Here is a 115343-nt window from a genome sequence, read left to right as displayed (position 1 = left end):
GAACAGCAACGCCTTGGGGTTGAGCAGGTTGGTCAGCAAGCCGCGCTGGATGGACGCGCGCCAACACGATTTTTCGCCGGTTGCATCGGCGCCATTCAGGTTCGGCAACATCGTGGTTCGCAGGCACTGAATGCCGATCCACAGCAGGTAAGCGGCCCCCGCCAGACGCACCACGTCAAAGGTCCACGGCGCAGCCTTGAACAGCGCCGCCAGCCCCAACGCGGCCAACGCCACATGACAACCACGGGCAACGCCCAGGCCCACCGCCGTCGCCAACGCTGCACCTTTGCCCTGACGGGCGCCGGTTTGCAGCAGCAGAATCATGTCCGGGCCGGGCAACAGATACACCACCGCCAATGCCATGAAAAACAGCCAGAGTCCTTCCACGTTGCACCCCATTCGTTGTCGATTCGGTAGCGCCAGTCTAGGGTGCAAGGGCGGGGCAGGTGCTTGCGTAGTCAGCTTCTAAAGCATCAATAATTGGCATAACCTGCCACTTCGCAATCATCAAACCATCAGGATCTGCCAAACCATGAAACTGGACGCCTACGACCGCAAGATTCTCGCAGCCCTGCAACGGGACGGTCGCTTGAGCAATGTGCAATTGGCCGACGAGATCGGTTTGTCCGCTTCACCGTGTTTGCGCCGGGTGCGAATGCTGGAGGAGGCCGGTGTGATTCGCGGCTATCAGGCCAATCTTGATCGTGATGAGGTTGGGCTTGGGCTGACGGTGTTTGTCGGGGTCAAGGTTGAGCGCCACAACGATGAACAGGCCGAAGCTTTTCGCCTGGCCGTGACGGCATTGCCGGAGGTGATTTCGGCGTTCCTGGTATCAGGGGAATCGGATTTTCTGCTGCAAGTGGTGGTGCCGGATTTGCGCGGGTATGACCGTTTTCTCACGGAGCGACTGCTGAAATTGCCGGGTGTGAGCGATATCCGCAGCAACTTTGCGATTCACACGGTGAAGACGCCGGGGGCGTTGCCGTTGGGGCATTTGCCGCTTTAGACCGAGTCGACCAATTCGCGAGCAAGCCCGCTCCCACAGGGGATTTGTGGTGTTCACAAATCCCCTGTGGGAGCGGGCTTGCTCGCGAAGGCGGCCTGACTGGCACCATCAATCTGGCAGGCTCACTTACATCTGCGTCGCCATCCCCTCCACATTCATCGCCGCCTGACGCAACGCCTCGGACCGCGTCGGATGCGGGTGGCACGTCAACGCAATGTCCTCCGCCGAAGCGCTGAACTCCATCGCCACGCAATATTCACCAATCATTTCACTGACGCTTGGCCCCACAAGGTGCACGCCGAGAATCTCGTCGGTGCGCTCATCGGCCAGCACCTTGGCGAAGCCTTCGGTCTCGTGGTTGATCTTCGCCCGGCTGTTGGCGGTGAAGGGGAATTTACCAACCTTGTACGCGCGACCTTCAGCCTTGAGCTGCTCTTCAGTCTTGCCGACGCTGGCCAGCTCGGGTTTGGTGTAAATGACGTTGGGGATCAGGTCGTAGTTGACCTCGCCCGCCTTGCCGACGATCTGCTCGATGCAGGCCATGGCTTCATCTTCGGCCTTGTGGGCGAGCATTGGCCCGGAGGTGACGTCGCCGATCACCCACACGCCCGCAGCGTCGGTGCGGTGGCCCTTGTTGGTGAGCATGCCGCGCTTGTCGGTGGCGAGGCCAACGTTCTCCAGCCCCAAGCCCTTGGTGTAAGGCCGGCGGCCGATGGACACCAGCACGTAATCGGCTTCGAGCAGCTCGGCGGTGCCGCCCGCTGCCGGCTCCACGCTGAGCTTAACGCCGTTTGCCGAGGTAGTGGCGCTGGTGACTTTCGAGCTCAACTTGAAGCTGATGCCCTGTTTGCTCAATGAACGCTGCAGGGTTTTGCCTGCTTCACCGTCCACACCGGGGCAGATGCGGTCGAGAAATTCCACCACCGTCACTTGAGCGCCCAGGCGTCGCCATACCGAGCCCAGCTCCAGGCCGATCACGCCGGCACCGATCACCACCAGGTGTTTCGGCACTTCCGCCAGTGACAGCGCCCCGGTGGAGTCGAGGATGCGCTTGTTATCGATCTCGACGCCGGGCAGGGGAGTGGGCTCGGAACCGGTGGCGATGATGATGTCCTTGGCGGTCAGTTCGGTCTTGCCGCCCTGGCTGTCGGTCACCGTCACTTTGCCCGGCCCGTCGATGTGGCCCCAGCCTTTGATCCAGTCGACTTTGTTTTTGCGAAACAGAAATTCGATGCCCTTGGTCAGCCCGGTCACGCTTTCATCTTTCTGCTTCATCATCTGGGCGAGGTTGAGGGTGGGTTTGACCTCGATCCCCAGGTTGGCGAATTCGCTGCCCATGGCCGCGTCGTAGAGTTCCGAGGCATGCAAAAGCGCCTTGGACGGCATGCAACCGACGTTGAGGCAAGTTCCGCCGAGGGTCGCGCGGCCTTCCACGCACGCCGCTTTCAGGCCCAGCTGACCCGCGCGGATCGCTGCGTTGTAACCGCCGGGGCCACCGCCCAGTATCACGACGTCATAAGTGCTCATGGATGTTCTCCTGGACTGAAAGGGAAATGGGCTGGATAACCGTAGTCTTTGATTAAAATTACGGACGTAATATGTGCGTTCGGGGCTATTTCGGTCAAGGCTTCAGCAAGGCGACAGGTTGAGCGTCTTTAGATAGAGCGATTTAGTACAAAAATTTCACCACTTTCGTTATATCGTAACGAAATACGAAGTAGCCAATGATCAGCACTGGGGTGGTATGCAAGTCGATCTCGAAGTCGATGGAACGCAGGTAGCCGGGCTGCCGCGCTTTCAGCAGGCGGTCTTTCAAGGGCGGCGATTACGGCAGTACGCCATCGGCCTGAGTGCCTTGGCGGCGGTCGGGTTGTTGTTGGCGTTTTTCGTCGGGCTGTTTGCGCCGTTGTCGCTGTGGGCGCCGTTGCTGGTGAGTCAGAGCGCCGGTTTGCTGGTGCTGATCGCCGGTCTGCAATCAGCGTGGTGGGTGACTCAGTGGCGCGTGCAGGCGATGAGCCCGCCGCCGCCGGTGGTGGTAACGGAAGAAGCCGTTGCTCCTGAAGGCTGGTATGAACGACTGCTGGAGCGACTCAGTCAGCGCTGGGTGCGCATGCTCGGGCAGATCGGCGCGCCGACCCTCTGGCTCGGCGGCTGGGCGCTGCTGTCGATCTTCAGCATCAGTCAGTTCTGGAACCTTGCGTTGCCGCCCGCTGCGTTGGGATTGTCGGCGAGCGTCGGCGCGGTGCTGTCGTTGTTGCTGGCCTTCGTTTTGCTGGTGCTGGAGCGTCAGCTCGCCCAGGAAAACGTCGCCCAATGGCCAGAAGCGGGGCAGTTGGCCCAGTTGAGCCGGGTGGCGATCATTTGCCTGGTGTTAAGCGCGTTGTGCTTGTTGTTCGGCAGCGAAACTTCGGTGTGGCCGGTACGCCTCGCCGTGTTGATCGGCTTGCTGCCAGGGCTGGTTGCGGTCGAGTTGTTGCTACGCGCCGTGCTGTCGCTGTTCAGCCCGCGCCGTGAACAACTTGAACCGACGTTGCTCGCGCGCAGTTTTGTCGCCGACATGCTGCGCTGGCCGCCACAACCGTTGCTGGCGTTGCAGCACGAATTGCATAACCGCTTTGGCATCGACTTGCGGCAGATTTGGGCGTTCACCTACATGCGCCGGGCATTTTTGCCGGTGATGTCGGTGGTGGCGATTGTCGGGTGGTCGCTCACCGGCATTCACGAAATACCGCTGCAAGGGCGTGGCATCTACGAGCGTTTCGGCAAACCGGTGGAAGTGTTTGGTCCTGGATTGCACGCCGGTTTGCCGTGGCCATTGGGCCGAGTACTGAGCGTTGAAAACGGCGTGGTTCACGAGTTGGCCACCAGCGTTGGCGAAACGTCGGCGCCGGTCGTCCTGGAACCGGCGGAAGGCCCGGCGCCGGCGATTGCCAATCGCTTATGGGACGCCAGCCATGTGAACGACAAATCCCAGGTCATCGCCAGCAGCCGTGCCGACAAGCAGAGCTTTCAGATCGTCAACATGGACGTGCGTTTTGTCTATCGCATCGGTCTGACCGATCAAGCGGCGCTGGCCGCAACGTACAACAGCGCCGATGTACCGACGCTGATTCGCAGCACCGCCAGCCGGATTCTGGTTCACGACTTTGCCTCGCGAACCCTCGATGGTTTGCTCGGCGAAGACAGGGTAGGGCTGGCCGGAGAGATTGGCCGCGCCGTGCAATCTGATCTGCAAAAACTCGACAGCGGCGTGGAAATTCTCGCGACGGTGGTGGAGGCGATTCATCCGCCGGCCGGTGCGGCCAACGCTTATCACGGGGTGCAGGCGGCGCAGATTGGTGCCCAGGCATTGATCTCCCGCGAGCGCGGCGCGGCAGCGGAGGCGACCAATCAGGCGCAATTGCAGGCCAGTATCGCTCGCGATCAAGCCACCGCCAGTGCCCATGAAATCAATGCCACCGCTCAGGCGGCTGATCTGAAATTTACCGCCGAACAGAAAGCGTATGCCAGCGCCGGTCAGGCGTTCGTGCTGGAGCAGTATTTCAGCCAACTGACTCAGGGCCTGGCCAACGCCAAATTGCTGGTACTCGATCATCGTCTGGGTGGCAGCAGCAACGCGCCGACCATCGACCTACGAACCTTCACGCTGCCGGCCGATCCTGCGTCGCCGCGCACCAGCGCTCAGCCAGGAGCCACCCATTGAGCCAGTCGCACTCTCACGATCATGACGACCACGCCGGCCACGATCACGGCCATGGCGGACATCACCACGGTCACCATCACCATCATCACGGCGATCCACAGGAAGCCGGTCCATTCCCGTGGCGGCGCATGGGCTGGGCAGCGCTGCTTGTAGCATTCGCGATTGCGGCAGCGAGTCTGGTGCAAGTCCGATCGGGGGAGGCCACGGTGATCACTCGCTTCGGCAATCCTTCGCGGGTGTTGCTGGAGCCGGGTCTTGGCTGGCGCTGGCCGGCACCGTTTGAAGCGGCCATTCCTGTCGACTTGCGGCTGCGCACCACCTCCAGCGGCTTGCAGGATGTGGGCACGCGCGACGGTTTGCGGATCATTGTTCAGGCGTATGTGGCGTGGCAGGTGCAGGGCGACCCGGACAACGTGCAGCGCTTTATGCGCGCCGTGCAGAATCAGCCGGACGAAGCGGCGCGGCAGATTCGCACGTTTGTCGGTTCTGCACTGGAAACCACCGCGAGCAGTTTCGATCTGGCCAACCTGGTGAACACCGACGCCAATCAGGTGCACATTGCCGACTTCGAAGCGCAGCTGCGTAAACAGATCGATCAGCAGTTGCTGACTACGTATGGCGTTCGGGTGCTGCAAGTGGGTATCGAGCGTTTGACCCTGCCGTCAGTGACACTCACCGCCACCGTCGATCGCATGCGTGCCGAGCGTGAAACAATTGCCACTGAACGCACCGCCATCGGCAAGCGGGAAGCCGCGCAAATCCGATCCGCTGCCGAACGTGATGCGCGCATTGTGCAAGCCGATGCGACGGTGAAGGCCGCCGACATCGAAGCTCAATCCCGCGTCGAAGCTGCGCAGATTTATGGCCGTGCCTACGCCGGATCGCCGCAGCTTTATAACTTGCTGCGCTCCCTCGACACCTTGGGCTCGATCGTGTCCCCGGGCACCAAACTGATATTGCGCACCGATGCCGCCCCTTTCCGGGTGTTGGTTGACGGCCCGCCGACCCTCGAAAACAAGTCCGGGTCGCAGCCATGAATTTAGTTCCACGTGGAACACATGAGTTGAGTAGCCCCTGGATTCAGGCCGGGCGACTGGCTTTTCTGGCGCTTTACGCAGTGACAATTCTCGCCGCGCTAGCCTGGGCGTTCTCCAATGTGCGGCAGATTGATCCGCAGAATCGCGCAGTGGTTCTGCACTTCGGTGCGCTGGATCGTATTCAGAATGCCGGGTTGCTGTTGGCTTGGCCGCGCCCCTTTGAACAGGTGATTTTGTTGCCGGCAGCCGATCGGGTGATCGAGCGTCGGGTGGAGAATCTGCTTCGTAGCGATGCCGCTTTGCAGGCAGATCGGGTGGCGTCTTTCGCGACACCGCTGAGCGATGCGCTCGCTGGCTCGGGTTATTTGCTGACCGGTGATGCGGGCGTGGTGCAACTGGATGTGCGGGTTTTCTACAAGGTCACCGAACCCTACGCCTTCGTGCTTCAAGGTGAACATGTGCTGCCGGCCCTCGATCGGCTGGTCACTCGCAGTGCCGTTGCACTCACCGCCGCGCGAGACCTCGACACCATTCTGGTGGCGCGGCCGGAGCTGATCGGCACCGACAATCAGGCGGCCGAACGCCGAGAACGTCTGCGCGGTGATTTGGTACAGGGCATCAATCAGCGACTGGCCGAGCTGACCGCGACGGGGCAGGGACTGGGCATCGAAGTGGCGCGAGTCGATGTGCAATCGAGTCTGCCCGGCCCTGCGGTTAATGCCTTCAATGCGGTGCTGACTGCCAGCCAGCAAGCCGACAAAGCCGTCGCCAATGCGCGAACCGAGGCCGAGAAACTGACCCAGACGGCCAATGAACAAGGTGACCGAACGCTGCAAGTCGCCCACGCTCAGGCGAGTGAACGGCTGGCTAAAGCCTCGGCTGATACGGCCACGGTGTTGAGCCTGGCCAAGGCGCAACAACAGGGCACCGACCCGCAAATGTTGCTGCGCATTTACCGTGAGCGAATGCCGAAGATTCTTGGCAAGGCCGGCTCGGTGACGACGGTCAATCCGAAAGACGATTCCCGCCTGATCATTCAGGGAGCAGCACAATGACCGCCCAAACAGCCGCCGCACCAAGCATGTTGTCTTCGGCTGAACAACGCAGTGCTGCGCGCCATTTGACCCTGGCCATGCTCGCACTGGGCTTGCTCAGCCTCGGATTGATTTGGCGTTGGTTATCACCTGAGCAGACCGGCGTCAGCCAATTACTGCTCGGATTTGCTTCGCTGCTGGTGGCCGTGCCGGTGATGCGTTCGGCGTGGTACAGCCTGCGTTATCCGAGCCTGCACGGGATCACCGATCAGCTCATCGCCCTCGCCATGCTCGGTGCCTGGGCTACGGGTGACCTGCTGACCGCTGCGTTGCTGCCGATCATCATGATCTTCGGCCACGTACTGGAGGAGCGCAGCGTGATCGGTTCACAGGAAGCGATTCGCGCCCTCGGCAAACTGACCCGCAGTCACGCACGCAAGGTTCAGGCGGACGGTGCCATCGTCGAGGTCGACAACGGCACACTCAAGACTGGCGACATTGTCGAGGTGCGCGCGGGTGACCGTGTGCCGGCTGATGGTCGGGTGTTGTCCGGTCAGGCGAGTCTCGACACGGCATCGATTACCGGTGAGTCGGTGCCGGTGGAGGCGGGCGTCGGCATGCAGGTCTTCGGCGGGGCAATCAATCTTGACGGCCTGCTGCGCCTCGAAGTGACGCGCACCGGCAACGAATCGACCCTCGGGAAAGTCATCGCCCTGATGCAAAGCGCCGAGCGTTCGAAGCCGCCGATCACCCGTTTGCTCGAACGCTATGCCGGCAGCTACATGGTGCTGGTGTTGCTGTTGGCGGCGGTGACCTGGTTTGTCACCAACGATGCCCAGGCGATGCTCGCGGTGCTGGTGGCGGCGTGTCCTTGCGCGTTGGTGTTGTCGGCACCGGCCACGGCAATTGCCGGCGTCGCGGTGGCGGCGCGGCACGGGATTCTGATTCGCAGTTCGGCGTTTCTGGAAGAGTTGGCGGACCTGACGTCGCTGGTGGTCGACAAGACCGGAACCCTGACGTTTGGCACCTTGCGCTTGCAGTCCATCGACAGCCCGTTGGAGGACCGTAGCCACGTAATGAAACTCGCGGCCAGTCTCGGTTCGGCCAGCAGTCATCCGGTCAGCCGTGCGCTCGCCGGTCTGGTTACGCAGGAACATTTTCTGCTGCTGTCGGACATCCGCGAGCGCCAGGGTCTGGGCGTGGTCGCGATGACAGAGCAGGGTGAAGCGGCACTCGGTCGCCCGGAGTTGTTCGCGCAACTGGGCATCACCACGTCGGCTGTTCCCGAACACGACGGCCCGATTGCCGGGCTGGCACTTAACGGTGAATTCCTTGCCTGGCTATTACTGGCCGACAGCGTCAAACCCGAGGCGCGTTTTGCCTTGAGCGAGTTGCGTGAACTTGGCTTGGGTCGTCAGTTGCTGCTCACCGGCGATCGGAACAGCGTGGCGCACACGTTGGCGCGTGATGTCGGCATCAGCGACGTGGAAGCGCAGGCCTTGCCCGAGGACAAACTGAATCGCGTGCTGACAGAAATCGGTAACGGTTTCCGGCCTATGGTGGTGGGGGATGGCATCAACGATTCGCTCGCGCTCAAGGCCGGCGTCGTGGGTGTGGCCATGGGCGCGGGTGGCGCAGACATCGCGCTGGCGTCGGCGGACATCGTGCTGATCGGCAGCGACCTGCGTCGCCTCGGCACCTGTGTCCGGTTGAGTCGCCAATGTCGACAGACCTTGCAGGTCAACGTGATCATCGGCCTGGGCTGGACCCTGGCGATTGTCGCCTTCGCCGCGTTCGGCTGGCTGGGTGCTGCGGGGGCGATGATCGCGGCGTTGCTGCATAACCTCAGTACGTTGCTGGTACTCGGTAACGCAGGGCGTCTGCTGCGCTTTCAGGAGCCTTTACTGAAAATCAAGGACGAGGCTTGAGCGCCTCTAAACCGAGGGTATGAGGGCAAAACCAACTTTTTAGAACTGTGCATAAAGTTTGTAGTCATCTAGGGTGAGGACCATCTGCTTCTTGGACTCCTGACGGCTGGTTGAAGCGCCGCGAGTTATAGAAAAACGCTATTAAATCGATAGCCAGCTATTTTTCCAGGATGGTCTACCCTCACATCAGACGTCTGAAACAAGGGGGATTTTCCATGCTCGCGCAACTTCCACCGGCCTTACAGAATCTGCAGTTACCGCTACGCCTGCGACTCTGGGACGGCCATGAATTCAACCTGGGGCCGACGCCCAGCGTCACTATTGTGGTCAAGGACCCACAAATGGTTACCCAGTTCACTCATCCAAGCCTGGACGCGCTCGGAGCGGCGTTTGTCGAAGGCAAGCTTGAACTCGAAGGCTCCATCAGCGATGTGATTCGCGTCTGTGATGAATGGAGCCAGGCATTGCTCGGTGACCAAGACAGTCAGCCCGTGCGCACCGTCCACGACAAGGAAACCGACGCGAAGGCGATTTCCTACCACTACGACCTTTCCAATGCGTTTTATCAGCTGTGGCTCGACAGCGACATGGCGTATTCCTGCGCCTATTTCGAGACCGGCAGCGAAACGCTGGAGCAAGCCCAGCAAGCCAAATTCCGTCACCTGTGCCGCAAGCTACGGCTGCAACCGGGTGAATACCTGCTGGATGTCGGTTGCGGTTGGGGAGGGCTGGCCCGCTTTGCAGCCCGTGAGTTCGGCGCGAAAGTGTTCGGGATTACCCTGAGTAAAGAGCAACTGGCCCTGGCCCGTGAAAGGGTGACCGCCGAAGGCCTGGACGATCTGGTCGAACTGCAATTGCTCGACTACCGCGACCTGCCTCAGGACGGGCGCTTCGACAAAGTGGTCAGCGTCGGCATGTTCGAACACGTCGGCCACGCCAACTTGGCCGAGTACTGCAAGACCTTGTTCGGCGCGGTGAAAGAGGGCGGCCTGGTGATGAACCACGGGATTACCGCCAAGCACACTGATGGCCGTCCGGTTGGACGCGGTGCCGGTGATTTCATCGAGAAATATGTGTTCCCCAACGGCGAGTTGCCGCACCTGTCGATGATCTCTGCCGAGATCAGCGAGGCCGGGCTGGAGATCGTCGACGTCGAGAGTCTGCGCCTGCACTACGCGCGCACCCTGGACCATTGGAGCGAACGCCTGGAGGACAATCTGGAAGCGGCATCAAAACTGGTTCCGGAACAGGCGCTGCGGATCTGGCGGTTGTACCTGGCCGGGTGCGCTTATGCATTCGCCAGAGGCTGGATCAACCTGCACCAGATCCTCGCGGTGAAAGCCCACGCCGATGGCAGCCACGAACTGCCCTGGACGCGAGACGACATCTACCTTTAGAGAATCGGTGAAATAAGCCGGGCGATCCGCATGCCGACCTGTTGCAGGCGGCGGGTCTCCCGGCTTTCTTCTTTGGCGATCTCGTGGGCCTGGGCGAAGTCATCGTTTAGCATCTGTTCCACCTCGGCGGCAAACGCGCTGTCGACGGTCAGCAGCATCACTTCAAAATTGAGCCGGAACGAACGATTGTCCAGATTGGCGCTGCCGATCGCGCTGATTTCGCTGTCGATCAACACCACTTTCTGATGCAGGAAACCCGGTTCGTAACGGAACACGCGCACGCCTGCGCGCACCGCTTCGAAGGCGTAGAGACTTGAGGCCGCGTAAACGATTCGGTGGTCCGGTCGTGACGGCAGCAGCACCCGCACATCGACGCCGCGTAGCACCGCCAGTCTCAACGCTGCGAATACCGCTTCGTCAGGGATGAAGTAAGGGCTGGTGATCCACACCCGCTCTGTTGCCGCATGGATGGCTTCGACGAAGAACAATGAACAGGTTTCGTAGGAATCAGCCGGGCCGCTGGCGAGCAATTGGCAGAGCACGCCGTCGTCCGGATACACGTCCGGCAGGATCAGCGGTGGCAACGAGCGAGCCGCCCAGAACCAGTCTTCGGCAAACGATTCCTGCATGCAGGCCACCACCGGCCCGCACACGCGAACGTGGGTGTCGCGCCAGGGCGCCAGCGGAGGCTTTTCGCCCATGTATTCATCGCCGACATTGTGTCCGCCGACGAAGCCCAGAATGCCGTCGACGACGACGATCTTGCGGTGATTGCGGAAATTGACCTGGAAGCGGTTGAGCCAGCCGCTGCGGGTGGCGAAGGCTTTGACCTCGACACCGCCATCACGCAACGGTTGCACGTAACTGTGGGGTAGGGAATGGCTGCCGATGCGGTCGTAAAGCAAGTGGATCGCCACGCCTTCAGCGGCTTTCTTCAGCAGCAGGGTTTGCAGGCGCTGGCCGAGGCGGTCGTCGTGGATGATGAAGAATTGAATCAGCACCGCTTCCCTGGCGTTGTCGATGGCTTCGAAAATCGCGTCGAAGGTGGCTTGGCCATTGATCAGCAAACGCACTTCGTTGTTCGCCAGGCAGGGCATGCGTCCCAGTTTCGGCATGGCCCTCAAGGACGCATAGGCACTGGAAGCACGAGCGGTCAGCGCTTCTTCTACCCAGGGGCGCCAGTTGAGCTCGGAGATGGCCTTGCGCATTTCCTCGTTGGCCTGTCGCCGCGCCTTGATGTAGCCATCGAAGGTGCTGCGGCCGAAGACCAGGTACGGAATAAGGGTGAGGTAAGGCATGAAGATCAGCGACAGGGCCCAGGCGATAGATCCCTGGGCGGTCCGGACGGTGAGTACGGCGTGAATGGCTGCGATCAGGCCCAGCGTATGAAGCAGTGCAATCATGTAGCCGAAAATGTGCGGTCCAAAGTAATCCATGGGGCAGCCTTGCTCCTGAAGATTCAATGCTTAACAGACCATGTTCCGTGCAGAATGTCGCTATTTAATTGGCCCATGAACCGAAGCCATTGGCTGACGTCTAACGGCCACTACTGATCAGGAGTTACTCGATGAACGTTCGTCTGCTGGGTTTGGCCGTGGCTTTTGGTTTGGCACTTCCTGTGGCCGCACAGGCGCAGATGCTGCAGCCAGGTTTGTGGGAATTGACCACGAGCAACATGAAGGTCGATGACCAGAACCTGCCGGACTTGCAGTTGATCCTCGGTCAGTTGCAAGGCCAGATGACCCCGGCACAGCGCGCGCAGCTGGAGAAGCAGGGCATCACCATGGGCGGAAAGGGGATTCGGGCGTGTCTGACGCCGGAGCAGGTGAAGTCGGACAATATCCCACTGACGGATCCGCAATCGGGCTGTAAACAGGAAATCACTGAGCGCAGCGGCAATCAGTGGAAATTCCGTTTCAGCTGTCCAAAAGCGCAGGGTGCGGGTGTCGCCACCTTCCTCAGTGATCGTGAGTTCACCACCAAGGTCAACGGTACGTTCAATGCGACCGGCATTCAGCAGAAGGGTAGCCTTGATACTCGTGCGGTGTGGCTGGGTCAGGATTGCGGAACGGTCAAGCCGAGGGCTTAACAGCTTCGCGGGCAAGCCTCGCTCCTACTGGGTCGATGTAGATTCTGTGGGAGCGAGGCTTGCCCGCGAAGAGGCCGGCTCAGACACCCTCAATGCCCGTTGACCTCAGCCAGTCACACACCGCCTCAACAGCCATCCTGCCGAAATCCTCTCCGGTACGGCTGCGCACACTGACAAACCCACCTTCTTTTTCTTTCTCCCCGATCACCACCAGATACGGCACCCATTGGCTGTGCTCGCGGATCTTGTGGCGGACTTTCTCGTTGCGCAGATCCGCACGCGCGCGCACGCCGCTTCGGCGCAAGGCTTCGGTCACCGACTGTGCGTAATCCGCCTGACGCTCGTCCATGCTGACAATGACCACGTGCGGCGGCGCCCGCCAGTCTTCCAGTTCCTGTTGGCAGGACCAGCACGTGCCATAGATCCGTTGGGGTGCCGTGCCGCTGATGTGATCGAGCGCGAATGCCTGCAACACTCTGGTTGCAGGAACATGCGGGCCCGATGACACACATTCGAAATCCCCGAGCAAGTAGGGCAATGACCTCTGCGTGGGCGCTGAAACGGATACCGGATTGCGGCGCCGGATCGAATGGTTGGTGGCTGCCAGGGTCCGCATGCGTGCTTCGATGCTGGCAAGGTCGACCAAGTTTAACGGACGCTCAAGAGCAAACTCATAAAAGAAGCCGTCACCCAGCGCCGATCCGGTCTGCAATTGCGCTTTTGGATAGAGCTGCTTGATGGCCACCGCCAGCATCAATGCGCAGGAACGTCGCAGGATTTCCAGCCCATCGGGCTCCTGAGGCGTGACGATGCTGACGCGGGCGTCGGCCTCGATCATGAATTCACAGTCGACCAGAACGCCGTCCACCCGTCCGGCCACAGCCGCTTTGGCCAGCCCGGCACCGATGCTCGCGGCGAACTCATACACCGACAACGGTTGGTCGTACTCACGCAATGAACCATCGCTCAGGGTGATGTGAATCATGTCGATGCTCTCGAGTGCTATAAACGCGCGCTAGCGCATGAACCGTAGGGGAAAACCCTGACAGTTGTCATTAAGACGTTTGTCGTGCCAGGCGATTTGCCCCGAGACGATCGTGGTGCTGACGCGGTGACGAAAACGCTGGCGGGCGAAGGGCGTCCAGCCGCATTGCGACAAGACCGGCTCCCTGGAAACGGCAACGCCTTCCGGCTCGGGTTTGATCAGAACCAGGTCAGCCCAGTAGCCTTCACGCAGATAACCGCGGTCGGGAATGGCAAACAGATCAGCCACGCGGTGACTGGTCTTGGCCACGAGGGTAGTTATCGGCAGAACTTCATTAATCACCAGTTCCATTAACGCGGGCAGGGCATGTTGCACCAATGGCAAACCGGAGGGCGCCTGGCGGTAGGGGCGCTGTTTTTCCGCCCAGGTATGCGGCGCGTGGTCGCTGCCGATGACGTCCAGTCGATTGCTCAGCAAGGCATGACGCAAGGCATCCCGATCAGCTTGGCTCTTGATCGCCGGATTGCACTTGATCAGGTTGCCAAGGCTTGGGTAGTCGCGATCATCAAACAGCAAATGATGCAGGCAGACTTCAGCGGTGATGTGTTTCCGGGTCAGCGGTTTGTCTTCGAACAGCGCCAGCTCGCGGGCGGTGGTCAGGTGCAAAACGTGCAGTCTCGTGCCATGCCGTTTTGCGAGGTCCACGGCCATTGAGGAGGATCGAAAACAGGCTTCGGCGTCGCGAATCAGTGGATGGACGGCGGCGGGTATGTATTCCCCGAAACGCTCGAGCACCTTCGCAGTATTGGCTTCGATGCTTGGCGTGTGTTCGCAATGGGCCAGCAGCAGGGTTGGCACTTCGGCGAACAATCGTTCAAGCGTCTGCGGATCGTCCACCAGCATGTTGCCGGTCGAAGCGCCCATGAACACTTTTACGCCAGCCACTTCGCAGGGATTGAGCGCCGCGACGGTGTCGAGGTTGTCATTGCTCACGCCGAAGTGGAAGCCGTAGTTGGCGACAGAATTGATCGCCGATCGACGCTTCTTGTCAGCGAGTGCTTCGAGGGTCAGGGTGGCCGGGTTTGTGTTGGGCATGTCCATGAAACTGGTGATGCCGCCCGCCACGGCCGCCCGGGATTCGGTGTAAAAGCTGCCCTTGTCCGGCGCCCCGGGATCGCGAAAATGCACTTGGTCGTCGATCATTCCAGGCAGTAGCCACTGCCCTTGAGCGTCGATTTCGACGTGGGCATTTTCGCCGTCAATGCTGCTGGCGATCTTCACGATCCGGCCGTTGCTCACCAGCAGATCGCCTTCGAATTCCCGACCTTCATTCACCATTCTGGCATTGCGAATCAGCACGCTGCTCATGGTCAAAACTCGTTCTGCAGGGCTTTGTAGCCGCGCACCAGATCGACGTTGGTGCGCGCCACGTCTTCGGAAAACTCCGAGGCACTGACGCTCACCGGTGGGAATTGCGAGAGGTCGGTGTTGGGGCCGATGCGAGTGGTGGAGGGCACGTAGAAGTCCTCAGGCAAGTCGCGACCGTCGACCACCGAGTTGTGTCGCACCACGCAGCCATCGCCGACCGCGCAGTTGAACAGCACGCTGTTGAACCCGATGAACACTCGGTCGCCAACAGTACACGGGCCATGAACGATGGAGCGGTGAGCGATCGAACTGAACTCGCCGATGGTCACCGCCGCGCCGGACTTGGAGTGAATCACCACGCCATCCTGGATGTTCGAATTGGCGCCGATGGTGATCGGCTCCATCTCGCCTGACGCGTCCACTTCATCGGCGCGAATGACGGCGTAGGGACCGACGAAGACGTTTTCGCCGATCACCACCTTGCCGCAGATGATTGCAGTTTTATCCACGTACGCGGACTCCGCAATCAGTGGCAAATCGCCTGATGGATTCTTGCGGATCATGGTTTCCTCAATGCGTCGTAGAGGGTGTTGAGGTTGTATTCGAACAGGCCGGCGAAGGTACTCGCCGGACCGGTCGCGGCGAGCGCATCGGAGTACAGCGTGCCACCGATGTGCGCGCCGCTTTCGTCGGCAATCTGTTTCAGCAAGCGGGCGTCCTTGATGTTTTCCATGAACACCGCTTTGACCTTGGCTTGGCGAATCTGGGTGATCAGCGCAGCGACTTCGGCGGCCGAAGGTTCGCGTTCTGTGGACAGGCCCTGCGGTGCCATGAAGTCGATGCCGTAGGCCTGGCCCAGATAACCGAAGGCGTCATGTGACGTCACGATCTTGCGGTTGCCCGGTGGCAACGAACCAAGCTTGGCCTTGGCTTCGGCGAGCAGCGCGTAGATCTGTTTCAGGTAGGCCTGGCTGTTGCGTTCGTAGTCGGCCTTGTTCGCCGGGTCGGCGGCGATCAGCGCCTTGGTGATGTTGCTGATGTACAGCTCGGTGTTGGCCAGGTTGTGCCAGGCGTGAGGGTCGGGCACGGTCTCGCCGTCTTCATCCAGAGAGCGCGGGATGACGCCGTGGCTCGCGCTGATGACCGGGGCTTTGGTCTCAGTGCTGGTCACCAGACGGTCCAGCCAGGGTTCGAAGCCCAGACCGTTTTTGATGATGAGCCTGGCCTTGAGCAAGGCTTTGGCATCGTCCGGGGTTGGCTCGTAGGTGTGGGCATCGGCGTCGGGACCGACCATGTTCGTGATCTGGATATGGTCACCACCGACCTGATGGGTCATGTCGGCGAGGATGCTGAAACTGGTGACCACCTGAAGTTTTTCCGCAGCACACAGCGACATCGACAGCATCAAACTGAACAGCACGAGTAAAGCGCGCATCGGAAAACACCTCATTGGGATGTGAGCAAAGGCGGGCGGCGCAGCAAGCCGTGCACCGGACCGAACACCACGGACAGCAGATAAAAACCACCCGCCACCAGCACGATCGCCGGGCCGCTGGGCAGCGAGTAGTAGAACGACAGCAACAAACCGAGCCACACCGAAAGGCAGCCGAGCAGGGCGGCGATCGCAATCAACACCGGTAAACGACGACTCCAGAAACGCGACGCGGCGGCGGGCAACATCATCAGACCGACCACCATCAATGCGCCGATGGCCTGGAAACCGATCACCAGGTTCAGCACCACCAGAGTCAGGAACACGCCATGCGCCAACGGACCGAGGCGACTGACGGTTTGCAGGAAAAGCGGGTCGAGGATGTCCAGCAACAACGGTTTGTAGATCAGCGCCATGGCGATCAGGCTGAACCCGGAGACCCACAGCATGCCTGTCAGCGTCGGCCCATCGACCGCCAGTGCCGAGCCGAACAACAGGTGAAGCAGGTCCAGACGTTTGCCCGCGATGCCGAGGATCAGCACGCCGCTGGCGAGGGATATCGGGTAGATCGCGGCGAGGCTCGCGTCTTCGCGCAACCCCGTTCGGCGGGTGATCCAGGCCGCGAGTCCGGCCATGCTCAGGCCTGCGCCGAGGCCGCCGATGGTCAGTGCCGGCAGACTCAGACCGGCGAACCAGAAACCGAGCGCTGCGCCGGGCAGGATGCCGTGAGCCACCGCGTCGCCGATCAGGCTCATGCGCCTCAGGATCAGAAATACCCCCAGCGGTGCCGTACTGCAGGCCAGGACCAATCCGCCAACGAGTGCCCGGCGCATGAATACAAACTCGTGGAACGGTTGCCAAAGCTGAGCGGCAGCGAGCATCAGGCCACCTGCGTTTGCGGTTGCTGTCGGATCAGTTCGGTACTGGGTCCAAGGACGCAACCGCTGCTTTTGATCAACAGGCTTTGAGGGATGTGTTGGCGAACCGCGGCCAGGTCATGACACACGACCAGCAGGGTCCGACCTTCGGCGTGCCAGGCGTGGATGTGCTTCCAGAGCAGCGACTGACCCAGTTCATCGAGTGCAGCGTGGGGTTCGTCGAGCAACAACAAAGGGGCTTCGGCGAGGCTCAAACGGGCGAGCAGGGCGCGCTGTAATTCGCCACCGGAAAGGGCCATCAATGGGCGTTGTTCCAGACCGCTCAGGCACCAATCTTCCAGCACGGCTTTGAGGCGTTGGCGGCGTAGCTCTGGTGATTGTTTGCTGCCCCAGAAACCGGCAGCCACCAAGTCCTGGAGGCTGATGGGGAATTGCCGGTCGAGGTGTTGCTGCTGGGGAAGAAAGGACAGGGAGCCCTTGCGTGGAACATCGAGGCTGACTTTTCCTGCCAAGGGTTTTTGCAGCCCAGCGATGACTTTCAGCAGGCTGCTTTTACCGGAGCCATTGGCGCCGATTACGGAAGTCAGACTGCCTTTGGGTAACTCGAAATCGACGGGCGGCGTGAGCGGGTGACCGGGCGCGCCCCAGCGCAAGGCCTGGCAATGGATCATGCGGCCTCCCAGTTCCATCGGCTTTCGGCGACAGCATCGTGGGCATGAAGGCTTTCGGCGTGAACGACGCGTATGTGGAAGGCGTTGATGCCGGGCGAGCGTTTCAGGGCCAAATTCAAGCGGCGGGCAGCGTCTTCGCAGAACATCAGGTTCTGACCATTGGCCAAGGCGAAGGCTTGTTCATCGGCGCGTTTTACGGCGGTTTGCACGGCGGTTCCGAGTGCGGCTTCGGCGTCGTTGATGAACGCAATCAGCGGCAAGTCATCCAGGTAGTCGTCCAAGCGCAGATGTAGAAGTGCGTTGCTGCGTTGGCTGTGAGGCGTCGCCACTATGCCTTTTGTAGAACCTAGCCACGCCAATACATCGGCGTGTTGCAGTGACTTGTTGGCAAAGTCGTCGACGAATTGCTGCTGAATCAACTGTCGGGACAGTGCGGCTGAACACGGACACGTTGAGGAATAGGGGACGTCGATTTTTAGTTCCACGTGGAACATCGTGTTTTTCAACCGCGCTTCGATGCTCACCGGATAGGTTTTCCAGCCAGCCAATGGGCTGATGAGCGCCGGCCTTTTGAGGAGCAAATCCGCATCAATTTTTAAGTAGGCGGTGTTGGACAGTCCTTCATGACTGTCGAGGAAACGTTGCAAAACTCTCCGCAGAAGGACGGGTGTCAGGTTTTCCTGTTCGAGCATTTCCAGCGCCAAATACAGCCGGGACATGTGAATGCCTCGCGCTTCTCCATCATCGAGGCTCACGCCGGCGTCAGCCTTTGCGCTCAGCCGTTGGCCATCGAACAAAACAGGAAGGGCGATGCCGCACATGCCCACCCAATCGAGTGGCAGGGCTTGGCGTGAAGCCTGCGCGGCGATATCCGGCAGAGTCAGCGCATTCATGAGCAGGTCCATCGTAGGAGTCGGTTTCTAATGTTATGTTATTACATCTGAATCGACTACGCCTTTTTCACGAGCGGCTCTCAAGTTGTCCTGTCGATCGCTCAGCTATTGGCCAAGCGCTTGAAGCGCGAAAAGGGTTTCGACGTGAAACTGGTGCGCAACGATGATTTCTTCTTGCCGCTGCGCAAGCGTGTCGAGATTGCCCGCAAGCACAATGCCGATATGTTCATCTCGGTGCATGCGGACGCGGCGCCGCGTCTCACCGCTTCAGGTGCCTCGGTGTATTGCTTGTCGGAAGGAGGCGCCACTTCGGCCACGGCGCGTTTCATGGCGCAGCGGGAGAACGGCGCGGACTTGTTGGGCGCGACGAGTCTGCTCAATCTCAAGAACAAGGACCCGATGCTCGCCGGGGTGATTCTCGACATGTCGATGAACGCCACCCTCGCTGCGAGCCTGGCGTTGGGCAGCACCGTCCTCGGCAGCTTGGCGGGCATCACCACGCTGCATCAGAAACGCGTGGAACAAGCGGGGTTCGCGGTGCTGAAGTCGCCGGACGTGCCGTCGATCCTGGTGGAAACCGGCTTCATTTCCAACGCCCGTGACAGCCAGCGACTGGTGACCGCGCGCCATCAGCAGGCTGTGGCGGACGGTTTGTTCGACGGATTGCAGCGTTATTTTCAGAAGAACCCGCCGCTCAACAGTTACATCGCCTGGCAACAACAGCAGAAAAAAGCGCAGGCCTAGCAGCCGGCGATCCGGCTGCAGGTGAACTTGGCGCTGCTGCCGCCGGAGCTGGAAAAACGATTGATCGTGGTCCAGCCAACCCGCCGGTTGTAACCGACCCAGGCTTCGCCATCGGAGGCGATACCGGTGAAGAACGTGAGCTGTCCGTAACGGCTGTTGGTCTGGGCCCAATAGCGTTTGCCCACTTTTTCGAAGCCGCGCAAATACAGCGTGCTGCCCACGGTGTTGACGCTGTAGGCATTGCCATCGGCGTCTACGCAGGCGAGCAGATTGGCGCTTCGAGTGCATGTGGCCAGGCTCGGAATTTGCGCCCAGGCGTCTACGGCGAACAACAGCGGAAGGCTCATCAGCGCTGACTTCAGGGCAATACGCATGGGAATTCTCACGGGTTGGACGGGTTTCAGCATCGTGCCCTTTATCGTGGAGGGCAAGAGTGGGCTGGCTTGATTGCATTGTTATACTATAACATTGAAATCAGCCCGACACTGCGATCGGGCATCTCTGTGAGGAATTCCTGATGCCCAATCGTCTCCCCGTGACCGTCCTGTCGGGCTTTCTCGGCGCCGGTAAAAGCACGCTGCTCAACTACGTGTTGCGTAACCGCGAGAACCTGCGAGTCGCCGTGATCGTCAACGATATGAGCGAAATCAACATCGATGGCAGCGAAGTCCAGCGCGACGTCAGCCTGAACCGTGCCGAAGAAAAACTCGTGGAGATGAGCAACGGCTGCATTTGCTGCACGTTGCGCGAAGACCTGCTCGAAGAAGTCAGCAAACTCGCCAGGGATGGGCGTTTTGATTACTTATTGATCGAATCCACCGGCATCTCCGAGCCATTGCCCGTGGCCGAAACCTTCACTTTCCGTGATGAAGAGGGGCATAGCCTGGCCGACATCGCGCGGCTCGACACCATGGTCACGGTGGTCGACGGCATGAACTTCCTGCTCGATTATCAGGCCGCTGAAAGTCTCGCTTCCCGCGGAGAAACATTGGGCGAGGAGGACGAGCGCTCGATCACCGATCTGTTGATCGAGCAGATTGAATTCGCCGACGTGATCCTCATCAGCAAGATCGATTTGATCAGCAGCCGCGAGCGCCAGGAACTGATCGCGATCCTTGAACGCCTCAACGCTCAGGCAGAAATCATCCCGATGGTCATGGGTGAGATTCCTCTGAAAAAGATCCTCAACACCGGTCGTTTCGACTTTGAAAAGGCAGCCCAGGCGCCGGGCTGGTTGCAGGAATTACGCGGTGAACATGTGCCGGAAACCGAGGAGTACGGCATCGCCTCGACGGCTTACCGAACCCGCCGACCGTTTCATCCGCAGCGTTTTTTCAACTTCATCGATCGGCCTTGGGTAAACGGCAAACTGCTGCGCTCCAAAGGCTTTTTCTGGCTGGCCAGCAAGCACATGGACGCCGGGAGCTGGTCCCAGGCCGGTGGCTTGATGCGCCATGGCTTCGCCGGACGCTGGTGGCGTTTCGTGCCAAAAACCCAGTGGCCGCAGGACGAAGAAAGCACGGCCGGGATCATGGAAAACTGGACCGCCGCCACGGGCGATTGCCGCCAGGAACTGGTGTTCATCGGTCAGAACATCGACTTCGCGCAACTCACCGCCGAGCTCGACAATTGCCTGCTGACCGATGATGAAATGGCCTTGGGCGTGGAAGGCTGGCGCCTGCTGGCAGATCCGTTCGGCCCTTGGCACGAAGAGGTGGCCGCCTGATGTTGGCGCCCAGTCTGAAGCGACGGCCGATCGTTCAACAGGTTCAGGGTGAAACGCCGCAAACGCTGACGCGAATTCTTGAAGACGGTGTGAACCTCACCGTCTGGCAGCGCCAACTGCCGGCGCACATCGATGATTTCGGACGCTTGCTGTTGTGCCTGAACGAGCCACTGGCTGAATCGCTGGTCCTGGAGTTGTACAGCGATGACGCCGAACCCGATTTGCAGGGATTGGCCTCAGGATTCAGCGATCTTGAAGGGTATGCCGGTTTCATTGCCGACGTCTCCTGGCTGGTCAGCGCGTTCGCCTGTCTGTTGGGCACCAGGCGCATCGGCCTGCGCGTGCGGGTCCTGGACAAGGCCATGTGCCCACGCTTTCACGTCGATCATGTGCCGGTGCGGTTGATCACTACGTATTCCGGCGTCGGCAGTCAGTGGCTGAAAGAAGGAGTGATGGATCGCCGGCAACTGGGCAAACCTGAGGCCGAACCCACTGAGGATTCGCTGATCGAGCAACTCGCCAGCGGCGAAGTGGCACTGCTCAAAGGCGAGAAATGGCATGGCAACGAGGGTTTCGGCCTGATCCACCGTTCGCCGCAACCCGCGCCGGGCGAACGCCGTTTGATTCTGACCCTGGACTGGCTGGCCTAAGGCTTGAGCCAGTTGCCTTGGCTTTGGCCTTCGCAAAACGGCTTCAGATACGCCGCATCGGTGGCCACGCCGTAATAGTGAATATCCTGCCGGTAAGGCATATTGGCGACTTGGGCGTTGCTGCATACGCCGAACGCGCCGGCGGGGCATTGGTCGACGTATTGCACCTCGACGTTCTGCCCGGGCAGGTTCGGTTGGCAGAATCCGTCGGCGAAGAGCTTTTGCGGGATGTTGCGGTTTTGCTGGCACACTTTCACGTCGAGTCGCTCGGCTGTGCTATGTACCACGCAAGCCTGGGCCAGCGCTTCGCCGGAACACAGGGCCAAGAGCAACGACAATCCCATCAACCGCATCCATTACCTCCTTCAGTAAACATCGACCATGCTGCAGAACATTCCCACTCACGTCATTGCCGGCCCGTTGGGTGCCGGCAAGACCAGCCTGATCAAGAACCTGCTGACACAGCGGCCGATCGGTGAGCGCTGGGCGGTGCTGATCAACGAGTTCGGCCAGATCGGCCTCGATGCAGCGCTGCTGACCCAGGACGCCGATGGTATCGCACTGGGGGAAGTGGCCGGGGGCTGTTTGTGTTGCGTGAACGGTGCGCCGTTTCAGATCGGCCTCGGGCGGTTGCTGCGCAAGGCGCGGCCGGACCGGTTGTTCATCGAACCTTCCGGATTGGGCCACCCGGCGCAGTTGCTCAAGCAATTGAGTGAGGCGCCGTGGCAAGGTGTACTGGCGGTACAGCCTTGTGTATTGGTTCTGGATGCCCAGGCACTCGCCGCTGGCAAACCACTGCCCGAGGCGCAGCAGGAGGCGTTGAGCAGTGCCGGTTTGTTGGTGCTGAACAAGGCGGAAGGTCTCGATCTCAATGATCGCCAGCGAATCGCCGCGCAACTGCCTTCTCGTCCTTTGTACTGGACGCAGCAAGCGCTCTTGCCGTTGAGCAAATTACCGGGGCTTGGCGCTCGGGCGGTGGCGGGTGTGGATAACTTCGTCGTGCCCAAGGGATTGGCGCAGATGCCGGCCATCTGGACCGATCCGGTGCTGCCGATTTGCCTAAGTCAGGCGCAGGAGGGCGGTTGGAGCGTCGGCTGGCGTTGGCATCCGACGCAGACCTTCGATGTGGCGCGCGTCGGCCAGTGGCTTGAAAGCATTGCCTGGCGGCGGGCGAAGCTGGTTATCCACAGCGTCGACGGTTGGGTGTCGGCGAATGCGCTGGATAACTCGGAGCTGGAATGGCAGCCGAGCGAATGGCGCCAGGATTCGCGGATCGAGCTGATTTTCAGTGAGCAGCAGGATGTTGCTGTTCTGCAGAAAAGCTTGGCTGCGTGCCGGGTTTCATCAAGTTAGCGAGTTTTTGTGCTGCTTTTGAGGGCCTCTTCGCGAGCAAGCCCGCTCCCACACTGGAACGCATTTTACCTGTGGGAGCGGGCTTGCTCGCGAATCGATTTAACTGACGACATCAATCATCAAGGACGCCACTTGGTGTGTTCCTGCCGCCACTGGCTCAGCTCGATCACTTCAGCGCGAGGCTTCACCACGTCGACCACCGCAGGCGTGTCGTCGAACGGCATTGGGTAGGGCGCCAGTTCGATCTGCGCGCTGTGGGCGCCGAACTGGGTGATGGTGCCGTTGTGGCGGGTTTCGCCGGTCACGGTGAACTCGAAGTTATACACACGGGCCAGGCGCCGCCGGCCGTTGGCGTCTTTGATGAACGCGATCTTTTTCAGCGCCACGTTGCCGTCCAGCAGTTCGATGCCGAGCTTGGTGCAATGCAGCTTGACCCGTTCCAGCGCGCGCTCGCGCAAGCCGTGGTTGTGCCACAGCCACGCGCCGCCAGTGGCGAGCAGCATCAGCACGAAGATATTTCCGAGGGTCAGCATCAACAGGTTGCTCCAACAAGATAGTGCCAGCTTAACTGCGTCGCCGGTCTGTCGTACAGGCCGTGTTTCGTCGCATACTGCGCGGCTCGAATTTCAATCGTTTGACGGAAAACACACCGCATGAAACGTACCCCCCATCTGCTCGCCATCCAGTCCCACGTGGTGTTCGGCCACGCTGGCAACAGCGCCGCGGTTTTCCCGATGCAGCGGGTCGGGGTGAATGTCTGGCCGCTCAACACCGTGCAGTTCTCCAACCACACGCAATATGGCCAGTGGACCGGTGAAGTGCTGGCGCCGCACCAGATCCCCGATCTGGTCGAAGGGATCGCGGCGATTGGCGAGCTGGGCAATTGCGATGCGGTACTGTCCGGTTACCTGGGCAGTGCGGCGCAGGGCCGGGCGATCCTGACCGGCGTGGCGCGGATCAAGTCGATGAACCCCAAGGCGCTGTATTTGTGCGATCCGGTGATGGGCCATCCGGAGAAGGGCTGCAGCGTGCCGGCCGAAGTCAGCGATTTCCTGCTGGAAGAGGCCGCCTCGGTAGCGGACTTCATGTGCCCGAACCAGCTGGAGCTGGACAGCTTCTCGGGGCGCAAGCCGCAGTCGTTGTTCGATTGCCTGGCGATGGCCCGAGCGCTGCTGGCTCGCGGGCCGAAGGCTGTGTTGGTCAAGCATCTGGACTATCCCGGCAAGCCGGCGGATGGCTTCGAGATGCTGCTGGTGACGGCTGAAGGCAGTTGGCACCTGCGTCGTCCGCTGCTGGCGTTTCCGCGTCAACCGGTGGGCGTTGGCGACCTGACGTCGGGGCTGTTTCTGGCGCGTGTGCTGTTGGGCGACAGCCTGCTGGCGGCTTTCGAGTTCACGGCGGCGGCGGTGCATGAAGTGCTGCTGGAAACCCAGGCCTGTTCCAGCTATGAGCTGGAACTGGTGCGCGCTCAGGACCGGATTGCGCATCCGCGGGTGAAGTTCGAAGCGACTGCGATCAGCCTTTAAAAGCTTCGCGGGCAAGCCTCGCTCCTACAGGTTCGGGTCGTTTGTGTGATCAACCCGAACCTGTAGGAGCGAGGCTTGCCCGCGAAAGCGATCTAAAGCCCGAACACGTCAGGCATCACCCTTGATTTCCTGATACCGCTTTTCCAGTTCCTGCCGAATCTGCCGACGTTGCTGAGCCTGGATGAAGCGGCGCTTGTCTTCGCTGTTCTGCGGTTGCAGCGGCGGGACAGCGGCCGGTTTGCGGTCGTCATCCACCGCCACCATGGTGAAGAAGCAGCTGTTGGTGTGGCGCACCGAGCGCTCGCGAATGTTCTCGGTCACCACCTTGATGCCCACCTCCATGGAGGTGTTGCCGGTGTAGTTGACCGAGGCCAGGAAGGTCACCAGTTCGCCGACATGAATCGGTTCGCGGAAAATCACCTGGTCCACCGACAAGGTCACCACGTAGCGGCCGGCGTAACGGCTGGCGCAGGCGTAGGCCACTTCGTCGAGGTATTTGAGCAGGGTACCCCCGTGAACATTGCCAGAGAAGTTGGCCATGTCGGGGGTCATCAATACCGTCATCGACAGCTGGGCGTTTCCGGGTTCCATAGCGTTCTCACGGGTCAAGGCAGAATGGCGGAAGGGCGGCACCTCTGCGAGTGCCTGGTCGGTTTTTTTAAACCACAGTTATCGGGACGCCGGGCGGGTGGTCGCCGTCACGCCGGATCGATCTGTTTCCATATATTGCACCGCCTTTCTGGCGGAAGTCGCGGTGTTAACCTCCGAAAGTCCACCTCAAGGAGCCCCACACCATGCATGCCATCAGTTTTATTCAGGATCTGGCAGTGATCATGTTGGTCGCAGGTGTGGTGACCGTGCTGTTCCATCGCTTCAAACAGCCGGTGGTGCTGGGTTACATCGTCGCCGGCTTCATCATCGGCCCGCACACGCCGCCATTCGCCCTGATCCACGACGAAGACACCATCAAGACCCTCGCTGAACTCGGGGTGATTTTCCTGATGTTCTGCCTGGGCCTCGAGTTCAGCCTGCGCAAGCTGTTCAAGGTCGGTGCCACGGCGTTCATCGCGGCGTTCCTGGAAATCGTGCTGATGATCTGGATCGGCTACGAAATCGGCCAATGGTTCGACTGGAACACCATGGACTCCTTGTTCCTCGGCGCGATCCTGGCGATTTCCTCGACCACCATCATCGTCAAGGCGCTCAACGACCTGAAGATGAAGAACGAGCGCTTCGCCCAGCTGATTTTCGGAGTGCTGATCGTCGAGGACATCCTCGGCATCGGCATCATTGCCTTGCTGTCGAGCATCGCGGTCAGCGGCACCGTCAGTTCCGGCGAGGTGTTTTCCACGGTGGGCAAGCTCTCGCTGTTCATGATTGTTGCATTGGTCATCGGCATCTTGCTGGTGCCGCGATTACTGGCCTATGTGGCGAAGTTCGAGAGCAACGAAATGCTCCTGATCACCGTGCTGGGCCTGTGTTTCGGCTTTTGCCTGCTGGTGGTCAAACTCGAATACAGCATGGTCCTGGGCGCGTTCCTGATTGGGGCGATCATGGCCGAGTCGCGGCAATTGCTGAAGATCGAGCGCTTGATCGAGCCGGTTCGCGACCTGTTCAGTGCAATCTTCTTCGTGGCCATCGGCTTGATGCTCGATCCAATGATTCTGCTGCAATACGCCTGGCCGATCGCGGTCATCACCGTGGCCGTTGTCCTCGGCAAAATGCTTTCCTGTGGCCTCGGTGCCTTTATCGCCGGCAACGACGGACGAACCTCACTGCGTGTAGGGATGGGGCTTTCGCAGATTGGCGAATTTTCCTTCATCATCGCCGCGCTGGGCATGACGCTGCAGGTCACCAGCAACTTCCTGTACCCGGTCGCCGTAGCGGTCTCGGTGATCACCACGTTGCTGACGCCGTATCTGATCCGCGCCGCTGACCCGCTGTCGATCAAGCTTGCCGCCGTGATGCCGCAGCGGCTGGCTCGAGTGTTGGGAATGTACGGCGAGTGGCTGCGCAGCATCCAGCCTCAGGGCGAGGGCGCGTTGCTGGCGTCGATGATCCGGCGGATTCTGTTGCAGGTGGGGGTCAATCTGGCGTTGGTGATTGCGATCTTCTTTTCCGGCGCGTACTTCGCCGAACGTATGTCTGCTTACCTGCAAGACTGGATCAGTGATCCGAGCTGGCAGAAAGCGTTGATCTGGGGTGGGGCGTTGCTGTTGTCGCTGCCGTTCCTGATCGCCGCCTATCGCAAGCTCAAGGCGCTGTCGATGCTGTTGGCGGAGATGGGCGTGAAGCCGGAGATGGCGGGGCGCCACACGCAGCGAGTGCGCCGGGTGATCGCCGAAGTGATCCCGATCCTCTCGCTGCTGGTGATCTTCCTGCTGCTGGCAGCCTTGTCGGCCAGTATCTTGCCGACCAACAAGTTGCTGGTGCTGATCGTCGTGGTCGCTGCGGCGGTGGCGGCCGTGCTCTGGCGCTGGTTCATCCGCGTGCACACGCGGATGCAAGTGGCCTTGCTCGAAACGCTGGACAACCACAAGGAATCGTCCGGGCATTGACCACGCGGCGCTTCAGGCGGCTCAGCTTTCCAGCCAGACGTCCCGCGCCCAGTGCCACACCGATTCCCAGGTTTCTTCGGCAATCAGCTCTTCTTCGGCCTGCCACAGCACCACGGTGCCGTCTTCTTCAACGAGGTAGTAATCGTCGCCGTCCTGGCAGATCGGGATCATGCTGCGGTCGACGCCAGCGTCCCAGGCGTTGGCAGCAACGTCCGGCAGGTAGGTGTGCGATTGCGGGTCGGTGACGGTCACCGGCTCCAGGCTGCCGTAGACGACGTCGCTGACGGTCAGCAAAAACTCTCTGAAGACGAAGGGAATGTCGATGAACAGCTGTTCCTCGATTTCCACGATCTGGTCTTCGTCAGGCAACTCCAAGGGGACCGGTACCGGTTCGTTGGCTTCACGCAGTTGTTCGATGATTTCTTCCACGTCCGGGATCCTCTTGCTTGGTGGCGCGGTTTATATGGGGCGGTTTATACAGTAGCTCGCTATAGATGTAACCGTGAAATAGAAAAACCCCGGCAAGCCGGGGTTTTCATTACAGCATGCTAGGTTCTGTCTGGAACGTGCCTGCGCGTCGATCATACTGCGTTAAAAACAAGCTCGGATTGCTCATTGACTAACGTCAACTCCGCTTCCTCGCTTGTTTTTGCCTTGTCTGATCTTAGCTCGGCACCTTCCAAACAGAACCGGGCGGTTATCAGCCGTTCTGGCGGATACCGGCCACCAGCCAAGGCTGGTTTTCGCCCTGCGGACGTTCCATGTTCCAGCTTTCGCTGAACACTTCGCCCTGGTCGAAACGCGAAGTCTTCGACACGCCGGTGAAGGTCAGGGTAGCGATGGTCTTGTCGGCACGATCATCCACGCCGTCCAGTTGAACATTGAGGTTATCAATGTAGGTGGACTGGAAACCTTCGCCCAGATCGGCACGTTCGCGCTTGAGGAACTCCAGCAGTTGCGGGGTCACGAACTCGGCGATCTTGTCCATTTCGTTGGCGTCCCAGTGTTGCTGCAGGGACTGGAAGTGGTTGCGGGCCGCTTCAATGAAGTTCTGTTCATTGAACCAGGCCGGGGCATTGATTACCGGACGAGCGGCAGCAGGTGCTGCCGAACCGCCGAAGATCGAACCCATGCCTGCTGGCTTCTGCTCGAACACTTCACGCTGCATCGGCGCGCCGGCTGGAGCCAGATGCTCCTGCTGCTTGCGACGACGAGCGGCGATGAAACGGAAGACCAGGAAGGCAATCACGGCCATGATCAGGATGTCGAAGATCTGCATGCCCTGGAAGCCGCCGCCCATGAACATGGAGGCCAGCAGGCCACCGGCAGCGATGCCGGCCAGAGGGCCGAGCCAGCGCGAAGCACCGCCGGCCTTGGCGGCAGCGCCAGCGGCACCGGCCGCGCCCGCAGTGGCGGCAGCGCCGCCAGCGGCAGAAGAAGGAGCCATTTGGCTGGTCTGGTGAGTCGGCGCAGCGCCGGAGCTCTTGCCGCCACCAAAGCGCTTGGCGTTGGCGTCGAGGCTCATCGTCAGGCCGATGCACAACGCCATGGCGATGCTAAGAAAACGTTTCATAAAGGGAATTCCCATTTGTGGATGGCACGCGCGCCATGTTGCACAGCTGAAGTGTTACTGGCTAGCGGCAGAGTGTTTCGGGCTTTTGCCTGACAGGTTGCGTTCAGCTTCGGTCAGCGCAATAGGGCCTGTTAACTTTGGTCTGTAGGGCGAGGAGATAAGTTCTGTAGGAATAGGCCGCAGAGGGCATAGCGCAGATCAAATTGTGGGAGATTCTATGTTGCAGGGGAACCCTGCTGCCTCAAATTCGGCTGGTATTCGCTCTGGTTTTTCATGAGCGCGAATGCCACCCGGCACAGCTTGCGAGCGAGGATGACCAGGGCTTGGGTTTTGGCCAGGCCTCTGGCCAGATAGGATTCATAGAACGGTTTCCAGGTGAGAGACCTGCAAGCCGCCATTGCCGCGTTGTGAGCCAGACGCCGTAACTCTGTATCGCCTTTTTTGCTCAGGCGACGGGGGCTGTTCTTTTTCCCGGAGTCTTTGGGCCTCAAGTCCATTCCCAAAAAGGCAATGAACGCATCGCCGCTGGCGAAGTGGCCGCGCATGAAAGCGGTCGCCAAGCCGATAGCCGTCAGATCACCAATCCCCTCAATGGCTTTGCAGCGCTTGATGTTTTCGGTAATGCCGGCCCTTTTACTGACTTTGAACAGTAACTTCTGAATGGCCTGTTCAGATTGTTTGAGGGACTTCAACAGCCGGGCCAGCTCATCGTTCAAGAGCAGTTCGCTCGACCAGCTCAGCGTGAGACTCACACGCAAGTTGACCAGTTCTGCGCGTCGATGCAGCAGACTTTTCAACACCTTGTAGTCCTGCGGAGGTGGACTCCAGACGCGCAGCCGCTGCTGTTCACTGCTCAGGTAACGCGCCAGAAGGCGCGCGTCACAAGGGTCGGTTTTCGCCCGCTGGCCAATGCTTTCGCGGTAATGGCTCAGCCGATAAGCATCCACCACGTAAACCCGGTGCCCCATTTCATGGGCCAGTTCAACCGTGTCCAAGTGGTAAATGCTGGTGGCTTCCAGGGCAATTGAGCTTTGCGCAGGCAGCATTTTGAGCCAACGGCCAAGAGCCTCACGGTCGTTGTTGATGTGTTGAGTGGTTTTCAGGTCTTCGCGGTAAGCCACGATTTCGGCCTTGGCCACATCGATACCAATCACCGTTGGTGAAGTAAGGATTGTCATGACGAATCCTCGGAGCTAGGGTTTAGGTGCTTGTCGGGGTTTACCCTTGCGCTGGCTTGCCTCTATCGTCGGTTGTACCGATGAATTCCTTATCGGCGCTTTGGGTAGAAAGGGCGGGACGAGAAGTCTCCCACGGTCCGTACTGGCAAGAGTCGGAATCGAGCTTTTAGTCCCGCCCACCCCTTCAAGTCTAAACATACAAGCGAGCTTGCTCGCGATGAACGATGACGCGGTATTCCTGATACACCGCGGCGGCGCTATCGCGAGCAAGCTCGCTCCCACATTGAATCATTGGAGGGCTTTAGATCGCTTCCAGCTTTGCGTAACCCAGCATCAGCCACTTGCTGCCTTCGCTGAAGTTCACCTGCACCCGGGCCTGGGCACCGGCGCCCTCAAAGTTGAGGATCACGCCGTCGCCAAACACCGAATGCCGTACGGCCTGACCGAGGCTGAACCCGGTGTCCGGAATCTCGCTGCCGCCAAACAGGCTGCTGGAGCTTTGCTGCTGACCGCCGCCGAACGGACGGCTGACGCTGTTGGACAGTCGCACTTCCTGGATCAGGCCTTTTGGCACTTCACGTACGAAACGCGACACCTTGTTGTACGTCTCGCTGCCGTACAGGCGTCGGGTTTCCGCGTAGGTCATCACCAGGTTCTGCATCGCCCGAGTGATGCCGACGTAGGCCAGACGGCGCTCCTCTTCAAGACGCCCCGGTTCTTCGAGGCTCATCTTGTGCGGAAACAGGCCTTCTTCCATGCCCACGAGGAACACGTAAGGGAATTCCAGGCCCTTGGCGCTGTGCAAGGTCATCAGCTGAATGCTGTCTTCGTGCTCGTCGGCCTGAGTGTCCCCGGCCTCCAGCGACGCATGACCGAGGAATGCCGCCAATGGCGTCAGGTCTTCGTCTTCTTCAGCGTTTTCGAAGTTGCGCGCGGCGCTGACCAGTTCCTCAAGGTTTTCTACCCGGGCCTGGCCTTTCTCGCCTTTTTCCGCTTCGTGGTAGGCAATCAGCCCCGACTGCTCGATGACCGTCTGGGTCATCAGGTGCAACGGCATTTCCATGCATTTGGCAGCGAGGTTCTCGATCAGCTCGATAAACGCGCCGAGCGCGCCCGCTGCGCGACCGGTCAGGCCTTTATTGGCGACCAGCAAGCGCATCGCTTCCCACATCGACACATCGCTGTGGCGCGCATGGTCGCGAATCGCTTCGACGGTTTTCTCACCGATACCGCGAGCCGGAACGTTAATCACCCGCTCCAGCGCCGCATCGTTACCGCGACCTTCCAGCAAACGCAGGTAGGCCATGGCGTTCTTGATTTCCGCGCGTTCGAAGAAGCGCTGACCGCCATAGATGCGGTACGGAATCCGCTCGCGCAACAAGGCTTCTTCCAAAACGCGCGATTGGGCGTTGGAGCGGTACAAAATCGCGATATCGCTGCGGGCCAAGCCGGTTTTCAGCGCGCTTTCGATGGTTTCCACCACATAGCGTGCTTCATCGTGTTCATTGAACGCGGCGTACAGATTGATCGCTTCGCCTTCGCCGCCATCAGTCCACAGCTCTTTACCCATGCGCCCGGTGTTGTTGGCGATCAGGGCGTTGGCAGCTTTGAGGATGCCGGCGGTGGAGCGGTAGTTCTGCTCCAGACGAATGGTCTCGGCATCCGGGAAGTCGTCGGAATACTGATAAATGTTTTCGATTTTCGCGCCGCGCCAGCCGTAGATCGACTGGTCGTCGTCGCCCACTACCATCAGGCTGTCGCCGCCCTTGGCCAGCAGACGCAACCAGGCGTACTGCACGGCGTTGGTGTCCTGGAACTCGTCCACCAGAATGTGCCGGAAGCGCTTCTGGTAATGAGCCAGCAGGCCCGGATGATCGCGCCACAGGTCGAGGGCCCGCAGCAGCAATTCGGAGAAGTCGATCACGCCGGCGCGCAGGCAAGCGGCCTCGTAGGCCTCATAAATGCTGCGCATGGTCGCCAGGAACAGGTCGCCGCTGGCTTGAATGTGTTGCGGACGCAGACCTTCGTCTTTCTGTCCGTTGATGAACCACTGGGCCTGACGGGCCGGCCAGCGCTGCTCGTCCAGCCCCAGCTCGCGGATCACCCGCTTGACCAGCCGTTGCTGGTCGTCGCTGTCGAGAATCTGGAAGGTCTGGCTCAGGCCGGCTTCCTGCCAGTGCGCCCGCAACAAGCGGTGCGCCAGGCCGTGGAAGGTGCCGACCCACATGCCGGCCGGGTTGAGGCCCATCAACTGCTCGATGCGATGACGCATCTCGGCAGCGGCCTTATTGGTGAAGGTCACCGACAGGATCGAGTGGGGCGAGGCGTTCTCGACCTGGATCAACCAGGCGATACGGTGCACCAGCACTCGGGTTTTACCGGAACCAGCACCGGCCAGGACCAACTGACGACCCACGCGGGCAGCTACGGCCTGGCGTTGGGCATCGTTGAGGGAGTTCAGCAGAAGGGAGAGATCATCGCGCATCGGGGCATTCTAGGGTGCGCCGTCACACCGGGCAAACCGAGCTTTGCATTAGCCGATGAAAGAAGCACGAATGACGACCGGTCAGTCACTGGCTGCAAGCGTTGACGGGGCTCGCTCGAAGGGTTTTCAGGGGGTGGCGGGGGCCTGAAATTTTGTCGATTTTATGATCCGGGGCAGTTTGGTAAGGGCATTGGCTTGTGTATGCTCCGTCCACGTTTCGGGCTCATGCTCATCATTATAAGAACAAGAACATTGCCTATGACCCTCAGCTCCGACCTGTCGGGCCCCTCTGTGGAGCCTCGGGTTATCCGTAAACAGTACGCCATGGAAATGGCGGTCGAGCGCACGCGCCTGCTTTACCAGGGCTCGTTGCTGCCTACGCTGTTCATGCTGATCAACGGCCTGGTCTGTGCCGGATTGCTCTGGAGTCCACAGCGCTACTTCATCGTCAGCGTCTGGCTGATCTGGCTTTTATCGCTGGTGGCCTTGCGGGTGATTCAAGTCGCGGCTTTCGATTCGGCCATTCCCAACCGCCAGGCCCATCCGGTCTGGCGTCGCATGTTCCTGTTGGGCTCTGCCATGACGGGCCTGACCCTGGCCGGTGCCGGTATCGCCCTGGTCCCCGCTGACAATTTCATGCAACAGGCCTGGGTGTTTGGCCTGATCGGCGCTGCAGCCTTGTCGGCCAGCGTCGCCTACGCGGTCAGCCTGCCGGCGTTCCTGTCCTTTACCTTGCCCTGCCTGTTGCCGGCCATTACCTATCTATTCTGGGGCGGCGATCAACAAGGCCAGGGTTGGGGCTGGTTCGGGCTGATTCTGTTGGGGGCGTTGAGCGTGGTGGCCTGGCAGGTCAATCGGCTGATCGACAGCGGCTTGCTGCGGCGCTTTCAGAATCAGGCCCTGATCGAACACTTGCAGCAGGCGCAAAGTTGCAGCGACCAGCTCAATCACGAATTGGCCAAAGAGATCGATCACCGCCGCTGCGCCGAAGACAAATTGCGTGAAGCTCAGGTCGAGCTGGAAAACCGTGTCGCCCAACGCAGCCTTGAACTGGACGCGGCCAACCAGGCCCTGAGCAAGAGCGAAGCGCGGCTGGCGCTGGCGTTGAAGGCCAGTGAGCTCGGTCTGTGGGACTGGAACCTGCAAACCGACGAAGTCCATCACACCCAGCTTCAAGAGTTGTTCGGCCTGGAGCCGGAATTCGTGACCGCGATGCTCAGTCACCTCAAACCGCGCCTTCACCCCGAAGACTTGCCGTCGTTGCGCCGTGCCCTGGTCGAGCATTTGAAGGGCCGCAGCGAGGATTACCAGATTGAATACCGCGTGCGGCATGGCGACGGCCACTGGGTCTGGATCGAGGACCGTGGCCGAGCGGTCGAGCGCAGTGAAAATGGCCGGGTGATCCGCATGGTCGGCACCCGCCGCGACATCAGCGCGAGCAAGGGCCAGGAAGAACAGCGCCAACTCGCGGCGACGGTGTTCGAGGCGGCCAGCGAAGGCATCGTGATTTTCGACCCGAATTACGCGCTGATCGCGGTCAATCAGGCGTTCAGCCGCGTCACCGGCTACGACATTGAAGACATGCTTGGGCGCAACGTCGTCGAGTTGCCGTGCAGCCGCGATGCGCGCCGGCACTATGGCGCGATTCATCATGCGCTGGAACAGCACGGCACCTGGCAGGGCGAGCTGGTGGAAACCCGCAAGAACGGCGAGCTCTATCCACAGTGGCTGCAACTGAACGCTGTGCGAGATGCTCGGGGAAAGGTAAGCCATATTGTCGGCTTCTTCGCCGATCTGTCGGCGCGACGTGAATCCGAAGAGCGCATGCGCTACCTGACCCATTACGACGAACTCACCGGCCTGGCTAACCGTTCACTGTTCCGCGAACGGCTGCGCGAGGCTCATCAGCGAGTGCGTCAGGGCGGGCGTCGCAGCCTGGCGCTGCTGCATATCAACCTGGATCGTTTCAAGCTGCTCAACGACAGCCTTGGCCATGAGGTCGCGGACCAGTTACTGCAGAAGATGGCCCGGCGGCTGGTCAACGCGTTGCCCGAGGCAGACACCATTGCGCGGCTTTCCGGTGACGAATTTGCGGTGATATTCGACGCCTACGGCAACCTGTCGAGCCTGGCCCGAGTGGCGACCCGATTGTCGACCAAATTGCGTTTGCCGATCACCGTCGATGGCCATGAGCTGGTGGTCAGCGCCTCCATGGGCATCAGCATGTTGCCGGACACCGCCCGGGAAATTTCCGCGTTGGTCAGCCAGTCGAACATTGCCATGCAACATGCCAAGCACTTGGGCGGCAACAATTTCCAGTTCTACACCGAGAGCTTGCAGGCCAGCACCCTTGAGCGATTGCAGCTTGAAAATCAGCTGCGCAAAGCCATCGATGAAAAGCAGCTGCAAGTCTATTACCAACCCAAACTCTGCCTCGCCACGGGGCGATTGAATGCCGCGGAAGCCCTAGTGCGTTGGGATCATCCGACCATGGGCAGCGTGCCGCCGGGGAGTTTTATCGGTCTGGCCGAGGAAACCGGCTTGATCGGTCCGATCGGCGAGTTCGTGTTGCGCCAGGCTTGCTGGCAGGCCTGCGAATGGCAGCGGCAAGGGCTTGAGCCGATTCGCGTGTCGGTCAATTTGTCGGTGCATCAATTGCGCCAGGGCAAATTGGTCAGCCTGGTGCGGCAGGTGCTGGAAGAAACCGGCCTGGCGCCGCACTACCTGGAACTCGAACTCACTGAAAGCCAGTTGCTGGACAGCGTCGAGCACATCATCGCGACGTTCCAGCAGCTGCGGGATATTGGCGTGAAGCTGGCGATCGATGACTTCGGCACGGGTTATTCGTCCCTGAGCTACCTCAAGCGCATTCCGGTGGATTACGTGAAGATCGATCAGGCGTTTATTCGCGGCCTGGGGCAGGGCAGTGAGGACGCGGCAATCACCCGGGCGATCATCGCCATGGCGCATGGCTTGTCGCTGAAAGTGGTGGCTGAGGGTGTGGAGCGGGCAGAGCAGCTGGAATTCTTGAAGGCCGAGCGTTGCGATGAGGTGCAAGGTTATCTGGTCAGTCGGCCGGTCGAAGCCGATGGCCTGGCTGCGCTTTTACGTGAGGACGCAAAACCCTTGTAAGTGCTACATGGAGCGCATGTGGCGTGGAATGGGGACATCGAGTTACGCATTGAGCAGGCAAAAAGCCGATTCATGTAGTATAACTACAAGCTTGCTACATCTCCGGCACCTGCCAATAACAAAGAGTCCAGCCCTTTGAATCTGCTGCAACACATCGCCCAGTCACGCCACCTCTTACGCAAGTCGGAGCTCAAGGTCGCCGACCACGTGCTGCTTGATCCGGCGGCGGTGATGCACAGCTCCATGGCCGACCTGGCCCACAGCGTGGGCATCAGTGAGCCGACCATCGTGCGCTTCTGCCGCGCCATCGGTTGTTCCGGTTTCCAGGACTTGAAGCTGAAGCTGGCGCAGAGCCTGGCGGCAGGCGCGAGTTTTGGCCAGTTTGCGATCCATGAAGACGATTCGGTCGCCGACTACAGCCTGAAAATCTTCGACACCACCCTGCACACCTTGATGGAAGTTCGCGAGAAGCTCGATCCGGTTGAGTTGCAGCGAGCCGTGTCGCTGATGTCCCAGGCTCAGCGCGTCGAGTTCTATGGCTTTGGTGCATCGGGTGCGGTGGCGGCGGATGCCCAGCACAAGTTCTTCCGTTTGCTGCTGACGGCAGCGGCCTATTCCGACCCGCACATGCAGGCGATGTCGGCGGTCACCTTGAAACCGACCGATGTGGCGATCTGTATTTCCCAGTCCGGGCGTTCCAAGGATTTGTTGATCACGGCCAACCTGGTGCGTGAGAGCGGCGCTTCGCTGATCACCCTGTGCCCGAGCCAGACGCCATTGGCCGAATTGTCGACCGTCAACCTGGCGATCGATGTGCATGAAGACACTGAAATCTACACCCCGCTGACTTCGCGTATCGCTCACCTGGTGGTGATCGACGTGTTGGCGATGGGCGTGGCCATGGCGCGCGGGCCGAGCCTGGTCAACCACCTCAAGAGCGTCAAGCGCAGCCTGCGCAGTTTGCGGCTGTCGCCAAAATCGGTGAAAGCGCTGGATGATTGATCCTGCGGAAGGTCGTTCCGACCTTCATTCGCGAGCAAGCCCGCTCCCACATTGGAATGCATTTCAAATGTAGGAGCGGGCTTGCTCACGAAGGCGTCTTCAGCTTCGCTACATCCTTGGGTAATGTTCACATCCCTGTAACCCACTCGCCGCCAAACCGTCATCCCCCGCGCCTATCTTGAAACTCCGTAATCGCCTTGGGAGACTCGAAATGGCCCAGCCCTACGAAGAACGCAACAGCGCCGTCAAAACCCGCCGTCAGCAGGAAGATCAGCGCCGCATGGAATTTCGCCGCGCCATCGAAGACCGCTGCGAGCGCCGCCAGCTGCTGGCCGAAATCGGTGACTTTCCCGAGCTGGAACTCAACTACTGGCAGGCTGCTCCCGCAACTTCCCGTCGAAACGCTCAACCAGGGCGCTGATCTGCACGCGTTCGCTGCGGATAAACGCAAGGAACGCGTGGGCCACCGGCGACAGCCGTTTGGCCTTGGCCTGCACCAGGCACCAACTGCGAAACAGCGGCAGCTCCTCGACCGGTAACTCGATCAAGCCGCCGGTCGCCAACTCAAGGTTCAGGGCGTGGCGCGTCAACAGCGCGACGCCCAGACCCGCCAGCACACATTCACGCTGGGCTTCAGCCGATGAAACCTCCTGCGTCTGGTTGAAGTGCACGCGTTTTTCCTTGAAATACTCTTCGCACGCCAATCGCGTTCCCGAGCCGGGTTCGCGCAGCAACAACGTGTACGGCTCAAGGTCTTGCAGGCGCAGCGGCCCCATGTGACACAGCGGATGATCCGGCGGTGCCACCGCGACGATCGGGTTATTGAGGAACGGCAGAAACTCCAGCCCCATGTCCTGCGGCACCATGGACATGATCACCAAATCGTCGCGGTTGTCGGAGAGGCGCCGAATCACCTGCCCCCGGTTGACCACCGTCAGTTGCAGATTCACTTCCGGATGTTGGCGCTTGAACGCGGCAAACAGATGCGGCACGAAATACTTGGCGCTGGATTCCACCGCCAGTTTCAGCTGGCCCTGCAGCGATCCCTGCATGTCCGAAAGCTGCATGTCGAGGTTTTCCAGGCGCCCGAAAATGTCCCGGCTGGCACGCTGTAGTGCTTCGGCGGCCTCCGTCATGTAGAGTTTTTTGCCGACGTAATCGAACAATGGCTGACCAATCAGCTCCTCGAGTTGACGAATCTGTAGGCTGACGGCCGGTTGTGTGAGAGACATTTCGTCGGCTGCGCGGCTGTACGACCGCAAATCACAAACCTCGTTGAAGATCTGCAATTGACGCAATGTCATACGCATCAATGACTTACGCATTATCTAGAAGCTCCCGCCCCAGGCTGATGAATCAACTATAAGTCTTTACTTATGGCTAACCCAATTATTAATCATTTTTGTTAATCCCTTGCGGGGGCTAGTGTGGGGCTGCGACTAAATTGAAACATTTGGTCACGCGTCGACCTGGTCTAGCAGGTCGTGGGTACCACCGGCTCAAGGGAACCTCCAAGTGATAAAAAAGATCCTGATCGCCAACCGTGGTGAGATTGCCGTACGAATCGTGCGTGCCTGCGCCGAGATGGGCATTCGCTCGGTCGCGATCTATTCCGACGCCGACCGCCATGCCCTGCATGTGAAACGCGCGGACGAGGCCCATAGCATCGGTGCCGAGCCACTGGCCGGTTACCTGAATGCACGCAAGCTGGTGAATCTGGCCGTGGAAACCGGTTGTGATGCGTTGCATCCCGGCTACGGTTTCCTCTCGGAAAACGCCGAGCTGGCAGACATCTGCGCGGAACGCGGCATCAAATTCATTGGTCCATCGGCTGAAGTCATTCGCCGCATGGGCGACAAGACCGAAGCGCGCCGCAGCATGATCAAGGCGGGCGTGCCGGTCACGCCAGGCACCGAAGGCAACGTCGCGGACATCGCCGAAGCTTTGGTCGAAGGCGATCGCATCGGTTATCCGGTGATGCTCAAGGCGACTTCTGGTGGTGGCGGCCGTGGCATCCGTCGCTGCGACAGCCGTGAAGAACTCGAACAAGCCTTCCCGCGGGTCATCTCCGAAGCCACCAAGGCGTTCGGTTCGGCGGAAGTGTTCCTGGAAAAATGCATCGTCAATCCGAAACACATCGAAGCGCAGATCCTCGGCGACAGCTTTGGCAACGTCGTGCACCTGTTCGAGCGTGACTGCTCGATCCAGCGCCGCAACCAGAAGCTCATCGAAATCGCCCCGAGCCCGCAACTGACCCCGGAACAGCGCGCCTACATCGGCGACCTGTCGGTGCGTGCGGCCAAGGCTGTGGGTTACGAGAACGCCGGCACCGTGGAGTTCCTGCTCGCCGAGGGCGAGGTGTACTTCATGGAGATGAACACCCGGGTGCAGGTGGAACACACCATCACCGAAGAAATTACCGGCATCGACATCGTGCGTGAGCAGATCCGCATCGCGTCCGGCTTGCCACTTTCGGTGAAACAGGAAGACATCCAGCACCGCGGTTTCGCGCTGCAATTCCGGATCAACGCCGAAGACCCGAAAAACAACTTCCTGCCGAGCTTCGGCAAGATCACCCGTTACTACGCGCCCGGCGGCCCCGGCGTGCGCACCGACACGGCGATCTACACCGGCTACACCATTCCGCCGTTCTACGACTCCATGTGCCTGAAACTGGTGGTGTGGGCGTTGACCTGGGAAGAAGCGATGGACCGTGGCTTGCGCGCCCTCGACGACATGCGTCTGCAAGGGGTCAAGACCACCGCCGCGTACTACCAGGAAATCCTGCGTAACCCGGAATTCCGTAGCGGCCAGTTCAACACCAGCTTCGTTGAAAGCCACCCTGAACTGACTAACTACTCGATCAAGCGCAAACCCGAAGAGCTGGCCCTGGCCATCGCCGCCGCCATCGCCGCCCACGCAGGCCTGTGAGGAATAGAACAATGAGCAACTCTCTACCTACAAAGCGTATCCACGTAACCGACACGATCCTGCGCGACGCCCACCAATCGCTGCTCGCGACCCGCATGCGCACCGAAGACATGCTGCCAATCTGCGACAAGCTCGACAAAGTCGGCTACTGGTCGCTGGAATGCTGGGGCGGCGCGACCTTCGACGCCTGCGTACGCTTTCTGAAAGAAGACCCGTGGGAGCGTCTGCGTCAGCTGCGCGCCGCGTTGCCTAACACACGCCTGCAAATGCTCCTGCGTGGCCAGAACCTGCTGGGCTACCGCCACTACAGCGACGACGTGGTCAGAGCGTTCGTCGCCAAGGCAGCGGTCAACGGCATCGACGTGTTCCGTATCTTCGATGCGATGAACGACGTGCGTAACCTGCGCGTGGCCATCGAAGCGGTGAAAGCGGCGGGCAAACACGCTCAAGGCACCATCGCCTACACCACCAGCCCGGTGCACACCATCGATGCGTTCGTGGCCCAGGCCAAACAAATGGAAGCCATGGGTTGCGACTCGGTGGCGATCAAGGACATGGCCGGCCTGCTGACCCCGTACGCCACTGGCGAACTGGTCAAGGCGTTGAAATCCGAGCAGTCGCTGCCGGTCTTCATCCACTCCCACGACACCGCTGGCCTGGCCACGATGTGCCAACTCAAGGCCATCGAAAACGGTGCCGATCACATCGACACCGCGATCTCCAGTTTCGCCTCGGGCACCAGCCATCCTGGCACCGAGTCGATGGTTGCCGCCCTTAAAGGCAGCGAGTACGACACCGGCCTGAACCTGGAACTGCTGCAAGAGATCGGCCTGTACTTCTACGCCGTGCGCAAAAAGTATCACCAGTTCGAAAGCGAATTCACCGCCGTCGACACCCGCGTGCAAGTCAACCAGGTACCGGGCGGGATGATTTCCAACCTGGCCAACCAGTTGAAAGAGCAGGGCGCCTTGAATCGCATGGCGGAAGTACTGGCCGAAATCCCGCGGGTTCGTGAAGACCTCGGCTTCCCCCCGCTGGTGACCCCGACCTCGCAAATCGTCGGCACCCAGGCGTTCTTCAACGTGCTGGCCGGCGAGCGCTACAAGACCATCACCAACGAAGTGAAGCTCTACCTGCAAGGCGGCTACGGCAAAGCGCCGGGCACCGTGAACGAAAAACTGCGTCGCCAGGCGATCGGCAGCGAAGAAGTCATCGACGTGCGTCCGGCCGACCTGCTCAAGCCGGAAATGACCAAACTGCGTGCCGAAATCGGCGCCGTGGCCAAGTCTGAAGAGGACGTGCTGACCTACGCCATGTTCCCGGACATCGGCCGCAAATTCCTCGAAGAACGCGCTGCCGGCACCCTGACCCCAGAAGTGCTGCTGCCGATTCCTGAGGCGGGCGGCGTGGCCTCGGCCGGTGGCGAAGGCGTGCCGACCGAGTTCGTCATCGACGTCCACGGTGAAACCTACCGCGTCGACATCACCGGTGTCGGCGTGAAGGCGGAAGGCAAGCGTCACTTCTACCTGTCCATCGACGGCATGCCGGAAGAAGTGGTGTTCGAACCGCTCAACGAATTCGTCAGCGGCGGCAGCAGCAAACGCAAGCAAGCCTCGGCTCCGGGTCACGTCAGCACCACCATGCCGGGCAACATTGTCGACGTGCTGGTCAAGGAAGGCGACACCGTGAAAGCAGGGCAAGCCGTGCTGATCACCGAAGCGATGAAGATGGAAACCGAAGTCCAGGCTGCCATCGCCGGCAAAGTCACCGCCATCCATGTGGCCAAGGGCGACCGGGTGAACCCGGGCGAAATCCTGATCGAGATCGAAGGCTGAGTTAACAGCCTCGATACAACGCTTTAAACCTCGGGGGGGCATGTGCTCCCCTTTTTTTTGTCCGCAGTTTCGCATTGGAAAATGTGGGAGTGAGCCGGCTCACCCCCATAGGGACTGCGGGGAATCAGTGATTGATCAGAACGCCATCCGCCATTGCCCCGTCACGCCATGATTGCGGCTGTCAGTGCCGATCTCGCCGTTAAGGCCGACACCCAACGTATGTTTCGCCGACAAGCCAAGGTCCAGTCCTGCATCCACCAGCAGACTGTCACGGTCCAGCGGCGCACCGGAAACGGTGAAGTTTTTCCCACCCGTTACCAGTCGTTGACGGGTATCGCTGTAGATCTCTCCATACGTGTGTTTCCAGCCGGCACTGAACCGAGGCGTCAGTTGCATGCCGTTATCCAGCGTGTTGATCTTCGCCAGTCGCAGGCCGAACGTGCTGTTGAGGTTGTTTTGAGTTTGACCGTGGACTTTCAACGCTGCAGCGCCACCTTTTTCGGTGTAGCCGTCGCGCTGATAGCGTTGATAGCCAACGCTGGCAAACGGTTCGATGCTGACATTGGCCCGCCCCAGGTTGTAACCCACTTCCGCGAAGGCCTGCTGGGTGCTGGCGTCGTAGCGGCCTTCGGGACGATCGCTGAAACCGTTAAAGGCAACCCGACGTTTAGTGCTGCCGTCGTGATTGCTGTAAGTCGCGCCCAGGCGCAACGCCATGGGGCCGTTCTGGCGCAGGGCATAAGCGCCCAAGTGCCAGCTATCGAGGTTGCCATCGAGTTCACGGCTGTCCAGGCGAGTGTCAGACTTGCCGCCCATCACACCCAAACGCCAATCCTCATCAACGCGCCAATCTGCGCCCAGAACGAGGCCTTTGGTCGACGTTTGCAGCGCGTCGTGATCGCGGTCCAGCGTTCCGCCATGACCCAAGGCTTGCAGCCAGACTCTGCCGTTTTCTTCGTTGCCGGCGGCGAGGCGTGGGGCACCTTTCTGATTGCCAAAACCGGCTGCGCTGTCCACTTGGCGCATGGCCGAAAGCAGGGTGGCGCTGACCGGGCTGTCACTGTTCAGCGTTGCCTTGGCGAGGTTGGCGTTGCTATCACCGGTCAGTTGTTCGAGGGCGTAAGTGGCTGTGGCTTTATCGGTGGAGAGCAGGGCGGTGACGGCAGCATTGGTCTCGCTCGTTTTAGCCGCTGGCTCTTCCACGCTTCGACCAAACTCACGAGCATTGTCGTTTGCGGCAAAACTCTCGATCGGCACTCCATTGCGAGCGTAGTTAAGGACCACATCAGTCTTGGTGTAAGACAGTGTCGGTGTCATGTACGCCAGATTGCTGGTGACTCGGCCGAACTCGCCTTCCACCAAGCCAGCTTTGAGCACGGTGTAATCGCTGCTGTCGGGATAGTCGCCCGGCCGTGCAGCAACCTCCAGTGAGGCATCCTCCAGCGCTGCAATACCCTCGACCATGATGGTGGGAGATTTGCCGGTAGCCGTTACGGCGTAGGATAGTGTGGCGTCCCGAGCGAACGTCAGGTCTCCTCTGATATGTGGGGCACCGAGGGACTCACTTACCAGCAATGCACCTTCTACGTAAAGATCGCGGACCTCGCCTTGACCGCCGTAGCGACCACCTTCGTAAACAATGGCATCGCCTGCGATACTGCCCATGTTGAACAGCGTTGCGCCGTCCAGCACCTCGGCCCCGCGGTTGAAGTCGCCTTTACCCGTCAAGGACCAAGCTCCTTGCGCTACTCGCAACCCGAAAAAGTTACTGGTTTTGTCGAGTGTGCCGCCATCGGGGGAGTCGAGCAGTATTACGTTTTTCCCGCCACCCCCCTGGATTTCCCCAGCAAAACTGACACCGTGGTTAACGATAAACAGGTCATCTCCCTCCCCCAGTTTCAGCAAGACGCCGTCGATGTTTTCGTACTGCTCTGCTGCAAGGATGCGCGTGGTGCTATCGGCATTCGCGAAGTTGTCGAACGTGATCGGTAAATCATCCTCAACCGTTTCGACCGCGTCGTCAGCGGGCTCGGGGAATTCGTAAGGATGTGCCGCCGAATCCAATGGTTTCGCAGTAGCCGTAAACGGTGAGGGGGGGCTCACTGTCTCTTCTGACGTAACCGGACTGGCTTCGCCAGCGTGTTGCATCGGGTCAACGGAATTCTCCGTTGCGAGCCGAGCATCAGTGGCCGGCCTGGGGGAGGTGCTTTCCTCTGCTGGTTCAGGAAAGTCGTAAAGATGGGCTGCAAGATCTACAGGTTCCGGAGCAGGCGGAACAGATGGCAATTGAGTCATCGGTTCTTGTGGCTTTAGCGAAGCGGGTTTGACGGCATGTTCCATCGGGCCAATGAAAGTTTTGATCGCGAAAAGATCATCTCTTTTTGGCCAAGCGGCTACTCGAACTTTCTTGGCGGGTGCTTCGATCGCGGCATCAACCTCTGCTTGTTGAGCCATCGATATATCGATGCAGCCAAGAGAGAGGGTAATTGCCAGGGCGAGTTGGTGCGGGCGATGAATGAAAGGTGTGGGCATTGAATTCGACCTCGTTTTTCTGAAGGTCGAACTCTAGGAGGGAGCTCTGGTGCTTGAATGCCGGGCGTTTCCGGCATTTTTGCAGGGTCTTGGACATTCGGTTGTAGCAAAAATCCCGTTCCGAAGCTTACGTGTGCATTGGCCTTCACGCGGTGGGATTTTTGCCTACAACCTTTCAGGTTTAACCTGTTTTTTATAGATCAAAAACTCATCTGCCACTGCCCAATCACCCCATGATTGCGGCTGTTGCTCCCGATCTCCCCGCTGTAACCCACTCCCACCGAATGCCGCGCCGAAATCCCCAGATCCAGTCCGGCTTCCAGCACCAAACTGTCGCGATCCAGCGAACTGCCATCGACACTGAATGACGTTCCGCCGACCACAAACGCCTGGCGCGTCGAGTTGCTGACATCGCCATACGTGTGCTTCCAGCCGGCGGTCATGCGTGGCGTCAGGCTCATGCCGTTCTCCAGTGAATTCAGGTGTGCCAGGCGCAGGCCGAAGGTGCTGCTGAAGTTGTCCTGGGTTTGTTCATCGACCTGCAACGCTGCGGCGCCCCCTTTTTCCTGGTAGCTGTTGCGGTGATAACGCTGGTAGCCGAGGCTGGCAAAGGGTTCGGCGCTGAGGCGACCGCTGCCCATCGCGTACCCTAGCTCGGCGAAGGCCTGTTGGCTGTCCGCGTCGTAATCGCCTGTCGCTCGGTCGCTGAAACCGTTGAAGGCGACGGTGCGTTTGCTTTCGCCTTGATGGCCGCTGTACGCGGCGCCGAGACGCAAAGCGAAGGGGCCGCTTTGGCGCAGGGCGTAAACGCCGGCGTGCCAGCTCTCGACGTTGCCATCGACTCCCGTGGCATCCAGATCGGTTTTCGAATAGCCGCCGAGAACTCCCAATCGCCATTGCGGATCGAGCGCCCAATCAGCTCCGAGTACGCTGCCTTTGGTGCGCTGTTCCAGACCGCTGCTGCCATGCTCGCCATCGAGCTTGCCGTAGCCGCCGATGGCTTGCAGCCAGAGTCGGCCTTGGGCGTTCGGGTCGTTGAGGTTGCGCGCTTCGGACGGGACGCCGGTGGCGGCGAGTACCGGGGTATCGCGCTGATCCAGGCCAACCAGCAAGCCTGAACCGCCCCCCATTTGTTGCATCGCCGACAGCATGCTGCCGCCGATCTGGCTGCTGGCGCCGAGGGTGGCGCTGGTCAGGTTGGCGTTGCTGGCGCCGGCGAGTTGCTCGATCGCAATGCCGGCCGTGGCGCTGGTGGTGTTGAGCAGTGCGTTGTAGAGCGCGTTGTTTTTGCCCATCGAGGCCAGGCTGTTGGCAGCGCTGCTGCCGTTGCCGGTGACCGCGAATTCGTTGAACGCGACATCGTTGCGCGTGTAGGTCAGGTCGACCTGGGTCGGGGTGTACGCGAGGGTCGGCGTGAGGAACGCATAGTCGCTGGTGACTTTGCCGAAGGTGCCGTTGACGCTCGCCGCTTGCAGCACCGTGTATTGGCTTTGCCACGGATAGGTGCCGCTACCGGGTTTCACCGCCAGGGTGGCTCCGTTCAGGTTGGCCACGCCGCCGACCTTGACCGGCGCGCTGCTGCCATCGGCATTGACGCCGTAGGCCAGGGTGGAACCGCTGCCCATGGTCAAGTCGTGAAGAATCGTCGCGGTACCGAGTTGAGTGTTGGTCCGTAAAGTCCCGTTGACCCGCAAGTTGCCGACCGAACCACCGCCGGCATACACACCGCCCGCGTCGACGGTCAGGCTGCCGGCGATGCCGCCCTGGTTGATCAGCGTCGCGCTGGTGCGCACCGCGCCGCCATCGCTGAAATCACCGCTGCCGGTCAGCGTCCAGGCACCTTGCTTGACCTCCAGCCATTCGAAGTTGCGACTCGCGCCGAAGCTGCCGCCCGCCGCATCGTCCATCACCACGCGATCGTTACCGCTGCCGCCGTCGACCACACCGACGAAGCGACTGCCGTTGCGCAATGTCAGGCTGTCGTTGCCGCCGCCCAGGTCCAGCGCCAGGCCGTTGCTGCCGCTGATGGTGCCGCCGTTGATTACGCTGTCGGCGAACTCACCGACGAACTTCACACCGAACCCGTCGAGGCCCTGAATGGTGCCGAAGTTTTCCAGCGTGGTCGCCGCCACGCCCGAACCGCCGCTGCCATCGTCCACCAAAATGGCACTGTTGGCGCCGCTGATCAGTGCGTCTTTGGCGTTCAACACATAGCCGCCGCCCAGCGCGATGCCTTCACTGCCGTTGGCGAAACCACCCTTGTCGACACCGCCCGCGCCGACACCCTGAATGGTGCCGTAGTTTTCGATGTGGGCGAGCTTGTCGATGTCCACGCCATCGCCGTCGCCATTGGCTTGCAGGCCCGAATAAGCGCCGGTAATCGTGCCGTGGTTAATCACCGTGCCGTCGCCATCGGAGCCAAAACCCGAACCGTTGCGACCGGTGATTTGGCCGAAGTTGGTCAGTGTCGCGCCGAGGTCGGTGGTGATGCCGTGGCGGCCGCCGGAAATGCTGCCGTAGTTGGTCACCGTCACACCGGTCGCGGTGTCGATGTCAATACCGTCGAACTTGTCGTCGGCGGTTCGAGAGTCGCCGGTAGAGATCTCGCCATAGTTGGTGATCGTCGCGTTGGCGCCAGTCTTCATGCCATCGCTGGCGTCCCCGCGAATCAATCCGCCCGCGCGGTTGATGATCGTCGTTTTGACCCCGGCACTGCGCAGCGCATCCAGGTCCAGCCCTTGGCCGGTGGTGGAGCGGACGGTGCCGCTGTTATCGATCAACAGACTGCCGCTGGCAAAGTTGCTGTCGATGCGCAGGGCGTCGTTGAAACCGAGGATCTGCCCGCCGGCACGGTTATAAATGCTGTAGTTGCGCGCCTGGGTCAGGTCGCCGCTGCTGTCGATCGCCCGGCCGCCAGTCGAGATGATCTTGCCCGCGTTATCGATCACCACACCGATGCCGCTGGTGCTGTCTTTCAGGCTCACCGTCTTGCCAGCGTTGGTGATGCTGCCCGGCGCGGAAATCGTCAGCGTGTCGGCGCCGCCGAGGGTTTGCGCGGTGGTGATCGGCGTGTTGATTTGCACATTTTTCACCGGTGCAGCGTGGGCGCCGGTGCTGATCAATAACGCGATGCTGAATGCCAGGCGCTGGGGAGAGAAGGGCATGTGAGACGGCCTTTTTGTTATAAGCGGGTCGTCTTGTATAGCTGAGGGTTTTTACAAAATGATGTCCGTGCATCACCTGTATCTGCATTATTTTGCATATTCCAACTGCCAACAGTTCTCTATCTGCATTTTAATGCGGTCAAGCGAGTGCCTAGGGCATCACAAATGCACTATATTGCACGCAAGGCTTAAAAAATCTCCCAAAAATGCATTTAAATGCAGGTGGCGATGGCATGTACAACCTGACTTTACAAATCTTCATTACAGGGAAATGGCACGACGCCATGGTCTTGAGCTTCGACAGTCCTGAAAAAGGATTCGAAAGTCGATGTAACTTCGGCTACGCAACACCTTATCTCGTCGAAAATATTGAGGACATTGGAGCTCCATTTGCCAAGGCAGTGAGTGCCAGGTTTCCCTTGGAATGGGAGGGCAAGCGATCCAATGCACCAGCATTTCTTCACGACATTGCACCCGCCGGTGCCGCCAAGAAATTTCTGCTGGCACACGTAGGTCGCGACAAGCCTGCTGACGTCGGTGCCGACCTCTATTTACTGGCCAAAAGCACTCTTGCACCGATAGGCAATATGCGCATAAAGGAATCCGCCGAGGCGGTAGACCAGCGCGAGCCTATAGGGTTTAAACGCCAAGACGTCATTAGTCGTGATAACCGGTTTCTCGAATATGCCTATGAGCAAGGCGCCGCTATTGGTGGGGCAACGGGGGCGGGGGGCGAGGCGCCCAAACTTTTGTTAGCTCAGTGTAAGGATGGAAATTTATACCCGGATGCAGTGCTGGACGACGCAGACGTTACCCAACACTGGTTCGTGAAGTTCTCTCGCAACAAAGGGAACAGGAACGATCAAGACATCCTCAGAAGCGAATACCACTACTACAAGGCACTACAAAAACTAGGCATCGAAACGGTGGCAGAACAGGGCTTGGCGTTGGAAGAGGCGACCAAACCGAGTTTGTGGATGCAGCGTTTTGATCGGCAAGTGACCCCTCAGGGTGTCGAGCGTTTTGCCGTGGAGTCGATCTATTCTTTGGCACAAATAACCACGCCCGGTAGTGCGATGGACCACATGGACGTTATCCGGCTACTTGCCAGGCTCTGGCGTGATGCGGGGCAGACGGACCAAATTCCGGATCTTGTTGCTGACTACCTTCGTCGGGATCTGCTCAATAAAATCCTCGGCAACTCAGATAATCATGGCCGCAACACTGCAGTCATTCGGGACACAGCTTCGTTTCGTTTAGCACCGATCTATGATCTGGCGCCTATGGTGATGGACGACGAAGGTGTGACACGCACTACCAAGTGGCCAAAAGAGCTGGAGAGAGCAGGTGACGTTGATTGGCGTGGCGTATGTCGAGCATTGGCCGACATTACCGATCCAAATGATCCATTAGCTGCGTTGAGTGACGCGCCGAACTCTTTTGAGCGATTGCGCGAGGATGCCAAGTATCTGGCAGCACTCCCTGACATTTTGACCGCCAGTGGTTTGCCTGACGCGACAATGAATCACCCGCGAATCGCCTTGAAAAATCTGGAGCAGCGTTTGAAAGAGTGGGACCTGAAATGAGCATGACCGTTGCCGAGCGTACTGTACTCATCGAAAGCATCCAGGAAGCGCTGGCTCAAGGCACTCTTGAGATCAGCGAAGCGGTTCGCCGATTAAGAGTAGAGGTCACAGGTCTGCACCAGACCCAATTCGCAAAAATGTGCAAAATCTCGGTGCGCACGCTGGTGCATATCGAACATGGAGAAGGGAATCAGACGCTGAAATCGCTGAATGCCGTGTTCAGACCGTTTGGACTGAAGATGGGCGTAGTGCGGATTCGGCGCGACTTAAGCTGATTCTGCACCACGCACTGGCGCCCCCTTAAAGATGGCGTCCATGGATTGCTGCCCTTCGGAGGCAGCGATCCTTAAATTAACTCCGACTCAAATACGCCTTCCCATATTGCCGCTCCATTCTCGCCTGAATCAGCTCCAGCCCGATCGACATCACCCAGTAAATAATCGCCGCCGTCGTCAGCATCTCGATATACCGATAGCTCGACCGCCCGTACGATTGCGCCAGGAACATCACTTCCCAAACCCCCATCACCGAGATCAGCGACGAGTCCTTGAGCATCGAGATGAATTGGTTGGTGGTCGGCGGGATGATGGTGCGCATGGCCTGGGGCAGGGTGACACGCCAGAAGATCACGGTTTCGCGCATGCCCAGTGCCAGGGAGGCTTCGCGTTGGCCGTGGGGGACGCCGAGGATGCCGGCGCGGAAAATTTCGCTCAGGTAGGCGCCGTAGTTCAGTGACAGGGCGATGATGCCGGCGGTGACTGCGCCGGGGACGACGCCCAGTTGCGGCAGGCCGAGGTAGATCAGCAGGATCTGGATCAGCAGCGGTGTGCCGCGAAAGAACGAGGCGTAGAAACTGGCGATGCCGAAGGCCACGGCGCTTTTCGACAGCCGCGCCAGGGCGGTGATGAAACCCAGCAGCGACGACGTGACGATTGAGGCCAGGCACAGAAACAACGTCAGCGCTGCGCCTTGCAGGAAGCCGTTTGGCGCCAGGTGCAGGCCGATCAGGTTGGGCAGTTTGTCGAGGATGATCGAGAACTTCAGGTCGAAGCTCAGGAAGAAACTGGCGAACAAACCGAACATCGCCGCCCACGTCAGGTACAGCCGTGTGCGGAAACCGAAGACGCGTTGCAGCCGCGACTCAGCCACCGGTTGCGGCGGCTGAGGAGGTGTCGGGAAAGAAGTCATTGGCTGATGTCGGCGCCGATCCATTTTTGCGAGAGCTTGCTCAGGGTGCCGTCCTGTTTCAGTTGCGCAAAGACTTCACGCACCTTGGCGTCCCACTGCGCGTCGCCTTTCTCGATGGCCACCGAGTTCGGCTCCGAGTACAGCGGCTCGCCGGCCAGCTTGAAGCGTTTGTCTTCGGTCAGGCGCGGTTGCGCGGTGACGAGGTTGGTGAGGATCGCATCCAGTCGCACGCCGGCACCCAGGCCCAGGTCCTGGAACGCCACGTTGTCGGTGTCATACGGCGCGATCTGCACGTCCTCGAACGGGTACTGCAGTTGGGTGTCTTCAGCGCCTTCGATCACCAGGTTTTTGTTCAGGTAACTTTCGTAGCTGGAGGCGCTGGTGAGGCCGACTTTCTTGCCGCTGAGGTCTTTGGCGCTGTGGATGCGATCATCCTTGGCGTTGACCACGATCACCGCTGGCGAAGCGTAGTACTCGACCGGGAAATCGAAGACTTCGGCCCGTGCCTTGCTCGGCGTCATCGAGCAGACGCAGATGTCGTAACGGCCGCTCCAGCGGCCGGCGGCGATCACATCCCACGATGGGGTTTCGAGGCGCAGTTTGACGCCCAGTTTGTCCGCCACGGCTTTGGCCACATCAACGTCAAAACCGTCGAGCTGGTTCTGATCGTTGAGGAATGAAAACGGTGGATAGCTTTCCATCAACACGCCCACCAATTCCTTCTTTTGCTCGATGCGGTCCAGCGTGGCTCCGCCAAAGGCTTGGGTGGAGGCAGCCAGAATCGTCAGGCCCAGGGCCAGGAGTGGTTGAAATTTCACAGTCGATCCCTGAAAAAAATTGGTTGTGATTAACCGAATGGTGCGTATTAAATAGTTATAAGAACGACTCTGGTAGTGAGTTATTTTCATAAGCATATGAGTGAAAAGCATATGAGCGCAGCAAGCACGGTAATTCTGGATGGCGGCATGGGTCGCGAGCTGCAGCGCGCAGGGGCACCTTTCAGACAGCCCGAATGGTCGGCGCTGGCCTTGAGCGAAGCCCCGCAAGCGGTAGAGGCGGTGCACGCGGCTTACATCGACAGCGGCGCCAATGTGATCACCAGCAACAGTTACGCGGTGGTGCCGTTTCACATCGGCGAAGAGCGTTTTGCGGCTGAAGGGCAGGCCCTCGCTTCGCTGGCCGGTGAGTTGGCGCGGCGTGCGGTGGACGCTTCGGGCAAGGCCGTACGCGTGGCCGGTTCGCTGCCACCATTGTTCGGCTCCTATCGTCCAGACCTGTTTGACGCTGCTCGGGTGACTGAATTGTTGACGCCGCTGGTTAACGGCTTGGCGCCACATGTCGATCTGTGGCTGGCGGAAACCCAGAGCTCAATCGTCGAGGCGCGAGCCATACACGCCGGTCTGCCGAAGGACGGAAAGCCGTTCTGGCTGTCGTTTACCTTGAAGGATGAGGACACGGACGAAGTGCCGCGCTTGCGTTCGGGTGAGCCTGTCGCTGAGGCCGCTGCGGTGGCTGCCGAGCTGGGTGTCGAGGCGTTGCTGTTCAACTGCAGTCAGCCGGAAGTGATCGGCGCTGCGATTGATGCGGCGCGGGAAACCTTCGAGCGTTTGGGAGTGACGATACACATCGGCGCGTACGCCAATGCCTTCCCGCCACAACCGAAAGAGGCCACGGCCAACGACGGTCTGGACCCGTTGCGTGAGGATCTCGATCCGCCGGGGTATCTGCAGTGGGCGGCTGACTGGAAAGCACGCGGCGCCAGTCATCTGGGCGGATGCTGCGGGATTGGGCCGGAGCATATTGCGGTGCTTGCCCAGAAATTGGCGTGAAGTCATTCGCGAGCAAGCCCGCTCCCACATGGGGTATCTGTTGATCACAAAAGTGTGGTCAACACATAACCCATGTGGGAGCGGGCTTGCTCGCGAAGACGTCAGTACAGTCGACGAATTACCCGCGGCACTCAGCCAGGGTTTTCACCTGCCCGGACCCCGTCTGGTTCTCATCGGATAGCCACCGCTCAAACCCCGCGCCAATCGCCGGCCATTCCGAATCCAGAATCGAATACCACGCCGTATCCCGGTTCTGCCCCTTGACCACCATGTGCTGACGGAACACGCCCTCAAAACTGAACCCCAACCGTTCCGCCGCGTACTTGGAGCGGGCGTTGCCGTTGTTGCACTTCCACTCCAGGCGCCGGTAGCCCAGCGCAAACGACTCCTTGGCCAGCAAGTAAACCGCCTCGGTACTTTTCGGCGAACGCTGCATCGGCGCACCGAAGGTGACGTGACCGATCTCGATTCGACCTTGCGCCGGGACGATCGACATCAGACTGAGGATGCCCTGCACCTCACCGCTGGCACGGTCGATCACACTGAAGAAATACGGGTCGCTATTGGCCGCATGGTTGTTCAGCCAATCGTTGAAAGCGCTGCGCTCCGGGAAAGGACCGTACGGCAAATAGTCCCAGAGTTTCGGGTCTGATCCCGGGCCTTGCAGGGCTTTCCACAAACCCTCGGCGTGACGCGCCGGGTCGAGTTTTTCCAGGCGGATAAAACGCCCTTCGAGGGTTTGAACCGATGGCGCCGGGACGCCTTTCCAGTCTGCGAGTGAAGTCGACATCGTGTTCTCCTTGAACCTTAAAGGGCTTTGCGAAACTGGATGAAACCTGGGCGTTCGGCGATGCGCTCGTAGAGCTGGATCGCGGTGGCGTTGGTTTCGTGGGTCAACCAGTGGACCTTGCAGCAACCGTCCGTTTTGGCGGTGGCGTAGACGAATTCGATCAGCTTGCGGCCGATGCCGGTGCCGCGAGTTTCCGGCGTTACCAACAAGTCTTGAAGGTAGCAGGAGTTTTCGATGCTCCAGTTCGAGCGATGGTAGATGAAGTTCACCATGCCGACCGCTTTGCCGTCGACCCACGCCAACGCCGAATGAGTCGTCTCATTGCGGTCGAGCATGCGCTGCCAGGTGCTGTCAGTGACCGCCTCGGGCAACTCGGTGTTGTAGAAGCGCAGGTAGGCTTGCCACAGCGGCAACCAGGCGGCGTGATCGTCGGCGCTGACCTGGCGAATTTCAATCTGACTCATGTTCATTCCTTAAACCATCAAGAGGGCGAGGGCCTGGTCGTGCACATCAGGGCTGGCGGCGAGCCCCTCGCGCACACCGGCGATGTCTGCGGTGCTGCGGTTCTGGCTGAGTTTTCGCTTGCCTTCCAGACGCTGGATCGGCAGGGCAAACCCGACGATGGCCTTGAGCATGCCGTCGATGTAATCAGCGGGCGCATCAGCAACCTTCCACGGTTGCGCGCGGCCGGCTTCGTGACGATCGGTCAGCGCGCTGACCAGGTTGAGCAGGCGATCGGCATCGGTGAATATTTCGGCTGTTCCGTAAGCGTGTACGGCGATGTAATTCCAGGTCGGCACGACTTTGCCGTGTTCGGCCTTGCTCGGGTAAAACCCCGGGCTGACGTAAGCATCGGCACCGGCAAAAATCACCAGGGCTTCGGCGCCGTTCTGCAGTTCCTTCCACTGGGGATTGCCCCGGGCGAAGTGGCCGTAGAGGGTGCCATTCGGGCCCTGTTCCGGATTGAACAGCAATGGCAAATGACTGGCTTGCAGACCTTGCTCACCGTGGGTGACCACCATGGCGAGGCGCGTGTCGAGTATCTGCTGCTGCAGTTCAGTCAAATCTTTGATGGCAAAGCCGCTGGGGTTGTACATGGAAATAATTCCTTGGCGAATGCGTTCATCCTAGGCAGGCTAATGGTCTGTTGTAAGAGCCATTAATGACCAATTTCATAGGTCCATTGTCATGAGCGAAGCGCCGCTGTCCCTGTCATTCAACCCCGCTGGTATCGAGCTTGATCGTCGTCAGGGCTTGAGTCGCCAGCTCTATCAGGCTTTGCGCCTGCGGGTGCTCGATGGACGATTGGCCAGTGGGACGCGGTTGCCGGCCAGTCGTGACCTGGCAGCAGCGCTGGCGATTTCCCGCAATAGCGTGGTGCGAGCCTACGATCAGTTGTACGCGGAAGGGTTTATCGAGGGGCGGGTCGGTGACGGGACTTACGTTGCTCAATTGCCCGAGACCTCGGTCTCGGCAAAAAAACTATCCACAAAAGTATCCACAGGGTTTTCAACAGGGTTACCCACAACCTTATCCACAAATTGGCTCGATTTGCCTGTGGTTTCATCCAGTAAAGTTATCCACAGCGGTGCGCTGGGACGCGTTGAGAAGAACCATTTGCCGACACCGCCAATCGGTCCACCCAAGGCTTTTCGGGTCGGCGTTCCGGCATTCGATCTGTTTCCTTTCGAGGTCTGGGCCAAGCTGAATGCGGCTTTCTGGCGCAAACCGGATTTGCAGCAACTGTGTTACGGCGATCCGGCGGGTGACGAGCGTTTGCGCGGCATGATCGCCGCATATTTGCGCAGTTCGCGAGGCATGCAGTGCTCGGCTGAGCAAATAGTGATCACCAGTGGCGCGCAGCAGGGGATTAGCCTTTGTGCACAGCTGCTGGTGGAGCCGGGCGATGGGGTGGCGATTGAGAATCCGGGGTATCGGGCGGCGGGGCATGCGTTCGCCGTGGCGGGTGCGAAACTGCATGGCGTGGCGGTGGACAGTGAGGGCATTGACTGCAACGAATTGAATGGCCTCAGCGACTGTCGGCTGGCGTATGTCACGCCGTCACACCAATACCCGACCGGCGTGGTGATGAGCCTGGCGCGACGTCTTGAGTTGCTGGCCTGGGCCGAACGCACCCAGGGCTGGATCGTCGAGGACGACTACGACGGCGAATACCGTTACAGCGGCGCGCCACTGGCCCCGTTGGCCGCACTCGACCGGCAGGGCCGGGTCTTGTATGTCGGGACGTTCGGCAAAGTCGCGTTTCCGGCACTACGCCTGGGTTACCTGGTGTTGCCGCCAACGCTGGTGCAGGCGTTTTCTCAGCGTCGAGCGGTGGACGTCCGGCATTCCGAGGTGAGTACCCAAGCGGTTATGGCCGAGTTCATGGCCGCCGGGCATTTTCAGCGACATATCCGCCGCATGCGTCGCGCGGCGCTGAGCCGACGCAATACCTTGCTGGCCGGTTGGCCGCCGAACATTCCCGGCATCGGCAGCCTGCCGAGTGTCGCGGCAGGGCTGCACCTGACGGTGGCGGTCGACTCACAGGCCCGCGAGCGCGAACTGGTGGAAAAAGCCGCCGGTGCTGATGTCGAGATCAACGCGCTGAGCAGCTACTGGTTGCCGGATTCTGCAAAACCTGCGGACCAGCGCGCCGGGCTGGTACTGGGGTTCGCGGCGGTGCCCGAGGCGGCGATCCTTGCTGCACTTGGGCGACTGGAACAGGCCTGGCGCGGTTGAGCGATCAAGTCGAGGAGCCCGCCTTGGGCTCCAGGTCCAGAAACAGTTTGCGTAACCCGGGGGCTTCGATCCTTCTGAACACTCCATCGATGGGCTCGAAGGTATTCAAGGCCTGCTGCAGTTCAGGTGCCAGTGTTTTCAGATAGTCATCCGACACTTTCATATGGGCGGCCGTTGGCGCACTCGCTGCACTCGTCAAGGTTTCATAGTGGAAGTGCGCCACCCATAACGGCTTGTTGCTGGTCTTCTCGACAATCCGGTATTCCTGGAAAAAGTCGCCGAGTCCTCGGGTCTGGATGCGCCCTCGTTTGTCGCGGCTGATATCGAGCTGGCCGTTTTCATGCAGCCATTTGAAAGCGCTTTGGGTCGGTTTGCGCCGTTTGTACAGCCCCGCCCGGACACTGACGCCTTCCTTGCGCAAGCGGGTGGCGGCCTCTCGCAGTCCGACACTCAGGGTGGCGACGGGGGGTGTGGAATCTTCGGTCTTTTTGAGGTTGATCAGGGCTTGATCAACGCTGCTGGCAGCCTGATCCAGTTTCAGTGCCTGTTGATCGAACAGATCCTGCATGTCCGCCGGAATGCGGCGGGGCAGTAGCGCATCTTTGCGGGTGATTTCGATGAACTTGCCGGCGTCCGCGCTCAGCTCAAGCCCCGCCTCTAACGTTTCCAGATCGTCCAACACGGGGGCAGGTGCGTGGTAGATGGCTGGCGTAAATGGCTTAAGCGACTCCTCCTTCGATTTTGCGGTTTCGTTTTTGCCGGCGTCCCGTGGCCGGGTCTTGCGCACTTTGACCGGTGGGCGGGACGGGCCCGGTTGCGCTCTTTCTACAGGTGTTTGCGGCGCGAGCGGCTCAGGTTCCGGCAACAACATTTGCAGTCGGTCTTGTGCCAGTTGTGCGAACTCGTCGATGAGTGCGCGCAGGTGTTCGAGCCGGGGCTGCCTGACCAGCCCCGGATAAGTGTCCGGCAGTTCGAGAATGCGCTGTTCGGCATCGGCAAACGTCTCCAAGAGATGGCTCAACGCTTCGACGTTCACTTGAACACCGGAGTGCTCGTTTTTGATTTTCGCCAGCTCCGCTATTTGAATCGCGGCCTTCGCGGCGCTCACAACGATCTTGCCCACCGCGTTCCGGGCTTGCTGCATTAAGGGGCTGGCCTGCTCGTTGATGCACAGCTCCTGCGCCATGCCGATCTCGTTGGCCTTGAGATCCAGCACGGTAAACGAAGGTGTCAGTTTTCTGATTTCAATGGCGCGCTCTATGCCAGGTCGCCCTGCCGCGTGCATCCCCTCGAGTGTCGACGTCGACAGGTTCAGTTTTTCAATCATCTCCCGGCCGACGTCGGTCGCTTGCTGGATGTTGTCGACGTAGGTTTGTCTGGGGACCGGTTCTGTCTGTCCTGATTGAGTCATGACACTGATGGCCTGACCATATTCGGACCGTTTGATGACAAACCACAAGGACACGTTTTTCTGCAACACAATGCTCATGCGCAGCAAATTTTCCCGGTAGTTTTCCGTCCCGCCGAGGGCACGCCATTCGCCTAGTTGTTGTAGCGCCTGGCGGTATTCGTCGATCGTTGCATCGAGTTTTTCCAGGTACGCCGCCGTTTTTTGATCATAGTCTTCGGCGCCGGTCTGATGGAGTTCGGTATAGAGCCTGAGCAGCTCGGCTTCCTTGTTCTTTTCCTCGTTTTTAAAGGTGTTCAGGGCGTCATCCAGATTGATTCGGCGCTGCTCGTTGGCCGCCTCCTGATGGCGGCTGAACGCATTCCCGCCACCGCCTCGCAAGCGCAGACTCAGGTCGAGCACCCATTGCCCTTTGCCGTTATCCATCAGCATCGGACCGTTTCGCGCAGGCTGATCCGGGTAAACGATATGAGCCCCTTCGTCGCCTTTCACGTCGATGTAAAACCACCGATCCCCCACCTGTGCGTAGTTTCTGAAGTTGTATTGGTAATAATGCGGAGGCGCGTCCTTAACTGTTGTCACGTTTTCGCTGGAAATATCAGGGGCCGCGACTTTGAGTGTGTCCAGGTAGACGCCCAGTGCTGTCGGTGTTCGGCGTGGAACCGATCCTGCCAGTTCCAGCGAGGAAAGGTGACTGGGCGGAAGGTCCGGGGGCAGCGGGGAGGTATCGTGCGTGACGGTCACGGGCTTGACGATGGATTCTGGTGCTTTCTCCTTCGACAACGGTTCAGTTCGAGGTTTGCTTGAAACCCTTTTCCGTCGCATCACGGCGTGATGGCTGAGGATAATGCCGATCGCCAGCAGAACGTCCGACACCGAAGTCCATTCGATGAAGCGATCATCCCGGTCATGGGCATCAAGTGCCTGTTGAATCTGATTGATGGTTTGCCAGACCCAGACAGCAGTGCCTACGGCACCACTAAGGAAGTTCGAGGCGACGTTGAACAGTGCCCACCCACTGTCCTTCAACACACTCCAGCGCCGTTCGGCATTGGACTGCGATTGCCGGTCAGCGAGGCTGACCAGCGCCCGCGCGTTGCTTTTGAACAACGCCGACAGAATATCGCCGGTGATCTCGACACTGTCGACAACCACGCGCCCGAACTTGTCTGCCCGCTGCAAGGGATTGACCACTTGTTCCGCGATCAGCCAGGGAGAGGGCAGCCCGGTTGGGAACACATACTGCGCGTATTCAACGCTCAGGGTTTTATCGGGCAACCACGCCAGTACCGAATCCCTGAGGTCGCCGGGTTGGTGCAACGCGTACAAAAGGTTTTGCCTGGAAGGAAACTGCAGCAGCGAATCATCAAGCATCGGGCGATACAGCAGGCAAGGCCCATTGTGTGCGTCTCGCGGGCTGATGATGAACATGTTGTCCACCGTGTCGCTGCTGCTGATCAAGCGATGTTGCGGCGTCATCGTCAGCGAGTAGAGCGCGATGGTTTTGGTTTTGACATCGGCGTCGAACAGCTCGCAGACGTATTGATAGCCGCGTTCGTCCACACCGGTTTCAGGATTGAATCTGGCCTCCAGTGCCAGAAGCGGCAGCAGGGAACTCAATTGACCGCGATAGAAGTGTTCCTGACGTCTGGAAGCGACCGGGTCTTCCAGAAGCTTGGGCTTGATCAGTTCGGGATACGCTTTGCCAACGTCCAGTCGGGCTGACAGGGTGGTCAGAAATTCCGCTGTCAGCCAATCCGGAACCGACTCCCCACCCTTGAAAAACACCGTCGCCATGTAGGGCGCTTCGTTCTCCAGCGCGAACTCGGCCAGCGTTTCAATGCGCTGATCGAGAGGGTTGGGGAGGATGAAATTGTCGGCGGTAAAACTGTTGGTGATTTTGATCCGCAGATTATCCAGCGCAAGATTCTCGGCGCCGACCGCCAGGGGGTCAGCGATGATCGCTTCACGCATCCGCCGCTGAGCGTAATCGGTGATGGACGGAATCTCGGATCGGGCCAGTTTGCTGTCCGGTTGACGATACAGCTTGCCCAGAGCGCTGATGTAACGGCTGTAGTCTTGAATCTCGTTGGACGAGGCGTTGCGCAACCAATCGGGAATCGCGTTGTTCAGTTGCAGCAGTTGCGCTTTCTCGGTGGGGCTGAACCCGGTTTCGAGCTCGACATCATCGTTTGTCGGCGTTTCAAGAAACGGCAATGCGTTGATGGCATCCAGTTGTGAGGACACCAAAGCCCATGCCATGTGGTCGAAGATGTTGCCTTGCGGTTCGTAAAGCCGCCACGTCAGGGCGTGTCCTGACTGTTGTTCTTCCAGGCGTGCGGGAAGCACGTTACCCAGTTCTTCCATCGAACTGAACGACTCGTAGGCGCGCTCGATGGTGTACATCACCAGCAATTGGCGCGAGCGATACGTGGCCTTGAGCACCAGAGCACCGCCAATCAACAGATGGCGAGGGATGTCATTCTCGACGATGTCGATATCCAGCAGGCATGCCTGAATGGTGGAGAATTCGTTGTTTGAATTTTTGCGGGTGGTTTTGTCCGGGGCGCTGAACACCTCCCGCGCCATCGCGCATTCATCGGCGTCCCAGCCTTTGACCGTCTGCACGTTCAGGGCCTTGCGCAGCGTGTCGGAAAGCTCTTGCCAGCGGGGGATCGCACGCCCCTTGGCGTTCCAGAACGCCAGTTGCCGTACTTGAACCTCGACGAACAGTATCGACGCCGAGTCATTGAGCATTTTTGCGATGTCCTCAATGCTGACAGCGAGGTGAACCGGGTTTTTGCTGTCCGGCTCGAGTGTCAGGAAATGCTCGCCTTCGAAATAGTTGGCTTTCGTTCCATACAGGCCTTGGCGCATCAATGCCAAGGTCAGTGATTCGAACCCGGTCGTGCCTGCCTCGATGCGGTCGTTCACGATGAGCCATTGAGGCGTGGCGACGTAGGTTTTATCAGGGTCGAGCTGCAATTGCGGCCAGGACTTTTCCAGTGTCTGGCGCAGCTGGTGCGAAGCCACTTCGCTGAGCATCGGGCCGTGGCTGGTCAGGCTCACCAGGTCACTGGTTTCCACCAAGGGCGTCGAATCATTTTGAGGCGGTGAAGTGGTGTTGCTCATGGCGGATACCTGAGGGCAATGACGAGGCCAGGAAAGCCTCTTGGTGCACCGAAGGTAATCAGGCGCCGCCCCCTCGAGGTGGTAGATAAATATCGCGGGAAAAAAAGACCCGCGAATGCGGGTCTCCGGTTCAGCGCATCGTATGGCTTACGATCCTGAGGTCGAGGCCGGCACTTTTGCGAAGAACAGTGTGGTCGCCAGTTGCGGACTGATCTCGCTACGGTAGATCGAGATCGCCTGGAGATCGTCATTCGCGCCGCGAGCTTCGGATGCACCCCCCAGCAGCCGTTGTTGCACGGTTTTCAGGTGCGCCGCCGTGAAGGTTTGTACAGGCGATGCGGGTGCCGAATAGTGGAAGTGGGCGTACCACAGCACTTTTTGAGTGCTGCGATCACGGATCTCAAATTCCTCGAGGTAGTCTCTTTTGCGGCTTTTGAGCAAGCGTCGACCGGGGCTCTTGACGATGTCGACCTGCCCCGCGCTTTGCAACCACCGGACGCGCTCCGCCGTCGGCAGTTGTAGTTTGGTCATGCTGATTCGGGTCTCGCGTCCCTGATTGTAGAGTCTGGTTGCCCCGTCGTTCAGCTGCTTGGCCAGCGTGGCGGCAGATCCCGGGCCGCCCTCGGTGGAGTTAATCGCGGTCAGCGCTTCGTCGATTGCGCTGGCGGCGTCCTGCAGTCGATGGGCCTGCAGATGAAACATCTCCTCTATCTCCACGGGTATTCGCCGCGTGCCTTTTGAGTGGGCTTGCGTTCGACGAATGAACGCCTCCAGCCCATCCAGCAATGACTGACCGTGTACCGTACTTGCGCTCAGGTCGGGTTGGACGACGACGGAGGAAACCGGTTTTGGTGACACTCTTTCAACCCAGACGCCCGGGGTCTTCTCATGAAAGGTCGAGATGACTTTGCCGGTCAACGCCGAGGTTACGTCGATCAGTTCTGGCCCCTGCGCCGTGGGGTTGGCGCGTAGCTGGCCCACCACCGTCCCTTTGTAACGGGTCTTGATGATTCGCTTGGCGGGAACCGTCGGCAGGCGTGAGGGGCCCGCTTGCGGCTCCAGAACCTGGCGTTCGCGCAGCAGACTCGCCAGGTGCTTCACGGTGCGCTTTTGAAACCCGTCGATACGTTGGCGCATCAAGTCGAGCGGTGGTTGCAGGAACTGACCGGGAAACTCGGTGGGCAAATCGACGATGCGCTGGTCGGTGATCGTGAGTTGCTCCACCAGATCGCTGAGCCCATCGATCCGTTCCGGTAAACGCCGCACCTCTTCGTCAGTGGCCAGGTCCAGTGAAGCCTGAATGGCGAGGGCGGCGTTTTCGACAACATCCTCCAGGGCCTGGCGCGCTTCAGGCTCGGCCGTAATCACGTTGTCGAGGCACAGCTCTTGCCCCAGTGTGATCTGGAACAGTTTGAGGTCCTGTAAATCAAACGACGGCATGTTGGATTTGACGTCGCGAATCACTTCGATGGCTTCTTTGCCGAGCAGGTTCAGCTGCTCGAAACGCGAATGCGCGAACTCGATTTTGCTGATGTAGCCTTCGGTCAGGTCGCTCGTGTGCTGATAGGTGCGTCGGGCGGCCTGGGCGTTTTCCAGGGGAGGTGTGTCGAGAAGAGCGAGGGAAAGACGCATCTGGTTTTCGAAAACAGGACGCTGGTGGGCGAACCATTTTTCCAGCAGCGATAGCTGGACATCGAGGCGGCTGACCATCGCTTTTCGATAATTGGGAATGGCTTCGCGAGCATTGAACGCGTTCATCTGTTCGATGTTGGCGCTGAAGGAAGAGATCTGCGCGTCGAGCATTTCGAGGTACAAGCGGCGATGGGTGTCGGTAGCGGCAGGCGCCTGCGCGTTCTTTTGCGCTTCCTTGAGTTCTGTCTCCCGGATTTTGGCCTGGCTTTCGAACGCAATCATTTGCTGTTTCAGTTCAGCCTGGCGTTGCCTGTTTTGTTGTTCCAGCCGTTGTTTCTCTCTGCCCCCGGCCCTAAGCCTCAGCCGTGTATCGATGAACCATTCGCCTCTGGCGTTCTTGATCAGCAACGGGCCGGTGCGTGCGGGAGACCGGCGTGAGTCAATGATTTGTACATCGCTATTGTCGTTGAGGGTGACTTCGAACCATCGCTGGCCAACCTTCGCATACCATTTTCCATTGAGTGAACTGAGGTGTTGGTGAGGACCGGATACGCTGGAGGCGGCTGCCATTCCCTTGGGTTCGGCGATGGCCAGTTCATCAAGCAATACGCCCAAGGAGGCAGGCGGCAGCGTAGCGATGGCGTGCAGAGTCGTCTCATGGGAGGGCAGAAGCTGGCTGAGGTCGGGCAGATGGCTGACCGTGACTTTATGGGCAGACTTGCTTTCGGGCGTTACGGCTGGCGGCTCGATTTTTTCTAATGGCCGCGAAATCGGTTTATTTCGAGTGGCCGCCCGATGGGCCAGTACCATGCCGAGCGTCAACAGCAGATCGGTCAGGGCGGACCAGGCGAGTTGGCTGTCGTCGTCCTCTGCGGCATCGGTAACGTCCTGCAAGTCGTCCATGATCTGCCAGATCCACGCGCCAACCCCGGCGGTGCGACCAAGGAAGGGCAGCGCGACATTGAACAGCATCCATGCGCCGTGCTTGAACGTTGCCCAGCGAGCTTGCGCGTTGGACACCGATTGACGGTCAGCCAGGGTAACCATGGCGTTGGCGTTGGCTTTGAACAGGGTCGCCAGTGGCGCGTCATCAAGGGGTGCAGCACTGAGCGACACCGCGCCCATCTTGCCCAGGGCTGAGGTGGGATCGACCAGCAATTGGGTCAGCGTCCAGACCGAAGGCAACTCACCCGAAAACACATACTGGGAGTAGTTGAAGCGCACATCATCGGACAGCCAGGCCAGGATCGATTGGCGAAGGGTTTTCTCGTGCTTGATCGCATACAGCAGGTTGGCCTCGTTCGGGTACTGCGTCAGCGAGGGGGCGAGCAAGGGCCGGTAGAGCAGGCACGGTCCTTTGTCGGTGGGCCGCGGCCCAATGACAAACATGTTGGCGACTTCATCGCCTTTGCTACCCGGGCGATCACCGGTCATAAAGGCCAACGGTCGAATGACAATTTCCTGTCCGTTCACACTGCGATCGGCAGCGTTTTCCTGCAGGGCCGCATTCACGTACTGGTAACCCCGCTCATCAATTCCGGCCTCGCCGCGCATCTTGTGTTGCAGTGCCTGCAAGGGCAGCTGGACACGCAGGTGGCGGGTGTAAAGTGCCTGGCGGCGTAACGTTTCGTGCGGGGCGTCAAGCAGTTTGCGCTTGATCAACGCTGGATAAACCGCACCGATATCCACCTGCGTGACGAGGTTTTCCAGATAGGAGGGAGTCATCCACGCAGGCACTGCGTCGCCGTTTTTGTAACTCACCGTCTTGTTGCCCAGCGGAACGGCCATCAGGTTTTGCAGCGCCAACTCGATCAGCGACAGCGTGGTGGTTTGCGTCTTGCCAGGTACCACGACTGCGCCCAGCACCACGACGCTGGTGATGCTGATTTCAATGTCTTGCAGGTCCAGGCCTTTTGCCGTTGGATGATCCTTGATCATCTGCTCTCGCAAGGTTTGCAGCGCAAATTCGGGCAGTGACGCGATGCCTTCGTCGAAGGTTTTTCCGGCGTCCTGTTCCCGCAGCTGCGCCAGGTCCATCAAGTGTCGGCTGTAGCGGGTGAGGTCCGCCGACGAAGCCTCTTTCATCCATCCGCTCAGTAACCCCTGAACCTTGTTGAAGCGCGACGACGGCAGGGCTTCAAACTCAGTGAAGCTTTTTGCTGCGGCACTGACTTGGGGTGAAAGCCTCGTAGGAGAAGCGCGCTGAAACGTAGTGAACGTACCGATGGCTTCGACTTCGAGTGCAATCAGCGCGCAAGCCTGCTGGTGAAAGAAATTGCCCTCGGGTTCATACAGACGCCATTGCAGAGTCAGCTCGCGGCTTGACGTTCCAGGGTGGGCGAACAGTGTTTCACCCAGTGCCGCCATTGAGTCGAAATACCTGAACCCTTCAGCAATCGAGTGCGTCAGCACCAGGGTTCGCGTGCCCAATGTGCCCACGAACACGGCGATATCCAGAACACGCAGATGTTCGCTCACCGCGTTTTCCATCCGATCGATTTCGATCAGACAGGCCTTGGTCTGGTACTTGTCCTGTGATTGTGATCGCCGTGTTGCACGATCCGGATGATTGAACACGGCTTGGGCCATCGCTTGTTGATCAGCATCCCGATTCGAGGCGGGATCGGGGCTCCAGATGTTCTGCAGCGATTGCGAAAGCGAATGCCAGCGCGGGGTCGAAGGGCCTGTCTCCTGGTTCCAGTAATCAAGTTGCTGTTGCTGATAAGCGATGAACAGCTGCGGTGCGAGCGTATTGAGCAAGCACCCGATGCCATTGATCTTCACAGGCAGTTGAGCCAGCGGTTCAGTGCCCGGTTGCAGGGTCAGGAAATGTTCACCATCGATGAGCGTCACGGTCGATCCCGACAAACCGAGTCGTACCAGCACGTCGGTGAGCGATTCATACACGTTATGGCCGGGCACGACCTCGGTGCCGGTATCGATCCAGGTCGGGGTGACGACCGTGGCGAGCGTCGGGTCAATCTTCAACAGCGGATACAGCGCGTCGAGCGCCGGGCTCAATGCGGTCGCTGCGACCTCTCTGATCGAGGGGCCGGTGACCAGTTGGGTCAGTACTTCTTCTGCACTTGGGGCAGTGGTGTCTGGCATGGTCGTCTCCTGACTGAGGACGCGCCGCTTTTGAGTGTGCAGCGCGGGGTCAGGGGAAGGTATCGGGCGTTCCGATGTGTCTGGCGGTACATAAATAGTGCAGGCAAAAAAAGACCCGCATCGGCGCGGGTCTCGGTTTTCAGGCGTTGTTTCAGGTCCCGGACTTGATCTTCGTCCAGGCCCGGGTCCGCGCACGTTCGGCATCGCGCGGCAGCGGTTGCAGGGTGTAAAGCGTGCCCATCGCCGCTTCGGTCGGGTACAGGTTCGGGTTGTTGCGGATCGCCGGGTCGACCAATTCCGTGGCGTCCTTGTTCGGATTTGGATAGCCGACGAAATCGCTGACTGGCGCGATCACCTGGGGTTGCAGCAGGTAGTTGATGAAGGTGTAGGCGTCTTCCGGGTTCTTCGCGCCTTTGGGAATGGCGAGCATGTCGAACCAGATCGGCGCGCCTTCTTTCGGCAGGCGCATGTCGACGATCACACCGTTCTTGGCTTCCTTGGCGCGGTTGGCGGCCTGGGAGAAGCTGCCGGAGTAACCGACGGCGACGCAGATGTCGCCGTTGGCGATGTCGGCCATGTATTTGGAGGAGTGGAAGTAAGTGACGTACGGACGGATTTTCATCAACAGCGCTTCAGCCTTTTCGTAGTCCGCCGGCTTCTTGCTGTTGGGGTCCAGACCGAGGTGTTGCAGGGCCAGCGGCAGGATCTCCGACGGCGAGTCGAGCAGGGCGACGCCGCACTGCTTGAGCTTGCTGATGTTCTCTTCCTTGAAGATCAGGTCCCAACTGTCCACTGGTGCGTTATCGCCCAGTGCGGCCTTGATCTTGTCCGGGTTGAAGCCGATCAGGATGGTGCCGTACATGTACGGCACGGCGAATTTGTTGCCCGGATCGTTCCCTTCCAGCAGCTTCATCAGCTTCGGATCGAGGTGGTTCCAGTTCGGCAGTTTGCTGCGGTCCAGCGGCTGGAACACGCCGGCTTCGATCTGCTTGGCGAGGAACACGTTGGATGGCACCACCACGTCATAGCCGGAGTTGCCGGTCAGCAGCTTGGCTTCGAGTGCTTCGTTGGTGTCGAAGATGTCGTAGACCAGTTTGGTCTGGGTGTGCTGCGCCTTGAAATCTTCCAGCGCCTTGGGCGTGATGTAGTCGAACCAGTTGTAGACGCGCAACGTTCGCTCTTCAGCGTGGACGGCGCCACTGAGCACCGCAGCGCAAAGCGCCGGTGCGATAAAACGCTTGAGTCTGTTCATTGTTCTAATTCCTCATTGGGCGCTTTCAAAACCTTCGAGAACGTTCACGGCATTGATGCCGATTTCTTCTACCGCGTAACCGCCTTCCATCACGAACAGCGTCGGTTTGCCGAGCTTCGCGATGCGCTCGCCCATGGCCAGGTAATCCGGGCTGTCGAGCTTGAATTGGGAGATGGGATCGTCCTTGAACGTATCGACGCCCAGGGACACGACAACGATGTCGGCACCGTACTTCTCGATTTCTTTGCAGGCCTGTTCCAGCGCGGCGCTCCAACTGTCCCAGCCGCTGCCGGCCGGCAAAGGGTAGTTGAAGTTGAAGCCTTCGCCGGCCCCTTCACCAAGTTCGTCTTCATAGCCGAGGAAGAACGGGAATTCGGCTTCCGGATGGCCGTGAATCGAGGTGAAGAGCACGTCGCTGCGTTCGTAGAAAATCGATTGGGTGCCGTTGCCGTGGTGGTAGTCGACATCGAGGATCGCGACCTTTTTGTGGCCCTGATCGAGGAACGCCTGAGCGGCGATGGCGGCGTTGTTGAGGTAGCAATAACCGCCCATCAAGTCGCTGGCGGCATGGTGTCCCGGTGGACGGCACAGGGCGAAAGCACTGCGGGCGCCGCGTTGAATGGCGGCTTGGGCGGTGAGGGCCACTTGCGCTGCGCTGTACGCCGCTTGCCAGGTGCCGGCGGTGATCGGTGCGCCGCCGTCGAAGCTGTAATAGCCGAGCTGGCCGTGCAGGCTGGTGGGGATGATCCGGCGCAGGGTGCGGGCTGGCCAGGTGTAGGGCAGCAAGTCGCCGTCGGTATTGAATTCGGTCCAGCGCGCCCAGGCACCTTTGAAGAAGTCGAGGTAGTCGCGGCTGTGAATACGCGCGATCGGCTCCAGGCCGAAATCCTGTGGCGCTTCGACCGGGCCGAGGTTTTGCTTTTGCACACGTTGCAACACATGGTCGGCCCGCGAGGGCATTTCGAAGCAGGGCATCAGTTGCCCGTCCATCAATTCACAACGGCCGTGGTGCAGGTGGTGATCGTCCGAGTAGATCGTCAGCATTTCTTGTTCTCCGCAGGCTGATTCGGTTGAACACAGTCTTGCGGGAGGCGGGGTTTGGGAGAACGGCAGGAAAGGCCAAAAGGGGATCGATATGGCCAAAAGATTTGACCGAAATTCGCCCCTTATTGGAGCGACTGTGCCCCGGTGTTGGTCACCCACCCCTGTAGGAGCGAGGCTTGCCCGCGAAGCTTTGGGGTACTTGAAGGCGCCTTCGCGGGCAAGCCTCGCTCCTACAGAGGGTTGGGGTCAGGGTCGGAACTGGCTGGGTGCCACGCCGCTCCAGCGCACAAACGCATGGCGGAAACTTGCGGTTTCGCTGAAGCCCAGCGCTTCGGCGATCCGGTAGATCGGCAGTTGATCCTCGCAAAGCATCTGCTTGGCCTGCTCGAAGCGTAACTCGTCGAGCAGTTCCTGATAACTGCACCCCAGGTCCTTGAGATGCCGGCGCAAGGTGCGCGCGGAGCAATTCATTTGTTCGGCCAGCCCCTCGAGGCCCGGCGCCGCATTGAGTTGAGCCCTGAGCAATTGACGAATCCGCCCCAGCCACGCCTGGCGACCCGTGAATTCGGTGTTCTGCTTGCGGCAGCGTTCGACCATGGCCTGATGAGTAATCACATCGGCGAGCGGCAAGGCTTGGTCGAGCCAACGCTTGTCAAAGGCGAAGGCGTTGTCCCGCGCCTCAAAGTGCAGCGGGCAATTGAAGTGTTCGGCGTAGGTCGCCTCATAGTCGGGCGCGACATGTTCGAAGCGAGCAGCCAGCAATGGCAGGGGATGGCCAAGCATGTCGTCGCAGATGACTTTCAACGACACCAGACAGAATTCGGCATTGAACACCGCCAGCGCCGGGTTCTCCCGGTAATCGGCAGCCACGAACCAGATGCGCTCGCCGTCATCTTCCAGGCTCAACTCGAAAAGTGTTCCCAACAACGCCGGATACCGCATCGCCAGACGTAAAGCGTCACCGAAGGTGGCACTGGTGAGCAGCGCATAACCGAGCATGCCATAGGACGAAACGTGCATCCGCCGGCCCAGTTCCAGGCCGATATCACGCTTGAGCGCGACGGCGTTGGCGCAGACCTGCATCTCTTGGTTGGTGGTGATGCGCGTGTCCGCCCGGTTCAGATCCGCAGCGCTGATGCCGCTTCCCGCCAGTAATGCGTCGCGGGCCGGGCCTTCGGCCTTGAAGGCATTGAGCACCAGAGAGACAGCGTTGAGGGTGGTGAGGTGGGAGTGGAGCATGGGATGTTCCAGCCTTGGGATGCTGGAGCGGCAGCAAGTTATATGCCGAGCGCGAAACCCTGTAGGAGCTGTCGAGTGAAACGAGGCTGCGATCTTTTGATTTTGCTTTTTAAAAACAAGATCAAAAGATCGCAGCCTCGTTTCTCTCGACAGCTCCTACAGAAGCGGTGAGGTGTCAGCTGAGTTCGCCGCAGAGGTCGAGTTCGACCAGGCGCCGCACTTCAGCGGTGTCCAGCCCGGCCCCCAGCAACCCATGCAACTTGCCGAACGCCGCTTCACGGGTCATGCCGCCGCCCGACAGCACGCCAACGCCGCGCAACCGGCTGCCGGCCTCGTAAACATCCAGCTCAACGCCACCTTCATGGCATTGGGTGACGGCGACAACAACCACACCTTTGTCCCGCGCCCGCTCCAGAGCAGCCAGAAACTCAGGGTTGTCACTCGGTCCGGTGCCACTGCCGTAGCATTCCAGCACCAAGCCTTGGATACCACTGTTCAGCACGCCATCCAGTTGCTCGGCGCCGATGCCCGGGAACAGCGGCAACACCGCGACTTTCGCCAGTTGCTTGCCTTGGTTGTAGTTCAATTGAGCCGGCAGTGAAGTGGCCTTCACACCACCACCCTGACGTTCCAGCCGCTTGAACGGGTGACGGCCGAAGCTGCGAACTTTCGCGCAACGAGTCGGGTCGAGCAGTTCGCCGTGGAAATACAGATGAACGCCCGGCGCCAGGCCATGGCCGAGGGCAACCAGCGCACCGCTGAGGTTTTCCCAGGCATCACTGTCGGTCACGCCGGCCGGCAGCATCGAGCCGGTGAACACCACGCGGGCATTCAGGCCGAGCAATTGAAAACTCATCGCGGCGGCGCTGTAGGCGAGGGTGTCGGTGCCGTGCAGGATCAGCACGCTGTCGCAGCCCTGGACATCAACGGCGTCGACCACCGCTTCACGCAGTTGCTGCCAGTACGTCGGGCTCATGTTGGCGCTGTCGATCAGCGGCGACATTTCGCGAAAGCGCCACTGCGGCACCACGAGTTCGGGCTGGCTGTGCAGGTATTCGCGCATCCGCGCTTCGAAACCTGACGCCGGGGCCAGGCCATTGGCACTGGCTTGCATGCCGATGGTGCCACCGGTGTAGAGCACCATGACGTGCTGCGCGGCAGGGTAGGTCGAGGAATTCATGGAGACTCTCCGAGAACGATGAGTTCCTGTGGGAGCGGGCTTGCTCGCGAAGAGGACGTAACATTCAACATCATCGTTGACTGATACACCGCTTTCGCGAGCAAGCCCGCTCCCACAAGGGGTTTCGCACTTTAACCGATCAGCGTTGCGCTGCGGGTACGCCTTGTGGCTCGGCTTCAGCCTTTGGAGCCACGGCCGGCGGATTGGCTGGCCAGGCTTTCAGGTCCAGGTCCAGGTCCGGGAACTTGCTCGAATCGAACACCGGCGTCTTGATCCCGGCAGCACGCTGGTCGTCGTAGTCACGCAGGATGCGCATGCCGACCTTGAACAGCAGGAACAGCGCGATCAGGTTCACGAACGCGAGCATCGTCATGGTGATGTCGGCGAAGGCGAACACCGTGCCGAGGTTTTCGATCGCACCCCAGAAGATCAACACCAAAACCAGCGCGCGATAGCCGATCAGCGCCTTGCGGTTTTCACCGATCAGGAAGCGCAGGTTGCTCTCGCCCAGGTAGTAGTTGTAGAGGATCGAGGTGAACACGAACAACGACAGGGCCACGGAGATGAAGCTACGGCCCCAGTCACCAACCACGGCGGCGAGCGAGTTCTGGGTCAGGGCAATGCCGTCGCCTTCGAAGCCCGGGGTGTAGAAGCCCGACAGCAGAATCAGCAACGCGGTGCAGGTGCAGATCACGAAGGTGTCGAGGAACACGCTGAACGCCTGAACCACACCTTGTGCCACCGGGTGCTCGACCGACGCGACCGCAGCCACGTTTGGCGCACTGCCCAGGCCCGCTTCGTTGGCGAACACACCACGCTTCACGCCCATGACAATCGCGCTGCCGATCAGGCCACCAAAGGCTTGATCCAGACCGAAGGCGCTTTTGACGATGGTCATCAACATCGCCGGAACGTGGTCGAATTGCAGCACGATCACATAGATGGTCACGCCGATGTACACCAGGGTTTTGACCGGCACCAGCAGGTCAGCGACCTTGGCGATGCGTTTGATACCACCGACGAACACCAGGCCCAGCAACACCGCCAGGGCCAGGCCTGTGTAGGTGGTGTCGAGGCCGAACGCGTTGTTCAGCGAGTGAGTCACGGCGTGGGATTGCAGGCCGTTGAAGGCAAACCCGAAGGTCACCAGCAACAGGAACGCCATAATCATCCCCAGCCAGCGTTTCTGCAGGCCGTGCTGGATGTAATAGGACGGGCCGCCACGGTAAGTGCCGTCGGAATCGCAGCGCTTGTAGAGCTGGCCGAGGGAACACTCGAAGAAGCTGCTGGACATGCCGACCAGTGCGGTCACCCACATCCAGAACACCGCGCCTGGGCCACCCAGGGTCACGGCGATACCGACACCGGCGATGTTGCCCGCGCCGACGCGGCCGGCGAGGCTGAGCATCAGGGCCTGGAACGAACTGAGTTGCCCGGCGCTGCTTTTCAGGCTGTCGCGGAACACCGCGAACATGTGGAAGAAGTGGCGCAATTGAACGAAACGCGAGCGGATCGTGAAGTAGCTACCGAGCCCGACAATGAGCACGATCAGTACTTTCCCTGAGAGGAAGTCGTTAATGACTTCGAGCATGGATTATTCCTCGCTGTTTTTTGTTTAGGCAAATGTTGGGCAGGCAGAAACATCGCGTTACACCGGTGTGCACGTGGCACAACAGTGAGGCGAGTGTTCGTCCCGGGCCCATATCGCAGGTTTGTTATTAGTTCGGGTTTCGCATGGGTTTGGGCCTCGTTACCGACGACCGCTCACGCGAAGAGGGGCGGCACTATACCTAGGAGAGTGCCGTCCGTCTGCACGGTTGTGGTGCAAGCGATATAACGAAGCCTTTGAAACACCTGACTTTTTTGAGCCAGGTTATGTGGGAACTGCTTTTCTGTGGGAGCGAGTTCGCTCCCACATTTCTCAGCCTCCAGACATTCATTTGCTGCCAAACAGTTAAAAAAAAGGGCTTGGAGAGTGATCTCCAAGCCCTCAAAAGGTGAGAGGTGTCTAGTCCCTCGACCTGGTGAGCGGTGCTACAAGTAACGCGTCGGTTCAGGCTTTAAGCGGAACCAGGCGCGGAGCAATCATGTTTTCCGGGCGCAGGATGTCGGCGAGCATTTCGTCGTCGAGCAAACCTTCTTCGCGCACCAGTTCCAGCACGCCGCGGCCGCTTTCGAGGGCGATACGGGCGATGCGGGTGGCGTTTTCATAGCCGATGTACGGGTTCAGCGCGGTGACCAGACCGATCGAGTGCTCGACCAGTTCGCGGCAGCGCTCTTCGTTGGCGGTGATGCCGACGATGCAGTGCTCGCGCAGCATGTCCATGGCGCGTTGCAGCAGACGGATCGAGTCGAAGATCTTGAAGGCGATCAGCGGCTCCATCACGTTCAGTTGCAACTGGCCGCCTTCGGCCGCGATGGTCAGGGCCAGGTCGTTGCCGATGATCTGGAACGCTACCTGGTTAACGGCTTCCGGGATTACCGGGTTGACCTTGCCTGGCATGATCGAGCTGCCTGGCTGACGCGCTGGCAGGTTGATTTCGTTGATGCCGGTGCGTGGGCCGCTGGACAGCAGGCGCAGGTCGTTGCAGATCTTCGACAGCTTGACCGCGGTGCGCTTGAGCATGCCGGAGAACAGCACGAAGGCGCCCATGTCGGAGGTGGCTTCGATCAGGTCGGCGGCCGGAACCAGCGGCTGACCGCTGATCAGTGCCAGACGCTGAACGGCCAGGTGCTGGTAACGCGGGTCGGCGTTGATGCCGGTGCCGATCGCGGTGCCGCCCAGGTTCACTTCGGTCAGCAGTTCAGGTGCCAGTGTTTTCAGGCGCGCCAGGTCTTCGCTCAACGTAGTGGCGAAGGCGCGGAATTCTTGACCCAGGGTCATCGGCACGGCGTCTTGCAGCTGGGTACGGCCCATCTTCAGGACGTGGCTGAACTCGACACCCTTGGCCGCGAACGACTGGATCAGGCTGTCGAGGCTGGCCAGCAACGCGTCGTGACCCAGCAGCAGACCCAGACGGATCGCGGTCGGGTAGGCGTCGTTGGTCGACTGCGCCATGTTCACGTCGTTGTTCGGGTGCAGGTATTGGTATTCGCCCTTCTGGTGACCCATGGCCTCCAGCGCGATGTTGGCGATGACTTCGTTGGCATTCATGTTGGTCGAAGTGCCAGCGCCGCCTTGAATCATGTCCACCACGAACTCTTCGTGGAAATCGCCGCGGATCAGACGGGCACAGGCTTCGCTGATGGCAGCGTGCTTGGCTTCGCTCAGGTGACCCAGCTCGCGGTTGGCGTCAGCGGCGGCCTGTTTGACCATCGCCAGACCGACCACCAGCTTCGGGTAATGCGAAATCGGAACGCCGGAGAGACGGAAGTTATTCACCGCTCGCAGGGTCTGGATGCCGTAATACGCTTGAGCAGGTACTTCGAGTACGCCAAGCAGGTCTTTTTCTGTGCGGAAAGATGCAGCGGAGGACATGATAGAAATCATCTCGATAAGGACCCGGTCTGTGCCGGAACGCTGCAAATGCTAGGCTTGTGGAGAATTTTCGGCCAATGCTGTTAAACACTAGCCTATGCACATTCGGCATAATGCCCATGTGACGCCGTGTCTGCGGCGAGCGTGTGACCTAAATTGGTGCGTGTCCGGGAGGACGTGATGAATCTGGAAAGTAAATGGCTCGAGGACTTCAGCGCCCTGGCCGCCACCCGCAGCTTCTCCCAGGCTGCGGAACGACGCTTCGTGACTCAGCCCGCATTCAGCCGCCGAATCCGCAGCCTTGAAGCCGCGCTGGGGCTGACGCTGGTCAATCGCTCGCGCACGCCCGTCGAACTGACGGCGGCGGGGCAGTTGTTCCTGGTGACTGCGCGGACCGTGGTCGAACAGCTCGGCGAAGTGCTGCGCCACCTTCATCATCTGGAAGGCGGGCAGGGCGAAGTGATGCAAGTGGCTGCCGCTCACTCATTGGCGTTGGGCTTTTTTCCGCGCTGGATCGCGCAGTTGCGCAATGAAGGCCTGAACATTGCCACGCGGTTGGTGGCAACTAACGTCGGCGACGCGGTGCATGCGCTGCGCGAAGGCGGTTGCGATTTGATGCTGGCGTTCTATGACCCGGACGCGGCGTTGCAGATGGACCCGGAAATCTTCCCGTCGCTGCACCTCGGCGACACCGAGATGCTGCCGGTGTGCGCCGCAGATGCTGACGGCAAGCCGCTGTTCGATCTGGAAGGCGAAGGCAGTGTGCCGCTGCTGGCCTACAGCGCCGGTGCATTTCTCGGGCGTTCGGTGAACATGTTGCTGCGCCAGCGTGCGCTGCGCTTCACCACCATCTATGAGACCGCCATGGCCGACAGCCTGAAAAGCATGGCGCTGGAGGGATTGGGGATTGCCTGGGTGCCGCAACTCAGCGTGCGCGCCGAACTGGCTCGCGGTGAACTGGTCGTCTGCGGCGGCCCGCAATGGCATGTCCCCCTGGAGATTCGTTTGTATCGCTGCGCGCTAGTGCGCAAGGCGAATGTGCGGTTGTTGTGGCGCAAACTTGAGGGCGGCGCCGCGCAAGGCACAACCGGTTCCTGAGACTTGCGAATATCTAATGTGGGAGCGGGCTTGCTCGCGAATGCGGTGTGTCAGTCGACATCAATGTTGCCTGACACACCGCATTCGCGAGCAAGCCCGCTCCCACAGGGGGATTTGAGTTGTATTTGACTGACTCTTAAGTCAATAAAACCGGCACTTTGCGCCGTATGACAGATGGTCGTTTCGGGGGCTGTTTATCTGCTTCATTGAGGTATACTGCGCGGCCTTCGGCCGGTTCGTCCGGCCATTTTTCGTACAATCAAGCCACGCATTTTGCGTGGCTTGTTGTTTTTTGACGCGCCTGCGGGCGCCCAGAGAGAAGAGGCACGACGATGAGTGCACTGGTTGGCGTGATCATGGGCTCCAAGTCCGATTGGTCCACCCTTAGCCACACCGCCGATATGCTGGAAAAGCTCGGCATCCCTTACGAGGTGAAAGTGGTCTCTGCCCACCGCACCCCGGACCTGCTGTTCCAGTACGCCGAAGAGGCCGAGGCGCGTGGCATCGAGGTGATCATCGCCGGTGCCGGTGGCGCGGCCCACTTGCCTGGCATGTGTGCGGCCAAGACCCACCTGCCGGTGCTGGGCGTTCCGGTGCAGTCGTCGATGCTCTCGGGCGTCGACTCGCTGCTCTCGATCGTGCAGATGCCAGCGGGCATCCCGGTTGCCACCCTGGCCATCGGCAAGGCCGGCGCGATCAACGCCGCCCTGCTGTCGGCGAGTATCCTCGGCGCCAAGCACCCGCAGTTCCACGCCGTGCTGAAAAAATTCCGTGCTGAGCAGACAGACAGCGTCCTGGAAAATCCAGACCCACGCATCGCCTGAGGTTGTTGACGATGAAGATCGGTGTAATCGGTGGCGGCCAGTTGGGTCGCATGTTGGCGTTGGCGGGCACTCCGCTGGGCATGAACTTCGCTTTCCTGGACCCGGCGCCGGATGCTTGCGCAGCCGCGTTGGGCGAACACCTGCGGGCCGATTACGGCGATCAGGATCACCTGCGCCAGCTGGCCGATGAAGTCGATCTGGTGACCTTCGAGTTCGAAAGCGTCCCGGCTGAAACCGTGGCGTTCCTGTCGCAATTCGTCCCGGTCTACCCGAGTGCCGAAGCCCTGCGCATCGCCCGTGATCGCTGGTTCGAGAAGAGCATGTTCAAGGACCTGGGGATTCCCACCCCTGCGTTCGCCGACATTCAATCGCAAGCCGATCTGGACGCCGCTGTCGCTTCCATCGGTCTGCCCGCCGTGCTGAAAACCCGCACCTTGGGTTACGACGGCAAGGGCCAGAAAGTCCTGCGCACTCCGGAAGACGTGGTCGGCACCTTCGCCGGACTGGGCAGCGTGGCCTGCCTGCTGGAAGGCTTCGTGCCGTTCACCGGTGAAGTGTCGTTGATCGCCGTGCGCGCTCGCGATGGTGAAACGAAGTTCTATCCGCTGGTGCACAACACCCATGACAGCGGCATCCTCAAGCTGTCCGTGGCCAGCACCGACCACCCCCTGCAGGCTTTGGCCGAAGACTACTCCAGCCGTGTGCTCAAACAGCTGGAATACGTCGGCGTGATGGCGTTCGAGTTCTTTGAAGTCGACGGTGGCCTCAAGGCCAACGAAATCGCCCCGCGCGTGCACAACTCCGGGCACTGGACCACCGAAGGCGCCGAATGCAGCCAGTTCGAAAACCATCTGCGGGCCGTTGCCGGTTTGCCGCTGGGCTCGACGGCCAAGGTCGGCGAGAGCGCGATGCTCAACTTCATCGGTAAAGTGCCGGACACCGAGAAAGTCCTGGCCATCGCCGATTGCCATCTGCACCACTATGGCAAGGCGTTCAAGGTCGGCCGCAAGGTCGGTCACGCCAACCTGCGTTGCGCAAACCGCGAAACGCTGGCCGCGCAGATCCTCAAGGTCGAAGCGCTCATCGCCGAGTAAACAGTTTCATGTGGCTGCGGCGGAACCATTCAGGGACCGCCGTTCTCTCATGGCAGGATGCGAAAGTCTGACTAGGCTTTCGCATAGCCACTTACTCAGAGGGAAATGTCATGGGAATTATCGGAACCATCTTTATCGGCTTGATCGTCGGCCTGCTGGCCCGGTTCCTGAAACCGGGTGATGACAGCATGGGCTGGATCATGACCATCCTGCTCGGTATCGGCGGTTCGCTGGCGGCCACTTACGGCGGCCAGGCTCTGGGCATCTATCACGCGGGCGAAGGTGCAGGCTTCATTGGTGCGCTGGTCGGCGCGGTGGTGTTGCTGGTGATCTACGGCTTGATCAGAAAGAACTGATTCAAGCGACGAAGTCCTCTCCGCGCCGCACGCGGGGAGGGCTAGAATGCTCGGCGTTGCACAGACCTCTCCTTTGCCGAGCACCTTCATGCGCCGTCTTCTGCTGACTTTTCTTCTACTGGGTACGGGCCTTGCCCACGCCGGCGAACTGCCGGAAACCGACTGGCTCGAACTGATGCCCAAGTCGGACCAGAAAGCCCTCGAGGCCATGCCCGAAATCGACCACAACTCCCCCGAAGGCGATGGCACCTTTACTGAAAAAGGTGGCATGAAGCAAAGCAAGGGCTTGCCGGCGGTGATGTATTCGACCAAAACCGTGCCGTCGATGAACGACAAGAACATCCGCATCGGCGGTTATCCGGTGCCGCTGGAGTCTGACGCCAAGGGCCGCAGCACGCTGTTCTTCCTCGTGCCGTACCCGGGCGCCTGCATCCATGTGCCGCCACCGCCACCGAATCAGTTGGTGCTGGTACGTTATCCGAAAGGCTTGAAGCTGGATGACATCTACACGCCGCTGTGGGTGACGGGCACGTTGAAGATCGAGAAGGTCAACAATGATTTGGCTGACGCGGCGTATGCGCTGGATGCGGCGAAGGTGCGGGTGGTGCAGGAGTCGGATCTGTAGCCACAGCAAAAAAGATCGCAGCCTCGTTTAACTCGACAGCTCCTACAAGGACCGGGGTAGGAGCTGTCAAGTGAAACGAGGCTGCGATCTTTTGATCTTAAAGGGGTTTGCTGGCAATGCTCACACCGAGGGTATGGCTCGCACCCGGCGCCAGTGTCACCACATCATCCATCACATTCGCCGTCTCGATGCACAGCATCTTCTGCCAGCCATCGTCGGCCATGTCGCTGAACGCTGCGGCACGATCAATCCACGGGTTCCAGATCACCGCTGAGCGCGAACCGCTGCTGGTCAGCTCGATACGCCGTTCCCAGGCCGGGTCGACAATGCTCAGCGTTGCCGGAGCATTGAGGTAAATGCGGTCGGTTTCGCCAGTGAAACGCAAATCGCCGCTCTGAGTGACGGTTTTCCAGTCATCCAGCGTCTCGATGTAACTCAGGCCATCCAGCCCTTCGACATGCACATTGCGCACATCACTGACGGCGAAGTAACTGTGCAGCGCCTGGCTGAGGGTGACTTTATCAGTGCCCTGGTTGTGACTGGTCAGGCTGATGTGCAGTTGCTCATCCAGACGGATGCTCAACTTCAGACCCACCTGATGCGGCCAGCCGGGGAAGCCACCTTCGGGGTAGGGTAGGACGAATTCCACCATCAGGCTCTCGCCCTCGGTTTCGATACCGCCCAATTCCCAATCCATCGCCCGGACAAAACCGTGGGCGGTCGGCGGTTCATTGCTGACACGCATCGCCTGGACGCTCTGCGGGTTGCGCGGGAAATTGCCGAACCACGGCCAGCACACCGGCACGCCGGCCCGGATGCTCTTGCCGGTCTTGAACACGGCCTCGTCGTTCAGCCAGATCAGCGGCGGTTGCCCGGCCAATTGATAACTGAGGATGTGCGCGCCTTGCTGGGCCACCAGCAATTCGGCCTGGCCGTGGCGGATGCGCCAGCAGTTCAGTTCATCCAGTTTCACGGCTTCAACGTTGGGCGTGCTCATGGGGCAACTCTCGATCAGGAACAATGACTGCAATGGACCGCAGAAAGCTTGCAGTGTTTAACGCGCGCGCGGAGGAACCGAACGCGTACGGCCGCTGCCATCGATCGCGACAAACACAAATACGGCTTCAGTCACTTTACGCCACTCGCTGGACAGCGGATCGTCGCTCCAGACTTCGACCATCATCTGAATCGAGCTGCGGCCGATTTCCAGCGCCTGGGTATAGAAGGAGAGCTGAGCGCCCACCGCCACCGGAACCAGGAACGCCATGCGATCAATCGCCACGGTCGCTACGCGTCCGCCAGCTACTTTGCTGGCCATTGCGGTGCCGGCCAGGTCCATCTGTGCCACCAGCCAGCCGCCGAAGATATCGCCGAAGCCGTTGGTTTCACGCGGAAGCGCGGTGATTTGCAGGGCCAGGTCGCCTTGCGGGATTGGATCTTCTTGTTCGAGCTCTATCATGCCGGGGGTGCCTCTGACCCGTGACTCATCGTAGGTGTAGCGGGTGAATAGCCGTCTCAAGGAAAAACGATTCAGCCCGAACATACTACGTTCGTCACGTTTTTCGTAAGGCGCCTAAAGGGAAACTCTGCGAAAGCGACTGAACCACGCAATTACCTTGCCTGACAGCCAGCGCGTTTTCGCACAGCAACCCCTTACAAATGCCGCAATGCAGCGAGTATATCGGTCGGTAGACTCCGAGACGACCGTCCGGTTCTCATTTTGACCGTCAAATACGCACCTCTATGTGCTTTTTCGAACAATTTGCTATCGTGCCGGACCTGCCCAAGCCTCAGCCAGCGTTGTTGGGGTTGCAGATCCGACTATAAGAGAAGCCCTTGCCATGACCACAGCGCCCTCTAGCATCGCGCAGCCGACCCAGCCCGCGCGCCCGTTAACCCGTAGCGACTACAAGACTTTATCGCTGTCTGCCCTGGGCGGCGCGCTGGAGTTCTACGACTTCATCATCTTCGTGTTCTTCGCCACGGTGGTGGGCAAACTGTTCTTCCCGGCGGACATGCCCGAGTGGCTGCGCCTGATGCAGACGTTTGGCATCTTCGCCGCCGGCTACCTTGCTCGCCCGCTGGGTGGCATTGTCATGGCGCATTTCGGTGACCTGCTGGGCCGCAAGAAGATGTTCACCCTGAGCATTTTCATGATGGCGGTGCCGACCCTGATCATGGGCCTGCTGCCGACCTATGCGCAGATCGGCATGTGGGCGCCGATCCTGTTGCTGCTGATGCGGGTGATTCAAGGCGCGGCGATTGGCGGTGAAGTGCCTGGCGCGTGGGTATTCGTTTCCGAACACGTGCCCGCGCGTCACATCGGTTATGCCTGCGGCACCCTGACGAGCGGTCTGACGGCTGGCATCCTCCTGGGTTCACTGGTCGCTACCGCGATCAACAGCATTTACACCCCACTGGAAGTGTCCGATTACGCTTGGCGGATCCCGTTCCTGCTGGGCGGCGTGTTCGGCCTGTTCTCGGTCTATCTGCGCCGCTGGTTGCACGAAACCCCTGTGTTCGCCGAGCTGCAACAGCGCAAGGCCCTGGCCGAAGAAGTGCCGCTGCGTGCCGTGTTGCGCGACCATCGCGGTGCGATCCTGATTTCCATGCTGCTGACCTGGCTGCTGTCCGCCGGCATCATCGTGGTCATTCTGATGACCCCGACCGTGCTGCAGACCGTTTACCACTTCTCGCCGACCACGGCGCTGCAGGCCAACAGCCTGGCAATTGTGTTTCTGAGCTTTGGTTGCGTGGCTTCCGGTGCTTTAGCTGACCGCTTTGGCGCTGGGCGGGTGTTCGTGTTCGGCAGTGCCGCGCTGTTGCTCAGCTCGTGGACTTTCTATCACAGTCTGTTCAATCACCCGGACTGGCTGTTCCCGATGTACGCCCTGACCGGCTTGTTGGTCGGCACCATCGGCGCGGTGCCGTACGTGATGGTCAAGGCCTTCCCGGCGGTGGTGCGCTTTAGCGGGTTGTCGTTCTCCTACAACCTGGCCTACGCCATTTTCGGTGGTCTGACCCCGATGGTTGTCACCTTGCTGCTCAAGGAAAGCCCGATGGGGCCGGCGTATTACGTGGCGATCATTTGCGGAGTCGGGATTCTGGTGGGTGCTTATCTCTGGAAGAAGGGGCGTTAAGACTGACGCCTTCGCGGGCAAGCCTCGCTCCTACGATCGCATAGACCTGTAGGAGCGAGGCTTGCCCGCGAAGAACGATGACGCGGTATCCCTTCAAAACATCGAATGCTGGCCTTTCATCCAATTGTCATATTTCAGCCATAGAGTGTTCACACGGCCTGCTGATACTTGGCCCCGACTTAACACACCCTATCTGCTAGGAGTAAGGCATGAAACTGAAGCGTTTGATGGCGGCAATGACTTTTGTCGCTGCTGGCGTTGCGACTGCCAACGCGGTTGCCGCTGTTGACCCTGCTATCCCGAGCTACACCAAGACCACTGGTGTGTCGGGCAACCTGTCCAGCGTCGGCTCCGATACTCTGGCCAACCTCATGACCCTGTGGGCTGAGAACTACAAAAAAGAATACCCGAACGTCAACATCCAGATTCAGGCCGCTGGCTCCGCCACTGCGCCACCTGCGCTGACCGAAGGCACCTCTAACCTGGGCCCGATGAGCCGCAAGATGAAGGACACCGAACTGGCTGCCTTCGAGCAGAAGTACGGCTACAAGCCAACCGCAATCCCGGTTGCCGTGGATGCCCTGGCTGTCTTCGTTCACAAAGACAACCCGATCCAGCACCTGACCATGGAACAAGTCGACGCGATCTTCTCGTCCACTCGTCTGTGCGGCGCTAAAGCCGACGTGAAAACCTGGGGCGACCTGGGTGTGACCGGCGACCTGGCCAACAAGCCGGTTCAGCTGTTCGGTCGTAACTCGGTATCCGGCACCTACGGCTACTTCAAAGAAGAAGCCCTGTGCAAAGGCGACTACAAGCCAAACGTCAACGAACAACCAGGTTCGGCCTCGGTCGTGCAGTCGATCAGCTCCTCGCTGAACGGCATCGGTTATTCGGGCATCGGCTACAAGACCGCTAGCGTGAAGACTGTTGCACTCGCCAAGAAAGGCAGCACTGACTTCATCGAAGACACCGAAGAAAATGCCCTGAACGGCAAATACCCGCTGTCGCGTTTCCTCTACGTCTACGTCAACAAAGCCCCGAACAAGCCTCTGGCCCCGCTGGAAGCCGAGTTCGTGAAACTGGTTCTGTCCAAACAGGGCCAGGAAGTTGTAGTGAAAGACGGCTACATCCCACTGCCGGCCAAGGTTGCTGCAAAAGCACTGGCTGACCTGGGTCTGCAGGAAGGCGGCGCTGAAGTCGCAAAAAAGTAAAACCCTGAGTCCGGATCAAACCCGGACTCTGTAGGAGCTGTGTAGGAGCTGTCGAGTGAAACGAGGCTGCGATCTTTTGATCTGGCTTTTTAAACTGCAAGGTCAAAAGATCGCAGCCTCGTTTCACTCGACAGCTCCTACAGGGCTTTCTACGCCCCCCCAATTTTCTGTCCTCTGCCAGATAACACCGGCGGCGGATTTGTTGCGTCACTGCATTGTCATCTTTCTGTCATACAGGATCGCTAGGGTGTGCGCATGAATGATCTGGCCAATTCCACCATGACTACTAATCCCCCCAAGCGAATTGATTTCAATACGCCTGAGCTGCAACGCAAGCGCCGCATCCGCGCGCTCAAGGATCGACTGACCCGCTGGTACGTCCTCGTGGGCGGCCTCGCCGTTCTCGGCGCGATCACGCTGATCTTCTTCTTCCTCGCCTACGTCGTCGCGCCACTGTTCCAGGGTGCCGACCTGACCGCCAAGGACGCCATCACGCCCGCCTGGATGCAAGACGCCGGCAAGCCGTTGATGATCTCCCTGGAAGAGCAGAACCAGGTCGCCATGCGGGTTTCCGACAAAGGGCAGGCGCTGTTCTTTGATATCGACAGTGGCGCCGAACTCAAGCGCGTCGATCTGCCGATCCCGGCTGGCACCACGGTCACCTCCATCGGTGAAGACCAGCCCGGTCACCCATTGGTGGCGGTCGGCTTGTCCAACGGCCAGGCGCTGGTGTTCCGTCACACCTATAAAGTCAGCTACCCGGATGGCAAGAAAACCATCTCACCCGCCATCGAATACCCGTATGGCGAAACCCCGATTGCGCTGAACGAGGCGGGCGGTGCGCTGGAACACGTCAGCCTCAACGCCACCGACACCACCCTGATGCTGGTCGGCTCCACCGGTTCGCAACTCAATGTGCTCTCGCTCACCAGCGAAGAAAACATGATGACCGGCGAAGTCACCAACGAGCAGAAGCGTATCGATCTGCCGCAGATGACCGAGCCGGTGAAGAACATCTTCGTCGACCCGCGTCAGCAATGGCTGTACGTGATCAATGGGCGCGCCCAGGCCGACGTGTTCAGCCTGCGCGACAAGAGCCTCAACGGTCGCTACAAACTGCTTGAAAACGGCGAAGCCGAAATCACTGCCAGTACTCAATTGGTGGGTGGTATCTCGCTGATCCTCGGCGATTCCAAAGGTGGCCTGGCCCAGTGGTTCATGGCCCGTGACCCGGATGGCGAGTTGCGCCTGAAACAGATCCGCACCTTCCAGATGGGCACCACGCCGATCGTTGAAATCACCGCCGAAGAGCGTCGCAAAGGCTTCATCGCCCTCGACGCCTCTGGCAAGCTCGGCGTGTTCCACAGCACCGCTCACCGCACCTTGCTGGTGGATCAGGTGGTCGACGGCCAGGGCATCTTCGGTCTGTCGCCACGGGCCAACCGTGTGATCGTCGAAGCGGGCGGCAAGATTCAACCGCTGCTGCTCGACAACCCGCACCCGGAAGTGTCGTGGAGCGCGTTGTGGAGCAAGGTCTGGTACGAGAACTACGACGAGCCTAAATACGTCTGGCAATCGACCGCCGCCAACACTGACTTCGAACCCAAGCTGAGCCTGTCGCCACTGACCTTCGGTACATTGAAAGCCGCGTTCTACGCCATGCTGCTGGCAGCGCCTCTGGCCGTTGCCGCCGCAATCTACACCGCGTACTTCATGGCCCCGGGCATGCGCCGCAAGGTCAAACCGGTGATCGAGCTGATGGAAGCGATGCCGACGGTGATCCTCGGCTTCTTCGCTGGCCTGTTCCTCGCACCTTATGTCGAAGGGCATTTGCCGGGCATCTTCAGCCTGCTCATGCTGCTGCCGATCGGCATTCTGGTCGCGGGTTTCACCTTCAGCCGCTTGCCTGAATCGATCCGCCTGAAAGTGCCGGAAGGCTGGGAAAGCGCGATCCTGATCCCGGTGATTCTGTTCGTGGGTTGGCTCTCGCTGTACATGAGCCCGTACATGGAAACCTGGTTCTTCGGCGGCGACATGCGCATGTGGATCTCCCACGACCTGGGCATCACCTACGACCAGCGCAACGCACTGGTGGTCGGTTTGGCCATGGGCTTCGCGGTGATCCCGAACATCTACTCCATCGCCGAAGACGCCGTGTTCAGCGTGCCTCGCGGCCTGACCCTCGGTTCCCTGGCCCTCGGTGCCACGCCTTGGCAGACCATGACTCGCGTGGTGATCCTCACCGCCAGCCCGGGCATCTTCTCGGCACTGATGATCGGCATGGGCCGCGCGGTCGGTGAAACCATGATCGTGCTGATGGCCACCGGTAACACCCCGGTCATGGAAATGAACCTGTTCGAAGGTCTGCGCACGCTGGCCGCCAACGTCGCGGTGGAAATGCCGGAGTCGGAAGTCGGCGGCAGCCACTACCGCGTGCTGTTCCTCTCGGCGCTGGTGCTGCTGCTGTTCACCTTCGTCATGAACACCCTCGCGGAACTGATTCGTCAGCGTCTGCGCAAGAAATACTCGTCGCTTTAAGAAAGGTAGAAGTCTGTGAAACAGAACTCCCTGAAAGGATGGTTCAAGAGCGGCGCCCCCGGCGTCTGGATCAGCGGTGGCGCGGTGTCCATCGCGGTCATCATGACCATTGGCTTGCTGGCAGTGATTGCCGTGCGCGGTCTGGGTCACTTCTGGCCGGCCGACCTGGTGCACGCCAGTTATGACGTGCCGGGCCAGGCCAACCACCTCGTCATCGGCGAAGTGGTGCAGAAAGAAGAAGTGCCACGCGAGCGCCTGAAAAGCGCTGGCCTGCCGGTGCCCGATCAGGGCCCGGAGTTCATGACCCGCGAGCTGATCAAGGTCGGCAACCGTGATCTGAACGGCAACGACTTCACCTGGATCGTCGGCGAGTGGCTGACTAACCAGAAGACTCCGCCGGAACTCATGACCATCGAGCGTCGCGAGTGGGGCAACTTCTACGGCTACCTGGTCAACGTCAAGCAGGATGGCAAAGTCGTCGCTGAAGGCGAAGCCGCATGGCCTGAGTTGCAGGCCCGTGTCACTCGCGTCAATCAGCTCGCGGCACAGCTCAAGACCCTGGAAAAAGTCGACATCGGCGCAATCAACTCCGGTCTCGAACGTGTGCGTCTGCACGGTCGCAAACTGGAACTGGCCGGCCAGCTCGACGCCGCCGCGCAAGCGGACATGGAATCCGAGCGTGCCGAACTCAATGCCCGTTATCAGGACATCGAAGCACGCCTGAACGACCTGCATGCCCAGTTCAACCGCGACAGCCTGACGGCCCGCGATGCGAACGGCAAAGAGATCGAAATCGGCATCGGCAAAGTGGTTCACGCCTATCAGCCGAACGCCATGGGCACGTTCACCAAGATCGGCTTCTACTTCAGCAAGGTCTGGGAATTCCTCAGCGATGACCCGCGTGAAGCGAACACCGAGGGCGGGATCTTCCCGGCGATTTTCGGCACCGTGATGATGACCCTGATCATGGCGATGATCGTGACGCCGTTCGGTGTACTGGCGGCGGTTTACCTGCGTGAATACGCCAAGCAGAACGCGCTGACCCGGATTATCCGCATTGCGGTGAACAACCTGGCGGGTGTTCCGGCGATTGTTTACGGCGTGTTCGGTCTGGGCTTCTTCGTTTATGTACTCGGCGGCTCGGTTGACCGCTTGTTCTTCCCTGAAGCGTTGCCGGCGCCGACCTTCGGTACGCCGGGCCTGCTCTGGGCGTCCCTGACCCTGGCGCTGCTGGCGGTTCCGGTGGTGATCGTGGCCACCGAAGAAGGCCTGGCGCGGATTCCTCGCACCGTGCGTGAAGGCTCGTTGGCCCTCGGCGCGACCAAGGCCGAAACCTTGTGGAAGATCGTGCTGCCGATGGCCAGCCCGGCCATGATGACCGGCATGATCCTCGCCGTGGCGCGTGCCGCCGGTGAAGTGGCGCCGCTGATGCTGGTGGGTGTGGTGAAACTGGCGCCGTCGCTGCCACTGGACGGCAACTACCCGTACCTTCACCTGGACCAGAAGATCATGCACCTGGGCTTCCACATCTATGACGTCGGCTTCCAGAGCCCGAACGTCGAAGCCGCGCGGCCGCTGGTGTACGCCACGGCGCTGCTGCTGGTGCTGGTGATCGCCACGTTGAACCTGTCGGCCGTTTATATCCGTAATCACCTGCGCGAAAAATACAAAGCGCTGGATAGCTAATCACCGCCGCTCCCAGTAGGAGCCAGGCTTGTCGGCGAAGGCGATTTCAAGGACGCCTTCGCCGGCAAGCCTGGCTCCTACAGAACGGCAACACCGCTGGCCCATTCTGTGAGGCCAGCGGCAACCGAACCGAATTTGTCAGCACAGGGAGCCTCCCATGCAGCACGAAGCACATACCCACGGCATCAACATGTCTGCCCTGGGCCGCGACAAACAGAGCCTGAGTCTCGAACAGGAAACCGTGGCCATTGAAGTGCCGGGCCTGAGCCTGTTCTACGGCGACAAACAAGCGCTGTTCGACGTCAGCATGAACATCCCGAAACAGCGCGTGACCGCCTTCATCGGCCCGTCCGGCTGCGGCAAGTCCACGCTGCTGCGCACCTTCAACCGCATGAACGACCTGGTCGACGGCTGCCGCGTAGAAGGTGAAATCAACCTGTACGGCAACAACATCTACCGCAAGGGCGAAGACGTGGCCGAGCTGCGTCGTCGCGTCGGCATGGTGTTCCAGAAGCCGAACCCGTTCCCGAAAACCATCTACGAAAACGTGGTCTACGGCCTGCGCATTCAGGGTATCAACAAGAAGCGCATCCTCGACGAAGCGGTCGAGTGGGCATTGAAAGGTGCGGCGCTGTGGGACGAAGTCAAAGACCGTCTGCACGAGTCGGCACTCGGCCTGTCCGGTGGTCAGCAGCAACGTCTGGTGATCGCGCGCACCATCGCCGTAGAGCCGGAAGTGCTGCTACTCGATGAGCCGTGCTCGGCACTCGACCCGATTTCGACGTTGAAAGTCGAAGAGCTGATCTACGAATTGAAATCGAAGTTCACCATCGTCATCGTGACCCACAACATGCAACAGGCCGCGCGGGTTTCCGACTACACGGCGTTCATGTACATGGGCAAACTGGTGGAATTCGGCGACACCGACACTCTGTTCACCAATCCGGCCAAGAAGCAGACCGAAGACTACATCACCGGTCGTTACGGCTAGGAAGCTGTAGTTGCTCACTGAACTGACGCTGCGGTCCACCGCACCTTACCGGACGCTCCAAGGACGCCAACATGATTAGTAAAGAAGGCCTTACCCATCACATCTCCGCGCAGTTCAACGCTGAGCTGGAGGAAGTTCGCAGCCACCTCCTGGCCATGGGCGGTCTGGTGGAAAAGCAGGTCAATGACGCGGTGACCGCGCTGATCGAGGCCGACTCCGGCCTGGCCCAGCAGGTTCGCGAGATCGACGACCAGATCAACCAGATGGAACGCAACATCGACGAAGAATGCCTGCGCATTCTGGCCCGCCGTCAGCCGGCCGCGTCTGACTTGCGGCTGATCATCAGCATCTCCAAATCGGTGATCGACCTGGAACGCATCGGTGACGAAGCGACCAAGATCGCCCGCCGCGCCATTCAGCTGTGTGAAGAAGGCGAGGCCCCGCGCGGTTACGTCGAGGTTCGCCACATCGGCGACCAGGTGCGCAACATGGTCCGTGACGCCCTGGACGCCTTTGCGCGCTTCGACGCCGACCTGGCGTTGTCGGTGGCCCAGTACGACAAGATCATCGACCGCGAATACAAGACCGCGCTGCGCGAGTTGGCGACCTACATGATGGAAGACCCGCGCTCTATCTCGCGGGTCTTGAGCATTATCTGGGTGCTGCGTTCGCTGGAGCGCATCGGCGACCACGCGCGCAATATCTCGGAGCTGGTGATTTACCTGGTGCGTGGCACGGACGTGCGGCACCTGGGCCTCAAGCGCATGAAAGAAGAAGTTGAAGGCACAAGTGGCGAAACCGCTAATGTTCCGGGCAAAGCTGACGATAAGTAAGACTGCCCAAGAAAAACGCCCGGTCCTTTGGCCGGGCGTTTTTTTGTGTGGTTTTCGACTTCAACAGCAGCACCCGCGAACGAAAAGTCCCGGCGTGACTGAAGGTTTTTGGCAATGTGCCATCAGCAAAACGGTATGCTTGCCGGGATTTTTTCGAGGGGTGATGGATGAGCAAGATCAGTGTGTTGGTGGTGGACGATGCGGCGTTCATTCGTGACCTGGTAAAGAAGTGCCTGCGTAACTACTTCCCGGGTATCCGGACCGAAGATGCCATCAACGGCAAAAAGGCCCAGGCCATGCTGGCCAAGGAAGCGTTCGACCTGGTGCTGTGCGACTGGGAAATGCCGGAAATGTCTGGCCTGGAACTGCTGACCTGGTGCCGCGAGCAGGACAACCTCAAGACCATGCCCTTCGTGATGGTGACCAGCCGTGGCGACAAGGAGAACGTGGTCCAGGCGATTCAGGCCGGCGTTTCCGGCTACGTCAGCAAGCCCTTCACCAACGAACAACTGCTGACCAAGGTCAAGCAGGCGCTGAACAAGGTCGGCAAGCTGGACGCCTTGATGAACGGTGCACCGACCAAAATGAACTCGGCCTTCGGCAACGATTCCCTGAGTGCATTGACTGGCGGCAAGGCTGCCGTAGTCGCGGCTCCAACACCGGCGGCGGCACCGTCGCGCGGTTTGCTCAACAGTCCACCGGTCAAGGCACCGGTCGCTGCTTCCGCGCCGGCCAGCGGTCGGGGTCAAGGCCAATTGCGTTTGCCGAGCGGCATTCAGCAATGCGTGATCAAAGCCTTGAGCATCAAGGAAGCGCTGCTGGTGGTGAAACGCACCGACACGCTGCCGCAAGTGCTCGACAGCGCCGTTCTCGACCTGGAGCAGGGCGACAACGCCGAAGTCGCTCGCCTCAATGGCTACCTGCACGCCATCGTCGCGTTTGAGCCGAAGCCTGACAGCGACTGGCTGCAACTGACCTTCCGCTTTGTGGATCAGGATGCGCAGAAGCTCGACTACATTTCGCGCCTGATTGCTCGTGGTACGGCGCAGAAGCACTTCGTTCCAGGCGCGTAACCTTCGTCGCCTGACAGTCCGTCTTCGCGGGCAAGCCTCGCTCCTACAGATCACACCGACCTGTAGGAGCGAGGCTTGCCCGCGAAGGGGTCCTCGAATTCACCGCACGTCTCCTTCGCTGCCCATTTTGAAACATCTGCCGACTACCCGGGTCCATTGCACCTGCTAGGCTCCTCCCCAGGCCTTACTCGACAGACTCTTGCCCATGCTCGCGCGCCTGCTGTTTTTCTGTGGTCTTTTCATGGCCTCCACCTCGGCTGTGGCCATGACGATCTACAAGTCCAAAGACGCCAATGGCGTGGTCTCCTACAGCGACCGCCCCACGAAAGGCTCCCAGGTGTTCGTTTTTCGAGATCGCATGGTCGAGCACCTTGAGCGCCAGGTGTACCTCGATATCAAGAAGCAGAAGGGCATGGACATGGTGTTCGTGCGCAACGACCTGTATGCCCCGGTCGAGATCGAGCTGAGTTTTGCCGGGCTGCAGAATGTCAGCGGCGCGCCGAGCCGGCCGATCCGCCGGGTCATGCCTGCGCGCAGCAACATTCGTCTGGCGCTGCTCACGGCGACGAAAGCTGGAAGGCCGCTCGCGTACACCCCAAGGTTCGAATATTCCCTGGGCGACCCGTCAGGGGCCGCCATGGCCTATCGGTATCCGCTGCCCTGGCGTGGCGGGCCGTTTCGCTTGAGTCAGGGCAACAACGGCCAGTACAGCCATTTCGGCGCGAAGAACCGTTACGCCATGGACATCGCCATGCCCGAAGGCACGCCGATCATTGCGGCACGTGGCGGGGTGGTGGTGAAAACCGAGAATGCCCAGACCGGGCGCGGCACCGACCCATCGGGCAATTTCGTGCGGGTGCTGCACGATGACGGAACCATGGGCGTGTACCTGCACCTCAAGCAAGGTTCGGTCAGCGTTCGCGAGGGTCAACGGGTAGCGGTGGGGAGTGCGCTGGCACTGTCGGGCAATACCGGCAACAGCAGCGGGCCGCATCTGCACTTCGTGGTGCAGCGCAATACGGGGTTGGGGCTGGTGTCGATTCCGTATCAGTTCAATCAACCGGTGGGCAGCCTGCCGAACTTTGCGCTCGGCAAGCAGTGATGTGTTGTCTGGTCTGACGCCTTCGCGGGCAAGCCTCGCTCCTACGGGATGAGTCATTCCTGTAGGAGCGAGGCTTGCCCGCGAAAGGGGCGACACCGGACTGAATCAATCCAGCATCAACACCTTGGCCAGAATGATCTTCGGCCCTTTCATCTTCTTGATGATGATCCGCAAGCCTTCGACTTCCAGCACTTCTTCCTCTTCCGGCACCCGTTTCAGGGTTTCGTAGATCAGCCCGGCGAGGGTTTCGGCTTCGATGTGGTCCAGGTCGATGCCCAACAGGCGTTCAACCTTGAACAGCGGCGTATCGCCCCGTACCAGCAGCTTGCCCGGCTGGTAAGCGAGGATGCCGCGCTCAGCCTTGCGGTGTTCGTCCTGAATGTCGCCGACCAGCACCTCAAGCACGTCTTCCATGGTCAGGTAGCCGATGATGTTGCCATCGGCTTCTTCGACGAGGGCGAAGTGCGAACCACCTTTGCGGAACTGCTCCAGCAACTGCGACAGCGGCATGTGCCGCGACACGCGCTCCAGCGGACGGGTCAGTTCGGCGAGGTTGAACGACTCGGGAATGTGGTCCAGGGCCGCCAATTCGAGCAGCAGGTCCTTGATGTGCAGCAGGCCGACGAACTCCTGGCTGTCGCTGTCGTACACCGGGTAACGGCTGAATTTGTGGCGACGGAACATCGCCAGGATTTCCTTCAGCGGCGCATTGAACTCCAGCGTCACCAGGTCTTCCCGGGAGTTGGCCCAGTCGACCACTTCCAGCTCGCCCATTTCCACGGCGGAAGCCAACACACGCATGCCTTGGTCGCTCGGGTCCTGGCCACGGCTGGAGTGCAGGATCAGTTTCAGTTCTTCACGGCTGTAATGATGCTCGTGATGCGGGCCGGGTTCACCCTGGCCGGCGATCCGCAGGATCGTGTTGGCGCTGGCGTTGAGCAGGTAAATCGCCGGGTACATGGCCCAGTAGAACAGGTACAGCGGCACCGCGGTCCAGAGCGACAGCAGCTCGGGTTTGCGAATGGCCCAGGATTTCGGCGCCAGCTCACCGACCACGATGTGCAGGTACGAGATGACGAAGAACGCGGCGAAGAACGACACGCCTTTGACCACTTCGGGCGACTGCACGCCGACGGCTTCCAGCAGCGGTTCGAGGATGTGCGCGAACGCCGGTTCACCGACCCAGCCGAGGCCCAGGGAGGCGAGGGTGATACCCAATTGGCACGCCGAGAGGTAAGCATCGAGCTGACTGTGAACGGTGCGCAGGATGTGTCCGCGCCAGCCGTTTTTTTCAGCGATGGCCTCGACCCGGGTCGAGCGCAATTTGACCATGGCGAATTCCGCCGCAACGAAAAAGCCGTTGAGCAAAACCAGGATCAGAGCAAAAAGAATCATGCCGAAATCGGCGAAGAGTGTCGCGAGGGTCAAGCCAGGGGAAGGGTCCATGATGGAGTTTTGCGGGTTCCGTGTATTCGAATAGGGGTCAATGCGGTGCCTGAAGGGCAGGCACAAGTCAGCCAATGTAGCGGCTGACTAAGTGATTGCCTAGTGGCGAGTGCTGGCCGGTATCAATCGGCGGTGCTGATGACCCGGGTTTTGGTGACTTGAGCGGGCGCGAAATGGCAGGTGAACGTGCTGCCATGCCCCGGCACACTGCTGATTTCCATCCGTGCACGGTGGCGCAGCAGCACGTGCTTGACGATCGCCAGGCCGAGGCCGGTGCCACCGGTGTTGGAGTTGCGGCTGGAATCGACGCGGTAGAACCGTTCGGTCAGGCGCGGCAGGTGTTTGCTGTCGATGCCGATCCCGGAATCTTGCACGCTCAGGTGTGCGCCTTGCTCATCGCCCCACCAGCGAATGCGGATATTGCCTTCGGCCGGGGTGTATTTCACCGCGTTGAACACCAGGTTGGAAAATGCGCTGCGCAGCTCCGCCTCGCTGCCCTTGAGCAGAATCGTCGGGTCGGCTTCCAGGGTGATGCGCTGGTTTTTCTGGCCGGACAACTGTTGGGCATCCCCCTTGATCGATTGCAGCAGGCCGTCGATGGCCACGGGCTGATTGTCCGAGGGGTAATCGGTGGCTTCCAGTTTGGCCAGCAACAGCAAATCGTTGAGCAGGGTCTGCATGCGCCCGCCTTGCTGCTGCATTTGCTGCAAGGCACGGGTCCAGCGCGGGTTCACTTCCTCGACGTTGTCGAGCAGGGTTTCCAGGTAGCCGCAGATCACCGTCAGCGGTGTGCGCAACTCATGGGAGACGTTGGCAATGAAGTCTTTGCGCATCTGTTCCAGCTGATGGATGCGCGTCACGTCGCGCACCAGCATCAGGTGTTCGTTGTTGCCGTAGCGAGTGATGTACAGCTGAATGCGCAGGCGATCGTTGATCGGCGAGGGGATTTCCAGGGGCTCGGCGTAGCTGTCCTGCTCGAAATATTCCTTGAAGCGCGGATGGCGCACCAGGTTGGTCACCGGTTGGCCGCTGTCTTGCGGGGTCTTGAGGCCGAGCAAGGTTTCGGCGGCGCGGTTCCACCATTCAAGGTTGCCGTCGCTGTCGAGCATGATGACGGCATCTTTCAGGGCGGCAGTGGATTCCTGGACCCGATCGATCACTGCTTGCAGGCGTCCGCGCACGCGTTGGTCGCGACGTTGCAGGTGGTAGATGCTGTCGAACACTTCGCCCCACAGGCCATAGCCGTCGGGTGGTGCTTCGTCGGGTTTGTGCAGTCGCAACCACTCGTGCAGCCGCAGCAATTGCTTGAGGGTCCAGGCCAGGTAAAGGCCCAGGCCCGCGGCGAGGCTCCAGCCGTAGTAGCCGGTAATCAGGCCGATCACCAGACAGCCGGTCACCAGCAACAACATGTGGCGAATCAGGGTGCCATGCCAGTTCTGGTTCAATTGAACACGCGTCCTTGTCAGCTTGTCGGGCGGTAAAGGTCTTGGTCAGGCTTTGGTCGAAAAGCGGTAACCGGTGCCGCGCACGGTTTGTACCAGACTTTCATAGGCATCACCGAGGGCTTTGCGCAGACGACGGATGTGCACGTCGACGGTACGCTCTTCGACATACACGTTGCCGCCCCAGACCTGATCCAGCAACTGGCCACGGGTGTAGGCCCGTTCCTGGTGAGTCATGAAGAACTGCAGCAGGCGGTATTCGGTCGGGCCCATCTCGGCGGGTTTGCCGTCGATGGTCACGCGGTGGCTGATCGGGTCCAGCAGCAGGCCGCCGACTTCAATCGGCGCCTCGCCGTCGGTAGGGCCGGCACGGCGCAGCACGGCTTTGAGGCGCGCCACCAGCTCGCGGGGGGAAAACGGCTTGGTGATGTAATCGTCGGCGCCGACTTCCAGACCCTGGATCTTGTTGTCCTCTTCGCCCTTGGCGGTGAGCATGATGATCGGGATGTCCCCGGTCAGCTCATCACGCTTGAGGCGCCGGGCCAGCTCGATGCCGGACGTGCCAGGCAACATCCAGTCGAGCAGGATCAGGTCCGGCTTGCGGTCGACGATGATGGCGTGGGCCTGCTGGGAGTTCTCAGCCTCCAGGCAGTCATAGCCGGCCATTTCCAACGCAACGGCGATCATTTCGCGAATGGGCGCTTCGTCGTCGACGATCAGAATGCTCCTGCCAACCATGCCATTAATCCTCTTGTCATTTAACTGTCTTGCGCCGCATTAGATAACGGAATTATTGCAGTCGTGTGACAGTATTTTAGTCGCCCTGCGATTGTCATGATCCTGAACTAAGCTCTAAGTCCGAATCCTGACAACCACAAAAGGAAGGTTTCCATGAAGCACATTGCTCAAACCTGGAAGGCACTGCTGGTGACTGCAGCGTTAACGCTGCCGACCATGGCCTTCGCCGCCGACCCGGCGATGATGAAAGACGGGATGATGGTCGACCACAAGGGCATGACCCTGTACACGTTTGACAAGGACAGCGGCGGCAAGTCGATGTGTAATGACGAATGCGCCAAAAACTGGCCACCGATGATGGCCCCGGCGGGTGCCAAGGCTGAGGGCAAATGGAGTGTCATCAAGCGTGATGACGGCACGAGTCAGTATGCCTACGACGGTAAACCGCTTTATACGTTCGTGAAGGACAAAAAACCCGGTGACATGGTGGGCGACAATATGAAGGATGTCTGGCACGTCATGCACGAGTCGCAGAAGTAATTGATCAAAGCCAATAGCCGCTGCCGAAACATAAGGTCGGCAGCGGCTGGGCTACTCAGCGAGTTGCGTAATCCAGCACAATCCCCACAAAAATCGCCAACCCGGCCCAGTGGTTGTGCAAAAACGCCTTGAAGCAACGCATCCGGTCCTTGCCGCGGGTGTACCAGAACTCCCACGCAAAACAGCCCGCCGCCGCCAGTAGCCCGAGGTGGAACCAGCCACCGAGCTCGAATTTCGACCCGGCCAGCAGCAGGCAACCCAGCGCCAACCCTTGCAAGGTCAGAATGATCGCCCGGTCCGCATCACCAAACAGGATCGCCGTGGATTTCACGCCGATCTTCAAGTCATCGTCGCGGTCAGTCATTGCGTAGTAAGTGTCGTAGCCCACGGTCCACAGCAGGTTGGCGATCCACAGCAACCATGCGGCGGCCGGCAATTCACCCGTCTCGGCGGTGAACGCCATCGGCATGCCCCAGGAGAACGCCGCACCCAGCACCACTTGCGGGTAGTAGGTGTAGCGCTTCATGAACGGGTAGCTGAAGGCCAGCGCCAGACCGCCGAACGACAGCCAGACCGTGGCCGCATTGGTGCACAGCACCAGCAGGAAACTCACGCCCATCAGCAACGCGAAGAACACCAAGGCTTCTTTGGAACTGATCTTGCCGCTGACCAACGGGCGCTGTTCGGTGCGTTTCACGTGGCCGTCGACCTTGCGGTCCGCCCAGTCGTTGATCACGCAGCCGCCGGCGCGGGTCAGCACCACGCCAAGCACGAAAATCACGATGTTGGCCAGGGACGGCGAACCTTTGCCGGCAATCCACAGCGCCCACAGCGTCGGCCACAGCAGCAGGTAAATGCCGATCGGCTTGTCCATGCGGGTCAGCTGAATGAAATCCCAGGCCCGTGGATTCAAGCGATTCAGGGACTTGAGCAGGCTCTGGTACATCAGCAGTTCTCCGGGTGGGCGCGGGTGGCGAGCCACAAGGTCGGCAAGAAGATCTCGGCCACGAGTACGCTCAAGGCGCCACGGTCGAAACGTGAGCGACGGCCCCACAATTCAGGGGCCCGGGACGCCAGCGGCAGCCATTCCTGAGGATAGTGACAAACCTCGATGGCGCGACGCTGAAACGCATGATCGCAAAACAGCAATTCGCCCAAGGAACGGCTGCCCAATTCATCCATGTGCAAGCCGTCGCCCTGCAAGGCGCTGCGCGCCGCCACGCTGCGGGCAAACACCCAGGCTTCGCCGTGACCGCGCAGATACACCTCGCGCACCCAGCCTTCACTGCCTTCGTCCAGGTCCAGCGCGGCACATTCGTCGGCGCGCAGCGGTTGCCAGCCTTCAAACAGCGGCGTGACGCTGAAACCGTCATTCGACAAACGGATCAGGCGTCGGGTCAGGGAACCTTCGTCGAACAGCCAGTCAAGGGTAGACGTGTCGGGGAGGGGCGTCAGTTGGCTTTGAGGGAGCCACAGCGGGGTTGCGGAGGGGGATTTTGAGTGCGGCACAGTGAGTCATTATTGGCAGCAAATGAGGCGGCGAGCTTACCATGGCAGCCAGCGATTTTGATTGATCCGGGCCGCCGTTGCGCCGAACAGGCTTGCATCTGCCGGGCCCGATCAGTACAAAACGCCCCTGAGCCGGACGGCATCGCTCCATCTATCGACCGTTCGCGCCGGCAACAAGCCTGAATCCTGAGGAAATACCTGAATGAAAAAGTGGCAATGTGTGGTCTGCGGCCTGATCTATAACGAAGCCGACGGCTGGCCGGACGACGGCATTGCGCCGGGCACGCTGTGGCAAGACGTACCGGAAGACTGGCTGTGCCCGGACTGCGGCGTCGGCAAGATGGATTTCGAAATGATCGAAATCAACTAAGAAGACATCAGAGGAGTAAGGAATGAACGCACCTGTCGTGATCGTCGGCACCGGGCTGGCTGGCTATAACCTGGCCCGCGAGTTTCGCAAGCTCGATGGCGAAACCCCGCTGCTGTTGATTACTGCCGATGACGGACGCTCCTACTCCAAGCCGATGCTCTCCACCGGTTTCGGCAAGAACAAGGACGCCGATGGCCTGAGCATGGCCGAGCCGGGCGCCATGGCCGAGCAATTGAAGGCCGAAGTGCGTACGCACACGCGTATCAGCGGCATCGATCCGGGCCACAAACGCCTGTGGATTGGTGAGGAGACGGTGATTTATCGCGACCTGATCCTGGCCTGGGGGGCGGAAACCGTGCGGGTGCCCATCGAAGGCTACGCAGCGGACGCGGTTTTCCCGATCAACGACCTGGAAGATTACGCCCGCTTTCGTGCCGCAGCCGCTGGCAAGCGCCGGGTGTTGCTGCTCGGTGCCGGCCTGATCGGTTGCGAGTTCGCCAATGACTTGATCGTCGGCGGCTACGAGGTGCAACTGGTTGCACCGTGCGAGCAAGTCATGCCGACCCTGCTGCACCCGGCGGCTGCCGCTGCGGTTCAGGCCGGGCTGGAAAGCTTGGGCGCGCGTTTCCACCTTGGGCCGGTGCTCAACCGCTTGCAACGCGTTGCGGACGGTCTGGAGGCGCATCTGTCCGATGGTCAGGTGATTCCTTGCGACGTGGTGGTCTCGGCCATTGGCCTGCGTCCCCGTATCGATCTGGCGGCTGCCGCTGGTGTGCAGGTCAATCGCGGCGTGGTGGTGGACCGTCACCTGAAAACCTCCCATGCCAATATCTACGCGCTGGGCGACTGCGCCGAGGTCGATGGGCTGAATCTCTTGTACGTCATGCCCCTCATGAGCTGTGCGAGAGCGCTGGCTCAGACCCTTGCCGGAAACCCTACGGCGGTGAGTTACGGCCCGATGCCGATCACCGTGAAAACCCCGGTCTGCCCACTGGTAGTTTCGCCGCCACCACGGGGCGCTGAGGGTGTCTGGACCGTCGAAGGGCAGGGCGCGGACATCAAAGCATTGTGCCGCGATGCCAGCGGAAAACTGCTCGGTTATGCCCTGACAGGCGCGGCGGTGATGGAAAAACTGGCCCTCAACAAAGAGCTTCCGGCACTGCTGGCGTAAATACCGGTCGTTCTGTCGGAATCACCCCGCTTTTGCCCCTACAAAGGTCGCGCCGAGACTGGCGCGGCTCTTCCGTGCGTGCCATTCTCACTCCCGTCTGCCGCAGAGTAGAGCATCTGCGGCGCCTTGGGCGCTGTTCCAACGAGAACAGCACGGACATAACAACAAAAAACCGTCAAAGGGGCTTCACTAATGCGTAAACCAGAACTCGCCGCTGCAATCGCTGAAAAAGCAGACCTCACCAAAGAGCAGGCCAACCGCGTTCTCAACGCCGTTCTCGAAGAAATCACCGGCGCTCTGCACCGCAAAGACAGCGTCACGCTGGTGGGCTTCGGTACCTTCCTGCAACGCCACCGCGGTGCCCGCACCGGCAAAAACCCGCAAACCGGTGAGCCTGTCAAAATCAAGGCCAGCAACACTGTTGCGTTCAAGCCAGGCAAGTCGTTGAAAGATAGCGTTAATCCGTAACACCTACCGACTTCCCGCGTAACGCGGGAGCGGAATAAAAAATGGGCACGCCAACTTGGTTGGGTGCCCATTTTTTTGTGGGTGGCGGATTAGCTGGCCCGGCTGTGTTTCCTGGCGAGAATCGCCGCCATTTCCGGCTCGTCGAGATGATCCAGCGCTCGCTCCACCAATAAATGCACGCCGTCGGCCATTCGGCTGAGCGCCAGGGCTACGGAACGACGTGAGCCGTCCACATCGTCCGCGAGGTCGGCGGCGATGGCACTGATGGACAGCAAATCTTCCGAGGCATTGGCGAGGAGTGCTTCAGTGTTGATGCCGGGGCAGACGCTGAAGAGCTGGCCGCTGCGTTTCGGTTGTTTTGGTTCCGCTGGCGGGAAGTGATGGTCGCGGATGCGTCCCACGTCATCGTTGAGTTTGTTTGAATCAGGGCATTCGTAGGGGGAGATCGGATCGGTATCCGGTGGGTTCGGTGTGACCTTGAACATGATTTCAATTCCTGGAGTGATGCTGACAACACTTCGCCGACTAAACGAAGGGGTGGCAGCTGTGCGCAGGTTAGTCGGACCGGGGAATTGAAGAAGCCGGCGCACCCGAAGGTGCCCTACGCACAGCCACCATCAAAAGCAGGTAGGAAACACTTGCCTGACAGAAGCTTGTGCAACTTCAATTACCAGCGGGCGACTAAACCCGTCCACTGACGATCAGTGACAGGAATCAAGTTACCGGCCGGCCAAAAGGCGCACAAGCCGGCGGATTCTGGCGTAGCCGTAGGCAACGGCGCAAGGTGTTGTAGCTTGCAGGACGTAACCTTGAGGCGTTTTAAACAGGCGGTGTCGAGCGGTGTTTAAGTCGCAGAGAAGCAACACCTGAACATCCTGAAAATCTTCACCAGACCGAGAATGTTAACGACGGCGAAAGCACTCTTTGCCGTTGCCAAAATCTACCGCGAGGCAATCAGGCTCGATGGCGAGACGCAGGTCCTGAAACAGAAGGGACAACTCACCATTGGCGGGCACGGCGTAATCCTTCCAATCCACACGCATCCATCTCATATCAGGCAGCGTATCAAGCCACTCGATTTCATCCTTTGAGCCTTGAGTGCGCAAGCCGATCTTCTCCAAGGTCCTCGTGGGAGAGTAGGGCAGGGATAACCTCTCTTGCTTCGAGTCCACCCAGACCTGTTCCTCGGTAGAGCCGTCCTGAAACCTCCAGTACACATCGACAGGCGTTATGGCTGGCGTGCTGATTGGATCGAAGTGATAAACCGTGATGAGGTAATTCTTCAGAATGCGACCTTGTTCGTCATCGTTCAGATCACGTTGAATTTCGGCCAGTCCCTTTTCTTTACGCGGGCTGAACGCGATTGGCTGGGTTTTCTCTTTTTTCCAGCCAATACCGAACCAGCGGCTATCCGGCGAAACATCGAACCATTGAGTTGGGCCGGAATTGCGGGAGGTTCCGAAGCCGATTTTTGTTAGCGTTCTTTCTGGGTCGTAAGGCAGCCACAGGTCCGTTGTTTCATTTGACTCCAATAACTGCTGGCTCCCGGGGCCTTCGGAAAACTCGAAATAAAGGTACACGGGGTCGATGGCTGGGGGTTTTGGGTGCCGGTCGTACTGCATCTGCAAAATGTAGTGAGTCTGGGCGTAGTTAGCCGTGTCGTTATCGATCTCGTCGTAATTGCCGTGTTGGATTCGATAACTCTCCTCCAATTCAGCCAGGTTCCTTGTTCTGGGCATTTCGAAAGCTAGCTTTTTAGCTGCGTGAGGGTCAGCTTCACTTGTGAGCGTCAGCGTATTGCTCTCGATACTCCACGTTCCCTTCGCAGCACCGTTGGCACTCCCGTACGCAGCGGCTGCTGCAAAAGATCCGTCCTTTTTAAGAACCAGCCTGGCGGCCATTTCCATGGCGCCGTACAAGTAATAATCCCCCTCTAGTGGGCGGGGCTCTGCGGCGTTAGCAACAGGCAGCCACAAAAGCGCTACGAAAAATGATGTTCTTAAATCCATTTGATTTCCTCTCCTTACCAGCTTCCGAATGGAATGCCGAACTTGTCGATATAGGCTTTGGACTCTTCTGAAAGCGGTCGATGCTTTCCGTTGGACGTGCCCCCGTAAGGGCCTTTGGGACTGATCGTGCCTTGGACTCTGGTGACTTCGGTCGATTTAAGACAGGGCCCACCCAACCACACCTTGGCGATTCCTCCTGGCGCCAAGCCGATAGTCAAAAACTTTCGGTAATCGGTTTTCCATTTGCCTACCGCACCGCAATAAGCTTTTTCACCCTTGAGCATGGTGTCCCGCGCAGATTGGGGGATCTCGATGAAAGCCCTGTAGGTTTGCGGTTCTGCCATGGACTGCCAGCGCACATAGACCAAACGAGGCAGGTTAGCCCCCCTTACATATCGCCCCTTTCCTGTTGGATCCTCAAACCAGCCTTTAGCATCGCCCTTGAAGACAGCTGGTATGCCTTTACTTAGCCCCCGGGGATAGCCAGTCGATGGGATTCCGCTACCGGCACCCCAGAACACATGGTCATTGATGTCCACGACGTCAGCGGTTTCAATCCAGACCTCCATATAGTCGGGGTTAAAAAAATCGAGGCTCCACGCGTCGTAAGGTAATGATCTGCTTTCGTAAGAGGCACATCCTCCTAATAGCGCGAATAGCAGCGCACTGCCGGTCTTGAACATGTATGAGCGCCTACGCATCGGAATGCACAACGCGCTTATTGTTTTCGGCAGGCCGATTAATAAACACGATGTTCAGATCACTGTTGTTCCAGCCTTTGGCAGCATTCCAGTTGGCAGACAGATGGATGTAACGGCGACTGAGCAATTCCTCTTCGTCGAGGCTAAGGTTCGTGCGGCGAGTGGCGCCTAACACGTAAGCCATCAGTTTTTCGGCAATCGATTTCAGCTCTGTCGGTAATGCGTACGTTTGATCCTCTTCGTCAATAACCTTGAACGGGACGTCGTGCCTGGCCCCCAACTCGCGCATGATTCGCAAGTAAACCAACGCCAGATCGTTGCGCACAGTTCGCTGGCTGCGCACTGCTGCATACACATTTTTCGACTTGGATCTGTCGCCTTTTGCGTTGTTGATTACCTGCACGTCCCAGGTCTGCACCTCCAGTGCAAGCCCATACAGGTTAAGTTGATCCTGAAGGCGACCTAGCTCTTGCTCAGCCCAACGATAGGCGGGTGACGCTGTGGAAGGCACGTGAAGTTCCATGTCGCGGCTGCAGCGCGGCTTGCTAAGCAGAACTCGTTCAATGAAGTTTGGTATATACCCTCCACCCAAGTCGGAGTGGACGCCGGGCAGCTCGATATCCGCAGCGCCAGCACTGTTGAGTGAGAAGTTATGGCGTCGCTCGTCCCGCGCCACCAGATGCACGACTTTTTTTGCGATATCTGGTGCAAGGTACAAATCGACGCCGGGGTTGTTGGCGTCGTGGACGCTAAAGTCACCGTCGACCACGCTGGCTACTGCGGCAGCGGTGTCGAAGATGCCTATAAAGTTGATGGAGACATCGGTGTTGGTGCGCCAGGAAAAATCCTCGGTAAACAACGTCGCATTGGCTGGTAGTAGCGCTGCCAATGGACTCTTCTCTCCTTTCTGTACTTCATTGGCAAAATGCCGTGCAGCTGCGGCCCCTCGACTGAAACCGAAGATATCGAACTCGACACGTTCAACCTTTCGATCAGGATTAGATCTCTTGAAGCGCTCGATACTTTCAAGGATAAGCGCTGGACTCTGCGCAACCCGCGCTGATACACCGTGTGCACCGACGCCGGTTGCTAGTGAAAAACGTGAATCCCCTTCGCCACTGCTGGTACCAATGCCTTCCAGATAAACCGGAATGTAGCCGATGGTTTCCTCAGCAGCCAATTGCCGATTTCGGTCATCGGTGTAGAGGTCATACAGCTTCGCCACATTACTCGTGTCATTTCCATAGCTGGTATCCGGCGTATTCCCTTGACCGTCGTACCCGTGCGTCCGGCAAAACTGCCGAATATCCTCAGCTTCCTCAACCAGATTCACATCCCGCGCATAACACCCGGCAACCATCTCACTGTTGGATCGGTTATTCCCAGTCCCATCGAAGAACACCCCGATCCGCAAAGTAGTCCCTTCCTCTTCGACTTCCTCCTCTTCTTCTTCCAGCTCATCCGATTCGTTCTCTTCCAACGGAGGTGGCTCAGGCACAACAGGCGCCAACAACCCCGCCACTGTCCCCGGCAACAACGCATGCGCTGCCATCCCTGCCACCGGTGAACCACCCACCTCAATCGCGCTACTGCTGAAAACCCCGTCAGCATCAATCACGATATGGTGACCGCCCGCCTTCAACGTAATGCTGGCGCCGGCATCCAGCACCAGACTGGCCCCGGCCTTGATATGAACATGCTCGCCAGCCTCAACCCCCAGCGCTTCACCAATCCGGGTATGGCTGCTCCCGGAAACCTGCAAATAATCGCTGGCCTTGAGTTGAACCTTGCGATCAGCCGTAACCGTTCGATGTTCTTCAGCGCCGAGCACCGAAATGCTATTTCCCTTGATGGTTTCCCGACGCTCGTTGCCCACTTCCAATCGGCTGTCGTGTTCGACCTTCTGCTCCATATCCCGCTGGGCACGCAGGTAGATCAATTCCTGCCCGGCGCGGTCTTCAATCGACAGTTCGTTGTAACCACCGGTGTGCGGAGAACTGTGGCTACGCAACACGGTTCTGGTTTTGTTCTCGGGTAAGGGGTAGGGCGCTGGCATGACCTTGTTGATCAGGCAGCCGGTTATCAACGGGTTATCAGGATTGCCTTCGAGATAGGTGACGAGGACTTCCATGCCAACGCGTGGAATGGTCACCGCGCCGAAATGATCCCCCGCCCAATTGGAAGCCACCCGCAGCCAGCAACTGCTCCTTTCGCTGTTGCGTTCGGCCCTGTCCCAGTGGAATTCGACTTTGACGCGGCCGTACTCATCGCAGTAGATCTCTTCGCCAGCCGGCCCGGTCACGCGGGCGGTCTGACAGACCAGCACACGTCTTTGTGCAGGCAGCGGTGGCCGATAGAACACGTCCCATGGAATTGCGCTAAAGCTGTTGCGGTAGCCCTGGGTAAAACCGTCCTCAGGTGCGGTATCGCTGGTGATTGACTCTTCAAGCACCTGAGGCTGTTTCCCTGAGTGGGTAACGCTGAGTAGAAGCCATAAATCGTTGTACGTTGCGCGTGGGTGATCCGTCAGTCTGAAAAGGTAGCCGTTGCGCAGGAACGGCTGATCGCTTTCGCCCTCCGCCAATTGGTAATCGGCTCGGTGTCGTTCCAGTGCCTGCCGGGCGAGCTGTTTTCCGCGCTTTTCGCTCTCCAATGGCAGCGGGTAGCCATAGTCTTCCAGCTTGGGGCTGAACTCGGCGGTGAAGCGACTTTCCAGCAGAGCATTCGGGCGTTTCAGATCGTAGTCACGGCGGGTGACTATGCTGGGGCGGGTGTTGAAACCCATGGAAAGCCGGCTGACAACCGGATGCTCCGCCACCATGCCCGAGCCCTGCTGATAAGGCGTTTCACCCAACTCAAGGAAGAACGCTTGGTCATCGGTGAACACCAGCACATGACCTTCGGGAGAGTGTCTGTGATGCCAGGCAATGCCGTCCTCGGCGCAAAGCCGCTGCACGAACTCAAAATTACTTTCCCCGTATTGGGTGCAATATTCGCGCTCGGCACTCGTTCTGGTGTGGAAGGTATAAGCGTCGGCCTGAATGCCAAGGCCTTTGAATACCCGGGCGATGATTTGCGGCACCGTCTGGCGCTGGAAAATCCGCTGATCGTGGCTGAACTGCAAGTAGTGCAGGGCCGGTACAAGGTTCACGCGATAGCGGGTCAGGCGTTTACCGACCTCACCAGCGGACACCCCTGCGATATGGCCATGAATGCCCTCGCCTTTGAAGCCGAATTGTAGAAATGCAGGTTGGTTGACCAGGATTTTCAGATCGAAGTCGGGGTATTCGCTGACCAGATCGACGTGAATCGAGTACAAGGCGCTGATGGTTTCAGTGCCTTCGAAGGCCAGTACTTTGAAGTCGTTGTGAACCGTCGGGATCACAAGGGTGAAGTGAGGGGCATTAGCCGGTGCGAACATGCGCTGATCCTTTTGCTTCGTAGTCGCTCGTCCTTGAGCGCAGAGAAGTGATCGCGGCGTGCAGCCATGACTTGGCCTGAGCGCGCGATGATGTTCTGCACGCTAACAAGGCTAGGCAAAGCGGTATGTAAGACCGGGCCTGAAACTCGGTGAGATCTTTCTGGATGTCAGAATGTTGCGTCAGTGTCAGCGAAGTTCATGCAACCACAAGGTGTATTGCCGAAGTTGAGTATTTATTCAAATGGAAGTGCCATCAACGTGATGGCACTTTTTTATATCTCAATTGTCGGATTATGTTTTTTTAGAATTTCGGAAACATTTCGGAGGTTTCCTACATTCATGCTTGGAAATTATTGGCATGCTGCGCAGCTGTCGCTGGGGGTGAAGCTCATTATCTCTGTCGAATTTTACGGGTGGCTCTAGGTCGATGGTTTCAGGGTGATCAGGTGAGGAGGTGATTATTAATGCGACATCAGGGAATCCCCTTACACATATAGGGAAAACTCCTACACGCAATAAACAACACTTCGTCTTATTGTTTAATCGGATGCTTGCTAGTGGCCATCATTGTGATTACGATGCGCGCACTTGAAAGAGCACGAACTCAATTGGATGAGATTCATCGCAGCTCTTTGATACTGTCCCGCGCCGCTGCAACTGCAATTGGCGTTCGACCGTAATCCTAAATAAAGGCCATGGATGTCCTACTCAAGCAAACTTTCTGCTCATTACCTTGATCTCGCAAAAGCCTCTGTTTCCAAAGAGAATTTCGCGGGCGAGGACGTTCGCTTTTCAAGCGAATATGAGGCATTGGAAAGCGAGCTGGCGAAAGCCTCGTCCATGCACGAAAGCGGTCAGATCGACTGGCTGAAAATCCGCGAAAACAGCGAAAACCTGCTGCGCACCCAGTCCAAGGATTTGCGGGTCGGCGCCTGGCTGACCTGGGCCTTGTACCAGCGCGAATCGTTCCAGGGCCTGCTGGCCGGCCTCGGTTTGCTGCACCACTTGTGCGAAAACCACTGGGCCGACGTTCACCCGAGCAAGGCTCGTACCCGCTCCGCTGCGATCAGTTGGCTGGTGCCGCGTCTCGAGCAGGTGCTGACCGAAAACGTCGCGATCAAGGAGCAGTTGCCGATGTTCCGGCGGCTGGTCGAACACCTCGAAGGCCTTGATGCCGCCTGCACCGAGCATTTGGGCGACGATGCGCCGCTGCTGCTGCCGATCTCCCGTCGCCTGAAAAACATGGTGCAGCGCGCCGCCGACAACCAGCCGGAGCCCGGCGTGGTGGGTGCCGCGGTAGCCCAGGTCAAGCAGGCTGCCACGCAGTTGTTTACCCCCGGCGCACCGATCGACAACGAAAAAGAAGCTCACAAGGCCCTGCGCGCCCAGCAGGAAAGCGCCCGTCCGTTGTGTGCCTGGTGGCTCAAGCAGAAAGCCACTGACCTGCGCGCTCTGCGCCTCAATCGCACGCTGCTGTGGCTGCCCATCGACGCGGTGCCTGAGCGCAACGCCGAGCAAATCACCGTGCTGCGCGGTTTGCCCGCCGACAAGCTCAAGGCCTATCAGGACCGCTACGATCAAGCCAAATACGCCGACCTGCTGGTGGAGCTGGAGGCGAGCCTGGCGAAGGCGCCGTTCTGGTTCGATGGCCAGCGAATGGTCTGGGAATGCCTCCAGGGCCTGAACGCCGAGATGGCAATGCGCGAAGTGGAAATCCACTTCGCGCTTTTGATTCAGCGCCTGCCCGGCATCGTCGAATTGCGTTTCCACGACGGCGCGCCGTTCGCCGATCCGGCCACCCGCGCCTGGATCAGCGCCAACGTCATGCCGCACCTGCAAAGCGCCAGTGCGCCGCGCAAGGTCGAAGTCGCCGACTCCCAGCCCGCCTGGGAAGTGGCCCTCGAAGAAGTCCTGCCGATCCTGCGCAAGGACGGCCTCAAGGCCGCCGTGCAGATCCTCAAGCAGGGCCTGCAAAGCGCCCACGGTGGACGCGTGCGGTTCTTCTGGCAGTTCGCCCTCGCGCGGCTGTGCTTCATGGCCAAGAAATACGAACTGGCCAAGACCCAACTCGAAACCCTCGACCAAACATTACAGGACTCAGGCCTGAACGCCTGGGAGCCCGATCTTGCGCTGGAAGTGCTGCATTTACTGCATAGCTGCTGCGAGTTGTTGCCGCAGAACCATGCCGTACGTGAACGCAAGGAAGAGATTTATCGCAGGCTGTGCCACCTCGATCTCGAAGTGGTACTCGAATAGGCCCCAGGGCCACAACCGCAAGGAGAAAAGCCATGGCCAAAGAAGGCTCGGTAGCCCCCAAGGAACGCATCAACGTCACTTTCAAACCTGCCACCGGTGGTGCACAGGAAGAGATCGAACTGCCGTTGAAACTACTGGCAATCGGTGACTACACCCACCGCAAGGACGAACGCAAAGTCGAAGATCGCAAGCCGATCAGTATCGACAAGATGACGTTTGACGAAGTGCTGGCCAAGCAAGAGCTGAGCCTGACACTGAGCGTGCCGAACCGTCTTCAGGAAGAAGGTGACACTGAAGAACTGGCCGTGAAACTGCGCGTCAACTCGATGAAGGACTTCAACCCGGCCTCGCTGGTCGAGCAAGTGCCTGAGCTGAAAAAACTGATGGAACTGCGCGACGCGCTGGTGGCCCTCAAAGGCCCACTGGGTAACGCGCCTGCGTTCCGCAAAGCCATCGAAGGCGTTCTCGCCGACGACGAATCCCGCGGTCGCGTACTGGGTGAGCTGGGCCTGAACGCCGCAGCCCAGGACGCCTGAGTCTCTATCAGCCAAGGAAGCCAAGACAATGAGCACTAGCGCAGCACAGCAAAAGAGCAAAGAGAACGGCGAATACAGCATTCTCGACAGCATCATCGCCGAAACCCGCCTGACGCCGGACGACGAAGCCTACGACATCGCCAAGCGCGGTGTGTCGGCCTTCATCGAAGAGCTGCTCAAGCCGCAGAACAACGGTGAGCCGGTCAAGAAGGCCATGGTTGACCGCATGATCGCCGAGATCGATGCCAAGCTCAGCCGCCAGATGGACGAAATCCTGCACCACCCTGACTTCCAGTCCCTGGAATCGTCGTGGCGTGGCCTGCAGTTGCTGGTCGACCGCACCAACTTCCGCGAAAACATCAAGATTGAAATCCTCAACGTCTCCAAAGAAGACCTGCTGGACGATTTCGACGATTCGCCGGAAGTCATGCAATCGGGTCTGTACAAGCACATCTACACCGCTGAATACGGCCAGTTCGGTGGTCAGCCTGTGGGCGCGATCATCGCCAACTACTTCATGTCCCCAAGCTCGCCGGACGTGAAACTGATGCAGTACGTGTCCAGCGTTGCCTGCATGTCGCACGCACCGTTCATTGCGGCTGCCGGCCCGAAATTCTTCGGCCTGGAAAGCTTCACCGGCCTGCCGGACCTGAAGGATCTGAAAGATCACTTCGAAGGCCCGCAATTCGCCAAATGGCAGAGCTTCCGCCAGTCGGAAGACTCCCGTTACGTTGGCCTGACCGTGCCACGTTTCCTGCTGCGCAACCCGTACGACCCGGAAGAAAACCCGGTCAAATCGTTCGTGTACAAAGAAACCGTCGCCAACAGCCACGAGCACTACCTGTGGGGCAACACCGCCTACGCGTTCGGCACCAAGCTGACCGACAGTTTCGCCAAATTCCGCTGGTGCCCGAACATCATCGGCCCGCAGAGCGGTGGCGCGGTTGAAGACCTGCCGTTGCACCACTTCGAAAGCATGGGCGAAATCGAAACCAAGATTCCTACGGAAGTTCTGGTTAGCGACCGTCGTGAATACGAACTGGCCGAGGAAGGCTTCATCTCCCTGACCATGCGCAAAGGCTCCGACAACGCGGCGTTCTTCTCCGCGAGCTCGGTGCAGAAGCCGAAGTTCTTCGGCATCAGCGCAGAAGGCAAGGCGGCAGAGCTGAACTACAAGCTCGGCACCCAACTGCCGTACATGATGATCGTCAACCGCCTGGCTCACTACTTGAAAGTGCTGCAGCGCGAGCAACTCGGTTCGTGGAAAGAACGCACCGACCTCGAGCTGGAACTGAACAAGTGGATCCGCCAGTACGTGGCCGACCAGGAAAACCCAAGCGCCGAAGTGCGTGGCCGTCGTCCACTGCGCGCTGCCCAGATCATCGTCAGCGATGTCGAAGGCGAGCCTGGCTGGTACCGCGTCAGCCTGAACGTGCGTCCGCACTTCAAGTACATGGGTGCCGATTTCACCCTGTCGCTGGTTGGCAAGCTGGACAAAGAGTAAGAGGAGCCTGAGTCATGACTGGATACGGCAGCCTTTTCGAACGCCTGGGTGGCGACGCGGACAAACGCGTCGGCTGGAGCCGCGAGGTCTCCGCCATGGCGTCCGTGGCTGCCCATCTGGCCAAGATGCTCAGCACCCGTGCGGGCAGCGTGCAAACGCTGTCCGATTACGGGCTACCCGATCTCAATGACATGCGTCTGAGCCTGCATGACTCCCTGAGTCAGGCCCGTCTGGCCATCGAAAATTTCATCGAAGCCTACGAGCCACGCCTGAGCAATGTGCGTGTCATCTCCCTGCCGCGTGATCACGATCAGCTTCGCCTGTCCTTCAGCATCGAAGGCTTGCTGGAAGTTGATGGTTTCAAGCGCCAGGTCAGTTTCGCCGCGCGCCTGGATGGCAGCGGTCAAGTCAAGGTCAACTAAGGAGATTCGTATGTCCGGCAAACCCGCAGCCCGCGTATCCGACCCCACCGCTTGCCCGCTCCCCGGCCACGGCACCAACCCGATCGCCGCCGGTTCCGGCGACGTCTTCTTCGACGGCCTCGCGGCCGCCCGCCAAGGCGATGCCTCGGCGTGTGGTGGTGCGATGTCGGGCGGGTTGGCGACGACGGTTTTGATTAACGGCAAACCGGCGGCCACGGTGGATTCCGTTGGGACTCATGGCAACAAGGTTACGGCCGGGTCGGGGACGGTGATTATCGGGAATTCGCATTCGCCGGTGCCGTTTGTGGCGCCGTTGCCAGTGATTATTCCCGGGATATTCAATCGGGTTTTTGCTTTTAAAACAGCCAGCGGAAAAACGGTCGAGGGGCTGAACTACCGAATTGTTTCCGAAAGCGGAATTGAAAAAGTGGGCACGGCGTTATCTGGAATGTCCGAATGTTTTTCATCTGGCCTGAAGCCTGAAGCTGTCACCATCTTAGTAACGTCGGAGTAAGGTCTTGGAAACAATTGTTGAAGTTGACGGCGTTCCTTACACCTTTGTTACCGAAGATGGCGGTACAGCGTTAAGGCTCGATAACAAAACTACTGCCAGCGACGATACAGATCCGGAGAATTTGAATCTTCCGGAAGTCTGGTTGATAACGCGCTCGAATGGTGTGCCTTTGTTTGCGGTGCGACCGGACGATGGAGATAAACCCTTTCGAATCATAAAGGCCGAAACGCTCTATGCAGAGGCGATCCAGTGGTTTGAGCCGTTGGCTGATTCCTATCGTGAGCGGGTATGGGTCAATCCGGAAAGTAGCGTCGAGGGGTCTGAAGCATTTGGCGCCTACAAACAACACACCTGGCAATCGATCATCGATTTCGCCATTGTCGATCGCGAGTCGCTTATGTATTACCGAAACATGCCTGGTGATTGGAAGAAGCAAAAAGAGGGCGGTAGCGGGTTCTTGCTTTGTCTCGTGGAAGGAGACCCTTACTGGACTGATGGATTGGGCCAGATACCCTTTGCCGTGGATACATTTCGAATGTATTGGCAAGAAACGAATGACATCGATTCTGCAGTCAGAAAAACCGGGGTGACCGGCCTGGAATGGGCAGATGGATCGCTCGGTGGGAAGGACGATGGAAGTGAAAACGTCTATGACAATTTCATCATTATCAGAGCATCGTTGTGGGCATCCAAAAACTTCCGACGGGTCGCAGGCACAAAGAGTTTTGGTGGGTTGCGGGGTGCAGGCGGGGATATCCCAGAGGTGAGTACTGTTTTTGAACCTACCTCGGTTGATCTTCTTAGAACATCGATCTCTGCGGATGTTCTTGCAAAATATAAAACGTGGACGCCATGACTTTGAAGATTTTAGCGGGACTTGTTATTTATCTACTGGTGGGTGTGCTTTATTTCTTTGTTCATGATTATGGTGTTGCTTTTTATAAGTCGCATATGGGTGGGTTTACCGCTAGAGGAGCCGCGATTGGCATAACCGCCGAATTAACGTTCTACTTCTTCATCTTCGTAAATATGGTTGTTTTTGTATTGCCGAAGTTCGCTGCAAAAATCTTGGCAATAGCGTTTATGGTCGCCGTTGTTCTTTTCTATTTTCTTCCCGAAAACCCGGTCAGGGCGATGGCGTATAGCGGTCTTACAAGCAGCATGAGCCTCTTGGCGCTGATCGCTCGGTCAATAGTCGAGCGACTGATTTCCCGACGTAATTTATCTTCAGGCAGCTAATTCATGTCCTTTAACCACTACTACCAAAGCGAACTCACCGCACTTCGCCAGTTAGGTCGTCGATTCGCCGAGCGTAGCCCGGCATTGGCGCCTTTCCTTGGCCAGGCCGGGCGAGATCCGGACGTGGAGCGGTTGCTTGAGGGCTTCGCGTTCCTGACCGGGCGCCTGCGCCAGAAGCTCGATGACGAACTGCCAGAACTCAGCCATTCCCTGATGCACCTGCTGTGGCCCAACTACATGCGGCCGCTGCCGGCGTTCAGCATTTTGCAGTTCGATCCGTTGAAGCGTTCGGGTCCTGCGCTGATGGTCGAGCGCGATACGCCAGTCGAGAGCGTGCCGGTCGATGACGTGCGTTGCCGCTTCCGCACTTGCTACCCGACCGAAGTCTTGCCGCTGGATCTGGCTGCGCTGAATTACTCGGTGAAGGGCGACGGCTCGCTGTTGAGCCTGCGTCTGGAGATGAGCGCAGACGGCCACTTGGGCGAGCTGGAGTTGAGCCGTCTGCGTCTGCACTTCGCTGGCGAGCGCTACATCAGCCAGATGCTGTACCTCAGCCTGCTACGCAATCTGGAAGGCATCGAGCTGATCCCGCTGGACGGCGCCGGCAAACCCATCAATGGCGTCAACGGCCTGCCGATGGCATTCAAGATGCCCGGCGACCGCGTGCAGCCGGTGGGTTTTGCCGAAGAAGAAGCGTTGATCCCGTATCCGCTGAACACCTTCCGCGGCTACCGCTACTTGCAGGAATATTTCGCCTTCCAGGACAAGTTCCTGTTCGTCGACGTCAACGGCCTGGACATGCTCAAAGCATTGCCGGAAGACACGCTCAAGCAAATGCGCGGTCTCGAATTGCGTTTCGACATTCGCAAGAGCGGCATCATGCGGATGCGTCCGACGCTGGACAACGTGAAGCTCTACTGCACGCCGATTGTGAACCTGTTCAAGCACGACGCACTGCCGATCCGCCTCGATGGCAAGCAAGACGAATACCTGCTGCTGCCCGCCGAATTCGATCTGCAGAACTGCGGTGTGTTCTCGGTGGAAACCGTGACCGGATGGAAGCCCGGTGGCCTCGGCTATCAGGAATACGTGCCGTTCGAATCGTTCGAGCACGACCCGAGTTTCGACGTGCCCAACAGCCGTCCGCATTACAGCATCCGCCAGCGTTCGTCGCTGTTGCACGACGGCCTCGACACTTATTTGAGCTTCGGCATCCGCCACACCGAAGCCCACGAAACGCTGTCGATCGAGCTGATGTGCACCAACCAGAACCTGCCGCGCAAGCTCAAGCTCGGCGACATCAGCCAGGCCTGCGAAGAGACGCCAGAGTTCCTGAGTTTCCGCAACATCACTCCGGCTACCCCGAGTTACGCGCCGCCGCTGAACCGTGACTTCCTCTGGAAGCTGATCAGCAACATGTCGCTCAACTACCTGTCGCTGGCCGACGTCAATGCGTTGAAGGTGATTCTGGAAACCTACGACCTGCCGCGCTACTACGACCAACACGCTGAGAAAGTCAGCAAACGCCTGCTGGGCGGGCTCAAGTCGATCAAACACCAACACGTCGACCGGTTGCACCGAGGGTTGCCGGTTCGCGGGTTGCGCACCGAGCTGACCATCGACCCGGAAGGGTATATCGGCGAAGGCGATCTGTTCGTTTTCGCCTCGGTTCTTAACGAGTTTTTCGCGCTTTACGCCAGTCTCAATTCGTACCACGAGCTGCGGGTAAAAAGCACACAGGGAGAGGTGTACCAATGGACACCACGTATGGGCCTTCAGCCGCTTCTTTAAGCGGACTGACCCGAGGAATACGCGAGTACTCGCTGTTTCAGGCCGTGCTGCTGGTGGTTGACCGGCTGCGCGAGGCCCACCCGCACCTGAGCCAGGACGATCTGTACGACCAGGTCGAATTCCAGGCCAACCCGAGCCTGGGTTTCCCGGGCAGCGACGTCGATCGCGTGGAGTTTTTCCACGAACACGGACAGATGCGCGCGCGCCTGCGTTTCAACCTGATCGGCCTGGTCGGCTCCGGTTCGCCGCTGCCGGCGTTCTACGGTGAACAAGCCCTGGGCGACAGCGAAGACGGTAACCCGACCCGCAACTTCCTCGACCTGTTCCACCATCGCCTGCAACGGCTGATGCTGCCGATCTGGCGCAAGTACCGCTACCGCGCCAGTTTCGAAAGTGGCGCCCTCGACCCGTTTTCGGCGCAGCTGTTTGCCTTGATCGGCCTGGGCGGCGAAGAGATCCGCAAGGCCCAGGAACTGAACTGGAAACGCCTGCTGCCGTACCTCGGTTTGCTCAGCTTGCGGGCGCACTCGGCGGCGCTGATCGAAGCGGTGCTGCGTTACTACTTCAAGCACGCCGAACTGACCATCGAGCAGTGCATCGAGCGCCGCGTGGAAATTCTCGACGAGCAGCGCAATCGCCTCGGCCGCGCCAACAGCCTGCTCGGCGAAGACCTGGTGCTGGGCGAACACGTGCGCGACCGCAGCGGCAAGTTCCGCATCCACATCCGCGAGCTCGACTGGCAGCGCTTTCACGAATTCCTGCCGATCGGTTTCGGTTACCAGCCGTTGTGCGCGCTGGTGCGGTTCACCCTGCGTGACCCGCTCGATTACGACATTCGCCTGGTGTTGCGCCAGGAAGAAATCCGCGAACTGCGCATCGGTGAGCAAAACGCCTGTCGCCTGGGATGGACCAGTTGGCTGGGCCGCGAAAAAGCGGACGGCGTGGTGACCCTGGGCAGCAAAATTCATTAAGGACAGATGACCAATGATCAACGTAGACCTGCAACAACTTATCCAGGCGCTGGACGCCGAAACCCGTCGTGATCTGGAAAGTTCTGCCGAGCGCTGCGTCGCCCGTGGCGGCAGCAAAATCCTCGTCGAAGACTTGCTGCTCGGCCTGCTGGAGCGCCCGCAAGGCTTGCTCGCACGCGCGCTGCAAGACGCGGAAGTGGATGCCGGTGAGCTGAGCGCCGCGTTGCAATCGCGGGTCGAGCACAGCGCCTCGCGCAACCCGGTGTTCGCCCCGGAACTGGTGCAGTGGCTGCAAGACGCGCTGCTGGTGGCCAACCTTGAACTGGGCCAGAGCCAGGTCGAGCAAGCCGCGTTGATCCTCGCGCTGCTGCGCAACCCGATGCGCTATGCGGGCAGCCGCTACCAGTCGTTGCTGGCCAAGCTGAACATCGAGCGCCTGAAAGAATTCGCCCTGTCGCAGAAAGAGCAACCGGCCACCGGCAAACCCTCTGTGCCGGGCGAATCGCTGCTGGAGCGCTTCACGCATAACCTGACTCAACAGGCCCGCGACGGCAAACTCGACCCGGTGCTGTGCCGCGACGGCGCGATCCGTCAGATGGTCGACATCCTCGCCCGTCGCCGCAAGAACAACCCGATTGTGGTTGGTGAAGCCGGCGTTGGTAAGACTGCGATCGTCGAAGGCCTGGCCTCGCGCATTGCCGCCGGTGAAGTGCCGCAAGTCTTGAAAGGCGTGGAACTGCTGTCGCTGGACATGGGCTTGCTGCAAGCCGGCGCCAGCGTCAAAGGTGAATTCGAACGTCGCCTCAAAGGCGTGATCGACGAAGTCAAAGCCTCGCCGAAACCGATCATCCTGTTCATCGACGAAGCCCACACGCTGATCGGCGCGGGCGGCAATGCCGGCGGTTCCGACGCGGCCAACCTGCTCAAGCCTGCATTGGCCCGTGGCGAGTTGCGCACCATCGCCGCGACCACCTGGGCGGAGTACAAAAAATACTTCGAAAAAGACCCGGCCCTGGCCCGTCGTTTCCAGCCGGTGCAACTGCACGAGCCGACCGTCAGCGAAGCGGTGACCATCCTCCGTGGCCTGGCTCAGGTCTACGAGAAGAGTCACGGCATCTACCTGCGCGATGACGCAGTGGTTGCGGCAGCCGAGTTGTCTGCTCGTTACCTCGCAGGCCGTCAGCTGCCAGACAAAGCCGTCGACGTGCTCGACACCGCGTGCGCTCGGGTGCGCATCAGCCTCGCCGCTGCCCCGGAAAGCCTTGAGCGCCTGCGTGGCGAACTGGCTGAAGGTGGCCGTCAGCGCCAGGCCCTGCGCCGTGATGCTGAAGCCGGTTTGCTGATCGATCACGAAGCGCTGGACGCGTTGGAAGATCGCCTGGCGACTGCCGAAGAGGAAATGGTCGCGCTGGAAACCCTGTGGACCGAACAGAAAGAGCTGGCCGAGCGCCTGCTGGATCTGCGTCAGCAACTGGCCAAGGCACGCGAAGCGGCAGCCGTCGAGCCAATCGTCACCGTTGAAGAAGACGCCGAAGGCACCGTGATCGAAACGCTGCCGGTGGACGAAGCGCACAGCGTCGAAACCCTGGAAGCCGCACTCAACGAAACGCACAAAGCGCTGACCGAGCTTCAGGTCAAAGAACGTTTGGTGAGCTTCGAAGTGTGCCCGCGTCTGGTCGCCGAAGTCATCAGCGCCTGGACCGGCGTGCCATTGGCGCAACTGGCCCGTGAACATAACGCCAAGGTCGCCAGCTTTGCCACCGACCTGCGCACGCGCATCCGTGGTCAGGAACAAGCCGTTCACGCCCTGGACCGCTCGATGCGCGCCACCGCTGCCGGCCTGAACAAACCTGACGCGCCAGTGGGTGTGTTCCTGCTGGTCGGCCCGAGTGGTGTCGGCAAGACCGAAACTGCACTGGCTCTCGCGGACTTGCTGTACGGCGGTGATCGTTTCATCACCACCATCAACATGTCCGAGTTTCAGGAGAAGCACACCGTCTCGCGCCTGATCGGTGCGCCACCGGGCTACGTCGGTTACGGCGAGGGCGGCATGCTCACCGAAGCCGTGCGCCAGAAGCCTTACTCGGTCGTGCTGCTCGATGAAGTCGAGAAGGCTGACCCGGACGTACTGAACCTGTTCTACCAAATCTTCGACAAAGGCGTGGCCAACGACGGCGAAGGACGCGAGATCGACTTCCGCAACACGCTAATCCTGATGACCTCGAACCTGGGCAGCGACCGCATCAGCGAACTCTGCGAAAACGGCGCACGCCCATCAGCCGAAGTGCTCGAAGAAACCATTCGCCCGGTGCTCAGCAAGCACTTCAAACCGGCGTTGCTGGCGCGGATGCGCGTGGTGCCTTACTACCCGGTCGGCGGCCCGGTGCTGCGTGAGCTGATCGAAATCAAACTCGGTCGTCTGGGCGAACGCCTGAACCGTCGTCAGCTGGACTTCACCTACTCGCAAGACCTCGTCGATCACCTCGCCGAACGCTGCACCCAAAGCGACAGCGGCGCGCGTTTGATCGACCACTTGCTCGACCTGCACGTGCTGCCGTTGGTGGCCGACCGCTTGCTCGACGCGATGGCCACCGGTGAAAGCCTCAAGCGTGTCCACGCGACGCTCGACGGCAACGCCAGCGTGACGTGCGAGTTCGCCTGAGGTGGGTGTGATGTTCACTCAAGTGCCGCAACCGCTGGTCTATGCCGAAGCCTTGCTGGCGCAGTTCGCCAGCCTGTCGCGCGCGGCGGACGGCGCTGCGTTGCTGGGTGACTTCGTGCGCGGATTGGCCGAGCTCAGCGGTTGCGAGCTGACGCAGTTGTACCTGCTGGACGCGACTCACACCTGCCTGGGGATGAACGCCGAGTGCCTCAACGGCATCCTGCAACCCCGTGAAGCGGAGAGCCTGCCGGCGGATTACAACGGTGAACAACTGCTGCAATTCGCCCTGTGCCAGAACCGCGTGGTGAGCCTCAGCGAGTTGAGCGGCAGCCTGCACGAAACCAGTTTCCTGCCGCCGCAGGCCACGCCTTGGCAGTCGCTGTTGTGCGTGCCGCTGGTCAATCAGCAGAAGGCCGTCGAAGGCTTGCTGCTGTGCGCCAGTCGCCGGCACATCGACCTGCAAGGCTTCGCCGATTCCCTCGGGCAACTGGGTTCGTTCGTGCTTGGCCAGTTGCATTTGCTCCAGCGTTTGCGTCAGCCGAGCGGTGACGTACGACCGATGAAGGTCAGCGTCCCAAGCGCCAGCGGTTACGGTTTGATCGGCAAGAGCAAGGCCATGCGCCAGACCTATTCGCTGATCAGCAAAG

Annotated in this window: 95 protein-coding genes and 1 pseudogene (2 of these 96 running past the window's edge); 51 read left to right on the top strand and 45 right to left on the bottom strand. The window is 59.6% G+C overall.

The features are described 5' to 3' along the window. Nucleotides 1–387 carry the 5' portion of a LysE family translocator gene (locus tag ACA049_RS30610; protein WP_497332097.1) on the bottom strand. It extends 243 nt beyond the left edge of the window, so 387 of the gene's 630 nt are visible here — the first part of the coding sequence; it begins with the start codon at nt 385–387; its stop codon lies off the left edge, out of view. A gap of 145 nt (nt 388–532) precedes the next feature. Between ACA049_RS30610 and ACA049_RS30605 the strand changes: the two genes are divergently transcribed. Continuing rightward, nucleotides 533–1006, top strand: coding sequence for an Lrp/AsnC family transcriptional regulator (locus ACA049_RS30605; RefSeq protein ID WP_010465412.1), 474 nt, complete (start codon nt 533–535; stop codon nt 1004–1006). Nucleotides 1007–1132: 126 nt separating this feature from the next. Here the strand turns inward: ACA049_RS30605 and lpdA are convergent, their stop codons facing one another. After that, on the bottom strand, nt 1133–2533 hold the full coding sequence (gene lpdA / locus ACA049_RS30600) for a dihydrolipoyl dehydrogenase (protein WP_497332095.1): 1401 nt from the start codon (nt 2531–2533) through the stop codon (nt 1133–1135). 217 nt (nt 2534–2750) lie between these two features. On the opposite strand from lpdA, the gene hflK (ACA049_RS30595) reads away from it, so the two are divergent. The 5 genes from hflK (ACA049_RS30595) to cfaB all read left to right on the top strand — a co-directional run bounded on the left by hflK (ACA049_RS30595) (nt 2751) and on the right by cfaB (nt 10105). Continuing rightward, the gene (gene hflK / locus ACA049_RS30595) at nt 2751–4709 is read left to right on the top strand and encodes a protease modulator HflK (protein ID WP_497332093.1); all 1959 of its coding nucleotides are present in this window, start codon (nt 2751–2753) and stop codon (nt 4707–4709) included. Then, the gene (gene hflC, locus ACA049_RS30590) at nt 4706–5746 is read left to right on the top strand and encodes a protease modulator HflC (protein WP_497332091.1); all 1041 of its coding nucleotides are present in this window, start codon (nt 4706–4708) and stop codon (nt 5744–5746) included. Before hflK (ACA049_RS30595) ends, hflC begins: the two co-directional genes overlap by 4 nt. After that, nucleotides 5743–6801, top strand: a complete 1059-nt coding sequence (gene hflK / locus ACA049_RS30585; RefSeq protein ID WP_497332089.1) for a protease modulator HflK — start codon at nt 5743–5745, stop codon at nt 6799–6801. The genes hflC and hflK (ACA049_RS30585) overlap by 4 nt, the downstream gene beginning before the upstream one ends. Further along, nucleotides 6798–8708 (top strand): cation-translocating P-type ATPase, encoded by a 1911-nt coding sequence (locus tag ACA049_RS30580; protein WP_497332087.1) that lies wholly within the window; start codon nt 6798–6800, stop codon nt 8706–8708. Before hflK (ACA049_RS30585) ends, ACA049_RS30580 begins: the two co-directional genes overlap by 4 nt. A gap of 215 nt (nt 8709–8923) precedes the next feature. Beyond that, nucleotides 8924–10105 carry a C17 cyclopropane fatty acid synthase CfaB gene (cfaB, locus tag ACA049_RS30575; RefSeq protein WP_497332085.1) on the top strand — a complete coding sequence of 394 codons (1182 nt, stop codon included), beginning with the start codon at nt 8924–8926 and terminating at the stop codon, nt 10103–10105. Here the strand turns inward: cfaB and cls are convergent. Beyond that, nucleotides 10102–11541, bottom strand: a complete 1440-nt coding sequence (cls, locus tag ACA049_RS30570; protein WP_497332083.1) for a cardiolipin synthase — start codon at nt 11539–11541, stop codon at nt 10102–10104. The genes cfaB and cls overlap by 4 nt on opposite strands. Before the next feature lie 131 nt (nt 11542–11672). Between cls and ACA049_RS30565 the strand changes: the two genes are divergently transcribed. Then, complete coding sequence (locus ACA049_RS30565; protein WP_497332081.1) at nt 11673–12194, top strand: DUF3617 domain-containing protein; 522 nt, start codon at nt 11673–11675, stop codon at nt 12192–12194. Nucleotides 12195–12273: 79 nt separating this feature from the next. Here ACA049_RS30565 and ACA049_RS30560 read toward each other — a convergent pair whose 3' ends face one another. The 7 genes from ACA049_RS30560 to folE2 are packed head-to-tail and all read right to left on the bottom strand — an operon-like array spanning nt 12274 to nt 18421. Next, nucleotides 12274–13179: a His/Gly/Thr/Pro-type tRNA ligase C-terminal domain-containing protein gene (locus ACA049_RS30560; protein ID WP_497332079.1), complete on the bottom strand. Its 906-nt coding sequence runs from the start codon at nt 13177–13179 to the stop codon at nt 12274–12276. A gap of 30 nt (nt 13180–13209) precedes the next feature. After that, the gene (locus ACA049_RS30555; protein ID WP_497332077.1) at nt 13210–14547 is read right to left on the bottom strand and encodes a dihydroorotase; all 1338 of its coding nucleotides are present in this window, start codon (nt 14545–14547) and stop codon (nt 13210–13212) included. Nucleotides 14548–14549: 2 nt separating this feature from the next. Beyond that, the gene (locus ACA049_RS30550; protein ID WP_077748526.1) at nt 14550–15110 is read right to left on the bottom strand and encodes a gamma carbonic anhydrase family protein; all 561 of its coding nucleotides are present in this window, start codon (nt 15108–15110) and stop codon (nt 14550–14552) included. Continuing rightward, nucleotides 15107–15982 carry a metal ABC transporter substrate-binding protein gene (locus ACA049_RS30545; RefSeq protein ID WP_497332075.1) on the bottom strand — a complete coding sequence of 292 codons (876 nt, stop codon included), beginning with the start codon at nt 15980–15982 and terminating at the stop codon, nt 15107–15109. Before ACA049_RS30545 ends, ACA049_RS30550 begins: the two co-directional genes overlap by 4 nt. Nucleotides 15983–15993: 11 nt before the next feature. Then, nucleotides 15994–16860: a metal ABC transporter permease gene (locus ACA049_RS30540; RefSeq protein WP_497332073.1), complete on the bottom strand. Its 867-nt coding sequence runs from the start codon at nt 16858–16860 to the stop codon at nt 15994–15996. Beyond that, nucleotides 16860–17528 carry a metal ABC transporter ATP-binding protein gene (locus ACA049_RS30535; RefSeq protein ID WP_497332071.1) on the bottom strand — a complete coding sequence of 223 codons (669 nt, stop codon included), beginning with the start codon at nt 17526–17528 and terminating at the stop codon, nt 16860–16862. The genes ACA049_RS30540 and ACA049_RS30535 overlap by 1 nt, the downstream gene beginning before the upstream one ends. Further along, on the bottom strand, nt 17525–18421 hold the full coding sequence (gene folE2 / locus ACA049_RS30530) for a GTP cyclohydrolase FolE2 (RefSeq protein ID WP_497332069.1): 897 nt from the start codon (nt 18419–18421) through the stop codon (nt 17525–17527). Before folE2 ends, ACA049_RS30535 begins: the two co-directional genes overlap by 4 nt. A gap of 84 nt (nt 18422–18505) precedes the next feature. Here folE2 and ACA049_RS30525 point away from each other — a divergent pair. After that, nucleotides 18506–19165: pseudogene (locus ACA049_RS30525) on the top strand (N-acetylmuramoyl-L-alanine amidase); the annotation flags it as partial. Here ACA049_RS30525 and ACA049_RS30520 read toward each other — a convergent pair. Then, nucleotides 19162–19539, bottom strand: a complete 378-nt coding sequence (locus ACA049_RS30520) for a glutamine synthetase (RefSeq protein WP_497332067.1) — start codon at nt 19537–19539, stop codon at nt 19162–19164. The pseudogene ACA049_RS30525 and the gene ACA049_RS30520 overlap by 4 nt on opposite strands. A 143-nt stretch (nt 19540–19682) precedes the next feature. On the opposite strand from ACA049_RS30520, the gene zigA reads away from it, so the two are divergent. Both zigA and ACA049_RS30510 read left to right on the top strand, forming a co-directional pair. Continuing rightward, nucleotides 19683–20891, top strand: a complete 1209-nt coding sequence (gene zigA, locus ACA049_RS30515) for a zinc metallochaperone GTPase ZigA (RefSeq protein ID WP_497332065.1) — start codon at nt 19683–19685, stop codon at nt 20889–20891. Beyond that, nucleotides 20891–21541 carry a DUF1826 domain-containing protein gene (locus ACA049_RS30510; protein ID WP_497332063.1) on the top strand — a complete coding sequence of 217 codons (651 nt, stop codon included), beginning with the start codon at nt 20891–20893 and terminating at the stop codon, nt 21539–21541. The genes zigA and ACA049_RS30510 overlap by 1 nt, the downstream gene beginning before the upstream one ends. On the opposite strand, the gene ACA049_RS30505 is transcribed toward ACA049_RS30510, so the two are convergent. After that, the gene (locus ACA049_RS30505) at nt 21538–21894 is read right to left on the bottom strand and encodes an NADH:ubiquinone oxidoreductase (RefSeq protein ID WP_497332061.1); all 357 of its coding nucleotides are present in this window, start codon (nt 21892–21894) and stop codon (nt 21538–21540) included. The genes ACA049_RS30510 and ACA049_RS30505 overlap by 4 nt on opposite strands. Nucleotides 21895–21922: 28 nt before the next feature. On the opposite strand from ACA049_RS30505, the gene ACA049_RS30500 reads away from it, so the two are divergent. Beyond that, a complete protein-coding gene (locus tag ACA049_RS30500) occupies nt 21923–22894 on the top strand; it encodes a CobW family GTP-binding protein (protein ID WP_497332059.1) in 972 nt (323 codons plus the stop codon). A 119-nt stretch (nt 22895–23013) separates the two neighbouring features. Here the strand turns inward: ACA049_RS30500 and ACA049_RS30495 are convergent, their stop codons facing one another. Next, nucleotides 23014–23427, bottom strand: a complete 414-nt coding sequence (locus ACA049_RS30495; protein WP_497332057.1) for a DUF3301 domain-containing protein — start codon at nt 23425–23427, stop codon at nt 23014–23016. Nucleotides 23428–23547: 120 nt separating this feature from the next. Between ACA049_RS30495 and pdxY the strand changes: the two genes are divergently transcribed. Continuing rightward, nucleotides 23548–24420 (top strand): pyridoxal kinase PdxY, encoded by an 873-nt coding sequence (gene pdxY, locus ACA049_RS30490; RefSeq protein ID WP_497332055.1) that lies wholly within the window; start codon nt 23548–23550, stop codon nt 24418–24420. A gap of 108 nt (nt 24421–24528) precedes the next feature. Here pdxY and ACA049_RS30485 read toward each other — a convergent pair whose 3' ends face one another. Then, on the bottom strand, nt 24529–25011 hold the full coding sequence (locus tag ACA049_RS30485; protein WP_219094686.1) for an acyl-CoA thioesterase: 483 nt from the start codon (nt 25009–25011) through the stop codon (nt 24529–24531). A gap of 203 nt (nt 25012–25214) precedes the next feature. Here ACA049_RS30485 and ACA049_RS30480 point away from each other — a divergent pair, with 203 nt between their 5' ends. Further along, on the top strand, nt 25215–26978 hold the full coding sequence (locus ACA049_RS30480; protein WP_497332053.1) for a cation:proton antiporter: 1764 nt from the start codon (nt 25215–25217) through the stop codon (nt 26976–26978). 21 nt (nt 26979–26999) lie between these two features. Here the strand turns inward: ACA049_RS30480 and ACA049_RS30475 are convergent, their stop codons facing one another. From ACA049_RS30475 to uvrD, 4 genes are all read right to left on the bottom strand, one after another. Continuing rightward, complete coding sequence (locus ACA049_RS30475) at nt 27000–27407, bottom strand: SMI1/KNR4 family protein (protein ID WP_007943369.1); 408 nt, start codon at nt 27405–27407, stop codon at nt 27000–27002. Nucleotides 27408–27678: 271 nt separating this feature from the next. Continuing rightward, the gene (locus tag ACA049_RS30470; RefSeq protein ID WP_497332051.1) at nt 27679–28551 is read right to left on the bottom strand and encodes a Tim44 domain-containing protein; all 873 of its coding nucleotides are present in this window, start codon (nt 28549–28551) and stop codon (nt 27679–27681) included. A gap of 215 nt (nt 28552–28766) precedes the next feature. After that, the gene (locus ACA049_RS30465) at nt 28767–29729 is read right to left on the bottom strand and encodes an IS110 family transposase (RefSeq protein WP_497331004.1); all 963 of its coding nucleotides are present in this window, start codon (nt 29727–29729) and stop codon (nt 28767–28769) included. A 301-nt stretch (nt 29730–30030) separates the two neighbouring features. Then, complete coding sequence (gene uvrD / locus ACA049_RS30460; RefSeq protein ID WP_497332049.1) at nt 30031–32214, bottom strand: DNA helicase II; 2184 nt, start codon at nt 32212–32214, stop codon at nt 30031–30033. 258 nt (nt 32215–32472) lie between these two features. On the opposite strand from uvrD, the gene ACA049_RS30455 reads away from it, so the two are divergent. The 3 genes from ACA049_RS30455 to ACA049_RS30445 all read left to right on the top strand — a co-directional run bounded on the left by ACA049_RS30455 (nt 32473) and on the right by ACA049_RS30445 (nt 36769). Continuing rightward, the gene (locus tag ACA049_RS30455; protein ID WP_497332048.1) at nt 32473–35346 is read left to right on the top strand and encodes a putative bifunctional diguanylate cyclase/phosphodiesterase; all 2874 of its coding nucleotides are present in this window, start codon (nt 32473–32475) and stop codon (nt 35344–35346) included. A gap of 135 nt (nt 35347–35481) precedes the next feature. Continuing rightward, on the top strand, nt 35482–36348 hold the full coding sequence (hexR, locus tag ACA049_RS30450; RefSeq protein WP_008027445.1) for a transcriptional regulator HexR: 867 nt from the start codon (nt 35482–35484) through the stop codon (nt 36346–36348). A gap of 211 nt (nt 36349–36559) precedes the next feature. Next, nucleotides 36560–36769: a PA3496 family putative envelope integrity protein gene (locus tag ACA049_RS30445; RefSeq protein ID WP_008030742.1), complete on the top strand. Its 210-nt coding sequence runs from the start codon at nt 36560–36562 to the stop codon at nt 36767–36769. Here ACA049_RS30445 and ACA049_RS30440 read toward each other — a convergent pair. Then, nucleotides 36711–37673 (bottom strand): LysR family transcriptional regulator, encoded by a 963-nt coding sequence (locus tag ACA049_RS30440; protein WP_392892790.1) that lies wholly within the window; start codon nt 37671–37673, stop codon nt 36711–36713. The genes ACA049_RS30445 and ACA049_RS30440 overlap by 59 nt on opposite strands. Nucleotides 37674–37863: 190 nt before the next feature. Between ACA049_RS30440 and ACA049_RS30435 the strand changes: the two genes are divergently transcribed. Both ACA049_RS30435 and oadA read left to right on the top strand, forming a co-directional pair. After that, nucleotides 37864–39279 (top strand): acetyl-CoA carboxylase biotin carboxylase subunit, encoded by a 1416-nt coding sequence (locus ACA049_RS30435; RefSeq protein ID WP_046030798.1) that lies wholly within the window; start codon nt 37864–37866, stop codon nt 39277–39279. A gap of 11 nt (nt 39280–39290) precedes the next feature. Then, on the top strand, nt 39291–41114 hold the full coding sequence (gene oadA, locus ACA049_RS30430; protein ID WP_497332045.1) for a sodium-extruding oxaloacetate decarboxylase subunit alpha: 1824 nt from the start codon (nt 39291–39293) through the stop codon (nt 41112–41114). Between the two features lie 135 nt (nt 41115–41249). Here oadA and ACA049_RS30425 read toward each other — a convergent pair whose 3' ends face one another. Beyond that, a complete protein-coding gene (locus tag ACA049_RS30425; RefSeq protein ID WP_497332043.1) occupies nt 41250–42842 on the bottom strand; it encodes an autotransporter outer membrane beta-barrel domain-containing protein in 1593 nt (530 codons plus the stop codon). A 12-nt stretch (nt 42843–42854) separates the two neighbouring features. On the opposite strand from ACA049_RS30425, the gene ACA049_RS30420 reads away from it, so the two are divergent. After that, nucleotides 42855–43106: a hypothetical protein gene (locus ACA049_RS30420; protein ID WP_497332041.1), complete on the top strand. Its 252-nt coding sequence runs from the start codon at nt 42855–42857 to the stop codon at nt 43104–43106. Between the two features lie 740 nt (nt 43107–43846). Here the strand turns inward: ACA049_RS30420 and ACA049_RS30415 are convergent. Then, complete coding sequence (locus ACA049_RS30415; protein ID WP_497332039.1) at nt 43847–46810, bottom strand: autotransporter outer membrane beta-barrel domain-containing protein; 2964 nt, start codon at nt 46808–46810, stop codon at nt 43847–43849. Between the two features lie 233 nt (nt 46811–47043). Here ACA049_RS30415 and ACA049_RS30410 point away from each other — a divergent pair, with 233 nt between their 5' ends. Both ACA049_RS30410 and ACA049_RS30405 read left to right on the top strand, forming a co-directional pair. Continuing rightward, nucleotides 47044–48396, top strand: a complete 1353-nt coding sequence (locus tag ACA049_RS30410) for a HipA domain-containing protein (RefSeq protein WP_497332037.1) — start codon at nt 47044–47046, stop codon at nt 48394–48396. Further along, nucleotides 48393–48671: a helix-turn-helix domain-containing protein gene (locus tag ACA049_RS30405; protein ID WP_461956376.1), complete on the top strand. Its 279-nt coding sequence runs from the start codon at nt 48393–48395 to the stop codon at nt 48669–48671. Before ACA049_RS30410 ends, ACA049_RS30405 begins: the two co-directional genes overlap by 4 nt. Nucleotides 48672–48747: 76 nt before the next feature. On the opposite strand, the gene ACA049_RS30400 is transcribed toward ACA049_RS30405, so the two are convergent. Then, on the bottom strand, nt 48748–49584 hold the full coding sequence (locus tag ACA049_RS30400) for an amino acid ABC transporter permease (protein ID WP_497332034.1): 837 nt from the start codon (nt 49582–49584) through the stop codon (nt 48748–48750). Further along, a complete protein-coding gene (locus tag ACA049_RS30395) occupies nt 49581–50402 on the bottom strand; it encodes an ABC transporter substrate-binding protein (protein ID WP_094469920.1) in 822 nt (273 codons plus the stop codon). The genes ACA049_RS30400 and ACA049_RS30395 overlap by 4 nt, the downstream gene beginning before the upstream one ends. A 111-nt stretch (nt 50403–50513) precedes the next feature. On the opposite strand from ACA049_RS30395, the gene ACA049_RS30390 reads away from it, so the two are divergent. After that, entirely contained in the window at nt 50514–51413 is a 900-nt protein-coding gene (locus tag ACA049_RS30390; RefSeq protein WP_497332032.1) for a homocysteine S-methyltransferase family protein, read from the top strand. Nucleotides 51414–51531: 118 nt separating this feature from the next. Here the strand turns inward: ACA049_RS30390 and ACA049_RS30385 are convergent, their stop codons facing one another. From ACA049_RS30385 to ACA049_RS30375, 3 genes are read right to left on the bottom strand one after another with little or no spacing between them, the layout of a single operon-like run. After that, nucleotides 51532–52203, bottom strand: a complete 672-nt coding sequence (locus tag ACA049_RS30385; RefSeq protein ID WP_497332030.1) for a GNAT family N-acetyltransferase — start codon at nt 52201–52203, stop codon at nt 51532–51534. Between the two features lie 17 nt (nt 52204–52220). Further along, nucleotides 52221–52667, bottom strand: a complete 447-nt coding sequence (locus ACA049_RS30380) for a GNAT family N-acetyltransferase (protein ID WP_497332028.1) — start codon at nt 52665–52667, stop codon at nt 52221–52223. A gap of 9 nt (nt 52668–52676) precedes the next feature. Then, on the bottom strand, nt 52677–53300 hold the full coding sequence (locus tag ACA049_RS30375) for an FMN-binding negative transcriptional regulator (protein ID WP_497332026.1): 624 nt from the start codon (nt 53298–53300) through the stop codon (nt 52677–52679). Nucleotides 53301–53391: 91 nt separating this feature from the next. Between ACA049_RS30375 and pdxR the strand changes: the two genes are divergently transcribed. Next, a complete protein-coding gene (pdxR, locus tag ACA049_RS30370; protein WP_497332024.1) occupies nt 53392–54942 on the top strand; it encodes a MocR-like pyridoxine biosynthesis transcription factor PdxR in 1551 nt (516 codons plus the stop codon). Nucleotides 54943–54946: 4 nt separating this feature from the next. On the opposite strand, the gene ACA049_RS30365 is transcribed toward pdxR, so the two are convergent. From ACA049_RS30365 to aspA, 8 genes are all read right to left on the bottom strand, one after another. Continuing rightward, a complete protein-coding gene (locus ACA049_RS30365) occupies nt 54947–59482 on the bottom strand; it encodes a dermonecrotic toxin domain-containing protein (RefSeq protein ID WP_497332022.1) in 4536 nt (1511 codons plus the stop codon). Nucleotides 59483–59629: 147 nt separating this feature from the next. Continuing rightward, nucleotides 59630–64222 (bottom strand): dermonecrotic toxin domain-containing protein, encoded by a 4593-nt coding sequence (locus ACA049_RS30360; RefSeq protein WP_497332020.1) that lies wholly within the window; start codon nt 64220–64222, stop codon nt 59630–59632. 151 nt (nt 64223–64373) lie between these two features. After that, on the bottom strand, nt 64374–65474 hold the full coding sequence (locus ACA049_RS30355) for a polyamine ABC transporter substrate-binding protein (protein ID WP_497332018.1): 1101 nt from the start codon (nt 65472–65474) through the stop codon (nt 64374–64376). Nucleotides 65475–65486: 12 nt separating this feature from the next. Further along, nucleotides 65487–66518 carry a histone deacetylase family protein gene (locus ACA049_RS30350; protein ID WP_497332016.1) on the bottom strand — a complete coding sequence of 344 codons (1032 nt, stop codon included), beginning with the start codon at nt 66516–66518 and terminating at the stop codon, nt 65487–65489. 246 nt (nt 66519–66764) lie between these two features. Then, complete coding sequence (locus ACA049_RS30345; RefSeq protein WP_497332014.1) at nt 66765–67757, bottom strand: AraC family transcriptional regulator; 993 nt, start codon at nt 67755–67757, stop codon at nt 66765–66767. Between the two features lie 175 nt (nt 67758–67932). Continuing rightward, nucleotides 67933–68937 carry an asparaginase gene (locus ACA049_RS30340; RefSeq protein ID WP_497332012.1) on the bottom strand — a complete coding sequence of 335 codons (1005 nt, stop codon included), beginning with the start codon at nt 68935–68937 and terminating at the stop codon, nt 67933–67935. A 139-nt stretch (nt 68938–69076) separates the two neighbouring features. After that, complete coding sequence (locus ACA049_RS30335) at nt 69077–70528, bottom strand: alanine/glycine:cation symporter family protein (RefSeq protein ID WP_497332010.1); 1452 nt, start codon at nt 70526–70528, stop codon at nt 69077–69079. 462 nt (nt 70529–70990) lie between these two features. Beyond that, nucleotides 70991–72415, bottom strand: a complete 1425-nt coding sequence (gene aspA, locus ACA049_RS30330) for an aspartate ammonia-lyase (protein WP_497332008.1) — start codon at nt 72413–72415, stop codon at nt 70991–70993. 180 nt (nt 72416–72595) lie between these two features. Between aspA and ACA049_RS30325 the strand changes: the two genes are divergently transcribed. The 5 genes from ACA049_RS30325 (at nt 72596) to ACA049_RS30305 (ending at nt 76412) form a co-directional block, all read left to right on the top strand. Continuing rightward, a complete protein-coding gene (locus tag ACA049_RS30325) occupies nt 72596–73513 on the top strand; it encodes a LysR substrate-binding domain-containing protein (RefSeq protein ID WP_109626815.1) in 918 nt (305 codons plus the stop codon). A gap of 332 nt (nt 73514–73845) precedes the next feature. Continuing rightward, on the top strand, nt 73846–74337 hold the full coding sequence (purE, locus tag ACA049_RS30320) for a 5-(carboxyamino)imidazole ribonucleotide mutase (RefSeq protein ID WP_008150032.1): 492 nt from the start codon (nt 73846–73848) through the stop codon (nt 74335–74337). Between the two features lie 11 nt (nt 74338–74348). Further along, nucleotides 74349–75431, top strand: a complete 1083-nt coding sequence (locus tag ACA049_RS30315; RefSeq protein WP_497332006.1) for a 5-(carboxyamino)imidazole ribonucleotide synthase — start codon at nt 74349–74351, stop codon at nt 75429–75431. 110 nt (nt 75432–75541) lie between these two features. Next, a complete protein-coding gene (locus tag ACA049_RS30310; RefSeq protein WP_010465333.1) occupies nt 75542–75787 on the top strand; it encodes a GlsB/YeaQ/YmgE family stress response membrane protein in 246 nt (81 codons plus the stop codon). 88 nt (nt 75788–75875) lie between these two features. Continuing rightward, nucleotides 75876–76412, top strand: coding sequence for a DUF3299 domain-containing protein (locus ACA049_RS30305; protein ID WP_497332004.1), 537 nt, complete (start codon nt 75876–75878; stop codon nt 76410–76412). 97 nt (nt 76413–76509) lie between these two features. Here ACA049_RS30305 and ACA049_RS30300 read toward each other — a convergent pair whose 3' ends face one another. Both ACA049_RS30300 and ACA049_RS30295 read right to left on the bottom strand, forming a co-directional pair. Continuing rightward, nucleotides 76510–77409: a D-hexose-6-phosphate mutarotase gene (locus ACA049_RS30300; protein ID WP_497332002.1), complete on the bottom strand. Its 900-nt coding sequence runs from the start codon at nt 77407–77409 to the stop codon at nt 76510–76512. Between the two features lie 57 nt (nt 77410–77466). Then, on the bottom strand, nt 77467–77871 hold the full coding sequence (locus ACA049_RS30295) for an acyl-CoA thioesterase (RefSeq protein ID WP_007896491.1): 405 nt from the start codon (nt 77869–77871) through the stop codon (nt 77467–77469). A 382-nt stretch (nt 77872–78253) separates the two neighbouring features. Between ACA049_RS30295 and ACA049_RS30290 the strand changes: the two genes are divergently transcribed. From ACA049_RS30290 to ACA049_RS30255, 8 genes are all read left to right on the top strand, one after another. Further along, nucleotides 78254–79552 (top strand): MFS transporter, encoded by a 1299-nt coding sequence (locus ACA049_RS30290; protein ID WP_497332000.1) that lies wholly within the window; start codon nt 78254–78256, stop codon nt 79550–79552. A gap of 209 nt (nt 79553–79761) precedes the next feature. Continuing rightward, nucleotides 79762–80763 (top strand): phosphate ABC transporter substrate-binding protein PstS, encoded by a 1002-nt coding sequence (locus tag ACA049_RS30285; protein WP_438659685.1) that lies wholly within the window; start codon nt 79762–79764, stop codon nt 80761–80763. A 504-nt stretch (nt 80764–81267) separates the two neighbouring features. Beyond that, on the top strand, nt 81268–83301 hold the full coding sequence (locus ACA049_RS30280; protein ID WP_497337017.1) for an ABC transporter permease subunit: 2034 nt from the start codon (nt 81268–81270) through the stop codon (nt 83299–83301). A gap of 15 nt (nt 83302–83316) precedes the next feature. Then, the gene (gene pstA, locus ACA049_RS30275; protein WP_497331998.1) at nt 83317–84987 is read left to right on the top strand and encodes a phosphate ABC transporter permease PstA; all 1671 of its coding nucleotides are present in this window, start codon (nt 83317–83319) and stop codon (nt 84985–84987) included. A gap of 157 nt (nt 84988–85144) precedes the next feature. Beyond that, complete coding sequence (pstB, locus tag ACA049_RS30270; RefSeq protein ID WP_129439902.1) at nt 85145–85978, top strand: phosphate ABC transporter ATP-binding protein PstB; 834 nt, start codon at nt 85145–85147, stop codon at nt 85976–85978. A 71-nt stretch (nt 85979–86049) separates the two neighbouring features. Beyond that, nucleotides 86050–86811, top strand: a complete 762-nt coding sequence (gene phoU / locus ACA049_RS30265; RefSeq protein WP_008150055.1) for a phosphate signaling complex protein PhoU — start codon at nt 86050–86052, stop codon at nt 86809–86811. A gap of 167 nt (nt 86812–86978) precedes the next feature. Beyond that, the gene (locus ACA049_RS30260; RefSeq protein WP_497331996.1) at nt 86979–87884 is read left to right on the top strand and encodes a response regulator; all 906 of its coding nucleotides are present in this window, start codon (nt 86979–86981) and stop codon (nt 87882–87884) included. 205 nt (nt 87885–88089) lie between these two features. After that, nucleotides 88090–88986: a peptidoglycan DD-metalloendopeptidase family protein gene (locus ACA049_RS30255; protein WP_497331994.1), complete on the top strand. Its 897-nt coding sequence runs from the start codon at nt 88090–88092 to the stop codon at nt 88984–88986. 105 nt (nt 88987–89091) lie between these two features. Here ACA049_RS30255 and ACA049_RS30250 read toward each other — a convergent pair whose 3' ends face one another. The 3 genes from ACA049_RS30250 to phoB form a co-directional block, all read right to left on the bottom strand. Next, nucleotides 89092–90432 (bottom strand): hemolysin family protein, encoded by a 1341-nt coding sequence (locus ACA049_RS30250; RefSeq protein WP_497331992.1) that lies wholly within the window; start codon nt 90430–90432, stop codon nt 89092–89094. Nucleotides 90433–90554: 122 nt separating this feature from the next. Then, the gene (gene phoR / locus ACA049_RS30245) at nt 90555–91841 is read right to left on the bottom strand and encodes a phosphate regulon sensor histidine kinase PhoR (RefSeq protein WP_497337015.1); all 1287 of its coding nucleotides are present in this window, start codon (nt 91839–91841) and stop codon (nt 90555–90557) included. A gap of 81 nt (nt 91842–91922) precedes the next feature. Continuing rightward, the gene (phoB, locus tag ACA049_RS30240) at nt 91923–92612 is read right to left on the bottom strand and encodes a phosphate regulon transcriptional regulator PhoB (protein ID WP_310844182.1); all 690 of its coding nucleotides are present in this window, start codon (nt 92610–92612) and stop codon (nt 91923–91925) included. A gap of 153 nt (nt 92613–92765) precedes the next feature. On the opposite strand from phoB, the gene ACA049_RS30235 reads away from it, so the two are divergent. Beyond that, on the top strand, nt 92766–93152 hold the full coding sequence (locus ACA049_RS30235; protein ID WP_497331990.1) for a COG4315 family predicted lipoprotein: 387 nt from the start codon (nt 92766–92768) through the stop codon (nt 93150–93152). A 55-nt stretch (nt 93153–93207) separates the two neighbouring features. On the opposite strand, the gene ubiA is transcribed toward ACA049_RS30235, so the two are convergent. Further along, nucleotides 93208–94098 (bottom strand): 4-hydroxybenzoate octaprenyltransferase, encoded by an 891-nt coding sequence (ubiA, locus tag ACA049_RS30230; RefSeq protein WP_497331988.1) that lies wholly within the window; start codon nt 94096–94098, stop codon nt 93208–93210. Beyond that, on the bottom strand, nt 94098–94661 hold the full coding sequence (locus ACA049_RS30225; RefSeq protein ID WP_497331986.1) for a chorismate--pyruvate lyase family protein: 564 nt from the start codon (nt 94659–94661) through the stop codon (nt 94098–94100). Before ACA049_RS30225 ends, ubiA begins: the two co-directional genes overlap by 1 nt. Before the next feature lie 202 nt (nt 94662–94863). Here ACA049_RS30225 and ACA049_RS30220 point away from each other — a divergent pair, with 202 nt between their 5' ends. From ACA049_RS30220 to ACA049_RS30210, 3 genes are all read left to right on the top strand, one after another. Next, nucleotides 94864–95031, top strand: coding sequence for a rubredoxin (locus ACA049_RS30220; protein WP_007954349.1), 168 nt, complete (start codon nt 94864–94866; stop codon nt 95029–95031). A 22-nt stretch (nt 95032–95053) separates the two neighbouring features. Next, on the top strand, nt 95054–96202 hold the full coding sequence (locus ACA049_RS30215; protein ID WP_497331984.1) for an NAD(P)/FAD-dependent oxidoreductase: 1149 nt from the start codon (nt 95054–95056) through the stop codon (nt 96200–96202). 192 nt (nt 96203–96394) lie between these two features. Continuing rightward, nucleotides 96395–96670 (top strand): HU family DNA-binding protein, encoded by a 276-nt coding sequence (locus ACA049_RS30210; RefSeq protein WP_003213368.1) that lies wholly within the window; start codon nt 96395–96397, stop codon nt 96668–96670. A gap of 89 nt (nt 96671–96759) precedes the next feature. Here the strand turns inward: ACA049_RS30210 and ACA049_RS30205 are convergent, their stop codons facing one another. The 4 genes from ACA049_RS30205 to tssI all read right to left on the bottom strand — a co-directional run bounded on the left by ACA049_RS30205 (nt 96760) and on the right by tssI (nt 102801). Continuing rightward, the gene (locus tag ACA049_RS30205) at nt 96760–97155 is read right to left on the bottom strand and encodes a DUF6124 family protein (RefSeq protein WP_497331982.1); all 396 of its coding nucleotides are present in this window, start codon (nt 97153–97155) and stop codon (nt 96760–96762) included. Nucleotides 97156–97572: 417 nt separating this feature from the next. Then, nucleotides 97573–98679 carry a hypothetical protein gene (locus ACA049_RS30200; RefSeq protein ID WP_497331980.1) on the bottom strand — a complete coding sequence of 369 codons (1107 nt, stop codon included), beginning with the start codon at nt 98677–98679 and terminating at the stop codon, nt 97573–97575. Nucleotides 98680–98693: 14 nt separating this feature from the next. Beyond that, nucleotides 98694–99362: a DUF2931 family protein gene (locus ACA049_RS30195; RefSeq protein WP_497331978.1), complete on the bottom strand. Its 669-nt coding sequence runs from the start codon at nt 99360–99362 to the stop codon at nt 98694–98696. Nucleotides 99363–99372: 10 nt separating this feature from the next. Next, the gene (gene tssI / locus ACA049_RS30190) at nt 99373–102801 is read right to left on the bottom strand and encodes a type VI secretion system tip protein TssI/VgrG (RefSeq protein ID WP_497331976.1); all 3429 of its coding nucleotides are present in this window, start codon (nt 102799–102801) and stop codon (nt 99373–99375) included. 699 nt (nt 102802–103500) lie between these two features. On the opposite strand from tssI, the gene tssA reads away from it, so the two are divergent. The 11 genes in view from tssA to ACA049_RS30135 are tightly spaced (at most 32 nt apart) and all read left to right on the top strand, a layout consistent with a single transcriptional unit that may run on beyond the window. Then, nucleotides 103501–105057: a type VI secretion system protein TssA gene (gene tssA, locus ACA049_RS30185; RefSeq protein WP_497331974.1), complete on the top strand. Its 1557-nt coding sequence runs from the start codon at nt 103501–103503 to the stop codon at nt 105055–105057. A 32-nt stretch (nt 105058–105089) separates the two neighbouring features. Continuing rightward, a complete protein-coding gene (tssB, locus tag ACA049_RS30180; RefSeq protein ID WP_010465292.1) occupies nt 105090–105593 on the top strand; it encodes a type VI secretion system contractile sheath small subunit in 504 nt (167 codons plus the stop codon). A gap of 28 nt (nt 105594–105621) precedes the next feature. Further along, nucleotides 105622–107097: a type VI secretion system contractile sheath large subunit gene (gene tssC / locus ACA049_RS30175; RefSeq protein ID WP_109626782.1), complete on the top strand. Its 1476-nt coding sequence runs from the start codon at nt 105622–105624 to the stop codon at nt 107095–107097. A 14-nt stretch (nt 107098–107111) separates the two neighbouring features. Beyond that, a complete protein-coding gene (gene tssE / locus ACA049_RS30170) occupies nt 107112–107519 on the top strand; it encodes a type VI secretion system baseplate subunit TssE (RefSeq protein ID WP_008150080.1) in 408 nt (135 codons plus the stop codon). A 10-nt stretch (nt 107520–107529) separates the two neighbouring features. Continuing rightward, nucleotides 107530–108033 (top strand): PAAR domain-containing protein, encoded by a 504-nt coding sequence (locus ACA049_RS30165; RefSeq protein WP_497331972.1) that lies wholly within the window; start codon nt 107530–107532, stop codon nt 108031–108033. A gap of 4 nt (nt 108034–108037) precedes the next feature. After that, nucleotides 108038–108889: a hypothetical protein gene (locus ACA049_RS30160; protein WP_497331970.1), complete on the top strand. Its 852-nt coding sequence runs from the start codon at nt 108038–108040 to the stop codon at nt 108887–108889. Beyond that, nucleotides 108886–109272: a hypothetical protein gene (locus ACA049_RS30155; protein ID WP_497331968.1), complete on the top strand. Its 387-nt coding sequence runs from the start codon at nt 108886–108888 to the stop codon at nt 109270–109272. Before ACA049_RS30160 ends, ACA049_RS30155 begins: the two co-directional genes overlap by 4 nt. A 3-nt stretch (nt 109273–109275) precedes the next feature. Then, entirely contained in the window at nt 109276–111063 is a 1788-nt protein-coding gene (tssF, locus tag ACA049_RS30150) for a type VI secretion system baseplate subunit TssF (protein ID WP_497331966.1), read from the top strand. Further along, nucleotides 111027–112034, top strand: a complete 1008-nt coding sequence (gene tssG / locus ACA049_RS30145) for a type VI secretion system baseplate subunit TssG (RefSeq protein WP_497331964.1) — start codon at nt 111027–111029, stop codon at nt 112032–112034. Before tssF ends, tssG begins: the two co-directional genes overlap by 37 nt. A gap of 13 nt (nt 112035–112047) precedes the next feature. Continuing rightward, complete coding sequence (gene tssH / locus ACA049_RS30140) at nt 112048–114696, top strand: type VI secretion system ATPase TssH (protein ID WP_497331962.1); 2649 nt, start codon at nt 112048–112050, stop codon at nt 114694–114696. A 10-nt stretch (nt 114697–114706) separates the two neighbouring features. Next, nucleotides 114707–115343: the start of a sigma-54 interaction domain-containing protein gene (locus ACA049_RS30135; protein ID WP_109626768.1), read on the top strand. The gene runs 881 nt beyond the window's last position; 637 of the gene's 1518 nt are visible here — the first part of the coding sequence; the start codon lies at nt 114707–114709; the stop codon falls past the right edge of the window.

The sequence above is a fragment of the Pseudomonas sp. LBUM1662 genome (genome assembly GCF_059695915.1).
This window is presented reverse-complemented; position numbering and strand designations above follow the sequence as displayed.

What these genes read in the sequence shown, in the direction of transcription:
- ACA049_RS30605 (WP_010465412.1), top strand. Translation starts at nt 533, where the DNA reads ATGAAACTGGACGCCTACGACCGCAAGATTCTCGCAGCCCTGCAACGG.
- lpdA (WP_497332095.1), bottom strand. Translation starts at nt 2,533, where the DNA reads ATGAGCACTTATGACGTCGTGATACTGGGCGGTGGCCCCGGCGGTTAC.
- hflK (WP_497332093.1), top strand. Translation starts at nt 2,751, where the DNA reads ATGCAAGTCGATCTCGAAGTCGATGGAACGCAGGTAGCCGGGCTGCCG.
- hflK (WP_497332089.1), top strand. Translation starts at nt 5,743, where the DNA reads ATGAATTTAGTTCCACGTGGAACACATGAGTTGAGTAGCCCCTGGATT.
- ACA049_RS30580 (WP_497332087.1), top strand. Translation starts at nt 6,798, where the DNA reads ATGACCGCCCAAACAGCCGCCGCACCAAGCATGTTGTCTTCGGCTGAA.
- cfaB (WP_497332085.1), top strand. Translation starts at nt 8,924, where the DNA reads ATGCTCGCGCAACTTCCACCGGCCTTACAGAATCTGCAGTTACCGCTA.
- cls (WP_497332083.1), bottom strand. Translation starts at nt 11,541, where the DNA reads ATGGATTACTTTGGACCGCACATTTTCGGCTACATGATTGCACTGCTT.
- ACA049_RS30565 (WP_497332081.1), top strand. Translation starts at nt 11,673, where the DNA reads ATGAACGTTCGTCTGCTGGGTTTGGCCGTGGCTTTTGGTTTGGCACTT.
- ACA049_RS30560 (WP_497332079.1), bottom strand. Translation starts at nt 13,179, where the DNA reads ATGATTCACATCACCCTGAGCGATGGTTCATTGCGTGAGTACGACCAA.
- ACA049_RS30555 (WP_497332077.1), bottom strand. Translation starts at nt 14,547, where the DNA reads ATGAGCAGCGTGCTGATTCGCAATGCCAGAATGGTGAATGAAGGTCGG.
- ACA049_RS30550 (WP_077748526.1), bottom strand. Translation starts at nt 15,110, where the DNA reads ATGATCCGCAAGAATCCATCAGGCGATTTGCCACTGATTGCGGAGTCC.
- ACA049_RS30545 (WP_497332075.1), bottom strand. Translation starts at nt 15,982, where the DNA reads ATGCGCGCTTTACTCGTGCTGTTCAGTTTGATGCTGTCGATGTCGCTG.
- ACA049_RS30540 (WP_497332073.1), bottom strand. Translation starts at nt 16,860, where the DNA reads ATGCTCGCTGCCGCTCAGCTTTGGCAACCGTTCCACGAGTTTGTATTC.
- ACA049_RS30535 (WP_497332071.1), bottom strand. Translation starts at nt 17,528, where the DNA reads ATGATCCATTGCCAGGCCTTGCGCTGGGGCGCGCCCGGTCACCCGCTC.
- folE2 (WP_497332069.1), bottom strand. Translation starts at nt 18,421, where the DNA reads ATGAATGCGCTGACTCTGCCGGATATCGCCGCGCAGGCTTCACGCCAA.
- ACA049_RS30520 (WP_497332067.1), bottom strand. Translation starts at nt 19,539, where the DNA reads ATGCGTATTGCCCTGAAGTCAGCGCTGATGAGCCTTCCGCTGTTGTTC.
- zigA (WP_497332065.1), top strand. Translation starts at nt 19,683, where the DNA reads ATGCCCAATCGTCTCCCCGTGACCGTCCTGTCGGGCTTTCTCGGCGCC.
- ACA049_RS30510 (WP_497332063.1), top strand. Translation starts at nt 20,891, where the DNA reads ATGTTGGCGCCCAGTCTGAAGCGACGGCCGATCGTTCAACAGGTTCAG.
- ACA049_RS30505 (WP_497332061.1), bottom strand. Translation starts at nt 21,894, where the DNA reads ATGCGGTTGATGGGATTGTCGTTGCTCTTGGCCCTGTGTTCCGGCGAA.
- ACA049_RS30500 (WP_497332059.1), top strand. Translation starts at nt 21,923, where the DNA reads ATGCTGCAGAACATTCCCACTCACGTCATTGCCGGCCCGTTGGGTGCC.
- ACA049_RS30495 (WP_497332057.1), bottom strand. Translation starts at nt 23,427, where the DNA reads ATGCTGACCCTCGGAAATATCTTCGTGCTGATGCTGCTCGCCACTGGC.
- pdxY (WP_497332055.1), top strand. Translation starts at nt 23,548, where the DNA reads ATGAAACGTACCCCCCATCTGCTCGCCATCCAGTCCCACGTGGTGTTC.
- ACA049_RS30485 (WP_219094686.1), bottom strand. Translation starts at nt 25,011, where the DNA reads ATGGAACCCGGAAACGCCCAGCTGTCGATGACGGTATTGATGACCCCC.
- ACA049_RS30480 (WP_497332053.1), top strand. Translation starts at nt 25,215, where the DNA reads ATGCATGCCATCAGTTTTATTCAGGATCTGGCAGTGATCATGTTGGTC.
- ACA049_RS30470 (WP_497332051.1), bottom strand. Translation starts at nt 28,551, where the DNA reads ATGAAACGTTTTCTTAGCATCGCCATGGCGTTGTGCATCGGCCTGACG.
- ACA049_RS30465 (WP_497331004.1), bottom strand. Translation starts at nt 29,729, where the DNA reads ATGACAATCCTTACTTCACCAACGGTGATTGGTATCGATGTGGCCAAG.
- uvrD (WP_497332049.1), bottom strand. Translation starts at nt 32,214, where the DNA reads ATGCGCGATGATCTCTCCCTTCTGCTGAACTCCCTCAACGATGCCCAA.
- ACA049_RS30455 (WP_497332048.1), top strand. Translation starts at nt 32,473, where the DNA reads ATGACCCTCAGCTCCGACCTGTCGGGCCCCTCTGTGGAGCCTCGGGTT.
- ACA049_RS30445 (WP_008030742.1), top strand. Translation starts at nt 36,560, where the DNA reads ATGGCCCAGCCCTACGAAGAACGCAACAGCGCCGTCAAAACCCGCCGT.
- ACA049_RS30440 (WP_392892790.1), bottom strand. Translation starts at nt 37,673, where the DNA reads ATGCGTAAGTCATTGATGCGTATGACATTGCGTCAATTGCAGATCTTC.
- oadA (WP_497332045.1), top strand. Translation starts at nt 39,291, where the DNA reads ATGAGCAACTCTCTACCTACAAAGCGTATCCACGTAACCGACACGATC.
- ACA049_RS30415 (WP_497332039.1), bottom strand. Translation starts at nt 46,810, where the DNA reads ATGCCCTTCTCTCCCCAGCGCCTGGCATTCAGCATCGCGTTATTGATC.
- ACA049_RS30410 (WP_497332037.1), top strand. Translation starts at nt 47,044, where the DNA reads ATGTACAACCTGACTTTACAAATCTTCATTACAGGGAAATGGCACGAC.
- ACA049_RS30405 (WP_461956376.1), top strand. Translation starts at nt 48,393, where the DNA reads ATGAGCATGACCGTTGCCGAGCGTACTGTACTCATCGAAAGCATCCAG.
- ACA049_RS30400 (WP_497332034.1), bottom strand. Translation starts at nt 49,584, where the DNA reads ATGACTTCTTTCCCGACACCTCCTCAGCCGCCGCAACCGGTGGCTGAG.
- ACA049_RS30390 (WP_497332032.1), top strand. Translation starts at nt 50,514, where the DNA reads ATGAGCGCAGCAAGCACGGTAATTCTGGATGGCGGCATGGGTCGCGAG.
- ACA049_RS30385 (WP_497332030.1), bottom strand. Translation starts at nt 52,203, where the DNA reads ATGTCGACTTCACTCGCAGACTGGAAAGGCGTCCCGGCGCCATCGGTT.
- ACA049_RS30380 (WP_497332028.1), bottom strand. Translation starts at nt 52,667, where the DNA reads ATGAGTCAGATTGAAATTCGCCAGGTCAGCGCCGACGATCACGCCGCC.
- ACA049_RS30375 (WP_497332026.1), bottom strand. Translation starts at nt 53,300, where the DNA reads ATGTACAACCCCAGCGGCTTTGCCATCAAAGATTTGACTGAACTGCAG.
- pdxR (WP_497332024.1), top strand. Translation starts at nt 53,392, where the DNA reads ATGAGCGAAGCGCCGCTGTCCCTGTCATTCAACCCCGCTGGTATCGAG.
- ACA049_RS30365 (WP_497332022.1), bottom strand. Translation starts at nt 59,482, where the DNA reads ATGAGCAACACCACTTCACCGCCTCAAAATGATTCGACGCCCTTGGTG.
- ACA049_RS30360 (WP_497332020.1), bottom strand. Translation starts at nt 64,222, where the DNA reads ATGCCAGACACCACTGCCCCAAGTGCAGAAGAAGTACTGACCCAACTG.
- ACA049_RS30355 (WP_497332018.1), bottom strand. Translation starts at nt 65,474, where the DNA reads ATGAACAGACTCAAGCGTTTTATCGCACCGGCGCTTTGCGCTGCGGTG.
- ACA049_RS30350 (WP_497332016.1), bottom strand. Translation starts at nt 66,518, where the DNA reads ATGCTGACGATCTACTCGGACGATCACCACCTGCACCACGGCCGTTGT.
- ACA049_RS30345 (WP_497332014.1), bottom strand. Translation starts at nt 67,757, where the DNA reads ATGCTCCACTCCCACCTCACCACCCTCAACGCTGTCTCTCTGGTGCTC.
- ACA049_RS30340 (WP_497332012.1), bottom strand. Translation starts at nt 68,937, where the DNA reads ATGAATTCCTCGACCTACCCTGCCGCGCAGCACGTCATGGTGCTCTAC.
- ACA049_RS30335 (WP_497332010.1), bottom strand. Translation starts at nt 70,528, where the DNA reads ATGCTCGAAGTCATTAACGACTTCCTCTCAGGGAAAGTACTGATCGTG.
- aspA (WP_497332008.1), bottom strand. Translation starts at nt 72,415, where the DNA reads ATGTCCTCCGCTGCATCTTTCCGCACAGAAAAAGACCTGCTTGGCGTA.
- ACA049_RS30325 (WP_109626815.1), top strand. Translation starts at nt 72,596, where the DNA reads ATGAATCTGGAAAGTAAATGGCTCGAGGACTTCAGCGCCCTGGCCGCC.
- purE (WP_008150032.1), top strand. Translation starts at nt 73,846, where the DNA reads ATGAGTGCACTGGTTGGCGTGATCATGGGCTCCAAGTCCGATTGGTCC.
- ACA049_RS30315 (WP_497332006.1), top strand. Translation starts at nt 74,349, where the DNA reads ATGAAGATCGGTGTAATCGGTGGCGGCCAGTTGGGTCGCATGTTGGCG.
- ACA049_RS30310 (WP_010465333.1), top strand. Translation starts at nt 75,542, where the DNA reads ATGGGAATTATCGGAACCATCTTTATCGGCTTGATCGTCGGCCTGCTG.
- ACA049_RS30305 (WP_497332004.1), top strand. Translation starts at nt 75,876, where the DNA reads ATGCGCCGTCTTCTGCTGACTTTTCTTCTACTGGGTACGGGCCTTGCC.
- ACA049_RS30300 (WP_497332002.1), bottom strand. Translation starts at nt 77,409, where the DNA reads ATGAGCACGCCCAACGTTGAAGCCGTGAAACTGGATGAACTGAACTGC.
- ACA049_RS30295 (WP_007896491.1), bottom strand. Translation starts at nt 77,871, where the DNA reads ATGATAGAGCTCGAACAAGAAGATCCAATCCCGCAAGGCGACCTGGCC.
- ACA049_RS30290 (WP_497332000.1), top strand. Translation starts at nt 78,254, where the DNA reads ATGACCACAGCGCCCTCTAGCATCGCGCAGCCGACCCAGCCCGCGCGC.
- ACA049_RS30285 (WP_438659685.1), top strand. Translation starts at nt 79,762, where the DNA reads ATGAAACTGAAGCGTTTGATGGCGGCAATGACTTTTGTCGCTGCTGGC.
- ACA049_RS30280 (WP_497337017.1), top strand. Translation starts at nt 81,268, where the DNA reads ATGCAAGACGCCGGCAAGCCGTTGATGATCTCCCTGGAAGAGCAGAAC.
- pstB (WP_129439902.1), top strand. Translation starts at nt 85,145, where the DNA reads ATGCAGCACGAAGCACATACCCACGGCATCAACATGTCTGCCCTGGGC.
- phoU (WP_008150055.1), top strand. Translation starts at nt 86,050, where the DNA reads ATGATTAGTAAAGAAGGCCTTACCCATCACATCTCCGCGCAGTTCAAC.
- ACA049_RS30260 (WP_497331996.1), top strand. Translation starts at nt 86,979, where the DNA reads ATGAGCAAGATCAGTGTGTTGGTGGTGGACGATGCGGCGTTCATTCGT.
- ACA049_RS30255 (WP_497331994.1), top strand. Translation starts at nt 88,090, where the DNA reads ATGCTCGCGCGCCTGCTGTTTTTCTGTGGTCTTTTCATGGCCTCCACC.
- ACA049_RS30250 (WP_497331992.1), bottom strand. Translation starts at nt 90,432, where the DNA reads ATGGACCCTTCCCCTGGCTTGACCCTCGCGACACTCTTCGCCGATTTC.
- phoR (WP_497337015.1), bottom strand. Translation starts at nt 91,841, where the DNA reads ATGTTGTTGCTGGTGACCGGCTGTCTGGTGATCGGCCTGATTACCGGC.
- phoB (WP_310844182.1), bottom strand. Translation starts at nt 92,612, where the DNA reads ATGGTTGGCAGGAGCATTCTGATCGTCGACGACGAAGCGCCCATTCGC.
- ACA049_RS30235 (WP_497331990.1), top strand. Translation starts at nt 92,766, where the DNA reads ATGAAGCACATTGCTCAAACCTGGAAGGCACTGCTGGTGACTGCAGCG.
- ubiA (WP_497331988.1), bottom strand. Translation starts at nt 94,098, where the DNA reads ATGTACCAGAGCCTGCTCAAGTCCCTGAATCGCTTGAATCCACGGGCC.
- ACA049_RS30220 (WP_007954349.1), top strand. Translation starts at nt 94,864, where the DNA reads ATGAAAAAGTGGCAATGTGTGGTCTGCGGCCTGATCTATAACGAAGCC.
- ACA049_RS30215 (WP_497331984.1), top strand. Translation starts at nt 95,054, where the DNA reads ATGAACGCACCTGTCGTGATCGTCGGCACCGGGCTGGCTGGCTATAAC.
- ACA049_RS30210 (WP_003213368.1), top strand. Translation starts at nt 96,395, where the DNA reads ATGCGTAAACCAGAACTCGCCGCTGCAATCGCTGAAAAAGCAGACCTC.
- ACA049_RS30205 (WP_497331982.1), bottom strand. Translation starts at nt 97,155, where the DNA reads ATGTTCAAGGTCACACCGAACCCACCGGATACCGATCCGATCTCCCCC.
- ACA049_RS30200 (WP_497331980.1), bottom strand. Translation starts at nt 98,679, where the DNA reads ATGGATTTAAGAACATCATTTTTCGTAGCGCTTTTGTGGCTGCCTGTT.
- ACA049_RS30195 (WP_497331978.1), bottom strand. Translation starts at nt 99,362, where the DNA reads ATGTTCAAGACCGGCAGTGCGCTGCTATTCGCGCTATTAGGAGGATGT.
- tssI (WP_497331976.1), bottom strand. Translation starts at nt 102,801, where the DNA reads ATGTTCGCACCGGCTAATGCCCCTCACTTCACCCTTGTGATCCCGACG.
- tssA (WP_497331974.1), top strand. Translation starts at nt 103,501, where the DNA reads ATGTCCTACTCAAGCAAACTTTCTGCTCATTACCTTGATCTCGCAAAA.
- tssB (WP_010465292.1), top strand. Translation starts at nt 105,090, where the DNA reads ATGGCCAAAGAAGGCTCGGTAGCCCCCAAGGAACGCATCAACGTCACT.
- tssC (WP_109626782.1), top strand. Translation starts at nt 105,622, where the DNA reads ATGAGCACTAGCGCAGCACAGCAAAAGAGCAAAGAGAACGGCGAATAC.
- tssE (WP_008150080.1), top strand. Translation starts at nt 107,112, where the DNA reads ATGACTGGATACGGCAGCCTTTTCGAACGCCTGGGTGGCGACGCGGAC.
- ACA049_RS30165 (WP_497331972.1), top strand. Translation starts at nt 107,530, where the DNA reads ATGTCCGGCAAACCCGCAGCCCGCGTATCCGACCCCACCGCTTGCCCG.
- ACA049_RS30155 (WP_497331968.1), top strand. Translation starts at nt 108,886, where the DNA reads ATGACTTTGAAGATTTTAGCGGGACTTGTTATTTATCTACTGGTGGGT.
- tssF (WP_497331966.1), top strand. Translation starts at nt 109,276, where the DNA reads ATGTCCTTTAACCACTACTACCAAAGCGAACTCACCGCACTTCGCCAG.
- tssG (WP_497331964.1), top strand. Translation starts at nt 111,027, where the DNA reads ATGGACACCACGTATGGGCCTTCAGCCGCTTCTTTAAGCGGACTGACC.
- tssH (WP_497331962.1), top strand. Translation starts at nt 112,048, where the DNA reads ATGATCAACGTAGACCTGCAACAACTTATCCAGGCGCTGGACGCCGAA.